Source organism: Saccharothrix coeruleofusca (assembly GCF_014648515.1).
Taxonomy (GTDB): Bacteria; Actinomycetota; Actinomycetes; order Mycobacteriales; family Pseudonocardiaceae; genus Actinosynnema; species Actinosynnema coeruleofuscum.
This window is the reverse complement of sequence record NZ_BMRG01000004.1, coordinates 291,666-375,383: the sequence shown is the minus strand read 5'-3', so window position 1 is coordinate 375,383 and position 83,718 is coordinate 291,666. Positions and strand designations below refer to the sequence as shown.

General features: G+C 72.3%; 88 protein-coding genes and 2 pseudogenes (1 of these 90 cut by a window edge). 51 read left to right on the top strand and 39 right to left on the bottom strand.

All coding sequences use genetic code 11. The features are described from left to right. Positions 1-251: 251 nt before the first annotated feature. On the top strand, positions 252-869 hold the full coding sequence (locus IEZ00_RS13885; protein ID WP_189223629.1) for a hypothetical protein: 618 nt from the start codon (positions 252-254) through the stop codon (positions 867-869). Here IEZ00_RS13885 and IEZ00_RS13880 read toward each other — a convergent pair. Then, on the bottom strand, positions 829-1,314 hold the full coding sequence (locus IEZ00_RS13880; protein ID WP_189223628.1) for a MarR family winged helix-turn-helix transcriptional regulator: 486 nt from the start codon (positions 1,312-1,314) through the stop codon (positions 829-831). The two genes, IEZ00_RS13885 and IEZ00_RS13880, sit on opposite strands and share 41 nt — an antisense overlap. A 39-nt stretch (positions 1,315-1,353) precedes the next feature. Between IEZ00_RS13880 and pip the strand changes: the two genes are divergently transcribed. Beyond that, complete coding sequence (pip, locus tag IEZ00_RS13875; RefSeq protein WP_189223627.1) at positions 1,354-2,304, top strand: prolyl aminopeptidase; 951 nt, start codon at positions 1,354-1,356, stop codon at positions 2,302-2,304. Here pip and IEZ00_RS13870 read toward each other — a convergent pair. The 3 genes from IEZ00_RS13870 to IEZ00_RS13860 form a co-directional block, all read right to left on the bottom strand. Beyond that, positions 2,292-3,077 carry a GNAT family N-acetyltransferase gene (locus IEZ00_RS13870; RefSeq protein WP_189223626.1) on the bottom strand — a complete coding sequence of 262 codons (786 nt, stop codon included), beginning with the start codon at positions 3,075-3,077 and terminating at the stop codon, positions 2,292-2,294. The two genes, pip and IEZ00_RS13870, sit on opposite strands and share 13 nt — an antisense overlap. A gap of 66 nt (positions 3,078-3,143) precedes the next feature. Continuing rightward, positions 3,144-3,770 (bottom strand): class I SAM-dependent methyltransferase, encoded by a 627-nt coding sequence (locus tag IEZ00_RS13865; protein WP_229795605.1) that lies wholly within the window; start codon positions 3,768-3,770, stop codon positions 3,144-3,146. Between the two features lie 91 nt (positions 3,771-3,861). After that, positions 3,862-4,617 (bottom strand): SDR family oxidoreductase, encoded by a 756-nt coding sequence (locus IEZ00_RS13860; protein WP_189223625.1) that lies wholly within the window; start codon positions 4,615-4,617, stop codon positions 3,862-3,864. A gap of 92 nt (positions 4,618-4,709) precedes the next feature. Between IEZ00_RS13860 and IEZ00_RS13855 the strand changes: the two genes are divergently transcribed. Beyond that, on the top strand, positions 4,710-5,630 hold the full coding sequence (locus IEZ00_RS13855) for a ferredoxin family protein (protein WP_229795603.1): 921 nt from the start codon (positions 4,710-4,712) through the stop codon (positions 5,628-5,630). On the opposite strand, the gene IEZ00_RS13850 is transcribed toward IEZ00_RS13855, so the two are convergent. Next, on the bottom strand, positions 5,511-6,242 hold the full coding sequence (locus IEZ00_RS13850) for a TetR family transcriptional regulator (RefSeq protein ID WP_189223624.1): 732 nt from the start codon (positions 6,240-6,242) through the stop codon (positions 5,511-5,513). The two genes, IEZ00_RS13855 and IEZ00_RS13850, sit on opposite strands and share 120 nt — an antisense overlap. Positions 6,243-6,254: 12 nt before the next feature. Further along, positions 6,255-6,419 (bottom strand): hypothetical protein, encoded by a 165-nt coding sequence (locus IEZ00_RS13845; RefSeq protein ID WP_189223623.1) that lies wholly within the window; start codon positions 6,417-6,419, stop codon positions 6,255-6,257. A gap of 26 nt (positions 6,420-6,445) precedes the next feature. Between IEZ00_RS13845 and IEZ00_RS13840 the strand changes: the two genes are divergently transcribed. After that, positions 6,446-6,964 carry a CGNR zinc finger domain-containing protein gene (locus IEZ00_RS13840; RefSeq protein WP_189223622.1) on the top strand — a complete coding sequence of 173 codons (519 nt, stop codon included), beginning with the start codon at positions 6,446-6,448 and terminating at the stop codon, positions 6,962-6,964. Here IEZ00_RS13840 and IEZ00_RS13835 read toward each other — a convergent pair. After that, positions 6,954-7,895: a pentapeptide repeat-containing protein gene (locus IEZ00_RS13835; protein ID WP_229795601.1), complete on the bottom strand. Its 942-nt coding sequence runs from the start codon at positions 7,893-7,895 to the stop codon at positions 6,954-6,956. The genes IEZ00_RS13840 and IEZ00_RS13835 overlap by 11 nt on opposite strands. 33 nt (positions 7,896-7,928) lie before the next feature. Between IEZ00_RS13835 and IEZ00_RS13830 the strand changes: the two genes are divergently transcribed. Beyond that, on the top strand, positions 7,929-9,302 hold the full coding sequence (locus tag IEZ00_RS13830) for an amidase family protein (RefSeq protein WP_189223620.1): 1,374 nt from the start codon (positions 7,929-7,931) through the stop codon (positions 9,300-9,302). Positions 9,303-9,335: 33 nt separating this feature from the next. On the opposite strand, the gene IEZ00_RS13825 is transcribed toward IEZ00_RS13830, so the two are convergent. After that, positions 9,336-9,659, bottom strand: coding sequence for an ArsR/SmtB family transcription factor (locus IEZ00_RS13825; protein ID WP_189223619.1), 324 nt, complete (start codon positions 9,657-9,659; stop codon positions 9,336-9,338). Between the two features lie 164 nt (positions 9,660-9,823). On the opposite strand from IEZ00_RS13825, the gene IEZ00_RS13820 reads away from it, so the two are divergent. The 3 genes from IEZ00_RS13820 (at position 9,824) to IEZ00_RS13810 (ending at position 12,359) form a co-directional block, all read left to right on the top strand. Next, positions 9,824-10,966: an FAD-dependent monooxygenase gene (locus IEZ00_RS13820; RefSeq protein WP_189223618.1), complete on the top strand. Its 1,143-nt coding sequence runs from the start codon at positions 9,824-9,826 to the stop codon at positions 10,964-10,966. Between the two features lie 128 nt (positions 10,967-11,094). After that, a complete protein-coding gene (locus tag IEZ00_RS13815) occupies positions 11,095-11,523 on the top strand; it encodes a nuclear transport factor 2 family protein (protein WP_189223617.1) in 429 nt (142 codons plus the stop codon). Beyond that, positions 11,520-12,359, top strand: coding sequence for a Rossmann-fold NAD(P)-binding domain-containing protein (locus tag IEZ00_RS13810; protein ID WP_189223616.1), 840 nt, complete (start codon positions 11,520-11,522; stop codon positions 12,357-12,359). Before IEZ00_RS13815 ends, IEZ00_RS13810 begins: the two co-directional genes overlap by 4 nt. Positions 12,360-12,487: 128 nt before the next feature. Here the strand turns inward: IEZ00_RS13810 and IEZ00_RS13805 are convergent, their stop codons facing one another. Further along, complete coding sequence (locus IEZ00_RS13805; protein ID WP_189223615.1) at positions 12,488-13,117, bottom strand: superoxide dismutase; 630 nt, start codon at positions 13,115-13,117, stop codon at positions 12,488-12,490. A gap of 130 nt (positions 13,118-13,247) precedes the next feature. Here IEZ00_RS13805 and IEZ00_RS13800 point away from each other — a divergent pair, with 130 nt between their 5' ends. Continuing rightward, positions 13,248-13,781, top strand: a complete 534-nt coding sequence (locus tag IEZ00_RS13800) for a hypothetical protein (protein WP_189223614.1) — start codon at positions 13,248-13,250, stop codon at positions 13,779-13,781. Between the two features lie 72 nt (positions 13,782-13,853). Continuing rightward, complete coding sequence (locus IEZ00_RS13795; protein WP_189223613.1) at positions 13,854-15,170, top strand: PepSY-associated TM helix domain-containing protein; 1,317 nt, start codon at positions 13,854-13,856, stop codon at positions 15,168-15,170. 34 nt (positions 15,171-15,204) lie between these two features. Here IEZ00_RS13795 and IEZ00_RS37770 read toward each other — a convergent pair whose 3' ends face one another. From IEZ00_RS37770 to IEZ00_RS37765, 5 genes are all read right to left on the bottom strand, one after another. Then, entirely contained in the window at positions 15,205-16,710 is a 1,506-nt protein-coding gene (locus IEZ00_RS37770; RefSeq protein WP_268248713.1) for a GNAT family N-acetyltransferase, read from the bottom strand. 135 nt (positions 16,711-16,845) lie between these two features. Continuing rightward, positions 16,846-18,072, bottom strand: coding sequence for an SPFH domain-containing protein (locus IEZ00_RS13785; protein ID WP_229795599.1), 1,227 nt, complete (start codon positions 18,070-18,072; stop codon positions 16,846-16,848). Positions 18,073-18,087: 15 nt separating this feature from the next. After that, positions 18,088-18,513 (bottom strand): NfeD family protein, encoded by a 426-nt coding sequence (locus IEZ00_RS13780; RefSeq protein ID WP_229795597.1) that lies wholly within the window; start codon positions 18,511-18,513, stop codon positions 18,088-18,090. Positions 18,514-18,553: 40 nt separating this feature from the next. Then, the gene (locus IEZ00_RS13775) at positions 18,554-19,372 is read right to left on the bottom strand and encodes a DUF3097 domain-containing protein (RefSeq protein WP_189223612.1); all 819 of its coding nucleotides are present in this window, start codon (positions 19,370-19,372) and stop codon (positions 18,554-18,556) included. Positions 19,373-19,492: 120 nt separating this feature from the next. Then, on the bottom strand, positions 19,493-20,443 hold the full coding sequence (locus IEZ00_RS37765) for a DUF3090 family protein (RefSeq protein WP_189223611.1): 951 nt from the start codon (positions 20,441-20,443) through the stop codon (positions 19,493-19,495). A 114-nt stretch (positions 20,444-20,557) separates the two neighbouring features. On the opposite strand from IEZ00_RS37765, the gene IEZ00_RS13765 reads away from it, so the two are divergent. The 3 genes from IEZ00_RS13765 (at position 20,558) to IEZ00_RS13755 (ending at position 24,220) form a co-directional block, all read left to right on the top strand. Beyond that, positions 20,558-22,468, top strand: coding sequence for a dipeptidyl-peptidase 5 (locus IEZ00_RS13765; RefSeq protein WP_189223610.1), 1,911 nt, complete (start codon positions 20,558-20,560; stop codon positions 22,466-22,468). Beyond that, positions 22,465-23,373, top strand: a complete 909-nt coding sequence (locus IEZ00_RS13760; protein WP_229795595.1) for a S66 peptidase family protein — start codon at positions 22,465-22,467, stop codon at positions 23,371-23,373. The genes IEZ00_RS13765 and IEZ00_RS13760 overlap by 4 nt, the downstream gene beginning before the upstream one ends. Positions 23,374-23,500: 127 nt before the next feature. After that, positions 23,501-24,220, top strand: a complete 720-nt coding sequence (locus IEZ00_RS13755; protein ID WP_189223609.1) for an ETX/MTX2 family pore-forming toxin — start codon at positions 23,501-23,503, stop codon at positions 24,218-24,220. Between the two features lie 17 nt (positions 24,221-24,237). Here IEZ00_RS13755 and IEZ00_RS13750 read toward each other — a convergent pair whose 3' ends face one another. After that, entirely contained in the window at positions 24,238-24,795 is a 558-nt protein-coding gene (locus IEZ00_RS13750; protein WP_189223608.1) for a hypothetical protein, read from the bottom strand. A 111-nt stretch (positions 24,796-24,906) separates the two neighbouring features. Between IEZ00_RS13750 and IEZ00_RS13745 the strand changes: the two genes are divergently transcribed. Together IEZ00_RS13745 and IEZ00_RS13740 are read left to right on the top strand one after the other, a co-directional pair. Further along, positions 24,907-25,344 (top strand): Hsp20/alpha crystallin family protein, encoded by a 438-nt coding sequence (locus IEZ00_RS13745; protein ID WP_189223607.1) that lies wholly within the window; start codon positions 24,907-24,909, stop codon positions 25,342-25,344. Between the two features lie 97 nt (positions 25,345-25,441). Then, on the top strand, positions 25,442-25,972 hold the full coding sequence (locus IEZ00_RS13740; protein WP_189223606.1) for a DUF6886 family protein: 531 nt from the start codon (positions 25,442-25,444) through the stop codon (positions 25,970-25,972). Positions 25,973-26,120: 148 nt separating this feature from the next. Here IEZ00_RS13740 and IEZ00_RS36575 read toward each other — a convergent pair whose 3' ends face one another. Next, the gene (locus tag IEZ00_RS36575; protein WP_229795594.1) at positions 26,121-26,522 is read right to left on the bottom strand and encodes an SDR family oxidoreductase; all 402 of its coding nucleotides are present in this window, start codon (positions 26,520-26,522) and stop codon (positions 26,121-26,123) included. A 53-nt stretch (positions 26,523-26,575) separates the two neighbouring features. Between IEZ00_RS36575 and IEZ00_RS13730 the strand changes: the two genes are divergently transcribed. The 7 genes from IEZ00_RS13730 to IEZ00_RS13700 all read left to right on the top strand — a co-directional run bounded on the left by IEZ00_RS13730 (position 26,576) and on the right by IEZ00_RS13700 (position 33,211). Continuing rightward, positions 26,576-27,226 (top strand): HAD family hydrolase, encoded by a 651-nt coding sequence (locus IEZ00_RS13730; RefSeq protein WP_189223605.1) that lies wholly within the window; start codon positions 26,576-26,578, stop codon positions 27,224-27,226. Continuing rightward, complete coding sequence (locus tag IEZ00_RS13725) at positions 27,223-28,236, top strand: phosphotransferase family protein (RefSeq protein ID WP_189223604.1); 1,014 nt, start codon at positions 27,223-27,225, stop codon at positions 28,234-28,236. The genes IEZ00_RS13730 and IEZ00_RS13725 overlap by 4 nt, the downstream gene beginning before the upstream one ends. After that, the gene (locus IEZ00_RS13720; protein ID WP_189223603.1) at positions 28,236-29,447 is read left to right on the top strand and encodes an acyl-CoA dehydrogenase family protein; all 1,212 of its coding nucleotides are present in this window, start codon (positions 28,236-28,238) and stop codon (positions 29,445-29,447) included. The genes IEZ00_RS13725 and IEZ00_RS13720 overlap by 1 nt, the downstream gene beginning before the upstream one ends. Positions 29,448-29,633: 186 nt before the next feature. Then, on the top strand, positions 29,634-30,392 hold the full coding sequence (locus tag IEZ00_RS13715) for a hypothetical protein (protein WP_229795592.1): 759 nt from the start codon (positions 29,634-29,636) through the stop codon (positions 30,390-30,392). Between the two features lie 42 nt (positions 30,393-30,434). After that, positions 30,435-31,577, top strand: a complete 1,143-nt coding sequence (locus tag IEZ00_RS13710) for a sensor histidine kinase (RefSeq protein ID WP_229795590.1) — start codon at positions 30,435-30,437, stop codon at positions 31,575-31,577. Continuing rightward, positions 31,574-32,266: a response regulator gene (locus IEZ00_RS13705; protein WP_189223601.1), complete on the top strand. Its 693-nt coding sequence runs from the start codon at positions 31,574-31,576 to the stop codon at positions 32,264-32,266. Before IEZ00_RS13710 ends, IEZ00_RS13705 begins: the two co-directional genes overlap by 4 nt. 87 nt (positions 32,267-32,353) lie before the next feature. Beyond that, positions 32,354-33,211, top strand: a complete 858-nt coding sequence (locus IEZ00_RS13700) for an SDR family oxidoreductase (protein WP_189223600.1) — start codon at positions 32,354-32,356, stop codon at positions 33,209-33,211. A gap of 68 nt (positions 33,212-33,279) precedes the next feature. On the opposite strand, the gene IEZ00_RS13695 is transcribed toward IEZ00_RS13700, so the two are convergent. Next, positions 33,280-33,660: a winged helix-turn-helix transcriptional regulator gene (locus IEZ00_RS13695; RefSeq protein ID WP_189223599.1), complete on the bottom strand. Its 381-nt coding sequence runs from the start codon at positions 33,658-33,660 to the stop codon at positions 33,280-33,282. 154 nt (positions 33,661-33,814) lie between these two features. Here IEZ00_RS13695 and IEZ00_RS13690 point away from each other — a divergent pair, with 154 nt between their 5' ends. Both IEZ00_RS13690 and IEZ00_RS13685 read left to right on the top strand, forming a co-directional pair. After that, positions 33,815-34,768 carry an NADP-dependent oxidoreductase gene (locus IEZ00_RS13690; RefSeq protein ID WP_189223901.1) on the top strand — a complete coding sequence of 318 codons (954 nt, stop codon included), beginning with the start codon at positions 33,815-33,817 and terminating at the stop codon, positions 34,766-34,768. Between the two features lie 30 nt (positions 34,769-34,798). Further along, a complete protein-coding gene (locus tag IEZ00_RS13685) occupies positions 34,799-35,119 on the top strand; it encodes an NIPSNAP family protein (protein WP_189223598.1) in 321 nt (106 codons plus the stop codon). Between the two features lie 231 nt (positions 35,120-35,350). Here IEZ00_RS13685 and nikE read toward each other — a convergent pair whose 3' ends face one another. Genes nikE through IEZ00_RS13665 form a run of 4 tightly spaced genes read right to left on the bottom strand, consistent with a single transcriptional unit; the run spans position 35,351 to position 40,528 of the window. Next, positions 35,351-36,907: a nickel ABC transporter ATP-binding protein NikE gene (nikE, locus tag IEZ00_RS13680; RefSeq protein WP_189223597.1), complete on the bottom strand. Its 1,557-nt coding sequence runs from the start codon at positions 36,905-36,907 to the stop codon at positions 35,351-35,353. Continuing rightward, a complete protein-coding gene (locus tag IEZ00_RS13675) occupies positions 36,904-37,788 on the bottom strand; it encodes an ABC transporter permease (protein ID WP_189223596.1) in 885 nt (294 codons plus the stop codon). The genes nikE and IEZ00_RS13675 overlap by 4 nt, the downstream gene beginning before the upstream one ends. Next, positions 37,785-38,786, bottom strand: coding sequence for an ABC transporter permease (locus tag IEZ00_RS13670; RefSeq protein ID WP_189223595.1), 1,002 nt, complete (start codon positions 38,784-38,786; stop codon positions 37,785-37,787). The genes IEZ00_RS13675 and IEZ00_RS13670 overlap by 4 nt, the downstream gene beginning before the upstream one ends. After that, on the bottom strand, positions 38,738-40,528 hold the full coding sequence (locus tag IEZ00_RS13665; protein WP_189223594.1) for an ABC transporter substrate-binding protein: 1,791 nt from the start codon (positions 40,526-40,528) through the stop codon (positions 38,738-38,740). Before IEZ00_RS13665 ends, IEZ00_RS13670 begins: the two co-directional genes overlap by 49 nt. A 91-nt stretch (positions 40,529-40,619) precedes the next feature. Between IEZ00_RS13665 and IEZ00_RS13660 the strand changes: the two genes are divergently transcribed. Both IEZ00_RS13660 and IEZ00_RS13655 read left to right on the top strand, forming a co-directional pair. Next, positions 40,620-41,447, top strand: a complete 828-nt coding sequence (locus IEZ00_RS13660; RefSeq protein WP_189223593.1) for a M55 family metallopeptidase — start codon at positions 40,620-40,622, stop codon at positions 41,445-41,447. Then, positions 41,440-42,726 (top strand): M20/M25/M40 family metallo-hydrolase, encoded by a 1,287-nt coding sequence (locus IEZ00_RS13655; protein WP_189223592.1) that lies wholly within the window; start codon positions 41,440-41,442, stop codon positions 42,724-42,726. Before IEZ00_RS13660 ends, IEZ00_RS13655 begins: the two co-directional genes overlap by 8 nt. A gap of 116 nt (positions 42,727-42,842) precedes the next feature. Here IEZ00_RS13655 and IEZ00_RS13650 read toward each other — a convergent pair whose 3' ends face one another. Next, positions 42,843-43,694, bottom strand: coding sequence for a helix-turn-helix domain-containing protein (locus tag IEZ00_RS13650; RefSeq protein ID WP_189223591.1), 852 nt, complete (start codon positions 43,692-43,694; stop codon positions 42,843-42,845). 74 nt (positions 43,695-43,768) lie between these two features. Here IEZ00_RS13650 and glyA point away from each other — a divergent pair, with 74 nt between their 5' ends. Together glyA and IEZ00_RS13640 are read left to right on the top strand one after the other, a co-directional pair. After that, a complete protein-coding gene (gene glyA, locus IEZ00_RS13645) occupies positions 43,769-45,100 on the top strand; it encodes a serine hydroxymethyltransferase (RefSeq protein WP_229795587.1) in 1,332 nt (443 codons plus the stop codon). Positions 45,101-45,257: 157 nt separating this feature from the next. Next, positions 45,258-46,319: a winged helix DNA-binding domain-containing protein gene (locus tag IEZ00_RS13640; protein ID WP_189223590.1), complete on the top strand. Its 1,062-nt coding sequence runs from the start codon at positions 45,258-45,260 to the stop codon at positions 46,317-46,319. A gap of 51 nt (positions 46,320-46,370) precedes the next feature. On the opposite strand, the gene IEZ00_RS13635 is transcribed toward IEZ00_RS13640, so the two are convergent. Then, on the bottom strand, positions 46,371-47,390 hold the full coding sequence (locus IEZ00_RS13635; RefSeq protein ID WP_189223899.1) for a helix-turn-helix transcriptional regulator: 1,020 nt from the start codon (positions 47,388-47,390) through the stop codon (positions 46,371-46,373). A gap of 90 nt (positions 47,391-47,480) precedes the next feature. Here IEZ00_RS13635 and IEZ00_RS13630 point away from each other — a divergent pair, with 90 nt between their 5' ends. After that, the gene (locus tag IEZ00_RS13630) at positions 47,481-47,879 is read left to right on the top strand and encodes a VOC family protein (RefSeq protein ID WP_189223589.1); all 399 of its coding nucleotides are present in this window, start codon (positions 47,481-47,483) and stop codon (positions 47,877-47,879) included. Between the two features lie 114 nt (positions 47,880-47,993). Here the strand turns inward: IEZ00_RS13630 and IEZ00_RS37760 are convergent, their stop codons facing one another. Further along, a complete protein-coding gene (locus IEZ00_RS37760) occupies positions 47,994-48,128 on the bottom strand; it encodes a hypothetical protein (protein WP_268248711.1) in 135 nt (44 codons plus the stop codon). 405 nt (positions 48,129-48,533) lie between these two features. On the opposite strand from IEZ00_RS37760, the gene IEZ00_RS13625 reads away from it, so the two are divergent. Then, entirely contained in the window at positions 48,534-52,511 is a 3,978-nt protein-coding gene (locus IEZ00_RS13625) for a tetratricopeptide repeat protein (RefSeq protein WP_189223588.1), read from the top strand. 429 nt (positions 52,512-52,940) lie between these two features. On the opposite strand, the gene IEZ00_RS13620 is transcribed toward IEZ00_RS13625, so the two are convergent. Then, a complete protein-coding gene (locus IEZ00_RS13620; protein WP_189223587.1) occupies positions 52,941-53,264 on the bottom strand; it encodes a transposase in 324 nt (107 codons plus the stop codon). 257 nt (positions 53,265-53,521) lie between these two features. On the opposite strand from IEZ00_RS13620, the gene IEZ00_RS13615 reads away from it, so the two are divergent. The 3 genes and pseudogenes from IEZ00_RS13615 to IEZ00_RS13605 all read left to right on the top strand — a co-directional run bounded on the left by IEZ00_RS13615 (position 53,522) and on the right by IEZ00_RS13605 (position 55,118). Then, positions 53,522-53,914 (top strand): hypothetical protein, encoded by a 393-nt coding sequence (locus IEZ00_RS13615; protein ID WP_189223586.1) that lies wholly within the window; start codon positions 53,522-53,524, stop codon positions 53,912-53,914. A 7-nt stretch (positions 53,915-53,921) separates the two neighbouring features. After that, positions 53,922-54,617: pseudogene (locus IEZ00_RS13610) on the top strand (transposase family protein). Between the two features lie 66 nt (positions 54,618-54,683). After that, positions 54,684-55,118, top strand: a complete 435-nt coding sequence (locus IEZ00_RS13605; RefSeq protein WP_189223585.1) for a DUF2690 domain-containing protein — start codon at positions 54,684-54,686, stop codon at positions 55,116-55,118. Between the two features lie 596 nt (positions 55,119-55,714). Here IEZ00_RS13605 and IEZ00_RS38335 read toward each other — a convergent pair. Both IEZ00_RS38335 and IEZ00_RS13595 read right to left on the bottom strand, forming a co-directional pair. After that, positions 55,715-56,047, bottom strand: a pseudogene (locus tag IEZ00_RS38335) (IS30 family transposase); the annotation flags it as partial. 639 nt (positions 56,048-56,686) lie between these two features. Further along, positions 56,687-56,890, bottom strand: coding sequence for a hypothetical protein (locus IEZ00_RS13595; protein WP_189223583.1), 204 nt, complete (start codon positions 56,888-56,890; stop codon positions 56,687-56,689). A gap of 375 nt (positions 56,891-57,265) precedes the next feature. Between IEZ00_RS13595 and IEZ00_RS13590 the strand changes: the two genes are divergently transcribed. Next, entirely contained in the window at positions 57,266-58,438 is a 1,173-nt protein-coding gene (locus IEZ00_RS13590) for a coiled-coil domain-containing protein (protein WP_194523939.1), read from the top strand. Positions 58,439-58,823: 385 nt separating this feature from the next. Here the strand turns inward: IEZ00_RS13590 and IEZ00_RS13585 are convergent, their stop codons facing one another. Together IEZ00_RS13585 and IEZ00_RS13580 are read right to left on the bottom strand one after the other, a co-directional pair. Next, complete coding sequence (locus IEZ00_RS13585) at positions 58,824-59,582, bottom strand: SDR family oxidoreductase (protein WP_189223581.1); 759 nt, start codon at positions 59,580-59,582, stop codon at positions 58,824-58,826. A gap of 14 nt (positions 59,583-59,596) precedes the next feature. Further along, on the bottom strand, positions 59,597-60,094 hold the full coding sequence (locus IEZ00_RS13580) for a carboxymuconolactone decarboxylase family protein (RefSeq protein WP_189223580.1): 498 nt from the start codon (positions 60,092-60,094) through the stop codon (positions 59,597-59,599). A gap of 249 nt (positions 60,095-60,343) precedes the next feature. On the opposite strand from IEZ00_RS13580, the gene IEZ00_RS13575 reads away from it, so the two are divergent. Then, entirely contained in the window at positions 60,344-61,222 is an 879-nt protein-coding gene (locus tag IEZ00_RS13575) for an RNA polymerase sigma-70 factor (protein WP_229795585.1), read from the top strand. 518 nt (positions 61,223-61,740) lie between these two features. Here IEZ00_RS13575 and IEZ00_RS13570 read toward each other — a convergent pair. Next, positions 61,741-62,514, bottom strand: coding sequence for an oxidoreductase (locus IEZ00_RS13570; protein WP_189223579.1), 774 nt, complete (start codon positions 62,512-62,514; stop codon positions 61,741-61,743). An 80-nt stretch (positions 62,515-62,594) separates the two neighbouring features. Here IEZ00_RS13570 and IEZ00_RS13565 point away from each other — a divergent pair, with 80 nt between their 5' ends. Further along, complete coding sequence (locus IEZ00_RS13565) at positions 62,595-63,173, top strand: TetR/AcrR family transcriptional regulator (protein WP_189223578.1); 579 nt, start codon at positions 62,595-62,597, stop codon at positions 63,171-63,173. Between the two features lie 227 nt (positions 63,174-63,400). Here the strand turns inward: IEZ00_RS13565 and IEZ00_RS13560 are convergent, their stop codons facing one another. Beyond that, the gene (locus tag IEZ00_RS13560; RefSeq protein WP_189223577.1) at positions 63,401-63,544 is read right to left on the bottom strand and encodes a hypothetical protein; all 144 of its coding nucleotides are present in this window, start codon (positions 63,542-63,544) and stop codon (positions 63,401-63,403) included. A gap of 323 nt (positions 63,545-63,867) precedes the next feature. Between IEZ00_RS13560 and IEZ00_RS13555 the strand changes: the two genes are divergently transcribed. The 3 genes from IEZ00_RS13555 (at position 63,868) to IEZ00_RS13545 (ending at position 67,364) form a co-directional block, all read left to right on the top strand. Beyond that, the gene (locus tag IEZ00_RS13555) at positions 63,868-65,415 is read left to right on the top strand and encodes a tyrosine-type recombinase/integrase (RefSeq protein ID WP_189223576.1); all 1,548 of its coding nucleotides are present in this window, start codon (positions 63,868-63,870) and stop codon (positions 65,413-65,415) included. A 128-nt stretch (positions 65,416-65,543) separates the two neighbouring features. Further along, on the top strand, positions 65,544-66,311 hold the full coding sequence (locus IEZ00_RS13550; protein WP_189223575.1) for a dienelactone hydrolase family protein: 768 nt from the start codon (positions 65,544-65,546) through the stop codon (positions 66,309-66,311). Between the two features lie 561 nt (positions 66,312-66,872). Then, a complete protein-coding gene (locus tag IEZ00_RS13545) occupies positions 66,873-67,364 on the top strand; it encodes a hypothetical protein (protein ID WP_189223574.1) in 492 nt (163 codons plus the stop codon). A 115-nt stretch (positions 67,365-67,479) separates the two neighbouring features. On the opposite strand, the gene IEZ00_RS13540 is transcribed toward IEZ00_RS13545, so the two are convergent. The 5 genes from IEZ00_RS13540 to IEZ00_RS13525 form a co-directional block, all read right to left on the bottom strand. Continuing rightward, a complete protein-coding gene (locus IEZ00_RS13540; protein WP_189223573.1) occupies positions 67,480-68,442 on the bottom strand; it encodes a serine/threonine dehydratase in 963 nt (320 codons plus the stop codon). Continuing rightward, on the bottom strand, positions 68,439-68,678 hold the full coding sequence (locus tag IEZ00_RS37755) for a hypothetical protein (RefSeq protein ID WP_268248724.1): 240 nt from the start codon (positions 68,676-68,678) through the stop codon (positions 68,439-68,441). Before IEZ00_RS37755 ends, IEZ00_RS13540 begins: the two co-directional genes overlap by 4 nt. Next, positions 68,630-69,448 carry a nitrilase-related carbon-nitrogen hydrolase gene (locus tag IEZ00_RS13535; RefSeq protein WP_268248709.1) on the bottom strand — a complete coding sequence of 273 codons (819 nt, stop codon included), beginning with the start codon at positions 69,446-69,448 and terminating at the stop codon, positions 68,630-68,632. Before IEZ00_RS13535 ends, IEZ00_RS37755 begins: the two co-directional genes overlap by 49 nt. Positions 69,449-69,557: 109 nt before the next feature. Further along, positions 69,558-70,289, bottom strand: coding sequence for an IclR family transcriptional regulator (locus IEZ00_RS13530; protein ID WP_189223572.1), 732 nt, complete (start codon positions 70,287-70,289; stop codon positions 69,558-69,560). Positions 70,290-70,364: 75 nt separating this feature from the next. Then, entirely contained in the window at positions 70,365-72,026 is a 1,662-nt protein-coding gene (locus IEZ00_RS13525; protein WP_189223571.1) for a serine/threonine-protein kinase, read from the bottom strand. Between the two features lie 200 nt (positions 72,027-72,226). Here IEZ00_RS13525 and IEZ00_RS13520 point away from each other — a divergent pair, with 200 nt between their 5' ends. From IEZ00_RS13520 to IEZ00_RS13510, 3 genes are read left to right on the top strand one after another with little or no spacing between them, the layout of a single operon-like run. Next, positions 72,227-72,553, top strand: a complete 327-nt coding sequence (locus IEZ00_RS13520) for a PadR family transcriptional regulator (protein ID WP_189223570.1) — start codon at positions 72,227-72,229, stop codon at positions 72,551-72,553. Then, positions 72,550-72,906, top strand: coding sequence for a DUF1048 domain-containing protein (locus tag IEZ00_RS13515; RefSeq protein ID WP_189223569.1), 357 nt, complete (start codon positions 72,550-72,552; stop codon positions 72,904-72,906). Before IEZ00_RS13520 ends, IEZ00_RS13515 begins: the two co-directional genes overlap by 4 nt. A 1-nt stretch (position 72,907) precedes the next feature. After that, positions 72,908-73,231 carry a DUF1048 domain-containing protein gene (locus IEZ00_RS13510; RefSeq protein ID WP_189223568.1) on the top strand — a complete coding sequence of 108 codons (324 nt, stop codon included), beginning with the start codon at positions 72,908-72,910 and terminating at the stop codon, positions 73,229-73,231. A gap of 35 nt (positions 73,232-73,266) precedes the next feature. Here IEZ00_RS13510 and IEZ00_RS13505 read toward each other — a convergent pair whose 3' ends face one another. Continuing rightward, complete coding sequence (locus tag IEZ00_RS13505) at positions 73,267-73,845, bottom strand: TetR/AcrR family transcriptional regulator (protein ID WP_189223567.1); 579 nt, start codon at positions 73,843-73,845, stop codon at positions 73,267-73,269. Positions 73,846-73,927: 82 nt separating this feature from the next. On the opposite strand from IEZ00_RS13505, the gene IEZ00_RS13500 reads away from it, so the two are divergent. After that, complete coding sequence (locus tag IEZ00_RS13500) at positions 73,928-74,809, top strand: SDR family oxidoreductase (protein WP_189223566.1); 882 nt, start codon at positions 73,928-73,930, stop codon at positions 74,807-74,809. A 79-nt stretch (positions 74,810-74,888) separates the two neighbouring features. Here IEZ00_RS13500 and IEZ00_RS13495 read toward each other — a convergent pair whose 3' ends face one another. Next, entirely contained in the window at positions 74,889-76,124 is a 1,236-nt protein-coding gene (locus tag IEZ00_RS13495; RefSeq protein WP_189223565.1) for an epoxide hydrolase family protein, read from the bottom strand. A gap of 241 nt (positions 76,125-76,365) precedes the next feature. Here IEZ00_RS13495 and IEZ00_RS13490 point away from each other — a divergent pair, with 241 nt between their 5' ends. The 6 genes from IEZ00_RS13490 to IEZ00_RS13465 all read left to right on the top strand — a co-directional run bounded on the left by IEZ00_RS13490 (position 76,366) and on the right by IEZ00_RS13465 (position 81,949). Beyond that, positions 76,366-77,442, top strand: coding sequence for a MerR family transcriptional regulator (locus IEZ00_RS13490; RefSeq protein WP_209618935.1), 1,077 nt, complete (start codon positions 76,366-76,368; stop codon positions 77,440-77,442). A 101-nt stretch (positions 77,443-77,543) separates the two neighbouring features. Continuing rightward, positions 77,544-78,449, top strand: a complete 906-nt coding sequence (locus IEZ00_RS13485; RefSeq protein WP_189223563.1) for a cyclase family protein — start codon at positions 77,544-77,546, stop codon at positions 78,447-78,449. Positions 78,450-78,522: 73 nt separating this feature from the next. Beyond that, the gene (locus IEZ00_RS13480; protein WP_189223562.1) at positions 78,523-79,359 is read left to right on the top strand and encodes an alpha/beta fold hydrolase; all 837 of its coding nucleotides are present in this window, start codon (positions 78,523-78,525) and stop codon (positions 79,357-79,359) included. Beyond that, positions 79,352-79,912 (top strand): TetR/AcrR family transcriptional regulator, encoded by a 561-nt coding sequence (locus IEZ00_RS13475; RefSeq protein ID WP_189223561.1) that lies wholly within the window; start codon positions 79,352-79,354, stop codon positions 79,910-79,912. The genes IEZ00_RS13480 and IEZ00_RS13475 overlap by 8 nt, the downstream gene beginning before the upstream one ends. Positions 79,913-80,177: 265 nt before the next feature. Beyond that, positions 80,178-80,981 carry an SDR family oxidoreductase gene (locus tag IEZ00_RS13470; protein ID WP_189223560.1) on the top strand — a complete coding sequence of 268 codons (804 nt, stop codon included), beginning with the start codon at positions 80,178-80,180 and terminating at the stop codon, positions 80,979-80,981. 77 nt (positions 80,982-81,058) lie between these two features. Beyond that, a complete protein-coding gene (locus IEZ00_RS13465; RefSeq protein WP_189223559.1) occupies positions 81,059-81,949 on the top strand; it encodes a helix-turn-helix transcriptional regulator in 891 nt (296 codons plus the stop codon). A 23-nt stretch (positions 81,950-81,972) separates the two neighbouring features. Here IEZ00_RS13465 and IEZ00_RS13460 read toward each other — a convergent pair whose 3' ends face one another. Further along, positions 81,973-82,728, bottom strand: a complete 756-nt coding sequence (locus IEZ00_RS13460; RefSeq protein WP_189223558.1) for a GbsR/MarR family transcriptional regulator — start codon at positions 82,726-82,728, stop codon at positions 81,973-81,975. 228 nt (positions 82,729-82,956) lie between these two features. Between IEZ00_RS13460 and IEZ00_RS13455 the strand changes: the two genes are divergently transcribed. Then, entirely contained in the window at positions 82,957-83,622 is a 666-nt protein-coding gene (locus IEZ00_RS13455; protein ID WP_189223557.1) for a DUF4097 family beta strand repeat-containing protein, read from the top strand. A gap of 42 nt (positions 83,623-83,664) precedes the next feature. Further along, positions 83,665-83,718, top strand: the 5' end (the start) of a protein-coding gene (locus tag IEZ00_RS13450; protein WP_189223556.1) for a serine hydrolase domain-containing protein. The gene runs 1,065 nt beyond the window's last position; 54 of the gene's 1,119 nt are visible here — the first part of the coding sequence; its start codon is at positions 83,665-83,667; its stop codon lies off the right edge, out of view.

The window sequence follows — 83,718 nt, the reverse complement described above, 5'->3', positions numbered from 1 at the left end:
CTCGCTCGTCCGCGCCGTTCATCGTGCGCCGTCGGGCGGAGCCGTTCGCAGGACACGGCGGGTCGTCGTCGCGGCTGCGCTGCAATGCGTCGGGTGCGTGCGTGCCGGAGGTGGCACCGGCCACTGTGGACGACCCCCACCCGGTGACCTCCGGCCAGGTCGCCGTAATGCCGATAATCTACATTATGTTAAGTAAGTCGTTCGCGGCCCTCTCCCGCCCGGCGGTCCGGGCTCCCCTAGCCTCAACGCCCATGCGCGAACTGCTGGTGGTGCTGGACAAGGTCGACCGGGTGGTGCCGCTGGTGGCGGAGGGCTCGCGCTTGGGGGTGGTGCGTCCCGGCAGTCCCCTGGCGGCCGAGGACCTGCGCACCCAGCCGCACCGGATCAGCGCCCGTGCGTGGACGGCGCTCACCGAGTCGGTGGAGTTCCTGCGTGCCGCGCGTGGTGTGTGCGCGGACGGTGGTGATCTGCGGGTGGTCCGGGCGCTGGTGCGCGGCGCGGTGGAGAACGCGTGTTGCGGGGTGTGGCTGTTGGGCGCGTCGCGGGCCGAGCGGTTGGCGGATGCGGCCTCGGAGGTGGCCGTGGAGCGGTCGGCGCTGGTGCGGCGGGCGGGTGAGCTGGCTCCGGCGGTGGGGGCCGAGTTGGCGGTGGCGGCGTGGCGGGCGTGTGACGGCCTCTCCCCTGCCGTGGACGGGGTGCTGGTCAGGGCGGAGGTGGTGGATCAGGTGCAGCCGGGGATCGACTTGGCCTCGGTGGCGGAGTCGGTGCGGCCGGTGCTGGCCGCCGCTGCGGTGGGGTTGATGGTGTTGGGGCGGGGGTTGGAGCTGTTCAAGGCGCGGTCTCGGGTGGTGCTGCCAGGTGTGAGCTGATCCGGTCGTGCATGGGGCGTCGGGCCAGGGCGGCCAGGGCGGCGTCGATGAGGTCGCCGAGCGGGTGGGGCAGTTCGGCTTCGAGTTCGGTGGCGGCGGCGCGGGTGGCGTGCCACTCGGCGTCGAGGGTGGGCAGCAGGGCGCGGGCGCGGTCGGTGAGGTGGACGACGCGCTGGCGGGCGTCCTGCTCCCCCGCCTGCAGTCGGGCCAGGCCGTCGCGGGCCATCTGGTTGGCGGTTTGGCTGATGGCGGAGTGGGTGACGCCGATTTCGGTGGCGAGGTCTTTGATGGACTGGGGTCCGCGTGCGGCGACGAGTCGGATGACCGGTGTGTAGCGGGGTCGGTAGTCGGTGAGGCCGAGGTCGTCGTAGAGGCTGGTCAGGCCGTTCTCGAGTTGGTCGAGCAGGTGTCGTAGGCGGGTGCCGAGGTAGTCGTTGGTGGCCACGGCGTTAATGTAACAGTGCTGTTGTAGTTGTGGAGGGGGATGTCGATGACCTATCCGGTGGGTGAGCCGGTCGAGCAGGGGATGCTGGACGTCGGTGATGGCAACCTCGTGCACTGGGAGGTGCACGGCAATCCCGACGGCAAGCCCGCTGTGGTGCTGCACGGCGGTCCGGGGACGGGCTGCTCCCCCGGCGCGGCGCGGTTCTTCGACCCGAGCGCGTACCGCGTGGTGTTGATGGACCAGCGCGGTTCGGGGCGCAGCACGCCGCACGCCAGCGAGTACGGCGCGGATCTGTCGGTGAACACCACCGCGCACCTGGTGGCCGACATCGAGCGGTTGCGCGAGCACCTGGGTGTCGAGAAGTGGTTGGTGCACGGCGGGTCGTGGGGGTCGACGCTGGCGCTGCACTACGCGCAGCTGTTCCCGCACCGGGTCGGCGAGATCGTGCTGATCGCGGTCACCACGACGCGGCGGGAGGAGATCGACTGGCTCTACCACGGGATGCGGCGGTTGTTCCCGGTGGAGTGGGAGCGGTTCCGGGCGGGTGCGCCCGAGGACGCCGCGGACCTGGTGGTGGCCTACGACCGGTTGCTCAACGACCCGGACCCGGCGGTGCGGCAGAAGGCGGCGGACGACTGGGTGGAGTGGGAGCACTCGATCCTGTCGTTGGACCCCGACCACGCGCCGCCGCCGCAGGCGCAGGACCCGGCGTGGCGGATGGCGTTCGCCCGGATCACGGCGCACTACTTCCGGCACGGGGCGTGGTTGGAGGAGGGGCAGGTGCTGCGGGGGATGCCGAGGCTGGCGGGGATTCCGGGGACGATGGTGCACGGCAGGTTGGACCTGCAGGGGCCGCTGCTGACCGCGTGGGAGGTCGACCGGGCGTGGCCTGCGGGTGAGCTGGTGGTGGTGCGGGGTGCTTCGCACTCGGTGCGGGACGCGGGGATGGCCGAGGCGTTGGTGGCCGCGCTGGACTCCTACCGGCCGTAGGTGATGGTGCGCTGTCCGGTGGGGCGGAAGCCGAGCGCGGTGTAGAGGTGGCGCGGGACCGGGTAGGCGTCGTCGCCGCGGGGGTGCACCACGACAGTGCGGGCTCCTGCGGCGCGCAGCCGGTGCAGCGCGTCCAGGGACACCGCGGCGGCCAGGCCGCGGCGGCGGTGGTCGGGGTGGGTGCCCACCGGCTCCAACTCCCCCACCCCGGTGCGCTCGTCCAGCCAGGCCAGGCAGTAGGCGGCGACGCTGCCGTCGGGGGTGCGGGCGACGCGGTCGAGGTCGGCGCGGTAGGGCCAGGTGGCGCGGACCAGGCGGTAGCTGTGGTCGGTGACGCGGGAGGGGTGGAAGGCGGCGCGGTGGGCGGCCACCCTGGCGGGCACGTCGGGGTCGGTGACGTGGTCGAGGTGGTGCCCCGGTGGCAGGCGGGGTTCGGGCAGGTCGGTCAGGTCGTGGACCAGGCGCTGGAAGAACGGGCCGGGGCGGGGGCGCAGGCCGCGGCGGTGCAGGGCGCGGGCGAGGTGGGTCTCGCTGTCCAGGATGGTGACCGTGCGGGGGTCGGCCCAGTCCAGCAGGTGCTCCACCTCCTCGGGGTGGTCGGGGTGGGCGCCCAGCTCCAGCTCCCCCGGCGCGCTGAGCCAGCCCCAGGCGTGGTCGAGGACCAGGGTGGGCCAGTCGGTGCGGCCGTGCTGGGTCAGCGACCAGGTCAGGCCGCCGATGTGCCAACGGCCGGTGGGCCAGCAGGTGCTGGCGATGTCCTGCAGGGCGCGCATGGTGGGCGATCTTGACACGGCGGTGGTGCGGCGGGCACGGGGTTTTCCGTCGCGGGGTTTTCGGCGTCAGCGGGGGCGCCAGACGGTGGTGGTGCGCACGTCGCGGCCTTCCAGGTCGCGGGAGACGGGCACCTGGAACACCGCGACCTCGGTGAACCGGTCGCGGGGCAGGTGGGCGCGTTGGGGGTCGCCTACCAGCACGGTGGCGCCGCGGGTGTGGGCGCGCAGCAGGAACGGCAGCACGCGGGCGGCCATGTCGCGGTCGTAGAACACGTCGCCCGCCAGCACCACGTCGGTGTCGGGGTCGGTGTCGAGCAGGTCGCCGGTGAGCACGGTCAGGTCCACGGCGTTGGCGGCGGCGTTGCGGGTGGTGGCGGTGGTGGCCAGCGGGTCGACGTCGTTGGCGGTGACGTGGGCGCCGGTGCGGGCGGCGGCGATGGCGACCAGGCCGGAGCCGCAGGCCAGGTCCAGCACGCGGCGTCCGGCGGTGGTGGCGGGGTGGTCGAGCACGTGGCGGGCCAGTGCCTGGCCGCCCGCCCAGGGGAAGGCCCAGAAGGGCGGGTCGGTGGTGCCGGTGTGCTCCCACAGGGAGATGACGTCGTCAGCGGTGTGCAGCGCGATCTCGGGTACCAGGGGCACGGGGCGCAGCGTGGTGTCCCTGGCCAGCAGGTCGTCCACGGGTGGGTCGTCCACTAGGTGGTGAGGTGGTGGTCGGCGGGGCGGAGTGGCTGTCGCGCCATGGCGCGATGGTAGTACCGGTGTCGCCGGTGGCGGGGTGGTGCGGTCACAGGCCGCCCGCCACGCGCAGCACGGCTCCGGTGGTGAACGAGGCCTCCTCCCCCAGCAGCCAGGCGACGGCCGCGGCGATCTCCTCGGCTGTGCCCGCGCGGCGCAGCGGGATCGACGGGGCCACGCGGTGGGCCCGGTCGGGTACGCGGGAGAGCTGGTGGATCTCGGTGTCGACGGTGCCCGAGGCCACGGCGTTGACCCGGATGCCGCGTGGGCCCAGCTCCTTGGCCAGGCCGATGGTCATCGCGTCCACGGCGGCCTTGCTGGCCGCGTAGTGCACGTACTCCCCCGGTGAGCCCAGGGTGGCCGCGGCCGAGGAGATCGAGACGATCGCTCCGCCTTCAACGAGGTCGCGGGCGGCGCGGCGGGCGCACAGCAGCGCGCCGACGACGTTGACCTCGACCACGCGCCGCAGGTCGCTCGGGTCGGTGTCGGCCAGGGGGCCCACGGGGCTGGTGATGCCCGCGTTGATCACCACACCGGTGACCTGTCCGAGTTCGGCGGCGGTGTCGAACAGCCGGTCGACGTCGGTGTCGTCGCCGACCTCGGCGCGCACGGCCACCGCGCCGACCTCGTCGGCCAGGGCGCGGGCGCGTTCGGCGGCGGTGCGGTAGCTGAAGATCAGGCGGTGGCCGCGTCGGGCCAGCAGCCGCACGGTGGCGGCGCCGATGCCGCGGCTGCCGCCGGTGATCACGGTGAGAGGGCTGTGCGCGCCGTTGGCTGCCCCGTTGTCGTTCCCCCTGGTCGTCATGACCGGGGAACATACCGGTGACCATGTCACCCGGTTGGGTGGCACGGGGTGGTGGGACCACTCGAAGGGAGGAATGGGGGCACCCCGTGGTGGTGACCGGAGATGTCCGCTGCGCCGCGCTGTCGCAGTCCTGCGGCGAGCCGCAGGCGGGGACCGCGCCGACCGCCGCCGGGTGGATCTGCCTGGAGCAGCCCGGTGCGTGGGGGCGCGAGGCGCTCACCGGCAGCCGCCTCGACCCGAGGTTGGGCGTCGAGCTGCAGCGGCGGGCAGGGGCGGTGGGTGCGCGTGTGCTGCTGATCCGCCGTCCCGGCCGTCACGCCGACGACCGCCGCGGGACGTCCCCGGTCCGTCGCGCCTACCTGGCGGCGGGCACTCCCGGCGGGTCGTGGTTGGAGCGGGTCGACCTGGTCGCGCCCGAGCAGCTGCTGGAGCTGGACTTCGCCGCTCTGGGTGGTGCTCGTCCCACCGGTCTGGGGCGTCCGGTGTCGGGTCCGCTGCTGCTGGTGTGCACTCACGGTCGGCGTGACGCCTGTTGCGCGCTGCGCGGGCGTCCCGCGATAGCGGGGTTGGCCGCCGCCCACCCGGAGGCGGTGTGGGAGTGCAGTCACACCAGTGGGCACCGCTTCGCCCCGACCGGGGTGCTGCTGCCCACCGGCTACCACTACGCGCGTCTGGACCCGGTCTTCGGCGAGCACCTGCTGCGCCGTGCCGCCGAGGGGCGCGTGGTGGTCGAGCGCTGCCGGGGCCGCTCGGCCTACCTGCCGGTCGACCAGGTCGCCGAGCTGGCCGTGCGGGAGCGGACCGGGGAGACCCGTGACGTGCTCACCGCCGCGGGCGGGTACGTCCGGCACGTCGACGGCCGCGTCTGGCGGGTGCGCTGCCTGCGTCGCGACCTACCGCCCGCACGCCCCGCCAGCTGCGGCGCGGCCCCCTCCGTGCCCGTCGTCCTGGTCGTCGTCGAGGTCCAGCGGCTGGCGGGCGTTGCGCGAGGGCGGCAGGGGGGACGGCGCTGAGGTAGGCCCCGCGGAGGGGCGTGGGGTGGGTTGCGAGGAGGGCACGGCGGCGTGGAACAGGCCCAGGCCCAGCGCGTAGGGGTCGTCCAGGCCCACCGCGCGCAGCGCCTCGGCGGGCAGTGCCAGCAGCGACACGGCCACCCCGAGGAAGTAGGCGTCGAGCAGGCCGGCGTCGCGCACGCCGCTGGGCAGCCCGGCCGCGCGGTGCAGGCGCGCGCCTGCCTCGGCGTTGGCCACCACCATCCGGCCCAGCGCCTCGCGCACGCCCGGTCTGCGCACCGCCTCCAGGTACAGCTCCACCATCGCCAGGAACTGGGTCGGGTCCTCGGCCACCGCGCGTCGCAGCAGCGCCGGGTACAGCTCGCTGACCTGGGTGGCGGAGATGCCCGCGGGGGTGGTGGCGCGCAGCCGGGCCACGGCGGCGGCGTGCAGTTCGGTCATCCGCTGCGCCGCGGCGCGCAGCAGCGCGTCGCGGCTGGGGAAGTAGTTCTTCGTGGTCCCCTCGGGCACTTCCGCCGCCCGGTCCACCGCGCGGTGCGTCAGCCCTCGCCCGCCTTCGGCGGCCAGCACGGAGATGGCGGTGTCGCACAGCAGTTCCCGACGGCTCGTCACGGGGAGGGGACACTAGCGGAGTCGGGCGGGCCGTCCGGCCGTGGCCAGCAGCCTGCCGTCCCGCAGGACCAGCCAGATCCCGCACACGCAGCGCACGTAGCGCACGCGACCGTGGGTGGAGACGGGGTAGGCGGGGTCGTCGGCGGGCCAGCCGCAGCTGGGGCACGTGGTGGTCACGCCCCCCAGCGTGGTGTCATGGTTCAGTGCATTTCAACCCTTACGGCGGTGCGGCGGCCGAGCTGGCCGCCGCGCTGGTCAACGCCTCCCCCGGCACGAGCGCCCGCGACCTGGAGCGGCTGCTGCACGCGCAGGGCTACCGGCCGGTGGGCACGCTCACCGACGACCAGGCCGCCGGGCTGATGGCCTGGGCCCGCCGCCTGGAGGAGGTGTTCACCCGGCCCGAGCGGCGGGTGGGGCTGGTCAACGCGCTGCTGGTCGACAGCGCCAGCAGGCCCTACATCTCCACCCACGACGACCGCCCGCCCCACCTGCACTTCGCCCCGGAGCGGGCGCCCACCCCCGAGCGGGTGCGCGCCTTCACCGCCGCCGGGCTGGCCCACGCGGTGTGCCAGGACCCCGACCGGTTGGGCCGCTGCGCCCGCGAGGGTTGCGGCGTGGTCTTCGTCGACACCTCCCGCAACGGCCGTCGCCGCTACTGCGACACCCGCTGCGCCAACCGGGTGCACGTCCGCGAGCACCGCAGGCGCGGGCTCAGCGGTTGACCCGCCGCCCGAACCGCACGCCGTCGAACCGCGCGGACTCCCCGATCAGCGCCGAGCCCACGTCGGTGCGGCCGCGGAACCACGACCCGGAGAACACCGCGTCGTGCTGGAACACCGCCCCGCCGAACAGCGCCCGCCCGCCGAAGCGGGCTCCGCGCACCGAGGCGGGCCCGGTGAACTCCGCGCGCCGCAGGTCCGCGCGACCGGAGACGCGCACCCCGTCCAGCACCGCCTCGCGCGCCGCCCGCACCCCGGCGAACCCGGCGTTGCCGGTGAACACCGCGTCCGCGAAGGAGACCGGCCCGACGAACAGCGCCTCGTCGAACCGGGCGTGCCGCAGGAACCGCGCCTGGTCGAACCGGGCCGCGCCGGTCACCGTCGCCGCGGTGAAGCGGGCGTCGCCCAGGAACACCGCCCCGGTGAAGTCGGCCGCGGCCACCCGGCAGCCCGACAGGTCCCAGTCCACCAGGATCGCCCCGGCCGCCTTGAGCTCCACGCCGGGCCAGAAGTCCTCGCCGGGGCGAAGGTGCGCGCGCAGCCGCTGCTGCACCAGCCGCCGCCACGGCGCGTCCAGCCCCCGCTCCACCCCGCCGCGCAGCACCGCCAGCCAGGCGTCGACCACGTCCTGGCGCCGCCGCGGCTGCTGCCTGCCGATCTCCTCCAGCAGGTCCAGCCCGGCCCGCTCGCCCGCGCGCAGCAGCCGGTTGGCCTGCCGCCACCGCGACACCGGGGCCGGGGCGGCGGGCGCGGTGCGCCTGCGCGCGTGCTCGTCCAGCAGCGTTTCCGCGCGTGAGGTCCGGTGGTGGCGGTGGACCACGACGCCGATCACCACCGCCACGAACACCCACTGCAGCCACGTCGGGACCATGTCCCCGATCATGCCCGCACCGGCCGGGTCGGCGCCGGGAACCGCGCGTGCCGCTTCCGTCACCACACCGGCCCCGGTTGACCGTAGGGTGCGGCCATGGACCTGACCGAGGCGTGCTTCGCGGGTGCCGCACGGCAAGCGGAGCTCATCCGCGCGGGCGCGCTGAGCAGTCGTGACCTGGTCGCCGAGTGCCTGCGCCGCATCGACGGCCACGACCGGGTGCTCAACGCGTTCCGCCTGGTGTTCGCGGCCGGCGCGCTGGCCGAGGCCGAGCGGGCCGACGCCCGCGCGGCCCGCGGCGAGCACGCCCCGCTGCTGGGCGTGCCGGTGGCGGTCAAGGAGGACCTGGCCATCGCCGGGTTGCCCACCACCAAGGGCACCGCCGCGGTGGACCGGCCCGCCCCCGCCGACTCCGAGGTGGTGGCCAGGCTGCGCCGCGCGGGCGCGGTCGTGGTGGGTCGCACCCGGATGCCGGAGCTGGGCCTGTGGCCGCACACCGAGAGCAGCTGGGCCGGGCCCACCCGCAACCCCTGGTCGCCCGCGCACTCGCCGGGCGGCTCCAGCGGCGGCTCGGCCGCCGCCGTGGCGGCGGGCATGGTGGGTGCGGCCGTGGGCACCGACGGGGCGGGGTCGATCCGCATCCCGGCCGCCTGCACCGGCCTGTTCGGCCTCAAACCGCACCGCGACCGCGTCCCGCTCGACGACGGCGCGGCCTGGACCGGCATGGTCGTGGCCGGGCCCATCACCCGCCACGTCCGCGACGCCGCCCTGCTGACCGACGTGCTGGCCCCCGGAGCCGACTTCGCCGCCGCGGCGGCGGTCGACCCGCCCCGCCTGCGCGTGGCGGTGTCGCTGCGCACCTGGGGTCCGGGCATCCCCATCGCCGAGGAGGTCCGCGACGCCGTCCTGGACACCGCCCGGCTGCTGGCCGACCTCGGCCACGACGTGGTGCGGCTGGACCCGGAGATGCGCGACGTCGCCGGATCGGCCGCCTTCGCCGCCCGCTACCTGCACATCGCCGCACGCGGGGTGGCCGAGCTGCCCCACCCCCGCAGGCTGGACCGCGCCACCCGCCGGGTCGCCGCGCTGGGCCGCGCCCTGCCGCCGCGCACGGTGCGCGCCGCCCTGGCCCAGGGCGAGCCGCTGACCCGCCACGCCAACCGGGTCTTCGACCGGCACGACCTGCTGCTGACCCCGGTGCTGACGCGCCCGCCGCTGCGGGTGGGCCAGTGGGCCGGCCGCCCCACGGTCACCGCGCTGCTCTCCGCCGCCCGCATGACCACCTTCCTGCCCCTGTGGAACATCGCGGGCAACCCCGCCGCCGCCGTGCCCGCGGGGCACACCCGCGCGGGCCTGCCGCTGGCCGTCCAGCTCGTCGGGCGCGCGCGCGACGAGCGCACCGTCCTGGCCGCGGCCGCCCAGCTGGAACGCGCCCGCCCGTGGGCCGACCGCCGCCCGCCCGGCTTCTGAGAACTACCGGTCTGGGAACTACCGGTCCGGGAACTACCGGGCGGACCTGGTGAACTCCGCGGCGAGCAGGTCGAGCAGGCCGGGGAACCGGCGGTCGATCGCCGCTCGACGCAGCCGGACCCCCTTCTTGTTGCCGTAGTCGACCTCGCAGAGCAGGCCGGCGTCGCACAGCGTCCGGAAGTGGTGGGTCCGGGTCTGCTTGCTCACCGGGAGGTTGAAGGAGTGGCAGGCGCGCTCGCCGTCGGTCCGGTCCGCGGCCAGTTCGATCACGACGGCGCGCCTGTGGGGGTCGGCGAGGGCGCGCAGGACGGTGCCCAGGTCGAGCTCGTCTCCCGGCACCGCACTCGTCTCCGGCATCACGCCACCCTCCCGTAGGTACGACTTGAATCGTACCTCGGTTTGTGCTCCACTTAGGTACGAAGTTTTTCGTACCTAAGTACGGGTGGACCCGTGCGAACACGTCCGGGGCGACGGCAAGCCGACGGCCCCGGATGCCCACTCGTGGATTCAGAGGTCGTGACATGGTTTCTCCTGGTGTGCTGATCGTCGGCGCCGGCGTCGCCGGCCCCGCGCTGGCTCATTGGCTCGCCCGTTCCGGGTGGCGGCCGACGGTCGTCGAGCGGTCGAGGGAACTGCGCTCCGGTGGCAGCGCGGTGGTCCTCAGGGGGCCGGCACTCGCAGTAGCGGACGAGATGGGCATTTCGCCGCAACTGCGCGAACTCAGGACACGCGCCACCCACGTATCGCTCCTGGACGCCGGCGGCCGACGGATCGCGCGGTTTCCGCTGAACCCGGACCCGTCGCGAGCGCTGGAGGTCACCCGGTCGGATCTGTCCGCGGTGCTCAACCGCAGAGCGGCCGATGACGCCGAGTTCGTCTTCGACGACACGGTCACCGCCATCGAGCAGGACGATTCCGGCGTCGACGTCACCTTCCGCCGTGCCGCACCCCGCCGGTTCGACCTGGTGATCGGCGCCGACGGCATCCACTCCGCGGTGCGCGGACTGGTGTTCGGCCCGGAACGGGGCTTCACGACCGACCTCGGCATGCACGGGGCGACGGTGCCGTTGGCGCCCGACGCGATCGACGACCCGAGCGAAATGACCGTCCTGGGTGCCCCCGGCCGGATGCTGGCACTCCATCCGTCGCGGGACACGCCGCTGGTGAACTTCACGTTCCGCGCGGCGCCCGCGCACGGGTACGACCGTCACGACGTCGCCCTGCGCAAGCGGATGGTGGCCCGGGCCTACGCCGGCGTGGGGTGGCGGGCACCGGAGTTCATCGCCGCCTACCGGGAGCACCCGGCCCCCTACTTCGACCCGCTGACCAACGTACGTCTGGCGAGGTGGTCCCGAGGCCGGGTGGCCCTGCTCGGTGACGCGGCCTCCGCCACGGCATTGCTCGGCGACGGGTCCAGCATGGCGATCGCCGGAGCACATGCGCTCTCCCTGGCGCTCGCGGCTCATCCGGGCGACCACGCGCGCGCCTTCCGCGTCTACGAGGCCAAGCACCGGCGGGAGGTGGAGAAACGCCAGCGGCGCGTCGGCCTGCTCGCCTCGCTGATGGTTCCACGGACACGCCACGGACTCGCCGTGCGCAACGCCGTCGCCCGTGCTGCGGGCTTCGGACGCGGTCGGCAGGCACAACACGCGGAACCCGCTTGAGCCGCTTCAACGACGGGCTCATCCCGGCCGGGGCGGGGCGGCGGGCATCCCACTGGACGGAACGGTACCGTCCCGTCGTATAGTTGAACGGACGGGACCGTCCCGTCCGTTCGATTCAGGAGTGCCCGATGCCCCACCGCAGCGTCCACGAACTCGTCGACCAGGCCCTGGAACTGGTGCTCGCCCACGACATGTCCGGCTTCGCCGACCTGTGGGCGGCCGACGGGGTCCTGGAGTTCCCCTTCGCCCCCGCCGGTGCCCCCCAGCGCCTGGAGGGCCGCGAGGCGGTGCGGGAGTACCTGCGCGACTACAACGACACCGTCGACCCGCGCGAGATCACCTCCCGCACCACCCACACCACCACCGACCCGGACACCGTCGTGGTCGAGCTCGAGATCGCGGGTGTCGTGGTGGGCACCGGCAAGCCCTACCGGATGCGCTACGTCGCCGTGATCACCGCCCGCGACGGCCGGATCGCCTCCTACCGCGACTACTGGAGCCCGCAGGCCGCCGCCGAGGCACTGGGCGGGACCTCCTCCTTCGCGGGCGCCCGGTGAACACCCTGGTCATCGGCGGCACCGGCACCACCGGCAGCCGGGTCGCCGCCGCGCTGCGCGAGCGCGGCGCCGGACTGCGCGTGGCCACCCGCCACCCGCGCCCGGACCGGCCCGACCAGGTCCGCTTCGACTGGGCCGACCCGGCCACCCACGACCCCGCGACCGCGGAGGTCGACCGGGTCTACCTGATCCCGCCGCTGGGCGCGGTCGACCCGCTGCCCGTGGTCGAGCCGTTCCTGACGCGGGCGGTCGACCGGGGCGTGCGACGGGTGGTGCTGCTCAGCTCCTCGGCCGTGGCCCCCGACACCCCAGGGCTGGGCGCGCTGCAGCGGGCCGTGCGCGACCTGGCGCCGCAGTGGGCGGTGCTGCGGCCCTCCTGGTTCCTGCAGAACCTGACCCGCGAGCACGTGCTGGCCCGCGGCATCCGCGAGCGCGGCGAGATCGTCACCGCCACCGGCTCCGGCCGGGTGGCGCTGGTCGACGCCGACGACATCGCCGCGGTCGCGGTGCGCGCGCTGCTGGACCCGGTGTCCCACGACACCGACCACGTCATCACCGGCCCCCGCGCGGTGGACTACGCCGAGGTCGCCGAGACCATCACCGAGGTCACCGGGCGCCCCGTGCGGCACCGGTCGGTCAGCGCGGGCGAACTGACCGCCCTGCTGGTCGCCGACGGGATGCCCGAGCCCTTCGCCGCCGTGCTGGCCGCGCTGGACGAGACCATCCGCGACGGCGCGGAGGACCGCGTCACCACCACCGTCGCCGACCTCACCGGCCGCCCGCCGCGCTCGCTGCGCGAGTTCGTCACCGCCCACCGCGACGCCTTCGCCGCCTGACCCCGCGTCCCCGTCCCCGCCGACGCGGGGACGGGGACGCGCGGCGGGGTGGCGCCACTTGTCGGAGCACCCGCCACCCGGACCGGAGCCGGCGCGCGAGGTCGGCGCCCGGGGGCAACGCGCGGAGGTCAGCGCGCCGGCGCCACCAGCCCGGTGCCGCCCGCGCGGGCGGCGTCGAAGCGCCGGGTCACGTCGGCCCAGTTCACCAGCGACCACAGCTTCTGCACGTAGTCCGGGCGGACGTTGCGGTACTGCAGGTAGTAGGCGTGCTCCCAGGCGTCGAACACCAGCACCGGGGTGGTGTTCACGCCGACGTTGCCGTGGTGGTCGTAGACCTGCTCCACGACCAGGCGCCGCGACAGCGGCTCCCACGCCAGCACGCCCCACCCCGAGCCCTGCACCAGCGTGGTGGCGGCGGAGAGCTGCTTGGCGAAGGCGTCGAAGGAGCCGAAGTGCTCGTCGATCGCCGCCGCCAGTTCGCCGTCGGGCCGGTCGCCGCCGTCGGGGCTCAGGTTGTCCCAGAACATCGTGTGCAGCACGTGCCCGGACAGGTTGAACGCGAAGGTCTTCTCCAGGCCGACGATGCCCGAGAAGTCCCCCTTCTCCCTGGTCTCGGCCAGCCGCTCCAGGGTGTCGTTGGCGCCCTTGACGTAGGCGGCGTGGTGCTTGCTGTGGTGCAGCTCCAGGATCTCCCCGGTGATCGCGGGCTCCAGCGCCGCGTAGTCGTAGGGCAGATCCGGCAGCACGTACTGGCTCATCGACTCTCCTCGCACCGCATCGGTCCTGCCGCCGCACAGTAGCAGTTGCAAGTAAGTGGCAATAGTGTTCAGGGGTCACCCGTCGCGTCGCACCGGTGACAGGGGGTCGTGGGCCCCCTACGCTCGGGCCGTGGCGATCACCCCGACCCGCGGCCCGCTGCGCTCGGCGCGCTGCGGCGCGGTCGGGGCCACCAGCGGGCTGCTGGCCGCCCTGGTGCACACCGGCGCGGCCGGGCAGCCTCCCCCGGCCCCGCAGGTGGTGGTGTTCACCGCGGGCGTGGCGTGGCTGGCGCTGCCCTTCGCCGACCGCAGGCGCGGACCCGGCGCGATCCTGGCCGTGGTCGGCCTGGTCCAGCTCACCGCGCACCTGTCGCTGTCGCTGCTGTCGCACCCCCACCGGCTGGTGCCCACCCCCGCGATGGCGCTGGGCCACCTGGTCGCCACCCTGCTGGTCGTCGCCGTGCTCACCGGCGCGGAGACCGCCGTGTTCCGACTGGCCGCCGCACTGGCCGCCGCACTGGCCGCCGCACTGCCCCGCAGACTCGCCCCGCCGCCCGCCACCGCGGCGCTGCGCATCCCCATCGCCGCCCACCCGCTGCCGCCGGTGCGCGACGTGCTGCGCCGCCGCGCCGCACCCCGCCGCGGACCGCCCGCCCACTCCTGAGAGATCCCCCACCCGCCCGCGCAGGCGCACGGGCGGTCCCCCCGTCGTCCCCGGATGTCCAGGAGTTCGGCCATGACCAAGCCCTGGCGCGGCCTCGTGCTGCGCTTCCACTTCTACGCGGGGGTCCTCGTCGGCCCCTTCGTGCTCGTCGCCGCCCTCACCGGCGTGCTCTACGCCCTGACCCCGCAGCTGGAGGACCGGCTCTACGCCGAGCAGCTGCGCGTGCCCGCCGCCGAGTCCTCGCTCACCCTCGCCGAGCAGGTCGACGCCGCGCGGGCGGCCCACCCCGGCGGCGAGGTCCTCGCCGTGCGGCCCGCCCCCGAACCCGGCGCCACCACCCGCGTGCTGTTCGCCGACCCCGACCTGGGCGAGTCCGAGCACCGCACCGCCTTCGTCGACCCCGCCACCGGTCGGGTCGTCGGCGACCTGGTCACCTACGGCACCAGCGGCGTGCTGCCGCTGCGCACGACGCTGGACCAGCTGCACCGCAACCTGATGCTGGGCGAACCCGGCCGCCTCTACAGCGAACTGGCCGCCTCCTGGCTGTGGCTGGTCGCGCTGGGCGGACTGGCGCTGTGGCTGACCCGCAGGCGCGCGGCCGCCGACAAGCCCGTGCGCCGCAGGCACGCCGTGCTGGGCCTGTGGGTGCTGGTGGGCGCGCTGTTCCTGTCGGCCACCGGCCTGACCTGGTCGACCTACGCGGGCGAGAACGTCGCCGACCTGCGCCAGGCGCTGGGCTGGAGCACACCCGCGCTGCACAGCGCGGGCGGGCACGCCGAGCACACCACCGCCACCGTCCCCGTCGCGGCCTCCCCCGAGGACGTCGACCGCGTGCTGGCCTCGGCCCGCGCCGCGGGCATCGACGGCGGCGAGGTCGAGGTCTCCCTGCCCGCCGGACCCGGCCAGGCGTGGAAGGTCGCCGAGATCGGCCGGGGCTGGCCCACCCAGGTCGACACCGTCGCCGTGGACCCGGCCACCTTCGCGGTGGTCGACCGGGTCGACTTCGCCGACTACCCGCTGGTCGCCAAGCTCGCCCGCTGGGGCATCGACGCCCACATGGGCACGCTGTTCGGCCCGCTCAACCAGGTCCTGCTGGTGCTGCTGGGCCTGGGGCTGGTCACGCTGGTCGTGCTCGGCTACCGCATGTGGTGGCTGCGCAGGCCCACCAGGGGCTTCGGCAGGCCCGTGCCGCGCGGCCAGTGGCGCAAGCTGCCCCGCGCCCAACTGGCGGTCGTGCTCGTGCTCGCCGCGGCGGTGGGCTGGTTCGCCCCCGTGTTCGGCGTGAGCCTGCTGGTCTTCCTCGCGGTGGACCTGCTGCTGGGCGCCCGCCGCACCCGCGCCCGCAGGCAGCAGCCCGAGGAGCCGGAGGAGCCCGCGCTGACCGGCTGATCCGGCTGGCGCACGGTGAGCGGCGCGGGCCGGATCAGTCCTGCCAGCGCCGCTCGCCGTCCACGACCACCCCGGTGGGCGCCAGCCCGACCGAGCGCGCGACCGCCTCCGACGCGACGTGGCCGTGGCGCACGTGGGCGAGCACGCGCGCCACACCGCGCCCGCGCAGCCAGTCCACCATCAGCCGCGACGCCGCCCGCGCCACGCCCCGGCCCTGGTGCTCGACCCCGACCACCCACGCCACCTCCGCGCGCAGCCCCTCGTCCGCCTCCGCCACCGTGGCCTGCACGAAGCCCGCCGCCCGGCCGTCGTCACCACGGCGCACCACCCAGTTCAGCCACCACCGCCCGGCCTGGCCCACCGGGCCCGCGACCTGCGCGGCGTAGCGGCGGCGCAGCTCCTGCGCGGTCGGCGGCGCGCCGCCGGTGAACGCGTGCAACCGCGCGTCGGCCAGCACCGGGACCATCTCCTCGGCGTGCGACACCCGCAGCGGCTCCAGCAGCACCCCCGGCCCCTCCGGCGGCCCCTCCAGCGGCCCCTCCAGCGGCACCGCCGCCAGCAGCAGGTCCAGGCACCCGGCCCACGCCTGCGGCCGCCCCGCGCGCCGCGCCGCCTCCCGCACCCACTCCAGCACCTGCCGCGGCGGGGTCGAGCGCAGCTCCAGCTCCACCAGCTCGGCGATCTGCTGCGGCGAGGCCGCCGACACCAGGTGCTCCCAGGTCCGCTCCCGCACCCGCGGCCACTGCCCGGTGGCCGCGGCCAGGGCGCGCAACCGCCCGTAGGTCTCCGGGCAGGGCCGCAGCCGCAGCAGATCGCCGCACAGCTCCAGCGCCTGCCCCACCTCACCGTGGCGCAGGCACTCGTCGACGCCCAGGTCCGCCAGCCGCCCCGCCGCGCCCCGGCCGCCGGTGGCCGCCAACCCCCGGCGCACCCACTCCAGCGCCTGCGCGGGGCGGCCCGCCTCCCGCAGCACCGTGGCCACCTGCAGGTAGTGCCACCCCGAGGACAGGTCCCGGCTCAGCCGCAACACCTGCAGGTCCACGTCCCCGGTGTGCTCGGCCAGCTCCTCCACCACCCGCAGCAGCGCCCAGCGCGCCCGGTCGTAGTGCCCGGTGCCGCCGAACCCGACTACCGGCAGCCGCTCGAACCGCGCCACCGCCTCGGCCCGGTAGCGGGCCAGCCCCCGCTCGCCCAGCGCCGCCGCGTACGGGGCCAGCCGCACCTCCGGCGGCTCGGGGAAGGCGGTCTGCAACCGCAGCAGCCAGTCCGCCAGCGTCTCGGGCGGCGGCGGATCGCTCTGGCAGGCCACCGCGTGCAGGTCCAGCACCCGGTCCACCAGTTCGGCGAAGGCCGCCCGGTGCCGGGGATCGACCCCGGCCAGCAGCGCCTCGGCCACCCGCTCGGCCTGCACCCGAGCCCCCGGACCCCGCCGCACCACCTCCGACAGCTCCGCCACGACCGCCGACAGCTCGTCCCAGCGCCGCGCCCACGGCAGCTCCCGAGCCAGCACGTCGACAACCCGATCGGCTAACACCGTCACGGGAACATCCAACCGTAATCACCGACAGTGACCAACTGTGGTGATCAAATGCCGACGACCGTCCCAGCGGACGGGGTGTTCACACGGGAGGGGTGGCGGCCATGACCGGCCGCCACCCCTCCCGTCGGACCCGGCTCACTGCCTCGGCGGTCGGGGCGCCTCCTGCGACACCTCACCAGGCGCGTCCTGGGGCACCGCCAGTCCCGCCGCCGGGGACGCGGTGGGCGCCTCCAGCGACGCCGCCCGCGCCGACTCCAGCGGCCCCGGCACCTCCTGCCGCGCCACCGCCTCCGCCGCGCGCACCGCCTCGGCCACCGCCGGGTCCGGCGCGGTGTCGAACCACGACGCCACCGCCGGGTCGTCCTCCTCCGGCGACGAGGCGGGCGGCTGCTCGGCGGGCGGCTCGTAGCGGAACACCCCGTCCTCGCCCGGCGCGCCCAGCATCCGCGCGAACCCCTCCAGCGCCTTGCCGTAGTCGCTGGGCACCAGCCACACCTTGTTCGCGTCGCCCTGCGCCATCTGCGGCAGCGTCTGCAGGTACTGGTAGGCCAGCACCTCCGGGGTCGGCCTGCCCGCCTTGATCGCCGCGAACACCTTCTCGATCGCCTTGGCCTGGCCCTGGGCCTGCAGGTAGCGGGCCGCCCGCTCGCCCTGCGCCTTGAGGATGCGCGACTGCCGCTCGGCCTCCGCCGCCAGGATCGCCGCCTGCTTGGCGCCCTCCGCGGCCAGGATCTGGCTCTGCTTCTGCCCCTCCGCGGTCTTGATCGCCGACTCCCGCTGGCCCTCCGCGGTCAGGATCATCGCGCGCTTCTCCCGGTCGGCGCGCATCTGCTTCTCCATCGAGTCCTGGATCGACGGCGGCGGGTCGATCGCCTTGAGCTCCACCCGCGCCACCCGGATGCCCCACCGGCCGGTCGCCTCGTCCAGCACCCCGCGCAACTGGTTGTTGATCTGGTCGCGGGAGGTCAGCGTCTCCTCCAGGCTCATCCCGCCCACCAGGTTGCGCAGCGTCGTGGTGGTCAACTGCTCCACACCGACGATGTAGTTGGAGATCTCGTAGACCGCCGCGCGCGGATCGGTCACCTGGAAGTACACGACCGTGTCGATCGAGACGGTGAGGTTGTCCTGGGTGATCACCGGCTGCGGCGGGAACGACACCACCTGCTCGCGCAGGTCGATGCGCGCCCGCACCCGGTCGAAGAAGGGCACCAGGATGTTCAGCCCCGGCGCGGCGGTGGTGCGGTAGCGGCCGAGCCGCTCGATCACCGCGGCCGTGGCCTGGGGAATCACCAGCACCGACTTCAACAGCACGATCAGCGCGAACAGCGCGAGCACCGCCGCCACTACCAGTGTCGTGGTCAACTCTGCAGCCTCCACTCAGGACCCGGACAGCACCACGGCGGTCGCGCCCGAGATCTCGACAACGGTCACTTCCTCGCCCGGCTCGACGACCCTGCCGTCGATGGACCTGGCCGACCACACCTCGCCACCGATGCGCACCCGCCCGCCGTGGCCGTCGACCCTGGCCACCACCACCGCGGTGCCGCCCACCAGCGCCTCCACCCCGGAGCGGTGGTCCAGCCCGCGCGTCATCCGCCGTCGCAGCGCGGGTCGCGCCCCCACCAGCAGGCCCAGCGAGACCAGGGCGAAGACCGCCGAGCCGACCAGCGCGTCCGCGCCCAGCGCCGAGACCCCCGCCGCCCCCAGCGCCGCCACACCGAGCATGACCAGCACGAAATCGCCCGACAGCACCTCGGCGGCCACCAGGAGCACACCGAGGACCAACCAGATCACCGCGGCCACACCGCCATCCTGACACCCCGCGGCATCACCCGTGCGGGTTTCACCCGCTCGCGGGCGGTTCCGTGACGAAATCGATCAACCGCTCCACCGCGCCGATCAGCGGCGTCTCCAGGTCGCGGAACCCGCGCACCCCCGCCAGCACCCGCCGCCACCCCTCGTGCGGCTCGCCCCAGCCCAGCACCGCGCACACGCCTTCCTTCCACGGCACGCCCCGCGGCACCTCCGGCCAGGCCGCGATGCCCACCGACGAGGGCTTGACCGCCTGCCACACGTCGACGTAGGGGTGGCCGGTGACCAGCACGTTCTCGTCACGCACGGCGGCCACCAGGCGGGACTCCTTGCTGCCCGGCACCAGGTGGTCCACCAGCACCCCCAGCCGCCGCCCCGGCCCCGTGCCGAACTCGGCGACCCGCTGTGCCAGCACGTCCACCCCGTCCAGGGGCTCCACCACCACGCCCTCCACGCGCAGGTCGTGGCCCCACACCCGCTCCACCAGCTCCGCGTCGTGCAGACCCTCCACCCAGATGCGGCTGTCGCGCGCGGTGCGCGCCCGCAGGCCCTCCACGCGCACCGACCCCGACGCCGAGCGCGAGGGCGCGGGCCGGGTCGCCGCGGGGGCCGGGCGCACCAGCGTCACCGGCCGCCCGTCGAGCAGGAACGCCGCCGGGCGCAGCGGGAACAGGCGGTGGCGGCCGTGCCGGTCCTCCAGCACCACCTGGCCGTGCTCGAAGCGCACCACCGCGCCGCAGAACCCCGACACCGGGTCCTCCACCACCAGCCCCGGCTCGGCCGCCACCTCCGGCACGGTCCGCCGCTTGCCACCCGAGAGCACGTCGCGGCCGTAGTCGTGTGATCGCACGGCCTCAGTCTCGCATCGGCGTAGCCACGGGGTCGGCAGGCGGTGCGCGTCGGCAAGTACCACCCGAGGCCGCCGCGAGGGCCGGTGAGTACTACCCGCAGGGGGTGCGGGGGGCGTGTGTCAGGCCGGCTGGGACGGGAAGTAGGGGGCGAAGGCGGCACACCAGGCGGCCAGCCGGTCGCCGTCCACCACCGCCGACAACGCCTCGATCCGCGCTCGCAGGTCCGGTCCGGCGTAGGCGAAGTCCACCGCGTCCACCGCCGGGTCGCCCACGCACGGACGGGGATCGATCACCACCAGCCCGCGCGCCCCGCCGTCGAGCACGTTGCCCAGGTGCAGGTCGCCGTGCAGCAGCCGGGTGGGCACGCGGTCGCCCGCCAACGCCGCGGCCGCGGCGTGCGCGGCGGAGTGGTCCTGCTCCGGGCGTCGCCGCCGGAACAGGTCGAAGATGTAGTCCACCCGCTGGGCCAGCGTGGGCAACCCCGGCGGTGGCGGCGGCGTGTGCAGCTCGCGCAGCAGGTCGGCCAACCGCCGCACCGGCACCGCCGCGACACCGCCCGAGGAGCCCACCTGGGTCCCCGGCACCAGTCCCTCCAGCAGCAGCGCCCCGGCGGGCACGTCGGCCTCCAGCACCCGCACCACCCGCGGCGAGGGCTCCCAGGCCCGCAGCGCGGCGTGCTCCTCCTCGGTGTCGTCGAGCACCACCGCCTCGTCGACCTCCTCCTCGGTGATCGCGAGCAGTTCGATGACCACGGCGCGGGACTCGGCGTCCCAGCCCAGGCCCATCGTGCCGACCTTGAACTCCTCCTCGACCGGCACCACCAGCGGTTCGGTGTCCCGGAGGTCGTCGGGGACCTCCGCAGGGACCTCCGCGCCGAACCGCCGGTGCACCTCCTCCAGCAGTGAGCCGATGCGCTCGGCGAGTACGGCGACCTGTTGCTTCTCCAGCGCGACGCTGACCAGCCTGCTCTCCTCGGAGGCCTGCAGGTAGAACGTGCGCTCGCCGGGCTGCCCGACGGTGCCGGCGACGAACCGGTCGGGCTGGCGGAATACGTGGATGACGCGTGCCATGACGACAACGACCCTAGGCCACCGGCCGGTGACCGGCAGCCCTCCCCCCGGCTTTCGCCCCGCGAGCCGCGCTCGGGTGCCCCGACGCACCCGCGACCCCTATACAGTCGCCGCGTGGTGAAGATCGCGCCGTACGGAACGTGGACATCGCCCGTCCAGGCCGCCGATGTCGCGGCGGCGGGCGGCGGCCCCCAGTGGGTCGACCTGCACCGGGGCAGGCTCTGGTGGGCCGAGGGACGGCCCGCCGAGGGCGGCCGGGTGGCGCTGGTGCGCGACGGGCGGGACCTGCTGCCCCCGCCGTGGAACCTCCGCAACCGGGTCCACGAGTACGGCGGCAGGCCCTGGGCGGTGCTGGAGACCCCCGAGGGCGACCGGGTGGCCTTCACCCACTGGGACGACCAGCGGATCTACCTGTTCGACCCCGCCGACCCCGACCCGGTGCCCATCACCCCCGAGCCCGAGCGCCGCCACGGCTACCGCTACGCCGACCTGACCGCCGGGCCCGGCGGCACGGAGGTGTGGTGCGTGCGGGAGACGGTGACCGGCGACGCGCGCACCGACGTGCGGCGCGAGCTGGTGGCCGTGCCGCTGGACGGCTCCCCGGCGCGGGTGCTCGCCGCCAGCCACCACTTCATGACCGGCCCCCGGCTCAGCCCCGACGGCCGCCACTTCGCCTGGATCGGCTGGGACCACCCCCGGATGCCGTGGGACGGCACGGAGCTGTGCGTGGCCGAGGTCGGCTCCGACCGGCACCGCGTCCTGGCGGGCGGCCCGGCCGAGGCGGTCTGCCAGGTCGAGTGGGAGGGCGACGCGCTGCTGGCGCTGACCGACCCCGACGGCTGGTGGAACCTGCACCGGATCAGCCTCGACGGCACCGCGGTCAACCTGGCGCCGTGCCGGGAGGAGCTGGGCGGGCCGATGTGGCGGCTGGGCCAGCGCTGGTTCGCCCCGGTCGCGCCCGGTCGGTACGCGGTGCTGCGCTCCGGGGCGCTGGCCGTGCTCGACGAGCGCACCGGCACGGTCACCGACGTGGAGGTGGACCTGCCCTGGTGGAGCGCGCAGCTGGCCGCCCACGACGGGGTCCTGGTCGGCGCCGCGGCCGGGCCGCGCGCGGAGACCGCGGTGGTGTCGCTGGACCTGGCCACCGGCGAGCTGACCCGGTTCACGCCCTCCGAGGTCGCGCACGCCGAGTACCTGCCCACCCCGGTGGAGCGGGTCTTCCAGGGCCCCGACGGGGAGGTGCCCGCCTACCTCTACCCGCCGCACAACCCCGATTTCGCCGCCCCCGAGGGCGAGCTGCCGCCGTACGTGGTGCACGTCCACGGCGGCCCGACCGGCCGGTTCTCGCCCGTGCTGGACCTGGAGCTGGCCTACTTCACCAGCCGGGGCATCGGCGTGGTGGCGGTCAACTACGGCGGCTCCACCGGCTACGGGCGGGCCTTCCGGGAGCGGCTGCGCGGCCAGTGGGGCGTGGTCGACGTCAACGACTGCGCCGCGGTGGCGCGGGCGCTGGCCGACGAGGGCACCGCCGACCGCGCCCGGCTGGGCATCCGCGGCGGCAGCGCGGGCGGTTGGACCGCGGCGGCGTCGCTGACCTCGGTCAAGACCTACCGCTGCGGCATGGTGGCCTTCCCGATCCTGGACCTGGCCGGGTGGACCCGTCAGGGCGGCGAGACCCACGACTTCGAGTCCTGCTACGTGGAGGGCCTGGTCGGGCCGCTGCCGCAGGCCGCCGACCGCTACGCCGAGCGCTCACCGGTCAACCGGGTGGACCGGCTGGCAGGGCCGGTGCTGCTGCTGCAGGGCCTGGAGGACGAGATCTGCCCGCCGGAGCAGGCCGACCGGTTCGCCGCCGCGCTGGCGGGCACCGGCATCGCGCACGCCTACCTGACCTTCGCGGGCGAGCAGCACGGCTTCCGCCGGGCCGAGACCATCGTCGCCGCGCTGCAGGCCGAGCTGTCCTTCTACGGCCAGGTCTTCGGCTTCACCCCGCTCGGCGTGCCGGTGCTGGAGCTGCGCCGGTGACCACGCCACCGGTCGCGGGGGTGATCCCGCCGCTGCGGCCCGGTGACCGGGTGGCGGTGGTCAGCCCGGCGGGCCCCTGCCCGCCGGAGCTGCTCGACCGCGGCCTGGGGCTGCTGCGCTCGTGGGGGCTGGAGGTGGTGCTCACCGCGCACGCCCGCGATCGACACCCGGTGCTGCCCTACCTGGCGGGCGCCGACGCCGACCGGGCCGCCGACTTCACCGCGGCCTGGTGCGACCCGTCGGTGCGCGCGGTGCTGTGCGCGCGCGGCGGCTACGGCAGCGAGCGCGTGGTCGACCTGGTGGACTGGGCGGCGGTGGCCGCGGCCGGGCCCAAGGTCTTCGCGGGCTCCAGCGACACCACCACCCTGCACGGCAGGCTGTGGCGGCTGGGGGTGCCCACCTGGTTCGGGCCGATGATCGCCACGGCCGCGTTCGTCGAGGACGCCACCGCGCGCGAGCACCTTCGCCACGCCCTGTTCTCCGGCGTCGAGGGCTTGTCCGGGGATTCCTCCGGAAGCTTGCCGGGGGTGCCCGTGGTGCCCGGTCGCGCCACCGGCACCGCCGTGGGCGGCACGGTCAGCCTGCTGGGCGGCACCACCCCGCCCGAGGGGGCGATCGCGCTGCTGGAGGACGTCCACGAGGAGCCCTACCGGCTCGACCACCTGCTGACCGGGCTGCTGCGCCAGGGCTGGTTCGACCGGGTCGCGGGCGTCGCGCTGGGCTCGTGGGTCGACTGCGGCGAGCCCGCCGAGGTCGAGGCGGTGCTGGTGGACCGGTTGGGCGGGCTGGGCGTGCCGGTGCTGGGCTCGGTCGGGTTCGGCCACTGCGCCGGGCAGCGCACCGTGCCGCTGGGGGTCACCGCGGTCCTGGACGCCGACGCGGGCCTGCTCACCGTGGCGCGGTGACGACCCCGCGGTGGTGGGTGACCGTCGCCCGGACGGCGCACTTCGCGCTGGACACGCCCTCCTCGGGGCGGACGCTGGAGCGGGCGTGCCCGGCGGAGGGCCCGCCCAGCGTCGAGAGGAACCACCCATGCGCGATCCCGTCGAGGTGATCAGGCAGCAGATCCGGGGCGAGATCCCGGAGCAGGACTTCCGGTTCGACAGGTTCGACGTCACCCTGGGCCTGGCCGCCCTGCGCTACACCACCCTGGACGTCGAGGACCAGCGCGCCGTGGTGGTGCGGCAGTCGGTCTTCACCAACGACACCGACAACACCCGCACGCGGACTTTCGCGGTGGACGAGACCACCACCGACACCTTCGGCTGGACGCTGTCGGAGGCGCTGCGGGTCGGCACGACGTTCGAGGTTCCGGTGCCGCTCGTCGACGACGACGGGGTCCGCGCCGAGCTGGACCTGACCTCCACCCGGCCCCAGACCACCGCGGTGACCCGGCACTGGCGCTACCGCGCGCAGATCCCGGTGCCCGCGCGCTGCCGCGTGCAGACCACCTTCTCCGTGCTGGAAGGCAGGATCAGCACCCCCTTCACCGCGGTGCTGCAGGTCCGGGGGTTCCTGGACATCCGGTGGGCCGACGGCGGCAGCTGGAAGCGCTGCTTCGGCGAGGTCGCGGAGATGATCGAGAAGGGCTACCGCGTCCCGGACCCGGCCGCCTTCCAGTGCACCACCGGTGGCCGTTTCACCGGTGCCGTCGCCACCGGTTACCGCGTGCACACCCGCAACCTGGTCGACGGGTCCACCCGGCAGCTCTTCCCCGTCGAGCCCGAGCGGTCGACAGCCCTGACCCGCTGAACCCGGCGCCGCGCCGGTCAGCTGCTCCTGTCGCGCAGCGACAGCGTGTCGCGGCGCACCTCCTCGCTGCGCTCGCTGATCGCCTGGATCTCCTCGGCCAGCGCCGGGTCCGCGTCCCGCACCCGGCCCAGCGCGTTGACCAGCGGCTCCAGCAGCGCGGCGGTGTCGTCGTGCGCCAGCGCCTGCCGCACGACCACGTCCACCCGCCCGACCTGGCCCGCCAGTCCGCGCAGCGACGCCGCGTTCTCCCGCGCCCACTGCGCCACCGCCCGCTCGCCCGCCCTGCGGTCGCGCTCGGCGCGGACCCGCTGCTCGGCGGTGGAGCCCAGCTCCGACGGACGCAGCCGCAGGTAGCGGCGCTCGGCGGCCTGGCGGCTGGCCACGCCCAGCGCCGGGGCCAGCTCCGCCCAGCTGGTGCCCAGCTCGCGCGCGGCGGCGATCAGCTGCGGCTCCCACCCGGCCAGCTCCTCGCGCAGCCTGCGCAGCAGGACCAGGGCCGACAGCACCTGCTCGGCGGTGAGGTCCTCGCCCGCGGCGGCGGCCGCCCGGACGGCTTCGTAGTCCTCGATGGCCATGTGGTCATCGTATGGACGACAAAAGGGGTTGTCAACGAAGTGACGACGCGCTACTGTGGTGGCACAGCGCATTGACTGTCCAGAGAACAGCCACACAGGAGGTGTCTTCCCATGTTGATGCGCACCGACCCGTTCCGTGAGCTGGACAGGCTGACCCAGCAGCTGTTCACCGGACCGGGCACCTGGTCCCGCCCCACGGCCATGCCGATGGACGCCTACCGCGTCGGGGACGAGTTCGTCGTGGAGTTCGACCTGCCCGGTGTCGCCACGGACGCCATCGAGCTCGACGTGGAGCGCAACGTGCTGACGGTCAAGGCCGAGCGCCGTCCCGCCCACTCCGGCGACAACGTCGAGATGCAGGTCTCCGAGCGCCCGCTGGGCGTGTTCTCCCGGCAGTTGTTCCTGGGCGACACGCTGGACACCGACCACATCAAGGCCGACTACGACGCGGGCGTGCTGACCCTGCGCATCCCGATCGCCGAGAAGGCCAAGCCGCGCAAGATCGCCATCGGCGGCAGCGACACCGGCCGCAAGGAGATCAACGCCTGACGCGCGGCCGACACCACCGCGCGCGCACCCCGCGGTCCATCACGCGTCCGGCGGGAATCCGGTCCTCGGCGGGCCGGGTTCCCGCCAGACTGCCACCATGCGACCGGCCGCGGGAGAAGTGCTGCACTTCTCCGAGGATTCCACGATCACCCGCTTCGTCCCGCACGTGGCCGCCACCGCCAAGGTCCCCGGCGCCTACGTGTGGGCGGTTGACGGCGCACGCGCTCCCGACTACTGGTTCCCCCGCCAGTGCCCGCGGGCGATGGCCTGGGTCGAGCCGACCACCACCGAGGCGGACCGGGCTTGGTTGGGCGCGGGTCGCGTGCACGTCGTGGAGTACCGGTGGCTGCCCGCGCTGCTGTCCGCCAGGCTCTACGCCTACCGGTTCGACGCCTCGGCGTTCCGGCCGATCGGCGACCCTCCGCACGCCCACGTGGCCACCGGTCCGGTGGTGCCGCTGGGCCCGCCGCAGCCGGTCGGCGACCTGGTGCGGTTGCACGGGCAAGCGGGCGTCGAGCTGCGGCTGACCACCTCGCTGTGGCCGTTCTGGGACCGCGTCACCGCCTCCACGCTGGGGTTCAGCGGCATCCGGCTGCGCAACGCGGTCAGCAGGCCCGAGCCGGGGTGACCTCGGCGACGTCGGGCGAGACCCGGGCGTCGCCCTCCGGGTGCTCGCCCCTCTCCGGGAACCACTCGACCACCTGCGGCGAGTAGAGCTCCCGCCAGTGCCCCGCACCGGCCTGCCGACCACCTCGCCGATCAGCCGCCGCACCGCGTCATCGCGGCCCGTCGTCCTCGTGCACCATGGCGCTGAGCCAGTCGCCGAACGGGGCCCGCACCACCGCCTCGGCCCGGATCGACGGCGCCCATTCCCTGGTGTTGGCCATGAATTCGCCGGGAAACACATGCGTCCAGTCCGTTCCGAGGATTCGATGGCGCGCTGGAACACCCGGTGCCGGGCCTCCGGCGGATCGTCGTCGTCCAGGCCGGGATGGTTGTTGCCCTGGGTGGAGCAGTAAGCGCACGACGCTGCTGTCGACGGTGCCCGTGGCACCGGTGACCAGAATCGGCACGACCCCTCCGCGCTGTTCGACGGACCCGATCGGCGGGACGGTTCCGGAGAACGCGCCCGAATTTCCGCGAAATTGCGAGAAGTCAGACGCGAACAACGTGTTCACGTTTTTGAAAAGAACCGCTTGCTGACATACCGACCGGTCGGTACCCTCGCCGCGTGGCCAATGCGAGACAGCGTCGGATCGACGCCGTGGTGCTGGACTGGGGCGGCGTGCTCACCGTCTCGGTGCCGCAGTTCATCGAGGACTGGCTGGGCGCGGAGGGCATCGACCGCGACCGTTACCGGAGCACCATGCGCGCTTGGATGGGACGCGAGGCGATGCCGGACAGCCCCGTGCTCCGGCTGGAGACCGGCGAGCTGACCGTGGCCGAGTTCGAGGCGCTGCTGGCCGCCGAGCTGGTCACCCTCGACGGCCGCGAGGTCGCCGCCAAGGGCCTGCTGCGCCGGATGTTCGGCAGCGCCCACCCCGACCCCGCCATGGTCGAGCTGGTGCGCGGGCTGCGCGCCGACGGGGTGACCACGGCGCTGCTGTCCAACAGCTGGGGCGAGGGCTACCCCGAGACCCTGCTGCTGGAGCTGTTCGACGTGGTCGTCATCAGCGGGCGCGTCGGGCTGCGCAAACCTGACCCGCGCATCTTCGAGCACACCCTGCAGCGCCTCGGCCTGCCCGCCCACCGGTGCGCCTTCTTCGACGACGCGCCCGCCAACGTCGAGGGCGCCAGGGCGGTGGGCCTGCACGCCCACCGGCACACCGACGCCGAGAGCACCCGCGCGGTGATCGCCGAACTGCTGGGGGCCGCCGCGTGAGCGGCACCGAGCTGCCCGGTCTGGACCTCGACCGGCTGGCCGCGCACCTGGGCACCGGCCCGCTGACCGGCGAGCTGATCCCCGGCGGCCGCTCCAACCTGACCTACCGGGTCACCGACGGGCGACACCGCTGGGTGCTGCGCCGCCCGCCGCTGGGCCACGTGCTGGCCACCGCGCACGACATGTCCCGCGAGTACCGGGTGATCTCCGCGCTGGCGGGTACCGCGGTGCCGGTGCCGGGCGTGGAGCTGCTGTGCGAGGACCCCGAGGTGCTCGGCGCGCCGTTCTACCTGATGCGGGAGATGCCCGGCCAGGCGCTGCGGCACCGCGACCAGTGCCCGTGGCTGACCCCGGACAAGGCCGCGGCGCTGTCCGACCGGCTGGTCGACGTGCTGGTCGACCTGCACGCGGTCGACCCGGCCCAGGTCGGCCTCGGCGACTTCGGCCGCCCCGACGGGTTCCTGCGGCGCCAGGTCGCGCGGTGGGGCAAGCAGCTTGAGGCTTCGCGCAGCCGCGAGCTGCCCGGCATCGACGAGCTGCGCGACCGGCTGGCGGGCAGCGTGCCCTCCCCCCGCCGCGCCGCCATCGTGCACGGCGACTACCGGCTGGACAACGTGCTGGTCACCGCCGACCCGCTGGGGATCAGCGCGGTGCTGGACTGGGAGATGGCCACCCTGGGCGACCCGCTGGCCGACCTGGGGCTGCTGTGCGTGTACTGGAGCGGCCTCGGCGGCGCCGAGGACGACCCGATCACCGGCACCGTCCCGTCGCTGCCCGGCTTCGCCGACACCGAGCGGCTGGTCCAGCGCTACGCCCTGCGCAGCGGCGCCGACGTCACCGGCCTGGGCTGGTACACCGCCTTCGGCTACTTCAAGCTCGCCGTGATCATCGAGGGCATCCACTACCGCTTCACCTCCGGCAAGACCGTGGGCGCGGGCTTCGACACCATCGGCGCGATGACCCTGCCGCTGGTCCGGCGCGGTCTCGCCCAGACAGCAGGGGAGCACTGATGGACTTCGCGTACGACGCCAGGACCGAGGAGCTGCGGCAGCGGCTGCTGGCGTTCATGGACGAGTTCGTCTACCCGGCCGAGGCGGTGGCCCACGAGCAGCTGGCCACCGCCACCGACCCGTGGGCGCGCCCCCCGGTGCTGGAGGAGCTCAAGGCCCGGGCGCGCCGCCAAGGGCTGTGGAACCTGTTCCTGCCCGACGCCGAGCACGGCGCCGGGCTGACCAACCTGCAGTACGCGCCGCTGGCCGAGATCACCGGCCGCAGCCCGCACCTGGCCCCCGAAGCGCTCAACTGCGCCGCGCCGGACACCGGCAACATGGAGGTGCTGGCGATGTTCGGCACCCAGCGGCAGAAGCAGCAGTGGCTCCAGCCGCTGCTGGCGGGCGAGATCCGCTCCGCGTTCTGCATGACCGAACCGGACGTGGCCTCCTCCGACGCCACCAACATCGCCACCCGCATCGAGCGCGACGGCGACCACTACGTCATCAACGGCCGCAAGTGGTGGTCCTCCGGCGCGATGGCACCCCACTGCGAGATCCTGATCGTGATGGGCAAGACCGACCCGCAGGCCGAGCGGCACCGCCAGCAGTCGATGGTCCTGGTCCCCCGCGACACCCCCGGTGTGCACGTCAAGCGCGGGATGCACGTGTTCGGCTACACCGACGCGGACCACGGCGGTCACGCCGAGATCGTCTTCGACGACGTGCGGGTGCCCGCGGACAACCTCATCGCGGGCGAGGGCGAGGGCTTCGCCATCGCCCAGGCCCGGCTGGGGCCGGGACGCATCCACCACTGCATGCGGCTGATCGGCATGGCCGAGCGGGCGCTGGAGCTGATGTGCCGCCGCGCGATCGAGCGGGTGGCCTTCGGCAAGCCGGTGGCCCGCCAAGGCGTGGTGCAGGAGTGGATCGCCGAGTCCCGGGTGCGCATCGAGCAGGCCCGGCTGCTGGTGCTCAAGACCGCGTGGCTGATGGACACCGTGGGCAACAAGGGCGCGCACACCGAGATCCAGGCGATCAAGATCGCCACCCCGCTGATGGCCGAGTGGGTGCTGGACAAGGCCATCCAGGCGCACGGCGCGGGCGGGGTCAGCCAGGACTTCCCGCTGGCCCAGCTGTGGGCTGCGGCCCGCACCCTGCGGCTGGCCGACGGCCCCGACGAGGTCCACCGCATGTCGCTGGCCAAGCGGGAGCTGAAGAAGTACCTGTGACGAGGGTGCGGCGCCGCCCACGCCCCCGGTCCCAGGCGGTGCCGCCGCGCAGGGCGGCGGTACTACCAAGGAGACGGCTCGCGCATCGATCGAAGGATGTGGTCGCGCCGTCGGTGGTCCAGGGTTCCGGCCATGACACGACCGGACACGAACGCCGGATCAGGCGGCAGGGGGAAGACGTCCCCGGTGGCCCACCACGATGCCCTGTTCCCCGGCAGGGTCATCGGAGGCACGGCACTCGTACTCGGCCCCCTCGTGTGGCTGACGGGGTTGCTCCTGCGCCATCTGGCGCAGCGCTCGGCCACCTTCTCGGCCGAGCAGGTGGACTGGTTCGCCAGGCAGCCGTTCGCCGCTGCGTCGCAGTTGGCCGTCTACCTGGCGAACCCCGCGCTGACCACGGCCGGTTACGCGTGTTTCGCGGCCGGGGCCATCCTGCTGTGCCCCGCGGTCGTCACGTTGGCCCAGATCGTCGCCGTGCACTCCCCGAAGCTCGCCTTCGTGGCGGGCACGCTCGTCGTCGTGGGCCTGTTCTCCCGCCTGTACTGGGCGGGCGTGGACCAGACCGCTTTCGAACTGGTGGGGCGACTGGGACTCGACGAGGCCACCGAGACCGTGATGGACGCGTACGTGGACATCTCCTACGGTCCGTGGCGGGTTCCCATCACGGCGGCTTTCGGCCTGTACATCGGAACCCTCGTGCTGGCCATCGGCGCCTACCGGTCGGGGGTGTTCGGCACGGGGCGTCTCCTGCTGTTCCTCCTGTCGGGGACGTTGTGGACCGGTGTGCTGAAGGAGAGCACCTTCGCCAGTGTCGTCACCTCCGCCGCCCTGTGCCCGGTGTTCGTGCCGCTGGGCATCCGGGTGCTGCGGAACGCCGTGCCCGAGCTGCGGATCAGGGGCCCGCACGCTTCCGGCCGCGAGCCGTTGAAGATCTTGAGCTGGTGACACGTCGTTCCCCGGACCCGGTACCTCGTTATGATCAGGCGGATGGGCAACGTGTCGCCGCGGATGCGCTCCTCGCGCGGTGGCGCGGCACCCTGGTGGCTTCCAGCGGCTGCTTTTTGCGGCGCTTTCCTCCCCTCGGCCCTCCCCGACGCGGGGCTGCGCAGCCTCGACCTGCTCGGACTCGCGTCAGTCCCCGATTACGTCCAGGCGACCGCAGTCGGCCTGCTGGCCGCGGTCGCGATCCGGATGACGCCGCAACGGCGATGGCCGCTGCTGGTGGTGACGGCTGTGGACGCCGTGGTCCGGTCACCGGGCCTCCTGGTCGCCGTGACGTCGTACGTCGCGGCGACCACCTACCGGCGACCGCTCCACCTGGTGCTCTACGCGGTGACCGCGAGCCTGCCGGCGGTCCTGCCGCGCCCCGGCACCGACATCGCCTCCTCGCTGGGCAGCGCACCGCTGTTCGTCTGGCTTCCGCTGGTGATCGGGCTGTGGGCGGCCGCGCGCGGCCAGGTGGTGGACGGGCTGCGCGAGCGCGCCGAGAGGCTGGAACGGGAGCAAGCCGCCCGCGCCGAGCAGGCCCGTGCGCACGAACGCGCCCGCATCGCGCGGGACATGCACGACGTGGTGGCCCACCGGGTCTCGCTGATGGTGCTGCGCGCCGGAGCGCTGGAGATCAACGCGACCGACGACAGGACCGCGGCGGAGGCGGAACTCATCCGCACGACGGGCAAGCAGGCGCTCACCCAGCTGAGAGCGGTTCTGGGGATACTCGGTGAAGCGGACGGGGAAGCCGCCCGACCACAGCCGACGCTCGCCGACCTCGACTGGCTGCTCGACCAGTCCAGGTCGGTCGGCGTTGTCGTGGAACGGCACGACAGCGGCACGGCACGCGGGTTGCCCGCCGTGGTGGAGCACACCGCCTACCGGATCGTCCAGGAAGCCCTGACCAACGTGCACAAGCACGCGAGCACCGCCACCGCGCGGGTGGTCGTGCGGTACTCGCCCTCGGCGCTGGAGATCACGGTCGGCAACACCGCACCGTCCGATCCCGGACCGGCGATGTCCGGCAGCGGCCTCGGCCTGATCGGTCTGAGGGAGCGCGTCGAAGTCCTGGGCGGCACGTTCGTCGCCCGACCGGAGCCGGACGGCGGTTTCCTCGTGTCCGCGACGCTTCCGACATGATCCGGGTGCTCGTCGTCGACGACGAAACCCTGGTGCGGACCGGGCTGCGCATGATCCTGGAGGCCGCCGACGACATCGAGGTGGTCGCCGAGGCCGGGAACGGCACGGAGGCCATCACCGCCGTCGCCCGCCATCGGCCGCAAGTCGTGCTCATGGACGTGCGGATGCCGCGCATGGACGGAGTGGCCGCGCTCCAGGAGATCAACCGGTCCCAGAGCCCGCCGAAGGTGCTCATGCTGACCACCTTCGACCGCGACGAGTTCGTCCACGCGGCCCTGCGCGCCAGGGCCGCGGGATTCCTGCTGAAGGACACCGCGCCCCGCGACCTGATCGCCGCCGTCCGCACCGCGGCCGACGGCAGCGCCGTACTCGCGCCCACGGTCACCAAACGGATGATCGACGCGTTCGCGGACCAGTTCTCACCGGATGTCCGTGCCGCGCGGGAACGCCTGGCCGTGCTCACCGCTCGCGAACGGGACGTCGCCCACGCGGTGGCGCGAGGGCTGGCCAACGCCGAGATCGCCAGGGCACTCGGCATGACCGAGACCACCATCAAGGCCCACGTCAGCCGCTCGCTCGCCAAGCTCCGGCTGACCAACCGGGTGCAGATCGCCCTGCTCGTCCGCGACGCGGGCGAGTCCGGCGCCTGGTCCGCGCATGCGGCGGAGTCGCCACGCTCCCAGGAGTAGCTCCTGCGCCCACAGCGCTCCAGGGGGTGAACCCCCGATCCGCTGTCCGAACGGGCAGGCGTGCGCGCGGGCCGTTACCGTCGCGCCATGTCGTTCGTCATCACCGGCGCCACCGGCCAGTTGGGCCGCCTGGTCGTCACCGAACTGCTCGACCGCGGCGTGCCCGCCGACCGGATCGTGGCGGGTGGGCGCAACCTGGACAGGATCACCGACCTGGCCGCGCTCGGCGTCACCACCACCCGTTTCGACTACGACGACCCGGCGAGCATGGACGCCGCGCTGTCCGAGGGCGACACCCTGCTGCTGATCTCCAGCGACGCGGTCGGCACCAGGGTCGCCCAGCACCGGGCCGTGATCGGGTCCGCCGTGCGCGCGGGGGTGTCCCGGCTGCTCTACACCAGCGTGCTCTCCGCCGAGGGCAGCCCGCTGGTGCTGGCCGCCGACCACGTCGAGACCGAGCAGCTGATCAGGGACTCCGGTCTGCCGTTCACCCTCCTGCGCAACGGCTGGTACACCGAGAACTACGCCCCGGCGCTGCAGCAGGCCGCGGCCACCGGCGAGGTGCTCACCAGCGCGGGTGAGGGCCGCGTGGCCAGCGCCACCCGCGCCGACTACGCCGCCGCGACCGCGGGCGCGCTGGTGGGGCAGGGCCACGAGAACAAGGTCTACGAGCTCTCCGGCGACTACGCCTGGGACTTCGACGAGCTGGCCCTGGCGTTCTCGACCCTGCTGGGCCGCGAGGTGGTGCACCGCGGTGTCACCCCCGAGGAGCACCTGGCCGCACTTCTCGATGCGGGCGTGGACGAGCAGACCGCCGGGTTCCTCGTCGCGCTCGACGCGGGCACCCGCGCGGGCGCGCTGGCGCTGACCACCGGCGACCTGTCACGCCTCGCGGGCCGCCCCAGCACTGCCCTGCTCGACGGGCTGCGCCCGCTGCTCGGCTGAGCCCGAGTTCACCGGCCGGCGGGCGCGGTTTCGGCGGGTGCCCGGCGTTGTCGGCGGTTCGTCGTGGTCTAGCCCGCGCAGGACGCCCCGGCGCGGGCGGCGCTGTCGATGTTGTCCTCCACCCAGCTGCGCAGCATCCGCAGCGGCACTGCCGCGCTGTGCCCGAGCTCGGTGAGCGAGTACTCGACGTGCAGGGGCACCGCGGGGTAGACAGTGCGGTCCACGAGGCCGAAGTCCTTCAGGCGCCGCAGGGTTTGGGTCAGCACCTTCGGGCTGACTCCCTGCAGGTGCCGCTGGAGCTCGCCGAAACGCCGCGGGCCGTCCTCGAGCGCGCCGATGGCCAGCGCGGACCACTTGTTCGCCAGCAGGTCCAGCATCGCCCGGCACGGGCACTGCGCGGCGTAGACGTCGTGGTCGGAGTGCTGTCCGGTCAGGCACACGGTGGTCATGGCAAGCCCTTCACCTCGATACTTCCCATTGGGAAGTTTTAACCCTTGCAGGTAACTATATCCCTGGGGATACGTTTTCGGCGTTCAGGGAAAGATCATCCTCGGGTCTTTCCGAGTAACTGATCCAGGGAGAGAACCAGTGTCCGACGCATCGATGCGCGCCGTCGTCCAGCACGCCATCGGCGGTCCCGACGTGCTTTCGGTGGAGCAGGTGCCCCGCCCCGAACCGCTGCCGACCGAGGTCCGGGTGAAGGTGCACGCGGCAGGCATCAACCCGGTGGACTGGAAGACCCGCGCCGGGTCGGGCATGGCGGGCGTGCTCGGCGAGCCGCCGTTCACCCTGGGCTGGGACGTCTCCGGTGTCGTGGAGAAGGTCGGCTTCGGCGTCACGACCCTGCGCGAGGGCGACGAGGTCTACGGCATGCCCTGGTTCCCGCGGGCGGCGGGCGGCTACGCCGAGTACGTCACCGCGCCTGCCCGCCAGTTCGCCCGCAAGCCTTCGAGCATCAGCCACGAGCAGGCCGCGGCGGTGCCGCTCGCCGCGCTCACCGCGTGGCAGGCCCTGGTGGACACCGCGCACCTCCAGTCGGGGCAGCGCGTGCTGGTCCACGCCGCGGGCGGCGGCGTCGGCCACTTCGCGGTCCAGTTCGCCAAGCACCTCGGCGCCCACGTGATCGGCACCGCTCGGGCGGGCAGCCACGACTGGCTCACCAAGCTCGGCGCGGACGAGCTCGTCGACTACACCGCCGTCCGGTTCGAGGACGCGGTCTCCGACGTCGACGTCGTGATCGACCTGGTCGGCGACCTCCACGACAACACCAGCACGCGGTCGCTGGACGTGCTGCGCCCCGGTGGGCTCCTGGTCGCCATCCCGGCAGGCGTCTCGCCCGAGCTGGCCGCCGCGGCCGAGGCCAAGGGCAAGCGGGTGTCGCCGTTCCTGGTCGAGCCGGACGGGCCCGCGCTCACCACCATCGGCTCGCTCATCGACTCCGGCGAGGTGGTGGTGGAGGTCGAAGAGGTGTTCCCGCTCGAGCGGGTCGCCGAGGCTCACACCCGCGGTGAGTCCAACCGCACCCGCGGCAAGCTCGTCCTGCACGTCGCTTCCTGAATCCCCGCCTCGAAAGCACTGGAGCACCCGATGTTCTATGAGATCCGCCGCTACCAGGTCCGGCCGGGGCTGCGCGACGAATGGGTCCGTTACATGGAGGACACCGTCATCCCGTTCCAGGTCGAACGGGGGATGTCGGTCACGGCGTCGTTCGTGGACGAGGAGGACCCGGACGGCTACGTGTGGATCCGCCGGTTCGAGGACGAGCAGGAGCGGGCCGCCCTGTACGCCAACGTCTACCAGAGCGACCGCTGGCGGGACGAGCTCGACCCGAAGGTGAAGAGCTTCCTGCTCGTCGACCGGATCGAGGTCACCAGGGTCGTCCCTACGCCGAACTCCGGGCTGAGGTGAGCGGGCGAGGGCAGTCGAGGGCGTAGAGCGCGCCGTCGATCGCGTACCGCAGCGTCGTGCGTCCCGGCGCTGCGGTCGCCGGGATCGCCCGGACCCCGTTCGAACAGGACACCCACGACCCGAAGTCCTGGAAAGCTGGTCGGACCAGCAGCCCTCGCACCCCCGACAGCAACCCGGAACCGGTCCACCACCCGAACGGCTCGATCACCGGCGGCAATCAAACCGGTCGATTCAGACCGAGCCGAACGGCTGCACCGCCGCCAGCAGCCTGCGGGTGTAGTCGTGCCGGGGGCGCAGCAGCACCCCCTCCACCGGCCCCTGCTCGACGAACTCGCCGTGGTACATCACCACCACCCGGTCGGCGATGCTCCACGCCAACCCCAGGTCGTGGGTGATCACCAGGGCGCCCAGGCCCAGCTCGCGGCGCAGCCGCAGCAGCAGCGCCAGGATCTCGCCGCGCACCGAGGCGTCCAGCGAGGCCACCGGCTCGTCGGCGACGAGCAGCCGCGGTCCCAGCGCCAGCGCGCCCGCGATCACCACGCGCTGGCGCTGGCCGCCGGAGAGCTCGTGCGGCAGCGAGGGGAAGAACAGCTCCGGCGGGCGCAGCTCGGCGGCGTTGAGCGCCTCGGCCACCAGTTGCCCCTCGTCGCCGGGCACGCGGTGGATGCGCAGCCCCTCGGCCACCGACTCGTAGACCGAGTGCCGGGGGTTGAGGGCGCTGGTCGGGTCCTGCAGCACCAGCTGCACCTGCCGCCGGTAGTCCTTGAGCCCGGCCGAGGAGGAGGGCAGTGGCCTGCCGTCGAACAGCACCCGTCCGGAGGTGGGCTTCTGCAGCCCCAGCAGGGTCCGGGCCAGCGTGGTCTTGCCCGAGCCGGACTGCCCGACCAGCGCCACGATCTCGCCCGCGCGCACCTCCAGATCCACCCCGGCCACCGCGGTGGTGGAGCCGAAGTCGACCTTCACCCGCTCCGCGCGCAGCAGCACCGGGCCCTCCGGCGCGGACTCGGTGACGTAGCGGAACGCCGGGTCGCCGATCACCGGGAACGCCGAGGCCAGCGCCTGGGTGTGCGGATGGGTGGGCGCGCTGATCACCGACCGCGCGGGCCCCTCCTCGACGACCTCGCCACGCTGCATCACCGCCAGCCGGTCGCACGTGGCGGCCAGCACCGACAGGTCGTGGCTGATCATCACCAGCCCGATGCCGCGCTCGGTGACCAGCCTGCTCAGCAGCGCCAGCACCTGCGCCTGCACCACCACGTCCAGCGCGGTGGTCGGCTCGTCGGCGATGACCAGCCGAGGCGAGCACGCCAGCGCCATCGCGATCATCACCCGCTGCTTCTGCCCGCCCGACAGCTCGTGCGGGTAGGCCCGCTCCACCCGCGGCGGCAGCTCGACCTGGGCCAGCAGCTCCGACACCGACCCCTTGGTGCCGTGCAGGCGCATCGGCTCGGCGATCTGCTCGCCCACCCGGTGCACCGGGTTGAGCGCGTGCATCGCGCCCTGGAACACGATCGAGGCCGACGCCCAGCGCACCGCCCGCAGCCTGCCCCAGGACATGGTGCGCACGTCCTCGCCGTCGAGCAGCACCTGCCCGTCGATGCGGGCGTCGCGGGGCAACAGCCGCAGCACCGACATGGCCACGGTGGACTTGCCGCAGCCGGACTCGCCCGCCAGGCCGAGGGTCTGCCCGGCATCCAGCGCCAGGTTCACCGACTTGACCGCGGCGGTGCCGCCGCGCGCGCCCCCGTAGTGCACGCTCAGGTCGCGCAGCTCCAGCAGTGGGCTCACCGCTCCCCCTTCAGCCGAGGGTTGAGCACCGTCTCCAGCGCCCGCCCGCACATCGTGAACGCGAGCACCACCAGCACCACTCCCAGCCCCGGCGGGACCAGGAACCACCACGCCCGCTGCGACACCGCGCCGTGCACGTTCGCCGCGTGCAGCATGGACCCCCAGGAGATCTGCGTGGGGTCGCCCAGGCCCAGGAACGACAGCGTCGACTCGGCGATGATCGCGCCTGCCACGGTCAGCGTGGTGTTGACGAACACCAGCGGCAGCACCGCGGGCAGCACGTGCTTGCCGATGACGTGCGCGTGGCCGCCGCCCAGCGCCTTGGCGCGCTCGATGAACGGCCGCGCCTCCACCGCCAGGGTCTGCGCCCGCACCAGCCGTGCCGTGGCGGGCCAGGAGGTCGCGCCGATGGCCAGCACGATCGTGCCCAGCCCGCGCGGCAGCACGGTGGACAGCGCGATGGCCAGCACCAGCGACGGCAGCACCAGGAAGAAGTCGGTGAACCGCATCAGCAGCGCCGAGGTCCAGCCGCCGAAGTGCGCCGCCGCGACGCCCACCAGCGTGCCGATCAGCACCGACAGCACGGTCGCGGACAGGCCGACCACCAGCGAGACCCTGGTGCCCCACCAGGTCAGCAGCAGCACCGAGCGGCCGGTGTTGTCGGTGCCCAACCAGAACTCGCCGCTGGGCGGCTCGAACGGCCTGCCGGGCGCGCGCGTGACGTCCAGCCCGGTCTGGTCGGTCAGCAGCGGCGCCAGCAGCGCCAGCAGCGCGATCGCGCCCAGCCCGAGCAACCCCACCAGGCCGCCCCGGTGCGAGGCGAACTCGCGCCAGGTCGCCCACGCCGCCGCCCGGCGGCGCTCCCACACGATCGCCGTCATGCCGCACGCACCCGCGGGTCCAGGACCCGGTACACCAGGTCGGCCAGCACGTTCATGGTGATCACCGCGCCCGCCAGCACCACGAAGGTGCCTTGCAGCAGCGGCAGGTCCGGTCCGGTCAGCGCCTCGTAGGTCAGCAGGCCCAGACCGGGCCAGGAGAACACCGTCTCCACCGTGATCGCCCCCGACACCACCAGCCCCAGGTGCAGGAACACCAGGGTCACCGTGGGCAGCAGCGCGTTGGGCACCGCGTGGCGGCGGCGCACCAGGTCGTCGCGCAGGCCCTTGGCGCGCGCGGTGACCAGGTAGTCCGCGTGCATCTCCTCCAGCAGCGACGAGCGCATCACCAGCAGGTACTGGGCGTAGACCACGGCGACCATGGTGATGACCGGCAGCACCATGTGGTGGGCCACGTCCAGCGACTGCGACAGGAAGTCCGGCGGGGTGTCGGGGTAGCGCATCCCGCCGGTGGGGAACAGGTCCCCGGTCGCCATCGACAGCAGCATGCCCAGCCAGAACGTCGGCATCGCCCACTGCGTCAGCGCCACGCCGGTGGAGACCCGGTCGAAGCGGCTGCCGCGCCGCCACGCGCCCCGGATGCCCAGCCACAGCCCCACCACCACGGCCAGCGCGGTGGCCGTGCCGACCAGCAGCACGGTCGGCCACAGCCGCTCGCCGATCAGGTCGGCCACCGGGCGGTTGTAGACGTAGGAAGTGCCCAGGTCACCGCGGGCGGCGTTGACCAGGTAGTCCAGGAACTGCTCGCCCAGCGACTTGTCCAGGCCGAGCCGCGCGCGCAGGTCGGCGATCTGCGCGCTGCCCACCGGGCGCCCCCTGGTCATGGCGACCACCGGGTCACCGGGGATCACCCGGAACAGGAAGAACCCCAGCACGACCACGAAGACCAGGCTGGCCAACGCGCCGCCGAGCTTGCGGGCCAGGTGGCCGATCACTCCCGTTCTCCGGCGGACGCGCCCCGGCGGCGCGAGACCAGCCACGCGCCTCCGACGAGCACGACCAGGGCGCCCGCCCCGCCGCCGATCACCAGGGCGGTGCTGCCGCCCGAGGACGACCGGCCCGCGTTGTCGGTGGGCGTGGCGCCGTAGTAGCCCCACACGCCGTTCTGCGCCATGATCACGCCGCCCTTCTCGGGCTGCAGCGGGAAGCCGGCGAACTTGTCGCTGCGGTACGCCTCCAGGGCGTTGTCGTATCCCAGGACCACCGAGGGCACCTGGTCGTAGAACCGCTGCTGCATCCTCTTGACGATCTCCGAGCGCTTGGCCAGGTCGAACTCGGCCTTCTGCTGGGCGTAGAGGGCGTCGTACTCGGCGTCGCAGAAGAACGTGTCGGTGGTGCCGCCCTTGCCGTCGGCGTTGGGCCGCTGGGCGCAGGTGTGCAGCGACAGGATGGACTCGGGGTCGGGGTTGGTGCCCCAGCCGGAGAAGGCCAGGTCGAACGTGCCCGCGGTGGTGGACTCGTTGAGCTGGTTGTCCGAGACGATCTGCACGTCGACCACGATCCCGATGTCGGCCAGGAACCGCTTGACGAACTCACCCGTCTGCTCGTCGTAGGCGCGGCTGGCGTGGCCGATCAGGCGCAGCTCCAGCTCGCGGCCCTCCGGGGAGACGCGGGTGCCCTCGGCGTTGCGCCGGTACCCGGTGTCGTCGAGCGCCTTGTTCGCCGCCGCGGGGTCGTACACCCGCTCGGGGTTGGGCTTGTCCAGGTGGAAGTCGGGGAAGACCGGCGGGATCAGGCCGGTGCCGCGCTGGGCGTAGCCGCCGTTGACCTTCTCGATGATCTCGTCCAGGTCGATGGCCTGGGCGATGGCGCGGCGCACGACCACGTCCTTGAGCGCGGGGTGGCCGTCGCCGATCGGCTCGCCGGTCTTGGTCGCCGCCCCAGGGTTGATCACGATCTCGTTGAAGCGGCGGCCGTTGGCCTTGTTGAGGGTGATGCCCTCCTTGCCCTTGAGCGAGTCGAACTGCGCGGGCCCCATGCGGTTGACCAGGTCGACCTCGCCCCTGGACAGCGCCTGCGCGGCGGCGTCCACGGTCTTGTAGTAGGTGAAGACCAGTTCGTCGTACTTGGGCGCGCCGCGCCAGTAGTCCTTGTTCGCGGTGAGCCGGATGAACTCGTTGGCCCGGTACTCGGTGAGCACGAACGGTCCGCTGCCCACCACCGGCACGGCCTCGTTCTGGTACTCGCCGATGTTCTGCACCGCGGACCACACGTGCTCGGGCACGATCGGGATGTCCAGGGCGAGCATGGTGGCCTGCGGGGCCTTGGTCCTGATCACCACCGTGCGGTCGTCGGTGGCGGTGACGCTGTCGAACTCGGCGGTGAAGCTGCCGTTGGCGGTGGCGGCCACCGGGTCGCGCATCATCAGGTTGTAGGTGAACGCCACGTCCTTGGCCGTGACCGGCTTGCCGTCGGACCACTTCTTGCCATCGGGCACGTGGAAGGTCCAGGTGAGCTTGTCGTCGGACGACTCCCACTCGTCCGCCACGCCCTCCACCGGGCGCTGGTCGGCCTGGCTGTAGGCGGTCAGGTAGTCGTACATGAGCCTGCCGACCTCGGTGCCCGCCTGCGTGATCGACAGGAACGGGTTAAGCGAGTCCACCTGTTGGGTGATGGCCACCCGCAGCGTGATGGGGGACTGTGCTTGTGCGGGTGCCGCGCAGGGCAGCACCACCAGCCCGACCACCGCGCCGACCGCGCCGATCCGCCGTCGTACACCCATCGCGACCGCCTCCCCACGGATGTGAAGTCAAGAAATAACCACTATCGTGGTCTCCTAGTCAAGAATTTCCATAGCCCGATACGGTAGTCGTATGCGGATCTTGATCTCGGCGGACATGGAGGGGGCCACCGGTGTCACCTGGACCGCCGACGTGGTCCCCCAGACCGAGCAGTGGCAGCGCTTCCGACGGCTGTTCACCGGCGACGTCAACGCCTGCGTGGCCGGGCTGGTCGACGGCGGCGCGACCGATGTCCTGGTCAACGAGGCGCACTCCAGCCAGCGCAACCTGCTGCTGGAGGAGCTGGACACCCGCGCCAGGATGCTCACCGGCAGGCACAAGCCGCTGTCGATGATGCAGGGCGTGGACTCCGGCGTGGACGGCGTGGTGTTCCTCGGCTACCACGCGGGCGCGGGCGAGGAGGGCGTGCTCGCCCACACCTACCTGGAGAACTCCATCACCGGGGTGTGGCTGGACGGCCTGCCCGCCTGCGAGGGCAGGCTCAACGCCGCGCTGGCCGCCGAGCACGGCGTGCCGGTCCTGCTGGTCACCGGCGACGACCGCACCTGCGCCGACGCCCGCTCCTACGCTCCCGACGCGCGCTTGGTCGCGGTCAAGGAGTGCGTCAGCCGCTACGCCGCCATCTGCTCCCCGCCGGAGGTCACCGCGGGGCTCATCGCCGAGGCCGCGCGGGAGGGCATGGGTCGCGCCCGGCGGGGTACCCCGGCGACCGCGCCGCACCGCGTCGAGGTGGAGTTCGACGCCACCCACCTGGCCGCCGCCGCGGCGGTGGTGCCCACCGTGGAGCGGGTCGGCGCTCGGCGCGTCGGGTTCGACGCCGCGTCGATGACCCTGGCGATGCAGGCGTTCAAGGTGGTCACCGCCATCGCGGCGGGGGCGGTGGAAGGGATTTATGGCTGAGGACGTCGTCGACCTGTGCTCGGCGCTGCTGCGGTTCGACACCACCAACCGCGGCCGGGGCGACTCGGCGGGCGAGCGGGAGGCCGCCGAGTTCGTCGCCGGGCACCTGGAGGACCTGGGCATCACCGCGACGCTGCTGGAACCCGCGCCCCGGCGCACCAACGTGCTGGCGCGGGTGCCCGGTGAGGACCCGTCGCTGCCCGCCCTGCTGGTGCAGGCCCACTTGGACGTGGTGCCCGCAGACCCGACCGAGTGGAGCGTGCCGCCGTTCTCCGGCGTCGAGCGCGACGGCTACCTGTGGGGGCGCGGCGCGGTGGACATGAAGGACATGGTCGCCATGGTCCTGGCCGTGCTGGGCACCTGGTCCCGCGAGGGCCGCGGGCCCCGGCGCGACGTGGTGCTGGCGTTCGTGGCCGACGAGGAGGACCAGGGGGTGCTGGGCGCGCGCTGGCTGGTGGAGCACCACGCCGACTTCTTCGCGGGCTGCGCGGCGGCGATCAGCGAGTCCGGCGGCTACTCCTACCGCTTCGGCGACCGGCGGATCTACCCCGTGGCCACGGCCGAGCGCGGCACGTACCACCTGCGTCTGACCGCCCGCGGGCGGGCGGGGCACGGCTCCCGGCGCAACGACGACAACGCCGTGGTCAAGCTGATCGGGGCGCTGGGCAGGCTGGCCGCCCACCGGCACCCGGTGCGGCTGAGCCCCACCGTGCGGGCGTTCCTGGAGCGCACCGGCGCGGCGCTGGGCGTCGAGGTCGACCTCGACGACGTCGACGGCACGCTGGCCCGCCTGGGCCCGGTCGGCGCCCTGGCCGAGTCCACGGTGCGCAACAGCACCACCCCGACGGTGCTGCGGGCCGGGTACAAGGTCAACGTCATCCCCGGCACCGCGTCGGCGGAGGTGGACGTGCGGGCTCTGCCCGGCACCGCCGAGGAGCTGATGGCCACCGTGGACTCGCTGATCGGTCCGGACGTGGTGCGCGAGCAGCTGGAGGCGCAGCCGCCGGTGCAGGCCCCGATCGACTCGCCGTGGTTCGACGCCATGGCCGCGGCGCTGCGCGCGGAGGACCCGGAGGCGGTCGTGGTGCCCTACTGCATGGGCGGCGGCACCGACGCCAAGGCGTTCTCCGCGCTGGGCATCGACTGCTACGGCTTCTCGCCGCTGCTGCTGCCGCCCGGCTACGACTACCGCGCGATGGCGCACGGGGTGGACGAGCGGGTGCCGGTGGAGGGCCTGCGGTTCGGCACGCGCGTGCTGGACCGCTTTCTGTCCTCCTGAAGCCCCGCGGTGATCAGCGGGCGAAGTCGGGCAGCTCGGCGGAGAGCAGTTCTTCGGCGCCGTGCTCCAGCAGCTGGCACGCCCTCACCGCCAGCCGGTGAACCGCGACCGGGCCGTCACGGCCGCCGCGCCAGCCGCACCAGCTTCAGCGCCACGTGCAGCTCCAGCCGGGCCGCCCCGTCGGACAGGTCCCGACCGGTCAGCTCCGCGATGCGCCCCAACCGGTAGTACAGGCTGGTCCGGTGCAGGTGCAGCCGCGCCGCCGCGGCGCGGGCGTCGCACCCGGAGTCCAGGTAGGTCTCCAGCGTGGCCAGCAGCGTCGCGGACAGCCCGGCCAGCACCTCCCCCGGCGACGCGCCCAGCAGCAGCCGGTACGCGCCCAGCTCCGACCACCGCGCCACCCGCGGCAGCGCCGGGTCCAGCGCCGACAGCTCCGCCGCCGCGAGCGCCTGCTGGTAGGCCGCGCCCGCGCGGCCGGGCGGGTGCGGGTCGCTGACACCGACGTGACCGTCCAGCTCCGGCAACGCGGCACCCGCGGGCACCGTCCGCACCACTCGCGGCGACAGCGCCACGACCACCCGCACCGCAGCCCGCTCCCCCGACGGCACCTGCGCCGCCACCGCGGGCAGCTGCTCCTGCACCACTGCGGCCAGCGCGTCGGGCAGCTCGCCCAGCACCCACAGATAGCCCACCAGCACCCCGTCGTCCCGCAGCGGGAACCCCACGCGCGCCCGGAACCCCAGCGCCTCGTTGGACGGCACCCGCACCGGCCCGGTGGCGGTGGCGAGACCGTGCAGGTCCTGCCACGCCGCGACCTCCGGTGGCACCCGCCGGGCCAGGATCGCCCGCACCCGCGCCGGGTCCACCGAGTCGGTCTGCTCGCTGTGCCCGACCACCCGCCCCGACACGTCGTCCACCGACACACCGCACCCCACCGAGCGGGACAGCTCGTCCAGCAGCTCCTGCATTCCGACAACTGTAGGAACAAGTCCCTACCGCGCGCGGTCGCCCCGGCAGGCGCCGCACCCCTAACGTCCGCACCGTGACCAACAGCCGCCCAGTGACCAGCAGCCGCATCGCGCCGTGGGCCTCGGCAGGGGCGCAGCGCCGCCTGGCCGAGGTCGAAGCCACCGTGTCCGCCGACCTGACCGCGGCCGGGGTCGCCGACACCGTCCGCAAGGCGCTCGACGCCCACACCGCGCAGTTCGACGACGACGGCATCGTGCTCTACGCGGGTACCAACGTGCTCAGTCCCGCCGCCGCGGCGGCGCACCGCACCAGCGTGTCCAGCAGGCCCAGCATGGGCTGGCCGGGCGAGAAGTACCAGGTCGGCCTGGAGCACCTGGACACCCTGGAGGTGCTGGCCCCGCTGCTGGTGGCCGAGCTGGTGGAAGGCGCGCACGCCGAGGTGCGGCTGCAGAGCGCCACGCTGGCCAACCTCGCCGTCTACGCCGCCTTCGCCCGCCCCGGCGACACGATCGCCGTGCTGCCCGAGGCGGCGGGCGGCCACGCCAGCCACCACGCCCAAGGTGCGCCCGCCATCCGCGGCCTGACCGTGGTGGACCTGCCCTACGACCCGGAGTCGCTGGACATCGACTACGACCGGCTGCCCGCGTTCCTGCGCGCGCACCGGCCCCGGATCGTGGTCATCGGCGCCAGCCTCATGCTGTTCCCGCACGACGTGGCCGCGGCCCGCGCGGCGGCCGACGAGGTCGGCGCGGTGCTGCTCTACGACGCATCCCACGTGGCCGGACTGGTGGCGGGCAAGGTGTTCCAGCGCCCGCTGCACGAGGGCGCGCACGTGCTGACCTTCTCCACCTACAAGTCCTTCGGCGGCCCGTCCGGCGGCTGCGTGGTCACCCGCGACCCCGAACTGGCCCGGCGCGTGTCCGCCGTGGCCTATCCGGGGATGCTGGCCAACTACGACGCGGGCAGGCTCGGCGCGCTGGCCGTCACCGCGGCGGAGCTGGCCGAGTGGGGCGGCGCCTACGCCACCGACTGCGTCACCAACGCCCAGGCGCTCGCCCAAGCCCTGCACGACAACGGCTTCCGGCTCGCCCGCCGCGACGCGGAGTTCACCCGCTCCCACCACGTGGCCGTCGACGCCGCGCCGTTGGGCGGCGGTGACGCGGCGGCGGTGCTGCTCGGCGAGGCGGGCATCTACCTCAGCGGCATCGGCCTGCCCTGGCAGCACCCCGACGAGGGCCTGCGCGGGCTGCGCATCGGCACCCAGGAGATCACCCGGCGGGGTTTCCTGCCCGCCGACCAGCAGGCCATCGCGGTGCTGATGCGACGAGCCCTGCTCGACCGCGAACCCCCGCACCGCGTCCGGGCCGACGCCGTCGCCCTGCGCCGCGAAGTCGACGCCCGCTGACCCCACCGCGCCAGCGAGTACTACCCGACAGGGCCGGGAGGCCGGTAACCACTACCCGACGTGGGCGAACGTTCAGTTCGCGATGTCCGGAGGTTCGACTCGCCGGGAAGGCAGATCCAGGACCGAACCTGTCCGCGATCACGCCTAGCGTGCGGTCGTGATCACCACCCGCGCGCTCAACCGGGCCACCCTGCACCGCCAACTGCTGCTCGACCGGGCCGACCTGCCGGTGACCGACGCGGTGGAGCACCTGGTCGGGATGCAGGCCCAGGAACCGATGGCGCCCTACTACGGCTTGTGGTCCCGACTGCGCGACTTCCACCCGCACCACCTGGCAGAGCTGCTCACCACCCGCCAGGTGGTGCGAGCCCCGCTGCACCGCGTCACGATCCACCTGGTCACCGCCGCCGACCACGGCCGTGTCGAACCGGCGCTGCGCCCGTTGGTGCGCCGCCGGTTCGCCTCATCGCCGTTCCGCTCCGCGCTCGACGGACTGGACCCCGTCCGGTTCGGCGAGCAGGTGGCCGCGCTGGTCGCCGAGGGCCCGCTCACCCGGCGCGAACTGGGCGACGCACTCGCCCCGCACTGGCCGGGGACCATCCCGCAAGCCCTCGGCCAGGCCGCCACCTACCTGGTGCCCGTGGTGCAGGTCCCGCCGCGCGGGGTGTGGGGCAGCTCGGGCCAGGCCCGCTGGACCACCGCCTCCCACTGGCTGGGCGAGTCGGGCGAGCACGCCGACCCCGCCGGTCTGGTCCGCCGCTACCTGGCCGCGTTCGGCCCCGCCACGGTCGGGGACGTGCGGGCGTGGTCCGGGCTGAGCGGCCTGCGGCCCGTGATCGAGGCGATGGAACTGCGGGTGCTGCGCGACGAGCACGGCCGCGAACTGCTCGACCTGCCCGAGGCCGAGTTGCCCGACCCCGACACCCCAGCGCCGGTGCGCTTCCTGCCCGAGTTCGACAACCTCCTGCTCGGCCACGACGACCGCACGCGCGTGATCTCCGAGGAGGACTACCGGCGCGGCATCGTCGTGGGCGGCAAGCCGACCGTCCTGGTCGACGGCTTCGTCCACGGCACATGGCGGCTCACACCCGACGGGCTGCGGGTCGAGCTGTTCCGACCGCTGACCCGCGACCAGCGCCAGGACCTGCTCGACGAAGGCGCGGACCTGCTGGCCGTCACGGGCGTCGGTGGAGAGGTACGGATCGGCCTTCCGCGGTGAGACCGGCCGGTGGCCTCGCGGATCAACGCCAACCGGAAGGTGGTCTTGCCACTACCCGTCGAGTTGCGGGCCCGCGCGGGACGGACGCCTCCGGGCCGAGTGCGCGAGCCGGTCGGCCAGCGCCCCGACGAGGTCACGGAGCTCGTCGGGGCGTTCGATCAGGAACGGCAGGTCCAACGACGCGAGCACACCGGGCAGCCAGTCGAGCCGTTCCACCCGCAATTCGACGCGGGACCAGCGCGTGCTGTCCGAGCCCGCTCGGTCCACCGACGGCGCTTCCGTCACGGTCGCGATTCCGGCGGGGAGCCGCGTGTGGATCTGCTCGGCGGTGCCCCGGACCCGCAGCACCACCTCGTGCCGGTACGGAGTGGTGGCGAGTCCTGTGAGGACTCGCTTCACCGGATCGGGCCCGTCGGGCGGGTCGAACGAGCCGGGCAGGGCCCTCGCACTGGCGATGCGGTCCAGTCGGAACGTCCGGTCCTCGCCGATCGCGGGATCGACGCCCGTCACGTACCACCTGCCCGAGTGGGTGACCAGTCCGTACGGGTGCAAGGTGCGTTCACTGCGCCTGCCATCCGCGGCGGTGTACCGAATCGAGATCGGCCGGTGGTGGCTGACCGCGTCGGCGATCGAGAGCAGGACCGCCGACTCAGGGGCGGTCGGCTCACCGGCTGGAGCGGTGAAGGCGAGGGAGCCCAGCACGGCGTCGAGTCTGCGGCCGAGCCGCTCAGGCAGCACCCTCCGGATCTTCGCCGCTGCCGTCTCCCCCGCCGTACCCGTGCCCGTCATCAAACCGGCTCGCCGTCCTGCCACCAAGCCGAGCAGCACGGCGAGCGCTTCGTCGTCGTTGAGCATGAGCGGAGGCATGCGATAGCCGGGGGCGAGCCGGTAGCCGCCGTAGCGGCCGCGCACCGACTCGACGGGCACGTCGAGGTCGACGAGGTGGTTGACGTAACGCCGCACTGTGCGCTCGTCCACGCCGAGCCGGTCGGCGAGTTCGGCCACGGTGCGAACGCCTCCTGACTGCAGGAGCTCCAGCAGGGTGAGCACGCGAGCAGTGGGCTGGGGCACATCCGGAAGTCTCCCACCAATACCGGGCGGATTCTGCCCGGTATTGGTCATAGCGTGCGTTCAGCAGCACCGACCGACCAAGGAGAATCCGTGCACTTCGTCTCGACCCGCGTCATCACCGGCGACGTCGCCCGCCTCGTCGACTTCTACGAACGCGCCACCGGGGTGCGGGCGAGCTGGGCCAACGAGGACTTCGCCGAGCTCAGGACGGCCTCGGCCACCCTCGCGATCGGCAGCACCCGCACCGTTCCCCTGTTCGCGCCCGGCTCCGCCCACCCGGCGGACAACCGCAGCGTGATCATCGAGTTCCTCGTCGACGACGTGGACGCCCTGTACCAGAACCTGACCGGCTTCGTGGAGGAGTTCGTCAACGAACCCACCACGATGCCCTGGGGCAACCGCGCCCTCCTGCTCCGCGACCCCGACGGCAACCTCGTCAACTTCTTCACCCCCGTCACCCCCGCCGCCATCGAGAAGATCGCCCGCTGACAAGGCCGCGCCCAGCCCGCGACGCTGTCCGGTCACGGGTTCGGCGCGCAACCGGCCCACCTCGGCCAAGGCGCGGTCCAACCGCGCTTCGGCCCGTTCCGCGCGGGCCAGCGTCTACGCCCGCCCCTCCTCCAAGGCGGCCAGGCGCTCCCGTGCGGACCGCTCCACCCGGTCGAGCCGGTCCTGGTGATCGCGCCACAGTTCGGCCAGCTCGGCGCGGGTGTGGTCGAGTTCGGTGCGGGCGTCCACCGCGATCTGCTCGGTCCGCTCTTCGCAGTCCGAGCCCGCACCGCTGCTTCGGTCTCCGCGCGGAGACCCGCCCCCGCTCCACCGGGGCAGCGGCCTCGGCCTTGGCGCGGTCGACTTCCACCCGCGCATCCGCGCGGGCTTGGTCGATCGGAACCTGGACCTCGGCGCGGGCTGATCCGCTTCCTGCGCGCTTGCTCGGTGTGACACCTGTTCGTCCGGTGAACGTGGTGGCCCGACTTTTGCGATGTCAGGACCAGCGGATGGGTGAATCCTGGCGTTTCACGTCAGCGGACGAGTACTCCGAGCCGGGTGCAGGAAAGGTGAACCCGTGGCGAGATCCGATGGTGCAGGGAACCTGGAGAGCTCGATCATGCCTGCCACGCTCGCACGACGGTCGGTCGACCGATGACTGCGGGGTTCGGCCCTTCGGCACACGACGTGGTCAACCTGGTGTCCGGCGTGGTGTCCGGCGCCCTGGTGCAGGCAGGAACGGTCGAGGGCGGGATACACATCCATCACCACGCCGGGACCCGCCACCACGTCCTCGAGGAACTACAAGTCCCCGGCACACCCGACGTTGACTGGCTGATGGAGCAGCCCAGTCGTCTGCTGGACGCCCGCAGTCGTGTCGTGCCGTTCCTCGGTCGGGACGCGGAACTGCGCCGCCTCCGGCAGTGGCGGGACCAGCCGGAGAGCCGGTTGTCGGTACTGTTGCTGCACGGGCCGGGCGGGCAGGGCAAGACCAGGTTGGCCGCGGAGTTCGCCGAGCAGTCCCGGAACGACCAGGCGACGGCGTCCCGCCGATGGCGTGTCCTCCAAGCAGGTTTCCACGGCACGTCGACCGTCATGGCGCCGGGTGGTCCGGTCGACCGGACAGGTCACGGCACGGACGGCGTGCTGCTGATCGTCGACTACGCCGATCGATGGGCGCACAGCGAACTGGAACACCTGCTCTCCGATCCGGTGCTCCACCAGTCGCCCTGCACCCGTGTTCTCCTGATCGGACGGACGGTCCGGTGGTTCGCCGCGCTGCGAGGTGAACTCGCCGACCGTGGTGCCGGGGTCGACGACCTCCGGTTGCCGTCGCTGGAGTCAGACCGGCTCGCGATGTTCATCGCCGCGCGCAACCGGTACGGCGAGGCCGACCTGTACGACGTTCCCGACGTGACGGCCGTGGGGCCGCCCGACGCGCTCGACCACCGCGACTTCGGGCTGACGCTCACCGTCCACATGGCGGCTCTGGTCGCGGTGGACGCGCACTGCCGCGGCCTCCGTCCGCCGGGCGGGCCGCACGAGCTGTCCGCCTACCTCCTGGACCGCGAGTACCGGGCCTGGCAGCGGTTGTCCGATGCGGGCGGCCACGGTCAGGACTTCCGGACGCGACCTGCCGTCATGGCCAAAGCGGTGTTCATCGCGACGCTCACCGGCGCGGTCCGGCACGCGGTCGGGACCTGGGTGCTGCGGGCGGTGGACCTGCCCGACCATCCCGAGCACATCCTGGTCGACCACCGCTTCTGCTACCCGCCGGTGGACAACGCGCTCGTCCTGGAGCCCCTCTACCCCGATCGTCTCGCCGAGGACTTCCTCGGTCTGCTCGTACCGGGCCACGACGTCAACGCCTACGACCCCGATCCCTGGACCTTCGACGTCCCCTCCGTCCTGTTGACCGCGACGGACGGGGTCCGGTCTGACATCGCCGCCCGTGCGATCACGTTCCTCGCCGCCGCCGCCGTCCGCTGGCCGCACGTCGGCCGCGACGTGCTCTACCCGTTGTTGCGCGCCGATCCCCGGCTCGCGGTCGAGGCCGGCAGCGCCGCCCTGACCGCCGTCGCCGGCATCGGCGAGATTCCCGACGACGTGGTCCTGTCCATCTGGCGGCACCTCCCCTCGGGGCGGCACGTCGATCTCGACCTCGGCGCCGCGGCGATCTCCGGTGTCGTGGTGGCCCGGCTGGGGGCCTCCCTCCCCGATGGGGTCAGGGCGGGACTGCTCGCCGGCCACAGCTGGCGGCTCGCCGCCGTCGGCCGGTTCGACGAAGCGCTCGATCAGGCCGAACAGTCGGTCGCCCTGCTGGGCGAACCATTCCGACGACACCGCGCGGTCCACCTCGAAGACATGGTCGGATCGTTGGACAGCCTCGCCATCCGGTTGGCTGAGGTCGGGCGCAGGCAGGACGCGCTCGACGCCGCCAGCCGCGCGGCCGAGCTATGCGAGGAGTTGGCCGGGACCGATCACACCGCCCACCTCCCGCGACTCGTACGGACGGTGGGCAGCCTGGCGTGCAGGCTGGCGGAGGCCGGACAGCCGGAGAAGGCGCTGGAGATGTTCCGCCGTGTGGTCGGGCTGAACGAGAACCTGGTTGCGGACGGCCGCAGGAAGCACCTCTACGGCCTAGCGATGTCGGTGAGCAACTTGGCCACTGCGGCAGCCGAAGTCGGAGAAGCCGAGGAGTCCCTTGGGGCGTCGTTCCGTGCCGTCGCCCTGTTCACGGAACTGGTCGGGCACGACCGCGCCCGGAACCTGCCCGATTTGGCGCTGGCGACGCACAACCACGCAGGCCGGTTGGCCCACGCCGGACGACCCCAGGACGCGTTGGAGGCGACCCGCCGCGCCGTGGAGCTGAGCGAGGAACTGGTGGCCGCCAATCGCGCTGCGCACCTCCGGTACCTCACGATGTCGGTCGGCGGGCACGCGGCGCGGCTGGCGGAGGCAGGGCAGCTCCAAGATGCCCTGGATGCCTCCTACCGTGCTGTGGCGTTGGGCGAGGAGTTGGTCGCGGCGAACCGCGGGGAGCTGGTGCTGTTCGCCCCGTCGGTGCGAAACCACGCGAATCTGCTGACTGGAGCGGGCAGGACGCAGGAGGCATTGGCGGCATCCACCCGCGCTGTCGGGCTGTTCGAGGAGCTTGCCGAAACCAGTCCGATCGCTTACCTGCCCCAGCTCGCGGCGTGCACGGCGACCTGTGCGGCCCGATTGGCGTCTAGCGGATCGTTGGTGGAGGCCCTCGGCTACTCGCGGCGTACGGTCGACCTGTACGAGAAACTGGCCGAACACGCCCCCACGCCCCACCTGGGGGCAGCACTCGGTAACCATGCCGTCCGGTTGGCGGCCGTAGGGCGTCGGTCCGAAGCGCTGTCGCTGTCCCAACGGGCTGTCGACTTGTTGACGGAACTGGCCCGATCCGACCGGGACACGCACCTTCCTCAACTGGCGGGTGTCCTGCTGGCCCACGCGACCCGGCTGGTCGAGGCCGGTCGGCGGGCAGAGGCCCTGGAGGTCTCCCACCACGCCATCCGCCTGCACGAGGAACTGGCCGAGCAGGACCGCGCCACGCATCTGGCGGATCTTGCGATGGCGATCACCAATCGCGCAGCGCTGTTGGTGGACCTCGGCCGGCCGGCGGATGCTCTCATCCACTCCCAGCGGGCCGTCGGCCTGCACGAGGAACTGGCCGCCGACAACCGCGCCGCCTACCTGCCGGGTCTGGCGTTGTCACTGGCCAACCACGCCGTCGCGCTGCGGGGCACCGCACGGCTGCCTGCTGCGGTGACCGCCTCCGGGCGGGCGGTCGCCTGCTATGACGAGGCGGCCCGGACCAACCGGGCCGCCCATCTGCCCGAGCTGGCCACGGCGTTGCAGAACCACGCCGTCAACCTGGCGGAGAGCGGGCACCCGGCGGTTGCCCTGCGCCATTCCGCGCGAGCCATCGACTACCTCGGTGAGCTGGTCGAGACGAACCGCCCCGCCTACCTGGCGAAGCTCGCCGGAATGGTGAACAACCATGCGGGCTTTCTCACCGCAGCCGGACGGAAAGCTGACGCCCTGGCCTGCTATACGAGGGCTGTCGAGTACTTCAGTGAAATGATAGAGGCCGATTCGGCCAACCTCCCCTATTACGCGATGATCCTCGAGAATCACGTGACCAGGTTGGCCGAGGCCGAGCTGTGGCCTGAAACTCTCGTGTACTCGGCACGTCTCATCGAAGTTCTCGAGGTGTTGACCACCCACGATCGTGCTACCCACCTCCCGCGATTGGCGGGGACCGTGTACATCCACGCCCTGCGTCTGGTCGGGACGGACCGGAATCGCGAAGTCATCGGGTTCCTCGGACGTGCGGTCGAGTACTTCGACGAGCTGGCCGAAACCGATCACGGGACGTTCCGCCCTCTTCTGGCACTCGCGCTGATGAGGTTCGCGGCGGCACTGGTGGGCCAGGCCACGGACCCCGGAAGGGCGATGCAGGCGGTGGCGCGGTCGGTCGTGCTCTATCGCGAACTGGCCGAGGTGGACCCCGCGAAGCACAGCGCCGCACTGCGCGAGGCGATCGACCTTCTGATGATCGTGCGCGAACGCACCGGCGTCGGCGGCAGCGGTCGACGCTAGGGGCGCGTCTTGGGGGTTGGCCCGGTAATCGATTGGTTGGTGAGGCCGTTGCCGATGGGAGGATAGCCGGAAGCTTCAGTGGGTCACCAGGACCGCGAAGGAGCCGGTGCGGTTGCGGCGGGTGATCGTGGTGTTGATGTCCGGCCAGGGCCGGGCGGTCCGGGACATCACCTCGTTGATGCAGGTGAACGAGGACTACATGCGTGACGTGATCCACGCGTTCAACCAGACCGGCGGAGTTGGTCGTCTGTCGTCTGCGATACGCACCCGATTACTGCTGACAGCACCCTGCCCGGTGCTCCTCGATGTCGACTGCGCCGCGGTGGCGCGACGAGACGGCTGGCGGCATTCGTGGGCGGCCGGGTGGCACCGACCGTCCACCGTCAGAGCGGGAACGTGCTTTGGTCGATTTCGCTGAGGTCCCACGTGTCATTCCGCGCAGGTTCTCCGGCCGCCGGAACCAGCTGTGCCGGGAATGTGGACGCCAGGAATCGAGTTCCTTCGAGTACCGCCAGGGCGAACCTGCGTGCCGTGGGGCCGCAGTCGGCGCAGTCCCTCGGACTCGCTGGTCGTGGGCCGGTCGTCGCGCTCGCCGCGGTCGGCCTCGTCCGGTCGGATCCAGTTGCGCAGTGCTTCGTGATGCACGCCGAGCTGCTCGGCCAGCCGTCGGATCACCGGCTTGGGATCCGGCTCCCGATACAGCCGGACCGCGCGAGCCCTCAACTCGTCGGGGTACTTCTTCGGTGCTGCCACGGACGACTCCCTTCAGGCCCTATCGGACCATGCTTGGAAGTCTCCGAGCTACCGGGGAACCTCACGGTGACCACCGAATGGAAACGTGATCACTACCGAGGAGCCATTGTGGCGTCTGTGGCAATGGAAGGTCATCCTTCCGATCGAGCGACAGTCGTGCACGTCTCGGCAAGGATGTCGGGACCGGTCCCTGATGCCTGGAGGTACGTTCAACGCGATCGATAAAAGCTGTACCTGAACAGACGAGGGAGTTTGTCATGAACTTCTCGAGGTTCGCTGTAAGCGGGGCCATGTGCGCCATGCTCCTCGGCTTCGGAACTGTCACCGCGACGCAGGCTGCCGCCACTGAACCCTCCGTAGAAGCGCCACAAGTGGCGGCCCAGAAGGTTCCGGGCTGGGAGGTCTACTACGAGAACTGGTTCTACTCGGTAGCCAGTTGCGAGGCGCGCGGCAACGCCATCGTCAACCCCTCGAGCTCCGGGCACATTCCTGGCGCTCTCGACTACGACTGTTGGCGGGGCTGGGGTGATACGCGGTGGTCGATGAGCATCCTCTGGTGCGACTGTCGGCTGAGCATGGGCGACACGAGGCGGTCGATGGGCATTCTCTATGGGGTGTCACGCAACTCGGTGACCGATCAGCTGGGATGACGTGACCGTGCAGGTGAGCTCGGCGTCCAGGTCGGAGTGGATCGCATCCTCACCGGCTTGCAGCCAGGACAGTTCCGCCTGGCCGACCGGGTACTGCTGATGGCCACCTACTAGCGCACTAACCTGACCATGCGCCAACTCGGGCCGCTGTTCGGCGTCTCCCACGCCACGGCCTACCAGGTCATCGACACCCTCGCCCGCTGCTCGCGCTGGCCCTGCTCCGGTGCCGTCGCGTTGACCAGGTCATCATCGACGGCACCCTGGTGCCCACCCGCGACCACCGCCTGGCTGGCCGGTCGAAGAACTACCGGTACTCCACGAACCTGCCGGTGGCCATCGACGCCGACACCCGCATGGTCATCACCACCGGGAAACCGAAGCCGGGCAACCGCAACGACTGCACCGTCCATCGCGACTCCGGCATCGCCGACACACCCGCGGGCCAACCCGTCATGGCCGACGGCGGCCACCTGGGCAACCCGAAGTGATCATGCCCTATCGCAAACCACGCGACGGCAGCCAACTCGCCGACTGGCAGGAAGACCTCAGCACCATCCGCCGGTCAATCCGAGCCCACGCCGAACATGCCCTGGCCCGCATGAAGAACTGGAACATCCTGCGCGACTACCGCCGCGCCGCCCGCACCCTGCACGACACCGCCTCCGGAATCGCCCATCTCCACAACCTCACCCTCACCGGCTGACCGGGAAGCGCTCGGCCCTCAGCACAAGACGAGTTACGTGACATCCCTTAGTGGAAGGAAATTTTGATGCGTAAACTTTTTGGCGCTCTGACGCTCGCCGGTGCGACACTGGCTGCATTGGCGTCCACTCCCTCGGCCTCCGCGGAAAACGACGGTCACCTGCCCATTGGGGCTGCGGCCACCTGCTATGCGTCCTCCTGCACGGGACAGTGGCCGGACAAGACCGGGTGCGCTTCCGATGCCATCACCGCCAAGAGCAAGACGATCTCAGGCAGGGTGATCGAGCTGCGCTACAGCCCGACCTGTCGAGCGGCGTGGGGGCGCATCCGCAACGGCGTCGGCGGCGACTATGTGTCCGTCCATAGCAGCAGCGGAACTGAGTACTGGAAGGCGATCCCCATCGGTTCCACCACCACATTCACCGGCATGGTCAACGACGCAGGCCTGTTCGCCTACGCCTGCACGCCGGTTGGTGGCGGGACCTGCACAGGAACTTATTAGCAGAGCCCTGGCAGGGGACCGTCACGCGCTCGCCGAGGTGGCCACGCCCCCGCTTGGTCCGGGTTCTAGTAGATCGTCGCCGTCGGCGGAGCACCTGATCCAGGCTGCTCCGCCGACGGCTTCAGCAGCGGATCGTCGGAGCATCAGAAGGTCGAGGCACGGGTGGCGGCCTAACTGGTTCGGCCAGTTACCTCACACGGTCGGACGCAGGTCGAACCGTTCGACGTGAGGGATCGCAGGGAAGACCTCCGACAGTTGCCGAGGCGAGTCACGGGTGAGTTCAAGGAACTACGTCGGCACCTGGACGCCCACCAGGAGCGTCATCATCGCGTTGTTCGCACTCTCCCGAGAGGCTTCGTGGTACCGGAACGCGGGGAACTGAACCAGTGCGGGGCGAGGGCATCGACGGATCATAGACCCTGTAACCAGTGCCGCTGTCCGCGCTGGATGGGAGGTTCCCGGTCCACGCCCGGCGAACCCGGCCCATCCCATGAGCCCAACGGACCCACGCCCGTGATGTCGGACTCCGCAACTTCCAATAACCGAGGTTCCCAACAAAACCGCCGAATCACCTGGTCAGCGACCTGTTGGCGAGTTTAGGCGGTGGAAGCATCCGCTTCGAGGAGTTCGGTGGATACCTCGCTGGGTTTTCTCCAGTCGTGGATCTTACGAGTCGGTCGTTGATCTCGGCGGCGATGGCGGCGAGGTAGCGGGTCGGAGGGGATGTCGACGCCCGTGGGCAGGAACTCGCGCACGATGCGGTTGAGGTTCTCGTTGCTGCCGCGTTCCCAGGGTGAGTGCGGGTGGGCGAAGTACACCGGCAGTCCGGTGGCGGCCACCTGCTTGTGCAGGGCCATATCAGAGCCGCAGTCCCAGGTCAACGACCGTTTGATCGAGGATGGGAGATCGCCGACGGCCGCGCGCATCGCGGCGTCGTGCTGTCCGCTCGCCCGCAGTGTCCGCGTCAGTTGCGGCTGCAGGCTGGCGGCCTGGCGGAGGTAGCCGTCCGCCTGCAGGTCGGCCATTACCGACTTGTACCGCTGGGCGGTCCGCGCGTCGGACTTCGACAGCTTGTCGGCTTCGGCGAGCCGGTCGCGCAGCGCACTGTGGGCGGCATTCGAGTTCGTCGGCGGCAAGCTCGCCGCGCAGCTCCTGGGCGTTGGTGAATGTTCGGTCGGTCGACAGGTTTTCGCAGGTCACCAGCAGACTGCGCCAGGCTGTGTCGACCTGGGAGGCATCGACCATCGTCCTGCCCAGCATGGCGTGCACGGTCTGCGGGTCCCGTCCGCCCGGCTGGAGGTCGAACGCCATCACCCGCAGCACCGAACAGAATGCGCGAAGATCCTCGCGCGATCTCCGAGCCGACCTGCTGTCGCCACAGTCGTCGTACGTGCCCGGTGAAGACCGCCAGCGCCGTCCGCTCGCCCGCGCTGTTGGCCAGTTGCTCCTCGCCGGAGGAAGGGGGGCACCGTCGCGAGCCGGTTGACCACGGTCACCAGGTGGCGACGGACCGGTTCGGGAGCATCCGTGTCGGTCGCGATCACGATGTGGTCGATCGTCGGGTTCCACTACTCCCGTTCCGTTCCCGATTCCGCTGCCGCGCCAGGCGGTTTCCGACGGAACATCCGAACCGCCTGCTCGAGCGCCTGTCCCAGCGGGGACTTCTCTGTCCGGCCGAGCTTGAGGCCTTTCTTCACCTGTACGGCGATGAACCCCTCGTTGTCCGTGAAGGCCACGATGTCGTCGACGGGATAACCGGCCTGCAAGCCCACATGGGTGAGCCGGCCCGCGGTGCGCGGCCATGGCCGCGTGGCACTCCGCGAACCCAGGCGGTCGCACCCGGCCAGGCCGTCACCCGCGACGCGGACCCGCCGGGGCAACGACCTTGGACGTCTGCCTCTGCCGGGACTCGGCGAGAAGAAGGCTGTGATAGGTCCATCAAAGGACACCACCACCTTTCGTCACGGTGACGACCTCCTAGTCCTGCGACGGCACCCGTCCGGCCCACACCATCATCGAGATTCGCTTTAGCACACGTTGCCGACATAATGTCACTTATCTCGGCAACATCGCCAGGCGAGTTCTCGTTTCCGGAAACAGTGGCGTGTTGTCGTTTCTAGAAACGTAAACTCGGCTAGCATGATCGGATGATGAACGCCGCAGAGCCGCAGGTGACGCCCGCCCCGGAGCCCCGAACCCGCCCGTGCGCCCACTGCGGGCGTCCGGTGACCGCCCGCAAACCCACTGGGCGCCCGCCCCGCTACTGCCCGCCCGACCAGCGCGACTGCGCGGCCCGCGCCCGCGCCGAGCGGATCGCCGCCCGCGCGGCGGACACCGCCGGCGGGCCCGCCGCGCTGCGCCAGAGCGTGGTCGAACTGGCCGGACACCTCGACGAGGCCTGGGAACCCCTGCAGGACCTCGTCGAGTCCGCCCAAGGCGCCCGTACCCTGCTCACTACGCTGCGGGACGACCTCATCGCCCGCGTCGAACGCGCCGAGCAGGCCGCCGAGCAGGCCACGGCCGCCCGCGAGCAGGCCGACCAGCGCGCCCTGGCCGCCGAGGTCGCCCGCGACGACGCCCTCGACCAGGCTCGGCAGGCCCGCGCCCAGCGCACCGAGGCGCTGCGCGCCCGCGACACCGCTGAACAGGCCACCCAGGACGCCCTGCGCGCTCAGGAACGCCTGCGCGCCGAACGCGACGCCGCCCGTGAGCAGGCCGACCAGGCCGCCGCCACCGCAGCGGCCACGGTCACCGACATCACCGCCACCGCCGATCGGCGCGTCCAGGCCGCCGCCGACGCCGCCGCCGCGGCCCGCGAGCAGGCGGCGGCACTGCGCGCCCAGGTCGAGAGCCTGCGTGACCAACTCCGCGACCGCGACGAACGCCTGCACGAGGCCGCACGGGCCGCCGACCGGCTGCGCGCCGACACCGAGCACCGCCTCGCCCAGGCCGCGGCCGACGCCACACACCGGATCGACCAGGCCGTCGCCGACGCCGAGCGCCGCGTCGAGCAGGCCCGCGCGGAGCTCGCGGCGCTGCGCGAGCAGCACGAGCGCCGTGTTCTCGACCTCGGCCGCCAGCTCGGCGCCCAGACCGAACGAGCCGACCGGCTCCAGCGGGCCCACGACCGCCACCGCGAGCTGATCGACCGCCTCCTCGCCACGGCCCGGACCGATCCCGCCACCCCGACGCAGGACCCCGCCGACCGGGAGCAGGCGGATGTCGAGCACGGGGCGCGGAACACCCTGCACGCTGTCATCGCCATGCTGGAGTCCGCACGGGTCACACCCGACGGCACCGAGGCACCGTCCTCACCGTGAGTGACCAACGAGGCAAGTGCGTCACGAGGTCGTGCATTCCGCTTCCGTCCCGCCCGGACCGACCGACCGGGCGGGACGGATACGGGAGCAGATTTCGACCGGCTGCGGATAACCCGAACAGGTAGTCGGGGCTGAACAGCAGCGGTACAGCCGTTGACGCCAAGCCGAGATCCGCAGGACAGGCCACCACAACCGCAAGGGTCATGTAAACAGTCAAGCTGTCGCAGTTGCGTCGGTGTCGCAGTTGTCGGGGTATCGCGTTGTGTTTGGCTCAGAGGAACTACCGAGTCCCCGAGCGCAAGGTCCGGAGGGGCCCTTGTTCTCGAAACTTCGGGCCGTGGCGTTCCGAGAACAAGGGCAAGGCCGCGCCGTAGGGCAGGCCGGTTCAGGGGTGGGTGTCGAGCCACTCCTGGAAGGTGGGTCCTGCGAGCTTGGCGTGCGGGCTGGGCAGGAACCCGCCGTTGGCGGCGATCTCGGCATCGGGTATGCCGGAGCCGCCGACGCCGACGACCTTGATGCCTCGACGGGCGCCGAGGAGTTGGGCCGCCTCGGCCATGGTTTCCTTGCGGGGTCCGGCGATCTCGGGGATCGGTGTTTCAGGGGCGGTCGCGCCGGGGTCGGTGGCCAGGTCGACCAGTTCCTCGGCCACGGTGCGGCAGGCCACGAGCTGGGTGGGCAGGGCCGGGATGTAGGCGACGTCGCTCTGCTGCCAGTCCAAGAGCTGCCCGACGAATTCGTGGAACTGCGCGGCCCGCAGGACGCGAGCGGGGAGCGGGCCGGACAGGAGGAGCTCCTCGTGCACCTTCTTGGCGGCGAGGAAACCGGCGGTGGCCTTGTCGACGCCGATGATGGACGCCACGGTGATCTGGGCGACCCCCGCCTTCTGGCCCGCCTCCTGCAGGTTGCGGGCCGACGTGCGGAAGAACTCGGTCGCCGCCTCCTGCTCGGAGCCGTGCCACGAGGCGACGTCGATGATCACCTCGACTCCGGTGAGCGCCGCGGCGAGGCCATCACCGGTGATGATGTCCACGCCGGTGGCCCGGGACATCGGCACGACACGGTGCCCCCGTTCGGTGAGGACGTCGACGACGTGGCGGCCCAGCCGCCCGGTCGCTCCTGCCACCGCGAACTTGGTGGTGCTCATGGTGTGTGCCCTTCTTACTCGCTGTAGTTCTGGCCGGGGGGCATGCCGGGAATCGGCTTGGCGATGAGCGCGGCGGGGGTGAAGAAGCCGATGTGGGCGATCACCATGACGAGCGTCCAGAGCGCCTTGTCGTCGTAGTGCGCGGATGCCTTGGCGTACAACTCGTCGGGGACGCGCTCCCCGGACGGGTTCGGGGTGAGGACAGCCTCCACGAGCTCCAGCGCGACCCGTTCGGCGGCGGTGAAGTAGGTGGCGTCCTGCCAGGTGGCCACGGCGGTGATGCGCTTCTCCGATTCCCCGAGCCCGCGAAGGCTGTTGGTTTCCCGGACGGTGAAGTACGTGCTGCCGAGGATCTGCCCGGCGCGCAGCTGCATCAGGCTGACGGTCGCCGGGGGAATCGCATCGTTCCTGAGGACTTTGTGCAGGGCTCCGGCGACTTCCGCCATCTCTGGGACGAACCGGATGGGGTTGGGCATGCGCGACCGCGGGTCGGTCGTCGTGCTTGTGGACATGGTCAGGACTTCCTCACTCGTGGTGTCGCGTTGTGACGAGCAAGAGATCCCGGTGACCTGCTCCCTGTGACAGTTCGGCCATGTGACGGGGGCCACCGATAGTTGGTGTCACAAAGCGGTGAGGGGCGGGATCGTATGGACATGGCACGGTCGCGAACGAACAGGCGAGAACCAGCGATGGGCGAACGACGCGAGCAACCGACGGACGCGGCAGGCCCCTTCGCTCGTGGCAGCCACGTGGACCGCGCCATGGACTCGGCGACCAAGGCGTTCGTGGCCCATCGCAACCTGCTGTTCACCGTGGCCTACGAGATGCTCGGTTCAGCTACCGATGCCGAGGATGTCCTGCAGGAGACCTGGCTGCGGTGGGTGGGCGTCGACCTCGACACGGTGCTGGACCCGCGCGCGTTCCTGATCCGGATCACCACCCGGCAGGCGCTCAAACGACTGCGGACGCTCGACAGGCGCAAGGAGTCCTACGTCGGCCCGTGGCTGCCCGAGCCGCTGCTGACCGCCCCGGACGTGGCCGAGGACGTCGAACTCGCCGAGAGCGTCTCGATAGCGATGCTGCTGGTGCTGGAGACGCTCGTCCCGACCGAGCGGGCAGTGTTCGTGCTGCGTGAAGTGTTCGACCTCGACTACGACGAGATCGCGGAAGCCGTCGACAAGACCCCGGCCGCGGTGCGCCAGATCGCCCACCGGGCACGGGCACACGTCGCCGCGCGCAGACCGCGCGGCACCGGTTCCCCCGCCGAGCACCGGGCCGCACTCCAGGCCTTCCAATCAGCGGTCGAAACCGGCGACCTGCAGAGCCTGCTCGACATCCTCGCGCCGGACGTCGTCGCCCTCAGCGACGGCGGAGGAGTCAAACACGCCCTGCTGCGGCCCATCATCGGCGCGGACAACGTGGCTCGTCTGCTGGCCGCCGGCTGGTGGAAACGCGACGCAGGAAGGTCAGTCGAGCCGGTACAGATCAACGGTGGCCCAGGACTGCTCATCCGCGTCAACGGGGAGATCGACGGCGTGCTCGCGGTGCGGGTCGAGAACGGCTACGTCACCGGCGCCTACCACGTGCGCAACCCTGAGAAGCTGTCACGCGTGGAGCAGGAGATCGCCGTAAGCCGCTGAGCTTGCCGAGACCGGCCCCGCCCGGCGCGCTCCCTGCTCCGGCCACCACATGACCGACGAGGCTGCGCCCGGATGCCGCGGCGCCGCGGCGCCGCGCCGCCCATTCCTCCGCATCCGGCATTGTCCGTGGCGCTGAGTGCAGCGCGTTTTGGAAGGCATTGCCGGTATCCGTTCATGCCGCATAGCGCGCGTTCGGTGACCGACGTTTCCGCGCAGTCCCGCGCAGTCCCGCGCGGTCGGCGGTCGCGAGGTCCACGACGCCGAAGTCGAGGTGCATCTGCTGGGAGGTGCCGTCCGGCCAGTTCGGGGAGACGTGTTCGGGTGCGGACTGGACGACGATGACCGGGAGGCCGGGGGGTCTGAATGAAGTGGTGGGTCGGCGTGCGGTGGATCGAGCCACCGAGCAGCCGGTGCCAGAAGGCGCTCTCCGCCTCGATCCCGGCAGCGTCGATGATCACGGAACTCAGGGTGATGGGCATGGTGACGGTCCTGTTCTTCGCGCTGGTACTGGTCGGTGCTCAGACGGTCGGGATGATGCCGCCGTCGACGCGGAATTGCGCCCCGGTGAGCCACTTCGCGCGGCCGGAGGCGAGGAAAGCGATCATCTCGGCGACGTCCTCGGGATCTCCGGGGCGGCCCATGGGGACGTTCAGGCGGTCCACGATCTGCCGCGTGACCTCCTCGGTGGTCACGCCCTGCTCCTCGGCCATGTGCCGGAGGTGGGCGGTGGCGCCGTCGGTGACGACGAAGCCGGGAAGGACGCAGACCACACGCACCCCGTGCGCGCCGACCTCGGTGGCCAGTTCACGGCTGTAGGTGTTGAGCGCGGCCTTGGCGGCGGCATAGGAAGCCTCGGTGCGCTGGGGCAGTTGGCTGGCGATCGAGGAGACGTGCACGACGACGCCGGAGCCCCGCTCGACCATTCCCGGCACCAGGGCCCGGTCCAGGCGCACGGCGCTGAGGAGGTTCATATCCAGGTCCGCCTGCCAGGATGCGTCGGACCGGCTCAGGGTCGGCGCCGGGGCGCTGGCCGCGCCGGCGTTGTTCACGAGCACGTCCACCCCGCCCACCTGGTCGACGACTCGGCGGCCGAGCTCGGCCACGCCCTGCTGCGTCGAGAGGTCCGCAGGCATGAAGATGGCGCCGTCGTCCTCCTCGGGCCGGCTGCGGGAGGCCGTCAGCACGGTCGCGCCCGCGGCGACGAAGCGACGCGCGGCAGCCGCGCCCAGGCCCCTGCTGCCACCGGTGACCAGCACTCGCAAGCCGTCCAGGCCCTCGTCGGTGTTCGGCATGGCAAATCCCCTCCGTAAGATGAACCTGACTCCGGAAACTGTACACATAAGCGGAACCGGACTCACCTTATGGAGGTTCCTTGTCGTCATCACGCCCGCTGCGCGCCGACGCGCGACGCAACCGCGAGGCACTGCTGTCCGCAGCCCGTCAGGCGTTCCTCAGCGGCGGCATCAACGTGCACGTGGAGGACATCGCCCGCAGCGCCGGCGTCGCCGTGGGCACGCTCTACCGCCACTTCGAGACCCGCGAGGCGCTGATCGAGGAGGTCTACCGCAAGGAGGTCGACGACCTGTGCACCGCGCCCGGCGACCTGCTGAACCAGCACGCCCCGGAGGAGGCCCTGCGGCGGTTCCTGCTGCTGCTCGTGGACCACGCCGCCGTGGGCAAGGGGATGTCCGTCGCGCTGGAGAGCATCATGGCCACGGATTCACCGGTCTTCGACGACGCCCGCACCCGCATGGGCGACGCCCTGACCCGTCTGCTCGATGCGGGCAGCGCGGCAGGCACCATCCGCGGCGACGTCACCGGACCCACCCTGCTGCGGGCTCTGGGCGGCATCTGCGCCATGCGGGTGACCGAGGGATGGCTCGACGAGGCCCGGCAGATCACCGCCCTCCTCCTCGACGGTCTGCGCCACGGGGCCCCGCGCGCGAGCTGAGCCAAGGACGCGCGTGCCTGGTGTTACTCCTGCCCGCTCCCGTCGTCGTCCTCACTGCTCCAGCTCCGGGCGGGTCGGCTCCTGGGTGAACGTCCCGCGAGACTCAGCGTGCTCGTCGGCCAGGAACTCAACGGGCACAGACCGGAACCTGGTCGATCAGCCCTGACCTGCGGATCTCGGCTCAGGGTCAACCGCTGCTGCTCACCCCCGGTGGTCGAAGTGAGGGGTCAGTTCGACGGACTCGCCGACGCGGTGGCGAGCACGACGACCAGCGCCAGCGCGCCGACGTCGGTGACCATCGACGGGAGCACCCCGGCAACGCCGAACCGCTCCCGCGCTGCGGTGAGCACCTCCGGCGGCACCAGCCACACCCCGCCGTCCCGACCGTGAAAACCACCGACGCCAACCCGGTCAGGACGAGCAGCGGCGTGGTCCAGCGGCCCGGACGCACCGCGGTCCGGTCACGTGACGACAGCGGTCCTCCCCCCGTCCGACACAGCCTGATCATCGGCTGCGGGGAGCCGGCGGGGATCGGGCTGGGCGTCGGGGCAGGAGGCCCGATGGTCGCTCCGGCAACGGTTCAAGGGCAGGCCAAGTCCGATGTCCACCCGTTCTGGGAGCCACATCAGAACACTTCCCGACTGGGAAACGTCATCCGGTGTCGGTGGTGCCGACTGTCGATAGGCTGCCGGTTGTGATCGTCGAACCGCCGCAGTCGCCTGGTCCGTCGGTGTTCGCACCGGTCCTCGCCGAGGACACGGCTCACGATCCCAGCAGGCGGCACGACTTCTCCTTCGTCACCGAGTCGGAGATGCGGACGCTGGAGCGGCTGCTGCACGACTGGCTCTCCGGCTATGCCTCGGCTGCCACGCGCCGGTCCTACGGCGATGCGCTGGGGCTGGACCGTCGATGGGTCGAGGCCATCGGGCGCCCCGAGGACTTCGCGTTCATCCCCCCGGCGACTGCGGGCGCGAACAGGACAGGCACACCTGCGGGGTCGGGAGGCACGAGCAGGCACGCGCCGCCCACCAGACCAGGGCGTTACCGGGACTGGGCGTGGTTGCGGTGGTGTGACCGCAACCAGGTGCACCCACTGCGCGCGGACAGCACTGCGGTCAAGCGCTGGCAGCTGGAGTTGGGCGCGCTGGGCATGCCCAAGGCGACCCGTGCCCATCGGCTGGCCGCTGTGGGCGCGATGTACGCGCACCTGGCCGAGCACGGTGCCGTCACGGTCGATCCGACTCGCTTCGACCGTTCCCGGCTCGGCCTGGGCGCTCATCGCGACACCTCCCCCACCGTGGTGCTCACCGCCGAGCAGGTCGAGCGGCTGATGCGCACTGCGGCCACCCCGCGGCGGGGCGTGCATCCGGTGATGCGCTATCGGTCGGTGGCCATCGTGGCGCTGTTGACCCTGGGGGTGCGCATCGGCGAGCTGACCGGTCTGCGGCGTGGCGATGTGCACACCACCCGAGGGCGGCGGGCGCTGCGGGTGACCGGCAAGGGCAACAAGGTCCGCACCGTCTACCTGTCGACCCTGGCTGCCTCCGCGCTCGACGATTACCTGGCCGAGCGGGACCGGTGGAGCGCCGCGGCGGTACCCGCCCTGCCCGGACAACTGCGCGGGCAGCTCTCCCCGCTGATCGCCACCCGCGACGGCGGCCCGGTCGACCCGCGCGACATGTGGTCGCTGCTGCGTCGCCTGGCCCGCAGCGCGGGCCCTGCCCTGGCCGATGTCGCCGATCGGATGGGGCCGCACGTGCTGCGTCACTTCTACGTCACCACAGCTGCGGAAGCGGGCGTGGACATGACCCACATCCAGGCCGACGTGGGTCACTCCTCGGTCGAGACCACCCACCGCGTCTACAACCAGGCCGCCCGCTCCCCCGACCGCTCGGCCGTGGACGCCGTGGAACAGGTCCTGCTCGCCGCCCGTGCCCGCCACACCCCGCCGCCCGCCGCGGCTCAGGCGATGACTGACGAAAGGCCGCTTCTCCCTGTGGACGTGTCGGAGGCGGACGAGCACTCGGCGCTGCAGGTGCTGTGGAACGGACTGCGCACCGGGGACCCGGTGGAACAACTGCACGGTCTGCAACTGCTGCGACAGGCCCTCCGCGCCGACACGCCCTCCTCGGCTGCCGATCGGGTGCTTTCGGCGTTGATCGCCCAGCCACAGCCGCATCCCCGCGTGCTGGCCGAGGCCACGGCGCTGCGCCGCGCCCAAGCTCCGGCGGAGGTGAACTAGTCCGATAGCGCTGCCGTGGGGCCGGGGTTTGTGACGGTTCTCGTGAGTCCTCGCCGTAGTTCGGAAGTGTTCTGCCCGTGGCAGAACACCAGCCGGAGCGGGCTCGACGATCACTACCGTCCAGTCTCGTGACGACGATTACGACGCGTGCGGTCGAGTATCCGGCCGACGGTTTGACGATGATCGGGCACCTCGCACTCCCTGCCGGTGCCGACCACCGGCCCGCGGTGTTGCTCGGACCAGAGGGCATGGGGCTCAGCGATGTCGAGCGCCGCCGGGCCGACGCCCTCGCCGAACTGGGATATGTGGCGCTGGCCTTCGACCTTCACGGCGGGCGCTATCTGGGCGACCCCGAGGAGATGCTGGGCCGTTGCCTGCCGCTGCTCGCTGATCCCGACCGGATGCGGGGCATAGGTCATGCGGCGCTCGACGTGTTGCGCGCTGAACCGCGGACCGACCCCGACCGGATCGCCGCCATCGGCTACGGCACCGGGGGCGCTGTCGGGCTGGAACTCGGGCGCGGCGGCGTCAGCCTGCGCGCGATCGGGACAGTCAACGCACTGACCACGGGCCGACCGGGCGAGGCGGCGCGCATTCGCTGCCCGGTGTGGGCCGGTGTCGGGTCGGAAGACCCGATCATGCCGCCCGCGCAACGGAACGCGTTCACCGCGGAGATGCAGGCCGCAGGCGTCGACTGGCGCCTCACGGTCTACGGCGGCGCCTTGCACGCCTTCCACCACCCGCCGGTCGACCACCCTGTGGTCCCCGGCGTCGGCTACCACCCGCGGCACGCGCAGCGCGCCTGGCGCGACGTCGTCGACCTGCTCGCCGAGTGCCTGCCCGTGACGGAGGATCTGGGGCACGTCCCGGGTGAGCGTGCTGGCGTCGGGCACTGACAGTCCTCGCGGTCGATGTCGCGCCGAGTGGCTCGGCGTACGAGGCCGGCGAGTTGGCGTGGGTCGGTGGTGGTTGTTGTCCACGTTCCACACAGCCAGGGCACGGGTGCGGTGCCGTTGGCTGGTCCAGGTGTGGACGTGGCAGCAGGAACTGTCGCCGGCGACGACGCGATGCGCCTGGGTGATGCCTTGGCGGTGAAGAAGGTTCGCGCGGTCGACGAAGGAAATCGCGGTGACCGCGTTCTCGTCGGCGATCGATGCCGTGGGGACGGTGCCTGTCGACTGTGCGCATCGAGATGGTGATCCCGCCGACATCAGACGGACGTCGGGGAGATCGAGCCTCTTGTCGTCGTTCGGAAGGGCAGGAAATCGACTCAATCGCGGTGTTCCGGAACGGGGACTGGTCGGCGACGTCCACTCCGGCTTCTCCGGGGTTGATGGCCAGCCGGGACCGGTCCCCGTGGACACCGTCAAGCTCAGTAGAGCGCACAGCGGTACAGGCGACCGTTGAGTTGAGGCGCAGCAAGGGGATCGGCCCTACTGTGAAACGACGGAGGGAACATGTCCACCTTCACGCGAAGGATTCGTTCGGGCCTCTTGGTCCTGATCCTGACGGGAGTCACTGTGCTGGTCGCGGGGCCGCAAGGCATGGCGTCACCAGCCGGTGCGCAGCCGACTGGCCCGGTTGGTTCGCTGGCCTCCTACGAAGGGAACCGCGTCAAGGAAGCTGGCGACCCCAAGGTCTGGCTGGTCTTGTGCGGACAGCGCGCGAACATTCCCAATGAGCGCATTTACGAAGGCCTTTTCCGGGACTGGGAGGGTATCGTGACGATGTCCGACGTGGATTCCATCGGCCAGGGGGCAGGCCTGAACGGCGCGTTCCTCGCGAAGGGACCCAGCGCGCACGTGTACCTCGTCAGGCCGGAGGGGGGAAGGAAGCACTACATCGCAAGTGAATCCGCGTTCAACCGTTGGCACTTCGACTGGGATAAAATCATCACCACCGACCAGTCCTACCTGGACAGGCTGTCCAACGGCTGTATTTTGGGTTAGCTCCCGTGCTCTGGGCCGGTTGTCGGCAGGGCCGGCACCGGTCCAGGTCGCGAGTAATGCTCGGAAGCGGTACCGCCCCCGTGTCAAGCCGACCTCCCGGTAGGACAACGACTTCTCAGCGGCCGGTACTCGACGGCGGTGTCGCGTTGGCCCCCGAGACGACGACGGTGGCTCCGTCGGGGAAGTCTTCGGGGTGGGCGAGCAGCGCGGCGAGAGCGGTGGCTCCGCCGGGTTCGGCCACGATGCGCAGCCGCTGGTAGAGGAGTGCCTGGGCGGCGGCGATGTCCTCGTCCGCGACGGTGAGGGTCTTCGTGCCCAGCGAGAGGCCGACCGCAGTGGCTATGCGCCCCGCCCGGCGGGCGCCGAGGCTGTCCAGGGCGATCCCACCGACTTCCACGTCCACCGGTTCGCCCGCCTCCAGCGCTGCTGTGAGCGAAGGCGCCGAGGACGGTTCGGCTGCGATCACGCGGTTGCGCCCGTCCAGCGCCAGAGCGACTCCCGCGTACAGGCCTCCCCCACCGCACCCGACCAGCACGGGCTGTCCCTCCGGCACCTGCTCGGCGAGCTCCAGGCCGAGCGTGCCCTGCCCGGCCACCGTCTGCGGGGCGTCATAGGCGTCGACGTGGAAGGCGCCCTCGCGCCGGGCGTGATCCCGGCTGGCGGCCAGCGCGTCGGCGTAGAAGCCTTCGACGCGGCGCAGGCGCGCGCCGAGGGATTCGATGATGTCGGTCTTGGCCTTGGGCGAGAAGTCGGGTACGAACACGGTGGCGGGCAGGTTCGCTGCGCGTGCCGCCCAGGCCACGGCGGCCCCGTGGTTGCCTCCCGACGCGCAGCAGACGCCCGCGGTCGGGGCGCCGCGTTCCGCGACGCGCAGGAGGGCGAGCGTGTTGGCCGCGCCACGGACCTTGAAGGAGCCGGTGTGCTGGAGGAATTCCAGTTTCAGGGTGACGGGGACGGGCACGTCCAGTTCCCCGGCCGCCACCCGCATCACGGGGGTGCGGCGCACCACGTCGCGGATTCGTTCGGCCGCGCGGGCGATGTCCGCCGACGAGGGGATGTTGACGGGCTGCTCGTTCATGGGCGGTGTCCGAGGGAGGTGGTGGGCGAGTCGGCTGAGGGGGACGCGCTCGGACTGTCGCTGGTCCGCACGGCGCGGCGGTCCGTGGTGTCCACGTGGAGGCGGAAGATGTCGGGCCGTGCGTAGTGGCCGACGGGGTCGAAGTCGTAGCGGGCGCGAGGGATCAGTGCCATGTCGAGGTCCGCGGTCAGCAGGATCTCCTGGTCCAGGACGGGCCCGGCCAGCACTTCGCCCAGCGGGCCGATGATGCTGCTGCCACCGCGGGAGACGAGTTGCTCCGGGTCGGTGCCGTACGGCGTGGGGTGGTCCGGGGGAAGTCCCCGACGCGCAGGCACTGGTTCGCCACCAGCACGAAGCACCTGCCTTCCATGGCGATGTGGCGCATGGTCGCGTGGTGGCTTTCCCTGCTGTCCGCCGTCGGCGCGCAGTACAGCTCGATGCCTTGCGCGTACATGGCCAGCCGTGTCGCGGGCATGAGGTTCTCCCAGCAGATCACGGCCCCGAGCCTGCCGAGTTCGGTGCGGTGCACGTCGAGGGTCGAGCCGTCGCCGAATCCCCAGATCATCCGCTCGGCGCCGGTGGGCATGAGCTTACGCCGCTTGCCGAGGAGCGCTCCCGCGGCGGAGAAGAACAGGACCGTGCAGTAGAGCGTGCCGTGCTCCCGTTCGACGACGCCGATGACCAGGTGGGTGCGGGCATCGGCCGCCAGTTCGCCCAGCCGGTCCGTGACGGGGCCGGGCACCTCCACGGCGCCGCTCCAGTACCGGGCGAACTCCTCTCGTCCGGCTGCGGTCCGGTCGCCCACCACTGCCCCGAACGCCGATCCCTTGGGGTAGCCGCCGATGAACGCCTCGGGGAACACCACGAGATCCAGGTTCCGCTCGGCTGCCTCGGACAGCCACCGCTCCACGACGCGCAACGTGGCCACCGGGTCGAACGGGACCGGGGCGGCCTGCACGACGCCCGCCCGAACGACTCTGTTGTGAGTGCTGTCGTCACTGGTCATGCCCGCGAGGATGCCGGTGATGACGCGGTTGGGGGGAGCCGTTGCCCCGTTCAGTGGGACATGTGGGGCATGAGCAGGCGCTGGGTCGCAGCGGGATGATCGGTCCGGTTCACGGTGAGACGGTCCCGCTGAGCCGCGAGAGCGCCTTGGCGGCCGCGCGGACCTGATCCGTCAAGGGGGGCAGCGGCCGGGACGCCGGGACGGACACCGACAGCGCTCCGGTGATGGCCCCGTGGCGGGCGAGGACGGGTGCGGCGGCACAGCACAGGCCGTCGCTCACCTCCTCGTGGTCGAAGGCCACGCCGGAGCGGGTGAACCCGTCGAGTGCCGCACGGGTGCGTTTCGCGATCCCCCGGTCGGTCACGGCTTCCAGTGCGCGCTTGCGCCGCTCCTGGGGGAGCCCCGCGAGCAGGACCTTGCCGACCGCGCTGCCCGCCGGTGGCTGGAGGAGCCCGACTTCCGAAGGCGCGACATCCCCGTCACGCCCCACGAGCTTGGCCACGTAGCAGACGGCGTCGTCCACCAGGACCGCGAGGTGCACCGTCGCTGCCGTGCGCCGGTGCAGTTCAGCCAGGACGGGTTGCCCGACGGCGGCCAGTCGCGCTCCCGACCAGCGCGATCCGAGTCGGAACAGGCCGGAGCCCAGGGTGAAGCGCTCGCCGACCCGAGTCACGGCACCGTGGTCCTCCAGCTGGGTCAGCAACCGGGACACGGTCTGCTTGGGGATGCCCGTCGCGCGGGTGATCTCGGCGCAGCGCATGGGGGTGCCGGAGGTCTCCAGAGCGCCGAGGACCGTGAAGGCCCCGTCGAGGACCCCGCGCCCGGATGGTGGTCCGCTCATCGCCCACGCCTTCCCTGGAGGAGAACCGGTGACAGGTGATTCGCTGACAGCGTCGTGCCCGGTCGCGCTCGGCGGTCAGTTCGACGGGGTGGCGGGGTAGACGAAGCCCTCGTCCCGGATGTACTGGTAGCCGACGCTGATCTGGTCCTGGGCGCACGCGTCGGTCACGCAGGTGGCGTTGTCCCCGCGACCCTCGTGCCAGAACAGCCGCAGTGCGACGGTGCCCTCCCGCTGTGCGGGGTAGACGTGCCCTTCCTCGCGGACGAAGACGTACCCCACTTCCTCCTGCTGCCGGACGCACGCCTCGGTCCCGCAGGTGACGATGTCCCCGCGAGCGTCGTTCCGGTAGGTCCTCAGCGGCACGGTGCCTTCCGCACGGGAGGCCAGCACCCGCCCCTCCGTGCGGGCCAGGCCGTACTCGGCGCGCCGTTGCCCCAGGCACGCGTCGGCGGCGCAGGTGGCGTTGTCCTGAGGGCCCGGGTTCCAGTACAGCCGCAGATCTTCCAGAACGGGCCTCGCGGCTGTGGACGACGAGGCGGTGGTGGACGACGTCGGAGCGGTCGAGGCCGGTGCGGGCGGTGTCGTGCTGCGCGGCCCCTCCACCGTTCCACCGCTCGCGGTTCCCTGGTGCGGCCACTGCTGCCAAACGATCGCCGCCGCGGTCAGCAGGGCGAGCACGGCCACGCCCGCGATGGCCGTCACCGCCCACCGCAGGCCCCGGCGGGCGGGCGGCGGGGCCGGGGAGGGGTGCCCGACCCGCGTCGGCTCGCCCGCGAAGAGCGAGGTGGAGGGCGGCGGGGAGACGGCGGAGCGGGCCGTCTGCGCTGCGGGCGCGGGGTCCTGCCGTCCGGCGGGCAGCAGTCGGGCGACGGCGGCGCGCTGGTCGTCGATCATGCGGTGCACGGCGGGCAGCCAGGGCCGCACCGACGGCGGGACGGGGTGCGCCATGTCGAGGACCTGCTCGGGGCTGGGGCGCCTGCCGGGGTCCTTCTCCAGGCACCGCTGCACGAGCAGGCGCACCCGCGGCGGCAGTGCCGAGAGGTCGGGGTGGGCGCTCACGACGTTGCTCAGCGTCTGCCACGTGGAGGCGCCCGCGAACGGGCTGCGTCCCGTGCACGCCGCGGCGAGCACCGCCCCCAGGGAGAACACGTCGCCGGCGGGCCCGAGCGGGCGGGACTCGGCCTGCTCGGGGGACATGAACCCCGGCGAGCCGACCATGGAACCCACGTGGGTGAGGTGTCCGCCGGGGTCGTCCACGGCCTTGGCGATGCCGAAGTCGATCACGCGGAGGCCGTCGTCGGTCAGCAGCACGTTGGAGGGCTTGAGGTCCCGGTGCACCAGGCCGACCCGGTGGATCTCCTGCAACGCCGCCGCCAGTCCGGCGGCCAGGCGCAGCGCCGACTCCTCCGGCAGCGGTCCGGCCGTCGCCACGGCCTCGTGCAACGAGGGGCCCGGCACGAACACCGAGGCCAGCCACGGCACGTCCGCGTCCGCGTCGGCCTCGACCACGGCGGCGGTGTAGGCGCCGGAGACCCTCCTGGACGCCTCGACCTCGCGGCTGAAGCGGGCGCGGAACCCCTCGTCCTGGACGAGGGCGGCGCGGACCAGCTTGACCGCGACCAGTCGTCCGTCCGGGCCGGAACCGAGCAGCACCCGCCCCATGCCGCCCCGGCCCAGTTCCGCGAGGACGCGGTAGCGGCCGATGGCGGTCGGGTCGGACGCTGCGAGCGGCTTCACGGCACCCCCTCCGAGCGGGTCGACTGGCGCTGCGGATTCCGTGCGCTCCGGCGGTTGCTTCGCCGGGACGCGTCCCGGCAAGACCGCGCCATCCTAACGATGATCAACCCCGCCGCCGCGTCAGGAGTGGCTGACACGAACCACTACTCGGTGATACCGTATAGCGGTAGTCGGTGTTACGCAGTACCGGAAGGAGGGCTGTGGAGGACCTGACGGAGATGCTCAAGGGCACGCTCGAGGGGTGCGTGCTGCAGATCATCGGCGGCGAGGAGACCTACGGGTACGCCATCACGCGTCGGCTGAACGAACTCGGCTTCACCGACGTCATCGAGGGAACGGTCTACACCATCCTGCTGCGACTGGAGCGCAACGGGCTGGTCCGGGTCACGAAACGGCCGTCCGAGAAGGGGCCGCCGCGCAAGTTCTACGCGCTCAACGACGCGGGACGCGAAGAACTGGCCAGGTTCTGGGCGAAGTGGGAGTACCTCTCATCTCGGATCGACAAGCTCAAGGAGGGCGGGAGATGAACTTCTGGGAGACCGTGACGGGCAGCGATCTGACCAGGGCGTGGAAGGCGTTCGAGGCCAGGGCCAAGGCGTTGCCCGCAGGCCACCGGGCGGCGTGGGAGCGGATCAAGGCCCACCTCCTCCCCCGTTCCGGCTTCACGGGGCGCGACCTGCTGCCGGTCCTCGACGGCGTCCTGGGACTGCTGGAGGAGACGGCCGCGGACGGACAGGGCGTTGACGAGGTGCTGGGCGACGACATCGCGGGTTTCTGCGCCGCGCTGGCGGGCGGAGAAGGGCTCCGCGACTACCGCGACCGGTGGCGCGAGCAGTTGAACAGCAACGTCGCGCGCAAATTGAGCAGGCTGGGGGGCTGACATGGGCATCCGGGACATCATCGAGGGCAAGAAGCACTGGCGGGCGCACGTGGCTCGGGTCAAGGCGCTCCCGCCGGACTACCGGATCGTCTACGGGGAGATCCAGAAGTACTTCTTCAAGGTCGGGCCGGTCAACCTGCCCGACGGGCGCCTGCTGTCGGGGATCGTCGACTTCTTCGAGGAGGGCGCCGCGGCGGGCAGGCCGGTCCTGGAACTCGTCGGCCACGACGTCGCCGCCTTCTGCGACGACCTGATCAAGGACTCCCCCACTTACACGGACATCTACCGGGCGTCCCTCGGCGGCGAACCCGGCAAGACCTCCTGACCCGAGGCGATCGTCCCGCTGTCCGCGTCAGCCGGTCAGCCCAGCGAGGCCGTTGCCGCGCGCAGGTCGTCCAACGCGGCCAGCGCGTGGTGCGCGAGCCCCCGCCCGTCGTCGCGGTCCTGTTCGGACCACTGGGCGTAACCCCGTTTGAAGGCGAGGACTCCCAGTTCGGCCGCGAGGTGCGCGGTGGGCTCGGGGATGTCGCGGGCGACGAGCGCGGTGGTCATGGCGGCCGCGAGACCGACGCTCTTGAGGGCGTCCCGCTCCTGCAGTTCGGTGCTGGCCGCCACGGCCACTTTCAGCCGGGGGCCGAGTTCGCGGTTCGCCGGGCCCATGGCGCTGGAGGCGCGTTCGAGGCCTGCCGCGACGGCCTCCAGCGGGCTGGCGTTCGCGGGCGCCTCGGCGATCCCCTCGGCGAGCAGCCTGCTCAGCGTCTCCTGGCCCGCGACCAGCAGTTCGCGCTTGTCGGAGAAGTGCCGGAAGAAGGTGCTCTTGGTGACGCCCGCGCGTTCGGCGATCTGCGCCACGGTGGTGGCGTCGTACCCCTGTTCGGTGAACAGGTCGACGGCCGCGACGACGAGTCGGTGGGTCGTGTCCGGTTGCCATCGGGCCATGTGCCCATCATAGGTGATGGGACAAAAGTCCCATCACTGTGTACGGTGACGGGACAAAAGTCGCATCACTTGGGGAGGGCCCATGCGCGTTTTCGTCACCGGCGGTACCGGCACCATCGGCTCCGCCGTCGTCGCCGAGCTGCTCAACGGCGGCCACACCGTGCTCGCGCTGGCCCGCTCGGACAAGTCCGCGCAAGCCCTCGCCGCCGTCGGGGCCAGGGTGCTGCGCGGGCAGTTAGCCGACCTCGACGTCCTGCGGGCCGGCGCAGCGCGGTCCGACGGTGTGATCAGCCTGGCCTTCGGCAGCGACTACAGCACCGAGCAGGCCCTCGCGCGGTCGATCGCCGAGGAGAGCGCCGCCATGGCCGTGCTCGGGGAAGAGCTCGTCGGCAGCGACCGCCCGATCGTCACCGTCTCCGGAACGCCCTGGGTGGCCGGTCGCGCCTGCACCGAGGCCGATCCGCTGCCCACCGACGGGCCGGTCGGCGGTCGTGGCCGTTCGGTCAACGCGCTGCTGGATCTGGCCTCGCGCGGCGTCCGCGCGACGGCCGTCCGGATGCCGCGCACGGTCCACAACGAGGGCAGGGGCGGATTCGCGGGCCTGCTGACCGATCAGGCACGCCGCACCGGCGTGGCGGGCTACCCCGGCGACGGCACCCAGCGCTGGCCCGCCGTGCACGCCCGCGACGCGGCCGTGCTGTTCCGGCTGGCGCTGGAGTCGGCACCGGCCGGGACGGCCTGGCACGCCGTGGCGGACGAGGGCGACGCGGTCCGCGACATCGCGGCCGTCATCGGCAGGCGCCTCGGGCTGCCGGTCGAGCCGGTGCCGCAGGAGAACTTCGGCCCGTTCGGTCCGATCTTCGCCATGGACCAGCCCGCCTCCAGCGCCCGCACCCGCGAGGTCCTCGGGTGGTGGCCCCGGCACCCCAGCCTCCTCGACGACCTGGAGAACATCCAGCCCTGAGGCCCTCACGCCGGGCGCAGGCCGCGGCAGACGTCCACCGGCCGTTGTCCGCACCGCCTCGCACCACTGCGCGAGGGTTTCAGGGCCTGCGGCCGCGGAAGGTGCGGCGCAGGTCGCTCACCCAGGCCTCGGGGTTCTCCCAGGGGATGAAGTGGCCGCCGCGATCGTGGGCGCTGACGTTGACGTGGTTGAACCAGCGGGCCTGCGGGCCTGCCTCGAACGCCCGGACGCGCTCGTCCGCGGTGTGGACGCCAGGCGGGTTCTCGTAGGTGACGAGGGTGAGGCCGACCGGGGCCTGCACGACCGGGGTGCGGTCGTGGGCCGGGGCCCAGGGGTAGCGGTTGGCGTTGGCGTAGTAGCGCATGGACGTGGCGATGGAGTTGTTCACCCAGTAGATCGTGGCGTGGGTGAGCATGTCGTCCTTGGTGAAGACGGACTCGACGTCGCCGCCGTTGTCGCTCCAGGCGTTCCAGCGCTCCAGCAGCCAGGCCAGCAGTCCGGCGGGCGAGTCGCTCAACCCGTGGGCCAGGGTGGCGCCGTCGAGCGTGTGCACGGCGAGGTGGGACGCCCAGCGGCGGTCCAGTTCGACGATGCGGGCGCGAACGTCGGCGGGCTGGTCCTCGGTCAGGGGGAGGTTGCGGGCGAAGTCCCAGGAGCGGGGACCCGCGAAGAAGTCCAGCGGCAGCCCTGATCCGATGTGGACGCCGTAGAGCTGGTCGGCGTACTTGTGGCCGAGCTGGCTGGAGACCAGCCCGCCGATGTCGCAACCCCCGGCCGCGTACTTCCGGTGTCCCAGGGTCTCGGTCATCAGGGTGTGCCACAGGTCGGCGACCTTCCAGAAGTTGACGTCCGGAAAGCCGGTGAGCGGGCCGGGGAAGCCGAAGCCGGGCAGGGACGGCACGACGACGTCGAAGGCGTCGGCGGGGTCGCCGCCGAACGCGGCCGGGTCGGCCAGCGGGTCGATCACCTTCGACCAGTGCCAGAACGTCCACGGCCAGCCGTGGGTGAGGATCAGCGGGATCGGCCGGGGGCCGCGGCCGGCCTTGCGCATGAAGTGCACCGGCACACCGGCCACGCTCACCTGGTAGTGCTCGTAGGCGTTGATGGCGGCCTCGGCCCCGCGCCAGTCGTAGCCGTGCCGCCAGTAGTCGACCAGCTCGCGGAGGTAGCCGTCCGGGACGCCGTAGGACCAGTCCTGATTCCCCTCGTCCAGCGGCGCGCGGGTCAGCGCGAGGCGGGTGCGCAGGTCGTCGAGGGCCTCGTCGGGCACGCGGATCGGGGTGGGCTGCAGGGGGAAGGCGTGCGGAGTCGTCATCGCGTGGTTCCTCACCGGCGGGGAAGCGGTGCCGTCGGGCGGTCGGGCGCCGAACCGGGCCGTCGGCGCGTGGGACCTGTACCAGTACCACTCGTCCGCCCGAGGTGTCCGGACGCTGCCGCCGCACCGGTTCGGCTTGGACCGGGAACCGGCATGATCGCGCCACGGCCTGTTGACCTTGCCCCTGGGGGAAGCAGCAGCATCAAATCACCGGTCGCGGTGACCGGGGACGGGGAAGGTGGTGGGGGACCTGCTGACGATCGGGGCGTTCGCCAGGGCCGCGCGGCTGTCGCCGAAGGCGCTGCGGCTCTACGACGAACTGGGTCTGCTCCGACCCGCTGCGGTGGACGCGGAATCCGGCTACCGGTTCTACGACGCCGACCAGTTGGAGCGGGCCCGGCTGATCGCCTGGTTGCGGCGGCTGGGCATGCCGTTGGCGCGTGTCCGCCGGGTGTGCGACCTGGGGGCCGCGGAAGCGGCCGCGGAGATCGCCGCCTACTGGGACCACGTCGTGGCCGAGACCGCCGCGCGTGGACGGCTGGCCACCTTCCTCGTCGACTACTTGTCCGGAAGGGGAAGTGCCGTGGCCGACGAGGTGAGCACCTTGGGTATCCGGTACGCCGCGCGTTCGGTGTCGGGGCTGGTGCGCACGAGCAACGAGGACGTGGCCTACGCGGGCAGCAGGTTGCTGGCGGTGGCCGATGGGATGCGAGGACCCGGCGGGGACCGGGCCAGTGCGGCGGCCGTCGCGGCGCTCGTGCCGCTGGAGACCAGGAGCGTGCCCGCCGACGAGCTGCTGGGGGTGCTGGCGGAGGCGGTCGGGGAAGCGGACCAGGCGATCCGGGACATCGCCGAGTCCACGCCCTCGGGCGAGGTGGTCACCACGCTGACCGCGATGCTGTGGGCGGGGTCGAGGCTCGCGCTGGTGCACATCGGCGACACCAGGGCGTACCTGCTGCGCGGTGGCGAGCTGTTCCAGATCACCCACGACCACAGCCACGTGCAGTCGCTGGTGGACGAGGGCAGGCTCACCGCGGAGGAGGCGGCCTCGCACCCGCACCGCGCGATGCTGGTCCGTGCGCTCACCGGCTCCGGCACCAGCAGGCCCGACCTGTCGCTGCACACGGCGTTGGCCGGTGATCGGTACCTGCTGTGCTCCGACGGGCTGTCCGCGGTCGTGCCCACCGGGGCGCTGCGCGAGGCGTTGATCGGGACGGGCGATCCGGAGCGGGTGCTGGACGACTTGCTGGAGCTGGCCTACGAGGCGGGGGCACCGGACAACATCGCGTGCGTCGTGGCCGACGTGGTGGAGGTGTGACGACCGGGCGGGTACCGCCTGCCAGTGGTGGCGGTACCCGCCCGACCTCGATGTAATGACAAAAATTGATTTCTGTCATTACAACCACGTAGTGTGGCCCCATGGAAGAACGACACGCGGAGGCCGTCGCGCGCGGCGCGGAGGACCTGCCGGACAACTGGGGCCGCTGGGGCGAGGACGACGAGCTGGGCACGCTCAACCTGATCACCGGGGAGGCCCGCGCCAGGGGCGCCGCCGAGGTCCGCACCGGCAGGGCGGTGTCGCTGGCGCAGCCGGTCCGGCCCCGACCGCTGGTCAGCGGCCCCTTCGCCCCCTCCAGCCAGGAGGTCTCGGCGGTCCAGCAGGTCATGGCGTACACCGGTTCCCCGGCGCCGGCGACGGCCGACGTCATGCTCGTCGCCAACCACCACCTGGGCTCGACGCACATCGACGCGCTCGCGCACATCCACCGCGACGGCCTGGTCTACCCGGGGCGCAGCCTGGCGGAGAGCGTGACCCTGGCCGGGGTGCACCACGGCTCCACGACGGCGTTCGCCGCCGGGATCACCACCCGCGGAGTCCTGGTCGACCTGGCCGCGGACGGCCCGCTGCAGCCGGGCCACGCGGTCACCTCGCGGGACTTCGAGGCCGCCGAGGAACGCCAGGGGGTGCGGCTGGAACCGGGGGACGCGCTGGTGGTCCGCTGCGGGTGGTCGGCCGCTCCCGACCCCGAGCGCCCCATGCCGGGGATGAGCCTGGACGCGGTCCGGTGGATGCACGGGCGCGGCGTGTCGCTCTACGTCGGCGACATCGGCGACGCGCACCCGGCGCTGGACCCCGCCTGCCCCCTGCCGCTGCACGGGGTCGCCCTGCCCTTGATGGGGATGCCGCTGGTGGACGGGGCCGCCGTGGACGAGCTCGCCGCCGTCTGCGCCGAGCTGCGCCGTTACTCCTTCCTGCTCGTGGTCGCGCCGCCACGCATCCACGGCCTGACCGGGGTGCCCGTCAACCCGATCGCGCTGTTCTGAGCGGCGGGTTGACACCACTGGCTAATGTCATTAGCTTTTAGGCTATAGACATTAGCCAGTGGAAGCGGTGGACATGACGGAGTTCCTGGAGTTCGACGGTGGTCGGCTCGCCTACGACGTGGCCGGTGAGGGGCCGCTGGTGGTGCTGGCCCACGGCATCGGCGACAACCGGTCGGCCTACCGCGAGGTGGCCGCCGGGCTGGCCGCCGCCGGTTACCGCGTGGCCAACGTGGACCAGCGCGGCCACGGCGAGTCCAGCACCGGCTGGGCCTCCTACACGCGCACCGACTCGGCCGCCGACCTGCTGGCCGTGGTACGCCACCTGGGCGGCCCCGCGGTGCTGGTGGGCCACTCGTTCGCGGGCGGCGCCGCCACCATCGCGGCGGCCCAGGAGCCCGAACTGGTCGGTGCCGTGGTGGAGATCGCCCCGTTCACCCGCGCGCAGAAGGTCGACTTCGGTGGCCTGTTCTCGCACGCCCGGTACCGCAAGGGCATGGCGCTGCTCATGGGCATGGGCGCGTTCCGCAGCGTCGGGCTGTGGAAGCGCTACCTCCACCACGCCTACCCCGGCGCCAGGCAGGCGGGCTTCGCCGGGCACCTCGCCGCGCTCGACGCCGACCTGCGCAGGCCCGGCCGGATGGCGGTGGTGAGCAGGATGGGCCTGTCCCCCGCCACCGACGCGGGCGCCCGGCTCGGCGACCTCCGGTGTCCCGTGCTGGTCGTGGAGGGGTCGCTGGACCCCGACTGGACCGATCCCCGCGCCGAGGGTGAGGCCGTCGTGGCGGCCATGCCCGCAGGGCTGGGGCGGGTCGAGGTGATCGAGGGGGCGGGACACTACCCGCACGTCCAGTTCCCGACCGAGGTGCTCGCGGTGATCCTGGCCTTCCTCCGGGAGGTCAGCCGTGGCTAGGGCGGCGCTGTCCGCGGACGCGGTCGTCGGGATCGCGCTGCGGCTGGTCGACGAGCAGGGGCCCGCCGCGCTGACTCTGGCGGCGGTGGCCTCCAGGGCGGGGGTGGCCACGCCGTCGCTGTACAAGCACGTGCGCAACCTGGCCGAGCTGCGCGCGCTCATGTCGGCGCGGATCCTGGAAGAACTCGCCGAGCGGATCGGGCGGGCCGTGCTCGGCCGCTCCGCCGACGAGGCGATCCGCGCGTTGATGACGACCTGGCGCGACTACGCCGTGGAGCACCGCCACCGGTACGCCGCGCTCGTCCAAGCCCCGGAGCCGGAGACGGCGGGGGCCGGGGAGAAGCTGGTCGACATCATGCTGGCGGCCCTGCGCGCCTACGGCATGGAGGAGTCCGAGGCCATCCACGCGGTGCGCTGCCTGCGCGCGGCCGTCCACGGTTTCGCGGTGCTGGAAACCGAGAACGCGTTCCAACTGCCCGATCAGGTGGACGAGACCTACGAACTGCTGATCCACATGGTGGTCACCGGGCTGAGGACTCCTCGCCGCGCCTGAAGCCGGGGTTGAGCAGCAGCGGTGCAACCCCGACCCGCTCCGGAACGGGCACTCGCGGTACCTGTATCACCAGGATCTCCCGGACACGCAGGACGCCTGTCAGCCTGTACGAGTCGACGCAGAGCAGAGGTAACAGCTCCACGGGAGACGCGCACGGCGGCCGCCCGAGGAACGCACTGCGGCTTCACCCCCATCAGTTCGACTCGGCTGCACGGACGCGCGGCCGTGTCGGCACGTGCTGCCACGGCAGAAGGAACGAAAACCGATGACGGAAAACCAGTTCACCACTCACGCGGACCTTTTCGATCTGAGTGGGAAGAGCGCACTTGTCACTGGCGGCACCAGGGGCATCGGGATGATGATAGCGCGCGGCCTCCTGCAGGCCGGTGCCCGCGTCATCATCAGCTCGCGCAAGGCGGACGCATGCGCGGAGGCACAGCACCTGCTGTCCGGATTCGGCGACGTTCGAGCATTCCCCGCGGACCTGTCCGGGTACGACGAGTGCCAGCGCCTCGCCGATCTCGTCAAGGCCGATTCGGAACGCCTGGACATCCTCGTCAACAATGCGGGAGCGATGTGGCGCGAGCCGCTGGAGACGTTCCCGAACGAGGCCTGGGGCGCGGTGATCGACCTCAACCTCAAGTCGCCGTTCTGGCTGGTGCAGGCACTGCTCCCGGCACTTCGCGGGGCGGGCACCGCCGATGATCCCGCGCGGGTCATCAACATCGGCAGTATCGCCGCCATCCACGTCGCCGATTCGCCGAACTACTCGTACGCCAGCAGCAAGGCGGCACTCCACCAACTCACCAGGGTGCTCGCCAGGGAATTGGGCCCGCAGCACGTCACGGTGAACGCGGTAGCCCCTGGACCGTTCCCGTCGCAGATGATGGCGGCCGCGCTCGATGCCATCGGCGACACGATCGTGGCGAAAGCCCCGCTGCGCAGGCTCGGCCGCGACGACGACATGGCGGGTGTCGCCGTGTTCCTCGCCAGCCGGGCCGGGGCTTACCTCACGGGCGCCGTCATCCCGGTCGACGGCGGCATCGCCACGACCGCATCAGGTACCTAGGCGTCGGCGCGAGGCCGTGTCATCGGGGTACCAGCAGAACCTCCCTTCGCCTGCGGACATGCCCCTACGGTGAAGGCGTGGCCCCGATCGATCCGCGCACCGAGATCAAGGAATTCCTGAGTTCGCGTCGCGCGCGGCTCACGCCCGAGCGGGCCGGACTGCCCGTCCACGGCGGCAACCGCCGGGTCAAAGGTCTGCGTCGCGAAGAGGTGGCTCTGCTGGCAGGGGTGTCGGTCGACTACTACGTGCGCATGGAGCGCGGCAGTCTCACCGGTGCCTCCGACGGTGTGCTCGACGCGATGGCCTCCGCCCTGCAGCTCGACGAGGCCGAGCGCGATCACCTGTTCCACCTCGCGCGGCAGTCCAGGGCACCCGGCGGTCCACGCCGCCCGCGACCCGCCGTGACGGTGCGTCCGGCACTTCAGCGGGTGCTCGACGCCATCACCGACGCGCCGGCGTGGATCTGCAACGCTCGTTACGACGTGCTGGCCACGAATCGACTCGCCCGCGCGCTGTATTCACCGGTGCTCGCCGACACGCGGCGGCAGGCGAACACCGCTCGGTTCATCTACCTGGATCCCGGAGCGGCAAGGACGTTCTTCGTCGACTACGACCGAATCGCCTGCGATGTGGCCGCGAAGCTGCGCATGGAAGCCGGTCGCGATCCGCACGACGAGGAACTGACCGCCCTGGTCGGTGAACTGGCGACAAGCAGTGAGCTGTTTCGGCAGCGGTGGGCATCCCAGGACGTCCGGCTCCACCGGTCCGGACGCAAGCGTGTGCACCACCCGGTAGTGGGCCTGCTCGACCTGGACGTCGAGTCGATGGAGATGTCCGCCGAACCCGGCCTGCTCCTGAACGTCTACACCGCGCCCGCGGGCACGGCGACCGCGGACGGTCTGGCCCTCCTGGCGTCGTGGGCGGCAGGCCGGGAGAAGCGGGCGACCGGGATCCAAGCACTCAACTGATGTGCCAACCCGTTCAGTCCGGCCTACCCGCGATCCGAGGCCGGCGCGGCGATGCCGCTCGTGGCCGTTCCGGGCTGGGTGTGCAGGATCTCGTGGGCCTGTTCGGCGGCGCGGGCGATGCTCTCGCCGACGAAGTCGATGAAGCGGGCGATGTTCTCCAGGCGGGTGGCGGCGGGGCTGCCCGGACCGAGGACGTCGACGCCCTGCCGCGCGGTGCCGGCGAGTGCCGCGTGGGAGCGGGCGGCGGCGATCATCGACTGGTACCAGACGTCGGTGTCGGCGGTGTAGTGATCGCGGCGGCGTTCGTCGCGTTCCCGGCGGATGAGACCCTGGCTCTCCAGGAAGGTGGTCGCCTTGGACACCGAGGCCGGGCTGACCCGCAGGCGCTGGACGAGTTCGGCGGCGGTGAGGCTGCCCGCGTCGGTGGTGTAGAGGCTGGTCAGCACTCGGGCGGCCATCCTGGGCAGGCCGGACTGCATGAGCAGGGCGGTGAAGGTCTCCTCGTAGTCGCGCACGGTCGAGGCGTCGCGCCCGTGCGCCTGCGAGAGTGCTTGAGGGCTTCGGGGGGTGGTCTTCCTGCGTCGACGGGCGCGGTGCTGGGTGGCGTGCTGGGCCAGGTCGGGGCGGTAGGCGGCGGGGCCGCCGTTGCGGATGACCTCGCGGGTGATCGTCGAGGTGGGGCGGTGCAGTCGTCGGGCGATCTCGGCGTAGGGCAGGTCCTCGGCCAGCCCCAGCGCGATCTGCTGGCGCTCCTGCTGGGTGAGCCTGCCTCCGGGCATCGCGGTCTCCTCGTGCTCTCCTCGGGACGCCCAGAGTAGCGTTCAGCTTCTACTCATTGCAACAAAGAGGCACTTCCGTTGCCTTAAATTTTGATCCATTGCAATGATATTGTGCATCTGAGCTGCTGTTATGCAGTTAGATCGCAACGATCTTGTTGCTAGGTCCTCAAACGCAACGTAGCTTTTCCGGTGTCAGAAACACCGATCGACGACTCCGGGAGTGCCACGATGCACGAGTTCCCCACCCCCTCCCCGATCTCCGTGGTGCTGGACGTGCCCGCAGGGCGGGTCCGGTTCATCGCCGCCGACCGGCCCGACACCGCGGTCGAGGTCCTGCCCGCCGATGCCGCCAAGGACCGCGACGTGAAGGCGGCGCAGCGCACCGCGGTGGACTACCGCGACGGCGTTCTGCGCATCACCACCCCGACCGGCAACCGGCTGCTGAGCCCCGGCGGAGCCGTCGAGGTCACCGTCGGGCTGCCCGCCGGTTCCCACGTGGAGGCCGAGGCCGCCGCCGAGGTGCGCGGCGTCGGACGGCTCGGCGAGGTCGCCGTCACCGGTGCGTACGGCGCGATCAAGCTCGACGAGGCGGCGGGCGCGCACCTCACCACCGCCGCGGGCGACATCACCGTCGGCCGTCTCACCGGGCCCGCGCGCATCAGCACCGACCAGGGCGACATCGACATCGCCGAGGCCACCCGCGGCACCCTCGTGCTGCGCACCCAGGCGGGCCAGGTCCGCGTCGGCGCCGCCACAGGGGTCTCGGCATCCCTGGACGCGGGCACCGGCCACGGCCGCATCCACAACAGTCTCACCAACACCGGGGGCGCCGCGCCCCAACTCGCCATCCACGCCACCACCGCCCACGGCGACATCACCGCCCGCAGCCTCTGACCCCGGCACAGGCTGGCAACCACCATCGAAGGAGCGCACACCGTGTCCGCCACCACCAACCAGGACCAGTTCACCCCGCAGACCGGCCCGGACCGC

Bases quoted from the DNA above. Each gene is read 5' to 3' on its own strand.
- IEZ00_RS13885 (WP_189223629.1), top strand. From the start codon at position 252: ATGCGCGAACTGCTGGTGGTGCTGGACAAGGTCGACCGGGTGGTGCCG.
- pip (WP_189223627.1), top strand. From the start codon at position 1,354: ATGTCGATGACCTATCCGGTGGGTGAGCCGGTCGAGCAGGGGATGCTG.
- IEZ00_RS13870 (WP_189223626.1), bottom strand. From the start codon at position 3,077: ATGCGCGCCCTGCAGGACATCGCCAGCACCTGCTGGCCCACCGGCCGT.
- IEZ00_RS13860 (WP_189223625.1), bottom strand. From the start codon at position 4,617: ATGACGACCAGGGGGAACGACAACGGGGCAGCCAACGGCGCGCACAGC.
- IEZ00_RS13830 (WP_189223620.1), top strand. From the start codon at position 7,929: ATGGACCTGACCGAGGCGTGCTTCGCGGGTGCCGCACGGCAAGCGGAG.
- IEZ00_RS13825 (WP_189223619.1), bottom strand. From the start codon at position 9,659: ATGCCGGAGACGAGTGCGGTGCCGGGAGACGAGCTCGACCTGGGCACC.
- IEZ00_RS13820 (WP_189223618.1), top strand. From the start codon at position 9,824: ATGGTTTCTCCTGGTGTGCTGATCGTCGGCGCCGGCGTCGCCGGCCCC.
- IEZ00_RS13815 (WP_189223617.1), top strand. From the start codon at position 11,095: ATGCCCCACCGCAGCGTCCACGAACTCGTCGACCAGGCCCTGGAACTG.
- IEZ00_RS13805 (WP_189223615.1), bottom strand. From the start codon at position 13,117: ATGAGCCAGTACGTGCTGCCGGATCTGCCCTACGACTACGCGGCGCTG.
- IEZ00_RS13795 (WP_189223613.1), top strand. From the start codon at position 13,854: ATGACCAAGCCCTGGCGCGGCCTCGTGCTGCGCTTCCACTTCTACGCG.
- IEZ00_RS37765 (WP_189223611.1), bottom strand. From the start codon at position 20,443: ATGGCACGCGTCATCCACGTATTCCGCCAGCCCGACCGGTTCGTCGCC.
- IEZ00_RS13755 (WP_189223609.1), top strand. From the start codon at position 23,501: ATGCGCGATCCCGTCGAGGTGATCAGGCAGCAGATCCGGGGCGAGATC.
- IEZ00_RS13750 (WP_189223608.1), bottom strand. From the start codon at position 24,795: ATGGCCATCGAGGACTACGAAGCCGTCCGGGCGGCCGCCGCCGCGGGC.
- IEZ00_RS13745 (WP_189223607.1), top strand. From the start codon at position 24,907: ATGTTGATGCGCACCGACCCGTTCCGTGAGCTGGACAGGCTGACCCAG.
- IEZ00_RS13740 (WP_189223606.1), top strand. From the start codon at position 25,442: ATGCGACCGGCCGCGGGAGAAGTGCTGCACTTCTCCGAGGATTCCACG.
- IEZ00_RS13720 (WP_189223603.1), top strand. From the start codon at position 28,236: ATGGACTTCGCGTACGACGCCAGGACCGAGGAGCTGCGGCAGCGGCTG.
- IEZ00_RS13710 (WP_229795590.1), top strand. From the start codon at position 30,435: ATGGGCAACGTGTCGCCGCGGATGCGCTCCTCGCGCGGTGGCGCGGCA.
- IEZ00_RS13705 (WP_189223601.1), top strand. From the start codon at position 31,574: ATGATCCGGGTGCTCGTCGTCGACGACGAAACCCTGGTGCGGACCGGG.
- IEZ00_RS13700 (WP_189223600.1), top strand. From the start codon at position 32,354: ATGTCGTTCGTCATCACCGGCGCCACCGGCCAGTTGGGCCGCCTGGTC.
- IEZ00_RS13695 (WP_189223599.1), bottom strand. From the start codon at position 33,660: ATGACCACCGTGTGCCTGACCGGACAGCACTCCGACCACGACGTCTAC.
- IEZ00_RS13690 (WP_189223901.1), top strand. From the start codon at position 33,815: ATGCGCGCCGTCGTCCAGCACGCCATCGGCGGTCCCGACGTGCTTTCG.
- IEZ00_RS13685 (WP_189223598.1), top strand. From the start codon at position 34,799: ATGTTCTATGAGATCCGCCGCTACCAGGTCCGGCCGGGGCTGCGCGAC.
- IEZ00_RS13675 (WP_189223596.1), bottom strand. From the start codon at position 37,788: ATGACGGCGATCGTGTGGGAGCGCCGCCGGGCGGCGGCGTGGGCGACC.
- IEZ00_RS13665 (WP_189223594.1), bottom strand. From the start codon at position 40,528: ATGGGTGTACGACGGCGGATCGGCGCGGTCGGCGCGGTGGTCGGGCTG.
- IEZ00_RS13660 (WP_189223593.1), top strand. From the start codon at position 40,620: ATGCGGATCTTGATCTCGGCGGACATGGAGGGGGCCACCGGTGTCACC.
- IEZ00_RS13655 (WP_189223592.1), top strand. From the start codon at position 41,440: ATGGCTGAGGACGTCGTCGACCTGTGCTCGGCGCTGCTGCGGTTCGAC.
- IEZ00_RS13650 (WP_189223591.1), bottom strand. From the start codon at position 43,694: ATGCAGGAGCTGCTGGACGAGCTGTCCCGCTCGGTGGGGTGCGGTGTG.
- IEZ00_RS13625 (WP_189223588.1), top strand. From the start codon at position 48,534: ATGACTGCGGGGTTCGGCCCTTCGGCACACGACGTGGTCAACCTGGTG.
- IEZ00_RS13615 (WP_189223586.1), top strand. From the start codon at position 53,522: ATGAACTTCTCGAGGTTCGCTGTAAGCGGGGCCATGTGCGCCATGCTC.
- IEZ00_RS13605 (WP_189223585.1), top strand. From the start codon at position 54,684: ATGCGTAAACTTTTTGGCGCTCTGACGCTCGCCGGTGCGACACTGGCT.
- IEZ00_RS13590 (WP_194523939.1), top strand. From the start codon at position 57,266: ATGATGAACGCCGCAGAGCCGCAGGTGACGCCCGCCCCGGAGCCCCGA.
- IEZ00_RS13585 (WP_189223581.1), bottom strand. From the start codon at position 59,582: ATGAGCACCACCAAGTTCGCGGTGGCAGGAGCGACCGGGCGGCTGGGC.
- IEZ00_RS13580 (WP_189223580.1), bottom strand. From the start codon at position 60,094: ATGTCCACAAGCACGACGACCGACCCGCGGTCGCGCATGCCCAACCCC.
- IEZ00_RS13575 (WP_229795585.1), top strand. From the start codon at position 60,344: ATGGACTCGGCGACCAAGGCGTTCGTGGCCCATCGCAACCTGCTGTTC.
- IEZ00_RS13570 (WP_189223579.1), bottom strand. From the start codon at position 62,514: ATGCCGAACACCGACGAGGGCCTGGACGGCTTGCGAGTGCTGGTCACC.
- IEZ00_RS13545 (WP_189223574.1), top strand. From the start codon at position 66,873: ATGTCCACCTTCACGCGAAGGATTCGTTCGGGCCTCTTGGTCCTGATC.
- IEZ00_RS13540 (WP_189223573.1), bottom strand. From the start codon at position 68,442: ATGAACGAGCAGCCCGTCAACATCCCCTCGTCGGCGGACATCGCCCGC.
- IEZ00_RS13535 (WP_268248709.1), bottom strand. From the start codon at position 69,448: ATGACCAGTGACGACAGCACTCACAACAGAGTCGTTCGGGCGGGCGTC.
- IEZ00_RS13530 (WP_189223572.1), bottom strand. From the start codon at position 70,289: ATGAGCGGACCACCATCCGGGCGCGGGGTCCTCGACGGGGCCTTCACG.
- IEZ00_RS13515 (WP_189223569.1), top strand. From the start codon at position 72,550: ATGAACTTCTGGGAGACCGTGACGGGCAGCGATCTGACCAGGGCGTGG.
- IEZ00_RS13510 (WP_189223568.1), top strand. From the start codon at position 72,908: ATGGGCATCCGGGACATCATCGAGGGCAAGAAGCACTGGCGGGCGCAC.
- IEZ00_RS13505 (WP_189223567.1), bottom strand. From the start codon at position 73,845: ATGGCCCGATGGCAACCGGACACGACCCACCGACTCGTCGTCGCGGCC.
- IEZ00_RS13500 (WP_189223566.1), top strand. From the start codon at position 73,928: ATGCGCGTTTTCGTCACCGGCGGTACCGGCACCATCGGCTCCGCCGTC.
- IEZ00_RS13495 (WP_189223565.1), bottom strand. From the start codon at position 76,124: ATGACGACTCCGCACGCCTTCCCCCTGCAGCCCACCCCGATCCGCGTG.
- IEZ00_RS13485 (WP_189223563.1), top strand. From the start codon at position 77,544: ATGGAAGAACGACACGCGGAGGCCGTCGCGCGCGGCGCGGAGGACCTG.
- IEZ00_RS13480 (WP_189223562.1), top strand. From the start codon at position 78,523: ATGACGGAGTTCCTGGAGTTCGACGGTGGTCGGCTCGCCTACGACGTG.
- IEZ00_RS13470 (WP_189223560.1), top strand. From the start codon at position 80,178: ATGACGGAAAACCAGTTCACCACTCACGCGGACCTTTTCGATCTGAGT.
- IEZ00_RS13460 (WP_189223558.1), bottom strand. From the start codon at position 82,728: ATGCCCGGAGGCAGGCTCACCCAGCAGGAGCGCCAGCAGATCGCGCTG.
- IEZ00_RS13455 (WP_189223557.1), top strand. From the start codon at position 82,957: ATGCACGAGTTCCCCACCCCCTCCCCGATCTCCGTGGTGCTGGACGTG.